Origin of the sequence: Nocardia sp. NPDC058666 (assembly GCF_042714895.1) — a bacterium.
In the GTDB taxonomy this organism is placed as follows: Bacteria; Actinomycetota; Actinomycetes; order Mycobacteriales; family Mycobacteriaceae; genus Nocardia.
The window spans coordinates 56926-169583 of the sequence record NZ_JBHXRY010000003.1 but is presented as its reverse complement, the minus strand read 5'-3'; the positions used below and the strand labels follow the sequence as shown (position 1 = coordinate 169583).

Below are 112658 nucleotides of genomic sequence, written 5' to 3'. Positions count from 1 at the left end.
CCGCGCGGAGATGCAACGCCTGCTCGTGCACACCTGGCGCGCACACCCCACCACCATCGTTTTCGTCACCCACGACCTCGACGAGGCCCTGCTGCTCGGCGACCGGATCGCCGTGCTCGGCGCCGGCTCGCTGCGCACGGTCGTCGACGTTCCCGACCCGCGCGAACCGGTGGACCGGCAGGCGCTGCGGGCCCGAATCCTGGAGTCACTGTGAACATTCCCGACCTGTCCGACCGCATTCGCCTGGACTGCGATGTGCTGGTCATCGGCGGCGGCACCGCGGGCACCATGGCCGCGCTCACCGCCGCCGAGTCCGGCGCGAACGTGCTGCTCCTGGAAAAGGCGCACGTGCGCCACTCCGGGGCACTCGCGATGGGCATGGACGGTGTGAACAACGCGGTGATCCCCGGCAAGGCCGAACCCGAGGACTACGTCGCCGAGATCACCCGCGCCAACGACGGCATCGTCGACCAGCGCACCGTGTATCAAACGGCCACACGGGGTTTCGCGATGGTGCAGCGCCTCGAGCGGTACGGGGTGAAGTTCGAGAAGGACGAATACGGCGAGTACGCGGTGCGCCGAGTGCACCGGTCGGGGTCGTATGTGCTGCCGATGCCCGAGGGCAAGGATGTGAAGAAGGCGCTGTATCGCGTTCTGCGGCAACGGAAGATGCGGGAGAGGATCCGCATCGAGAACCGGTTGATGCCGGTGCGAGTTCTCACGCACGAAGGGCGAGCCGTGGGTGCGGCCGCATTGAATACGCGCACAGGCGAATTCGTCGAGGTGGCCGCGAAAGCGGTGATTCTGGCGACCGGCCCGTGTGGTCGACTCGGGCTGCCCGCCTCGGGCTACCTGTATGGCACCTACGAGAATCCGACCAACGCGGGCGACGGCTATTCGATGGCTTATCACGCCGGCGCGGAACTCTCCGGGATCGAATGCTTCCAGATCAACCCGCTCATCAAGGATTACAACGGCCCCGCGTGCGCCTATGTCGCCAACCCGTTCGGTGGTTACCAGGTCAATGCCGAGGGTGAACGTTTCGTCGACTCCGATTACTGGTCGGGGCAGATGATGGCCGAGGTGAAGCAGGAGATCGAATCCGCGCGCGGGCCGATCTATCTCAAGGTTTCCCACCTGCCGGACGAAACGCTGTCGACCCTCGAGTCGATCCTGCACACCACCGAACGCCCGACTCGCGGGACCTTCCACGCCAACCGGGGCCACGATTACCGCACGCACGATATCGAGATGCACATCTCCGAAATCGGTTTGTGCGGTGGGCATTCCGCGTCAGGGGTGTGGGTGGACGAGAACGCGCGCACCACCGTGCCCGGCCTGTACGCGGCGGGTGACCTGGCGTGCGTGCCGCACAACTACATGATCGGCGCGTTCGTCTACGGCGACCTGGCCGGCGCGCACGCAGCTTCGACTCTGACCGAACTCGACGCACCCGCCGAACTGCCCGAGGATCAACTCGCGGAAGCGCACGAACTGATCTACCGGCCGTTGCGTCAGCCGGAAGGCCCACCACAGCCACAGGTCGAATACAAACTGCGCAGGTTCGTCAATGACTATGTGGCGCCGCCGAAGACAGCCGCCAAACTGTCGATTGCCGTCGAGACTTTCGAGCGTATGCGCGTCGAAGTCGATGGCATCGGCGCGCAGACTCCGCACGAACTCATGCGTGCAGTCGAAGTGCAGTTCATTCGCGATTGCGCCGAAATGGCTTCGCGCAGTTCGCTCACGCGTACCGAGTCCCGCTGGGGCCTCTATCACGACCGTGCGGACATCCCCGAGCGTGACGACGAGTCGTGGAATTTCCATTTGAACTTGCGTAAGACCGCCGACGGTGAGATGGAGTTCGTCAAGCGGTCGGTGGCGCCGTACCTGGTGCCGGTGCCGGGCCTCGATGATGTGCCCTCTGCCGAACCGATCGTCGAGGTGATCGCCCAGCCCGAACTGGTGGGAACTCGGGCCCCGCAGCGGGAAGCTCCCGTTCGCACCGCCGCCGCACCGGTGTCGCCGTCCTCGCCACGGCTGGTCACGCTGCTAGCCCTGGATTCCCCTGTGGTCGAGGACCTTTCGACCTATCTCACCGATCCCGATCCGGTCGTTCGCGTGGCGGCCCTGTCGGTGCTCACCGAGAACACCCCCGAGGGATTCGCCGATGAACTGGTGCGGGCGTTGGGTGACGAGGCGGCCTCGGTGCGTCGCGCGGCCACCGAGAGTCTGCGGGAACTGGTGGAGGTACTCGCGGGAGCCGGTGCGCTGAGCGAGCACCTCGGCTCCCCCGATCCCCTCGTCCGCGCGACCGTCGTCGACCTGCTGCGCGCACTACGGGCGGGTTCGGCATCGGATTACCGTGTGGCACTGGGTGATACCGATCATCGAGTCAGGATCGAAGCGGTGCGCGCACTGGTCTCGCTCGACGATGCCGACGCGGTGTCGTCGATCGCGGGCGATGTCAACCGTGAGGTGCGCATCGCCGTCGCACACGGGCTCGCATCGATCGGCGACGGCGGCGTAGCGGTGATCCGCACGCTCGCAGGCGATCCCGATCCACTGGTCCGCGCCGCGGCGCTGACCGCCTTCGCCGCACTGGGAACCACGGACACCGACTTCGCTGAACTGACTGCGGCACTACGGCACTCCGCCTGGCAGGTGCGGGTCGGTGCCGCCCGAGGACTGGCGGGCTCGACCGCGGAGTCGAGCGTGGTGCCGCTGAGCGAAGCTCTCACCGACCGCCACCTCGACGTCCGCAAGGCGGCAGTCCTCGCCCTGTCCACCTGGCCAAGTAGCGGGCCGGCCCTGGATGCGCTGGAGACCGCGATCGCCGATCCCGACGCCGACGTGCGCGCCTACGCCCGCCGCGCGGTGACTGCGGCGGGTCGCACACGCGTCGACGCATCGCTGACGGAGGTCACCGCATGATCAGCGCCGCATCATCGCCACGATGCCGCGGTGCGGAGGCTGCGCGATCGCCGATTCGACGGGTGCCGACAACGGCGGATTCAGGTGCCGATACCCCGAAGTTCGGCGGCGGGTCTGCGACGTGGTGTCGCCGTTCTACGGGCAGCGCGCTCAGGATTATCACAGGTCAGCATCGGTAGGCTGGCCAGATGAGCGCACTTCCTGCCACGCTGATCACGGTCACCGATGACCTGGACGCGGTGACCACGGTCGGTCACGAGGACGATCCGGCCGCGGTCGGCTCGTCGCGTGCCGACGTCGAGGCGATCTGGGCGTCGGTGCGCGCGTGGTACGCGCTGGGCACCACCCCCGCCATTCAGGTGTGCCTACGGCGCAACGGCGGGATCGTGCTGAACCGGACGATCGGTCACGGCTGGGGCAACGCGCCGGGCGACGGTCCGGACGCCGAGAAGATCCTGGCGACCCCGCAGACACCGTTCTGCGGGTTCTCCACCGCCAAAGGTGTCGCCGCCACGCTGATGTTCATGCTCGTCGAACAGGGCGCGTTCAGGCTGAAAGACCGTGTGTCCGACCACATTCCGGAGTTCGCCGCCAACCGTAAAGGCTCGATCACTATCGGCGACGTGCTCTCGCATTCGGCCGGTATCCCGTTCATCACCGCACCACACAACGGAACCGCCGCTGTCCTGGACGAGGAACTGGCCGTGGCCACTCTCATCGACCTCGTGCCGAGTTGGGCCCCCGGCCGTGTCCGCGTCTACCACGCACTCACCAGCGGCCTGATCCAACGACTGCTCGTACAACGAGCGACCGGCAAGCGGATGCGCGACCACCTCGACGAGCAGGTGCTCACCCCACTGGGCTTCCGCTGGAACAACTTCGGCGTCGGTCCCGCAGAGGTGAACCAGGTGGTGCCGAGCGTGAAAACCGGTCCGCCGCAACCCCGCCTGGCCCGATTCCTGGCGAACAAGGCGCTGGGCGGCCACATGGACAAGGCGTCCAAGTCGACCAACGACGCCTTCCTCGCCGCCGAACTTCCCTCCGGCAACCTGGTCACCACCGCCTTCGAACTGTCGCGCTTCTACGAAATCCTCGCGCGCGGTGGAGAATTGGACGGCATCAGGATCATCGAACCCGACACGCTGCGCGACGCGATCGCTCCCGCCGACCGGATCCCCAGTTTGGCGGGCCGGGTCAGTCGTGCGGGGTTCGAGTTGGGCGCGCGCCGATCGAAATTCGGTCGCGACACCGAGTCCCACTTCGGTCGCAGCGGCCTGACCACCCAGTACGGCTGGGCCGACCCGACCCGCGGCCTGTCAGGGGCGATCCTGACCAACGGCAAGGCAGCTACCGACCTCGAACGCCCGACACGACTGGTCGCGCAGATCTCCGACACCCTGCGCCCACTGCCGTTGGCGGACAGACTCTTTCGCCCCTGATCCGGCATCCGCGCTCAGCGTTCCCTACTCGCCTTCGGGACCGTTCGGGCGAATAGTGTGCGCTGAGCGCGGGTTTTCCACCGGGTCAGAAGAACGTCCCACTGAAAGGCAGTGCGGGAGTAGCGAACAGGTCGTCCGCGGCGTCGGCAGCACCGGGGCGGTGCTCGACGACTCGTCCAGAGAGCGCGAGCTGACGCCACGTCGACCCGCCGAGGTACACCGCACCCAGCGTCGCGACATCGACGGTGATGTCGGCGGCCTCGTCGACCCTGGTCACACCGTCCGCGGCAATCCGGTACGCGCCGGTGTTGGCAGTGAGGATCGCATCGTCGACCCGCACGACCACCGGCGGCGCGTCACGGTAGGTGCGGCGGGCCAGCGCGGCGGGAACGTCCACCAGCCGCAGCCAGGTTTCGTCGTGCACCGACGTGATCTGGACCGCGCGTTCGTCGACGAACAGGTGCCGCAGCGGCGCGTCCACCGGCGCGAACGCGAAAGTCACCTTGTCGACCAGGTCGACCGACAGCAGATGCCGGATCAGACCGAGGTAGGCCTGCGGGGTGGTCGCCACGAAATCGTCCACGACGATCGTGCGGTCACGGCTGTTGAACCAGTTCGCGGTATCGACCGGGTGGTAGCGGGCGAACCCGTCCTCCGCGCCGACAGGTCCGTGCGCCACGGTGTACACCGGCTCGACCGCGATGCGCTGTTTCAGCTTCCACCAGTATTCGGGACGATCGATCGCGCCGGTCCAGGAGAGCGCGGCGGTCGCGTAGATCTGCGGGAACAGCTTCCACGACTCGGCCGGTTCGACGAATCGCACCGGCCCCGAGCTCGGCACCGTGTCACGCAGACGAGCCCGGCCACGCCACAAGTCAAGGCGCGCAAACGAACTCGCCACCCCGTACCCGAACCGCTCGTAGATCGACCCCTCCGACGCACGCAGGCTCGCGACGACTTCCCCGCGCGCGGCGATGTCGTCGAGCTGCCTGCGCAGCAAGCCGGTGAGCACCCCGCGCCGGGTGTGCGTGGGCAGCACACCGACGTGAGTGACCGCCGCGTGCGACACGCGCGCACCACCGGGCACGACCAGCCAGCTCGTGTACGCCTCCGCGGTGCCCACCAACTGGCCGTCGATCCGCGCACCCACCGTGCGACCCGGCTCGGACAGGTGATCGGGATGCGCAGGCAGCGGTGGTAACCCCACCATCGCCGCACGGAACAGCGCGCTCGCCGCGTGCAGGTCGTCGTCGGTGTGCAGGGTGTCGATGTCAACAGTCACCCGACCACTGTCCCCGATCCTCGGGCGAGAGCTTGCACCCGGTGTCAGGCGCCGATGACGGCGTTCATGATCGTGCCCGCGCTTGTCGCGATCGCACCGCCCGCCATGGCGCTGGCGATCATCTTCGGCGACTGTAGGCCGCCGCCGTTCCACTTCTCCCAGGCGAACCGGCCGCCGCCGTAGGTGATGGCGGTGACGCCCGACAGCAAGATCATCCAGGTGAAGTACCGGCCCAGCTGCATCACCTTGTCGGCCATCGGCGGAGCCTCCGGCGTCGGATTGCCCACCTGGGCGAAGACGATGCCATAGGTGTCGTGCACTGCGGCCAGGATCATGCTCACGTTCGGTGCTCCTTCGTCGATTGCTCGTGGTTGAAGCCGAGGACGAGAACTCGAATCTGGCCGCTTCGGTGATGTGGGCCACACTGTGGGTAAACCATGAGCGCAGTCACGCATGTATAGCCGTGCCTCGGTCGCGCCGTGGCCCTACTATCGAAGTGCGGGCTTGGTCCATAATCGGCGCGACGAGGCGCTGACCACCACCTTCATCGCTCACCTACCGTACCGCGAGGAGGGCACATGGCTTTCTTCATTCCCTTGTTCGTCGCGTTTCTTCTGGTGATCGCCGCAGTGGTAGCCGCGTCCTATGCCACCGTTTCGGTGACCTATTGGTTTGAGTCACGCCGGATTCGTCTGGCACAGTCCGACCCACACCCTGCACGCTGAACCTGATCCGACCCGTTGTCCCGGTACCTGCCCGCGGTACCGGGACAACGTCGGTTTTCGGCCGGGTGCGGGTCAGGGCAAGTCGAGGCCGGACTGTGACGCGATCACCGCGGCCTGCACGCGCGACGGCACACCCAGCTTGCTCAGCACCCGGGAGACGTGCGTTTTCACGGTGGCCTCGCCGATGCGCAGCCGCGTGCCGATCTGACTGTTGGACAGGCCGGCGCCCAGGCCCGCGAGCACCTGCCGTTCGCGGTCGGTGAGCGCGGACAGGTCGGGCGGCGGCGTAGCCTGCGTGACGCGGGGCAGTGCGGTGATCACCGTGCGCGTCACCTTCGGGTCCAGGACCGCGTCACCCTGCGCCACGGCCAGCACGGCGCGGACCAGGTCGTCGCCGCCGACGGACTTGAGCAGGAACCCGCTGGCGCCCGCCGCGAGCGCGCCCAGGACATACTCGTCGATGGCAAACGTGGTCAGTACCAACACTTTTGCGTTCGTTTCCGCCACGACGGCCGCGGTGGCTTCCAGGCCGTCCACGCGCGGCATGCGCACGTCCATCAGCACCACGTCGGGGCTGAGCGCGCGGGCTTGCCGTACCGCCGCGGCACCGTCGGCCGCTTCGCCGATCACCTGCACTTCGCCGGAGACTTCGAGCAGCATCTTCAGTCCGGCACGGATGGTGGCATGGTCGTCGACCACCACGACGGTGACAGTCACTTGTCCCCCAACGGGATTCGCGCGCACACGAGCCAGATGCCGTCGTGCGCTCCCGCAGTGATGGTGCCGTCGACGGATTCCGCGCGAAACATCATGTTGCGCAGTCCGTTTCCCTTGCCCGGGGCTCCTATCCGCGTGACAGGATTCGTCGCTGAGACCACCAATCGCTCTGCCTCGCGGGTCAATTCGATGTCCAGTGGTGCACCGGGGGCGTGTTTGGTGGCGTTCGCGAGGGTTTCACTCAGGATCCGGGTCACCACGGCTTCGACCGCAGTGGGTAGCTCGAGATCGTCGGGACGGCGCACCGTCACCGAACCGCCCGCCGCCTCGGCCGCGTCGATCAGACCGTCCAGGGAGGACAGCCGCGTGGTCACGGCGGTGTCATCGGGTCCGGTCAGCACGTCGATGGTGGTGCGCATCTCCTCGAGCGCGGCGAGGCTGCTCGACCGAATCGTCTGCAGCACAGCGGTATTGCCGGGATCGCGCTGCGCCACTTCCGCCAGGATCGCGACCGCGGAGACATGTCCAGCGACCGCGTCGTGCAGGTCGCGGGCCAGCTTCCTGCGTTCCTCGCCGATCGCGGCGGACCGTTCGGCATCGCGGGCGGCGAGTTCGGCGCGCGCCGCATCGCGTTCGGCGTCGACCATCCGGCGAGACGCGCGGATCGCGCGGGCATAACCCAGCGGTGACCAGGTCAGGGCGACACCGAACAGCGTGGCATACAGCCCCGCGCGGATCCCGGCCACACTCAGTGCCAGCAGCGCCCCGCCCATGGTCACGGTCAGCGCGAACCAGCCCACCACCGCGCCCAACCGGTTCGATCCGGTGCTCACGGCCAGGAAGATCACGTCGGTCAGCGCGATCCACAGCGGCAGCGACGGCCCGAACGAGAAGTCCGCGGCCAACAGCGCGACCATCATCCCGAACGCGAGCGCCGGTCGATATTGCGCGGTGACCTGGATCGCCAACGCCGCGAACAGCAGCCCCACCTTCACCGCCGCCGGGTACGGATCGCGATCGGCGACCAGCGACCACCCGCCCGCGGCCCACAGCAACAACCCGACTCCGAAGACGCCGACGGCCGCGAAGGTCGCGCTGTCGAACGCGTCCCCGAGCCGATCCATGAGCGCACGCGGTGGGGGCATTCCCCCATTTCAGCACATCGAGGTCAGGGTTGAAGTCCCCCGAAAGACGGACGAACCCGCGACCGGAAGCGGGACGCCATCGGCGTGCTAACCCCGGGACAGTAGAGGTATGAACGAGTTGAACAATCCCGTACTGCTGACGATCGCGGGATGCGAAATCGGTTTCTGGGTGCTGGTGCTGGGCGGGTTGCTGCTGCGCTACGTGCTCCGACTGCCACGCGCGAGCACGATCACGCTGGCCTTGGTGCCGGTTTTGGACGTAGTGCTGGTGGTCGCGGTGGCCATCGACCTGCACCGCGGCGGCGAGGTGACGTTCGCGCACCGCGTCGCCGGGATCTACCTGGGCTGCACCGTGATGTTCGGCGGCCGCATGATCCGCTGGGCCGACGAACGATTCGCCCACCGCTTCGCCGATGGTCCAGCGCCGGTGAAGGTTCCGAAGTACGGCCCGCAACGCACCCGCAAGGAATGGGCGGATTTCTCGCGCTGGCTCGGCGCGGCAGCCATCGCCGGCGCACTGACAGTGGTGTTGAGCTACACGGTCGCCGATACCGCACAACGCGAACAGTTGATGGGAGTCTTCGGCAGTCTGGGCGTGATCACGGTGATCTGGTTACTGACCGGGCCGATCTGGGTTTCAACGTCACGGGGTAACTGATCCCGCGCGGGGACCGATCACGTCACACCCTGGGAAAACGGCGTGCGGGAGCAGCCGGGCGCCGGATACCTTAGGCGCAGTGGTTAGGCGACGCAACGAGAGGATCCCGGTGGCAACCGATACCGCAAGTCCGGCTGTCGGTCTGCGTTCCGAACGAGGTGCGATCCTGGCATCGCTGATGCTGTCGACCTCGCTGGTCGCCCTGGACTCGACCATCATCGCCACCGCGGTGCTCACCATCACCGACTCGCTCGGCGGGTTCGCGATGTTTCCGTGGTTGTTCTCGATCTACCTGCTCGCGCAAGCGGTCACGGTGCCGATCTACGGCAAACTCGCCGACATGGTGGGGCGTAAGCCGGTGATCCTGTTCGGGATCGCGGCGTTCGCGGTGGGGTCACTGCTGTGCGGGCTGGCCACGAACATGGTGGCGCTCATCGCCTTTCGGGCGATTCAGGGGATCGGCGCGGGTGCGATCCAGCCCACCACGATCGTGATCGCCGGTGATCTGTACACGCTGGCCGAGCGGGCCAAGGTGCAGGGATACATGGCGGGGGTGTGGGCCGCTTCAGCGGTGCTCGGGCCGCTGCTGGGCGGGTTGTTGACCGACCAGGTGAGTTGGCGGTGGATCTTTCTGATCAACCTGCCGTTGTGCGCGGTGGCGGCGTGGATGTTGATGCGGCACTACACGGAAACGACGACGCGCAGCGTGCAGCGGATCGACTATCTCGGCGCTGTGCTGCTGACCTTCGGGGCGGGCGGGTTGATTCTGGCTCTGCTCGAGGGTGGGCACGCGTGGGCGTGGACGTCGCCGGTGTCGCTGTCGTTGTTCGCCGGGAGTGCGGCGGTGCTGACACTGTTCGCGGTGGTGGAGTTGCGCACCGCGAATCCCATTCTGCCGCTGTGGATCTTCACCCGACGAATCGTGGTGGCCAGCAGCATGGTTTCGTTGCTGGTCGGTGCCGTCGTGCTCGGATTGACTTCGTACGTCCCGACTTTCGCTCAGGGCGTGCTGGGGACCACAGCACTGGTCGCCGGGCTCACCGTCGGCGGGCTCACGTTGGGTTGGCCTCTGGCCGCGACGCTGTCGGGCAGGCTGTACCTGCGCTGGGGATTCCGCATCAGCGGGCTGATCGGCAGCGCGTTGGCCGTACTCGGTTGTGCGACAACACTACTGGTCACCGCACAGTCCAGCCCCTGGCAGATCGCGGCGTCGTGCTTCCTGATCGGTGGTGGCATGGGACTGGTCGCCTCCCCCACGCTCATCGCGGCACAGGCCAGTGCGCACTGGCACGAACGCGGCGTGGTCACCTCCGCCAACATGTTCGCCCGGTCCCTGGGCAGTGCCGTGGGCGTGGCCTTGTTCGGCGCGATGGTCAACGCGGGCATCCGCGACCCCGACCACCCCACCCCCACCGAACTCGCCCAGGGCATCCACCTGGTCTTCGTCGCCATGCTGGTCATGGTCGTGATCATGCTGTTCGCCGCCGCGACCATGCCGCGACGCCCCCTCGGCGGCGAAATCGACCGGGTGGACCCGTCAGTGCAGGTGATCGGTCAGGGAACCGTCGGCACCGAAAAGCTCGGCGGTCCACTGCGCGAGTAGCGCGCTGTTGTCGACATCGTCGGGATGGAAGCCCGGCTTCAGATAGTCACGCACGCGACGGCGAACCGTTCTGGACACAAACGGGGTATGCCGAATCGCGGCAACACTTTTCGCCAGGCGAACCGGGTTGCGCGTCGCACGATCCCCCAGCAACGACACCGTGGAATTCACCACGATGCTCGTGCCGAACAGGACCAGGATCGCGCACATCGTCGCGATCCGACGGCGCTCACCCCCGCCGACACTGCGATACACGTCGAAAGCGACAGCACGATGCTCGGATTCCTCCACCGCGTGCCACAACAGCATCGAACGAACCTCGGTCGAACCGAGCAACTCCTGGGCACGCCCGTCCTGAAGCAGAGTCTCCGCGAACACCGCCGTGAAATGCTCCAGCGCCGCCGTAATCGCCAAGCAGGTCAGCGGCGGAAGAATTCGCTCGTACACGTGCAGGATCCACCGGGTAGTCCGCTCTTCCCGACGAGTCGGATACCCCATCTGCCGCAACCGCAGATTCAACTCCCGATGCTCACGCCCGTGCGTGATCTCCTGCCCGACAAACCCCCGAACCTGCTGCGCGAGAACAGGATCGGTAATCGAGTCCGCATACCGACGAACCGAGCGAACGAAGAACTCCTCCCCCTCGGGAAAGGTCGCCGACAGATAGGCGATCACGTGACTCATCACCAGATCCCCGCCCACGAAGTGACGAGCCAACGACCCTTCCGGGTAATCGAAGTGAATCCGTCGCACGCGAATCGCGGGCTGGTCGTTCGGGTTCGGTCCGGTTGTCATGATGCCTCCAACGGCCCTGCGAGTGCGGTGCGCAACATTGATTTGAAGGTGGTGAGGACGGTGTCGGTGTCGTACGGCTGATGCCCGGGAAGCGATCCCGTGACAGCCAGCCCGGTCATCAGCGAATACACCAGATGCAGGCCGGCCCCGGCGGGCGGTGCGGCGGGAAACAGTGTGGCGTAGGCATATTCGCTGGCGCACAGGAAATCACGGTCCATCGCGACCACAGCGGCCGCCAGATCCGGATCTGTGCGCGCGGCGGTCCACAGTTCGTTCCACGCCAGAAACGTGGGACGCGAATACATCGACCACAGCATGTCCACCGCCGCATCGACGGTGTCGGCCGAGGGGTCCAACCCCATCATGGACTCCTGGTACTCCTCGATCCGCCGATCGAACGCGTGACTGACCGCAGCGGTGAGCAGCTGCGATTTCGTCGGAAAGTGATGCAGCAGAGCACCTATCGATACGCCCGCGCGGTGCGCTACTTCGCTGGTGGTCGTCCCCCGAAATCCGAACTCCACCAACGCGTCGAACGCGGCGTCGAGCAACACCCTGCGCGTTTCCCGCCGCCGTTCGTCCTGCGTCCGGCGCATTCGCTGCACTGTCACACCATCGAGAATGACACAACTAACCGTAAACAGATCCGGTTTCTTCTCCATTGCGCCGCGTAATAAACCGACTGGTCAGCAGGCTATTTGCCGCTACCGTGGCGATATGGCGGACATCGGGGGGACGGAAAAGGACGACCTGCGGGCGCGGCGGGCCAGTTCGTTCGGGGCGCACGCTGAGCTCTATGCGCAGCATCGACCGGATTATCCGGAGGCGGGGATTCGATGGGCGTTGGAGGCGAGCGGCGGGCTCGTTGTCCTCGACTTGGGGGCGGGGACGGGCAAGCTCACCGGTGGGCTACTCGCCGCCGGTGCCGAGGTGATCGCCGTGGAACCGGACGAGGCGATGCGTGCCGAGTTCGTGCGGCAGTTTCCCGGCGTCGCGGCGCTTTCCGGTGCAGCGGAGGCGATTCCGCTGCCCGACGGGTCGGTGGACGCGGTAATGGTCGGGCAGGCCTTGCACTGGTTCGACCAGGAGCGGGCGTTTCCGGAGATCGCGCGTGTGCTGCGCGAGGACGGGGTGTTCGCCGCGTTATGGAACAACGACGACGATCGGGTGCCGTGGGTGGCCGGACTGCAGCGCGTGGTGCGCACCGATTCATCGTTCCCGCCGCCCACCTCGGACGACAAACGTCCGACGCATCCCCTGTTCAGCGAATTCGAGCAGGCCGAGTTCCCGCACATGCAGCGGCGGACAGCCGAATCGCTGACGACCACCATCGGCACCTACTCGCATACCGTGGTGATTGCGGCACGGCAGCGGGCCGAATTGCTCAGTGGGATCAGTGATTACCTCCTCGCCGAACCGGCGACGGCGCACGGAGAGTTCGACTTCCCGCTGCGCACCACGGTGATCCGCGCCATCCGTCGCGCACCATTGTTGTGACGTGGTGACGACGGTGTCGGTGCACTAACGCGTCACGTTCATCGCCGCGTCGACGGGTGCGGCCGCCGCCGGTCGGGGCGACGGCCGCTGTCCACTAAGCCGAGCGATCCTCCGCTCTGCGTACCACGTCCACGACCTCGTCGGATGCGAACTCGACGACTCGGCGGACGCGGGAGTTGGCGACGGGGGCCAGGTCGACCACGATGGTGGCGCCTGCGGTGGGTTGGGTGATGGCGGTGATGCGGTCTTGGAGGAAGCCGCCGTCGGGGACGGGGACTCGGATGATGTCGCCGACGGTGAGGGCTTCGGCGCGGATGCCGGTGGGGGTGGGGTCGTGGGTGCCGCTGCGGGTGTGGCCTACGGTGGCGCCCAGGCCGCGTTCGGCGATGGTCCACCAGACGGGGGTGTCGGGTTCTTCGGGGCCGATTCTGTTGTGCCAGGAAAGGATTCGGTCGCGTTCGGCTTCGGCGGCGGTGCGGGTCTCGTGCAGCGAGATCTGGCGGCGGACGGGGGCGTTGCGGGTGCGGGTGGTGCCCGCGGCGCCGTCGATGACCAGGATCCAGCGGGCGCCTACGGCTTCGTCGCGGCGGGCGGTGACGCGTTTGGCCAGGGCCAGGCCCGGTGTCGCGCCCAGTCGGTCGGCGGCTTCCTCGATGCTGTCGACCAGGCCCAGCGATCGCAGCAGTTCCGCGACCGACAGTTCCGAGGTGGCCAGTTCCTGGGCCAGGGCGGGCATGGGGGTGCGTCTGCGCCAGCCGATGCGGGCGCAGTGTTCGTGGCGGGTGAACCACAGGCCGCTGCGGAAGCGGCGGTGATTGTCGACTACGACCGCCCACCAGTTCCAGTCCGGTTCGGCGACAAGACGTTTGCGGATCCAGCGTTCTCGTTCGGCGGTGGGTATCCGTTCCTCGGCTGGTACGAAATTGCGCAGTGCGGTGCGCACGGCCGATTCGGTGCGTCCGACGGTGATCGCGGTGGCGGCCAGGTCGACACCGGAGCGTAGGTCGTCGGCCAGGACTCGGTATTCGGATTCGCGCCAGGTGGTTCCGTGTTGGCGTGGCGGACGTAGATCGCCGCGGTTGTCGTCACTCATCAAGTGCCCCCGTTCTCGCACAGCCCGACCGCATTCGCGTCCGGGCCTGTTGTGTGACAACTACGACGATACGCAGGGGGTATGACACAAAATCGGCCCTCTGCCAGCGGCTTTCCAGCAAACGGCCACCCGGCCCCGAACCGGAACTCGTCCGCGCCGAACAGACGACCAGGATCCGCCGCGTCGAACAGCCGACGAGGCGACCGCCCGGTTACCGTGGCAGTGGTCACCACTTTCGGCACTCGGAAATACCGGCGGCCCGGCGCGGGTTGGCTTCGATAGGGGCATTACACAGTCGAGGAGGCTCATGAGCGCGGTCACGCTGTCGGTACTGGATCTGGCACCGGTGCAGTCCGATGCGAACGCGGGTGACGCGTTGCGTGCCACCACAAGGTTCGCTCAGCACGCCGAGGAGCTGGGATTTCGCCGATTCTGGGTGGCCGAGCACCACAACATGCCGGGCATCGCCAGTGCCGCGCCCGCGGTGGTGTTGGCGCACCTGGCCGCGTCGACCTCGCGGATCCGGGTCGGTTCGGGCGGGGTGATGTTGCCCAATCACCCGCCGCTGGTGGTCGCCGAACAGTTCGGCACCCTAGAGGCACTGCATCCTGGGCGCATCGATCTGGGGATCGGGCGCGCGCCCGGCACCGATCCAGTGACCGCGCGTGCGCTGCGGCGCAGTGCCGAAGGACTCGGCGGTGACGCGTTCCCGCAGGAGCTCACGGCACTGATCGGCTTCTTCCGGGGCGCGGATCCGAACGGGATCGTGGCAAGCCCCGGTCTGGGCGCGGAACCGGAGGTGTGGTTGCTCGGGTCCAGCGGTTACAGCGCGCAGGTCGCCGCGGTGCTGGGGCTACCGTTCGCGTTCGCGCACCACATCGCGCCGGACAACACCGTCGCCGCGCTGCAGCTGTATCGCGACAATTTCCGGCCGTCGCAAACCCTTAGCGAGCCGTACACGATCGTGGCTGCCTCGGCGATCTGCGCCGACACCGATGCCGACGCCGACCGGCTCGCCGCACCGCGCGACCTCGCCTTCGCCAATCTGCGCTCGGGTCGCCCCCAGGCCATCGCCACCCCGGAGCAGGCCGCGGGCTTCCCCGGCACCGAGGCCGAACGCCATTTCGCCGCACAGCGCCGGGCCGGGCAGTTGCAGGGTTCACCGGACACGGTGCGCGCGCAGGCCGCGCAACTCCTGGATGCGACCGACGCCGACGAGCTCATGCTCAACACCCTGATCTACGACCTCGACGCACGCGTCCGCTCGCTCGAGCTGACCAGCAAGGCAATCAACGTCTGAGCTCAGCGCAGGCGAAATCCCAAGGCGATCAAGGACTCTCGCAGGCGGTGCCGACCGTAGAGCGCCTCTTTCGACGCCAGTCGAGCCAGCACCCGCTCGGTCCACGAATACGGCAGTCCCTGATCGGTGTAGATCTCGCCGATGCGGTGCTCGTAGGCGGCCACCGGCTCGCGTTGGCTGGACAGGTCGTAGGTTTCGTGATGCAGTACCGCGGCCTGCGGCAGGCGCGGTTTGATCCGGGTGCCTTCGGTCGGGTCGGGATGGCCCACGACCAGGCCGAAAACTGGGAAAACGTGTGCGGGAAGGTTCAATTCGGCCGCGACACGCTCGGGGTCGTTGCGTAGCGCGCCGATGTAGACGGTACCCAGGCCCAGCGATTCGGCGGCCAGCACCGCGTTCTGGGCGGCCAGCGCCGCGTCGATCACCCCGACGAAGCTGGTTTCGAGATAGTCCGCACCGTCCAGTGGTGCGTCGTGGTCGTGCGCGAGTTGACGCAGCCGCGCGAAGTCAGCGACCCATACCAGCAATACCGGTGCCTGCTCGATATGCGCTTGTCCCCCAGCGACTTCGGCCAACCTCGCACGTCGGTCGGCGTCGCGCACCTCGACCACACTCCACGCCTGCAAGTTCGACGAGGTGGCCGCCGATTGCGCGGCTGAGACCAGCAGCTGGATCGTCTCCGGCGATACCGGATCGGGCAGATAGCGACGCACGGATTTGTGCGCGTGCAGCACATCGAGCACCGAATTCCACTGTGCGGGAACGTCAGTGGTCGGGTCCGCGTAGCGGTGCTGCACGGGGTGGACGATGCTGGGTGCGGTCTGCGTCATACACCCATGATCGTGCACCCCGGTGGGGGCGGTCTGCGGTATATCTCACCGTGAATCGAAGGCCAGCGGTCGTTACAGTAGCTAACGGAGAGCCTGCCGACAGGCGGGACGAGGGAGCACGTCATGGGCAAGATTTTCGACCGGATCGACGACAAACTGCGGGCGTTCATCGCCGATCAGCCGATGTTCTTCATCGGCACCGCACCGTCGCAGGGCGGCCACGTCAACGTGTCCCCCAAGGGTTACCGCGACACCTTCGCCGTGATCGACGACCACACCGTGGCCTACCTGGACCTGTTCGGCAGCGGTTCGGAAACCATCGCCCACCTGCGCGACAACGGCCGAATTACCGTGATGTTCTGCTCGTTCACCCGCACCACCCGCATCCTGCGACTGTTCGGCACGGGTCGTGTTATTCGCCCCGACTCCCCCGAATTCGACACCCTGCGTGACCATTTCGGCACCGATCACCCCGGAATCCGTGCGGTGGTGCTGGTGTCGGTCGAGCGGATCGCCGATTCGTGCGGTTGGTCGGTGCCCAAACTCGACCTCGTCGAGGAACGATTCATCCTCGACGAAGCCCACTCCCGCCGCACCGACGCCGACTTCGCCCGCCGCATCGCGGGCGACAACGCCACCAGCATCGACGGCCTGCCCGCGCTCGAGCCCGACCACCCGGTGCCGTCCAGCGTGCTGCGCTGACCTCAGGCCGCCGGTATCGAGGTCACCGCGATCGCGGATTCGGACAGACTGCCCAGGTACAGGGTGCCGTGGTGCTCGGCTACCGAGGTGACCATCGCGTAGTCGGTGCCGTCGCGTTGCAGGTCGTGGCCGATATTTCCGTCGAAGTCCAGCGCGAGCACCCAGACCGAGCGCACGGGTGCGGGTTTCAGGCTCGGCGGTAGTGCGTCGACCAGGCGTCGCAGAATGCCGGGAAGCGGAGCGAGCCTGTCCAACAACAGGTTTCGCGGCGAGGCCAGGGCGACCCAGATCAGACCGTCGCTGCCAAGCAGCATGTTGTCGGGCAGGCCCGGCAGGTTCTCGACGAGGTGGTCGGTGGTGCCGGCTCGCGGGCCGGTCAGCCAGTGGCGGGTGATCCGGTAGGCGCCGGTTTCGGCGACCAGCACGCAGGATCGATCCGGGGCGAGCACGACGCCGTTGCCGAATTGCAGGCCGTCGACGAGGACTTCCAGGTGCCCGTCGGGGTCGCGGCGGACCAACCGACCGGTGCCCGAATGTTCCAGCAGGTCGGTGATCCAGCGTTCCAGCGGCCAGCGCCGGGAGGAGACCGAGAAGTAGAGGGTGCCGTCATCGTCACGAATGACGTTGCTGGGGAACGTGAGCGGCGCGCCATCGAGTTCATCGACGACGACCTCCAGTTCGGCGCCCGCCTCGGCCAGTCGGAAGATGCCGCGGCCCGCGACGCAGACCAGCAGCGAACCGTCGGCCTCGGCGTGCATACCCAGTGGCCGACCACCCGCGTGCGCGATCTGCTCGACCGCGCCGGTGGCCGGATCCACGCACAGGATCGCGCCGTCGGCGGTTCCCGTGACCAGGCGACCGTCGGCCAGCACCACGACATCCTCGGGCCCCTGACCCGGCAGTGGCAGCAGCCGGGTCGGAGGCATCGGCGGGTCGCTGTGGGTCTGCCGCGCACGAGCGGTGGGTTGCGGCGGAGTCCAACGGTGAGGTCGCATCTGCATCACCATTGCTATCACGACGAAAACCGCATATCGGATGATTCGTCTGAAACTCGAACGCACACAACGGCTCTGCGCGCGATGTCCGCGCGACACCACCCCCGAGCTCGCGCACGGCTAGAGTGCGACGGTGAACACCGGATCCGCCAGCACGCTGCTCGACCGCCTCCTCGCACCCCAGCCCGCACCCGCCTGGTGGCTGGTACTGGCCACCGCCGTGGTCGCCCTCCTGCTGGTCGGTTACCGGCCGCTATGGCGGCTGACCAGGGCCGCGGTGACCGTGGCGCACGAGGGCGGGCACGCGCTGGTCGCGCTGCTCACCGGACGCCGACTGCACGCGATCACCCTGCACACCGACACATCGGGCCTGACCGTGTCCAGCGGGAAACCGACCGGCCCCGGCATGATCCTGACCGCCGCCGCCGGGTATCCCGCACCCGCGCTGCTCGGTCTGGGTTACGCGGCGCTGCTGGGCACGGGCCGGGTGACGCTGATGCTGTGGGCGACGCTGTTGATGCTGGCCGCGGTGCTGGTCAAGGTGCGCAATGTGTACGGGCTGATCACCGTGGCGGTGCTGGGTGCGCTGGTGTTCGGGGTGTCCTGGTTCGGCACCGATCTGCTGCAGGCCGCGTTCGCGTATCTGGCGGCGTGGTTCCTGCTGCTCGCCGCGGTGCGCCCGGTGTTCGAACTGCAACGCGGACGCCGCAGGCAACCCGGACGCACCGACTCCGACGCCGATCAACTGGCCCGGCTGACCCACCTGCCCGCGCTGCTGTGGGTGCTGTTCTTCGCCGCCCTGTGCTTTGCGGCGCTGGTGGTCGGCGCGCTGTTGATGCTGGCACCCGTGGAGGAACTACATCCGCTGCTTCAGCGGTGATCGGCGATCCAGGCGTCCACGCCCTCGGTGACCAGCCGGCTGGGCGGCTGCAGTGCGTTGAGGGTGACCCCTGCTTCGTCGGGCTGCAGCGGTTCGAGGGTCTCGAGTTGGGAATCCAGTAGGACCGTGGGCATGAAATGTCCGAGTCGGCCGGTCATGCGGCGCAGCAGTTCGTCGCGGGTGGCGGCCAGGTACACGAAGTAGGTCTGCGGTGCCATCGCGCGCAGGCGGTCGCGGTAGACGCGGCGCAACGCCGAGCAGGTGGCCACGCCGCCATTCTCGTGATGCTCGGCCAGCCACTCGCCGACGGTGTCGAGCCAGGGCCAGCGATCCTCGTCGGTGAGTGGGATACCGGCGGCCATCTTCTCGATATTGGCCATCGGATGGAAGTCGTCGCCTTCGGCGTAGGGCACCTCGAGCCGGTCGGCGGTGAGCGCACCCACCGTCGTCTTCCCGCACCCCGACACACCCATCACCACAATGACAGGTTCGACCACAGCGACCTCCTCGTCGGAAAACAACTGGCACGATCGAGCGTAGCGGCAGCGGCGGCAGCGCTCGAGGCGATCAGGGAATGGGCCGGTCGGTGGGCAGGTTGACGAAACTCGGGGCCGCGGGGTCCAGGCGCACATGCTGGGGTTTCAGTCCGCTGGCGTTCAGCATCGGCCGGAACGGCAAGGCCTTGGGTGCGTTGCCCGCGAAAACGTCGATGCGCAGTCGGTGGCCCGGGGCCAGGACCGCCTGGGTGGGGATCACGGCGACATCGATGTCGGTGGGGGCGCCGGGTACCACCGGGAGCAACCGGTCCAGAGTCAGCGGGTTGAACGGTGCGGTGAAGTCGCCGTTGATCGAACGGGCGCTGCGGCGCTCGTCGACCGCGCGCATCGACGAGGTGAGCTGGCCGGTGGTGAGCACGGTCGAGGTGCCGTCGGGGGCCACGTCGTTGACGGTGACGTTCCAGAAGCCGTCGGTGGCGTCGTGAATGGTGTTCAGCCGCACATTGATCGGACCGGAGATGACCGTTTGCTCGGTCAGCGGTGCGCTGGTGAAGGTGAGGCCGTTGCGTTCGGCGATGCGGGAATCCTTGGCGCAGGCGTCCAGTGCCGCGGTCATGCCCGCCGACCCCTGGGCCGCGTCGCGTGAGCAGACCTGGTTCACACCCGGTGCGACGGTGAGTGTTTCGGGCTTGCCCGGCGGGATGGCGGCGAGCGAACCGTCGTGCAGGCTGTCTTCGGTGCTGCCACTGGGAGCGGCGGACAGGTAGACGCGGCGGTGCGTGACACCCGGCTGCGGAAATTCGCGCAACGTAATCCAGTCGCCGCCTTGCTGTTTCACCGTCACCGGGCCGAATCTTTCGACACCGCTGTCGATATCCTTGAGCCACTTGTCGAACCAGGCCCGCTGCAGCACGTCCAAGCGCGGCGGTGCGCCCGGAACACCGGTTCCCGCACCGGGATTGGCGTGATAGGTGTCGCCGACGACGAGCTGCTTGCGGCCCGCGGGGAGCGGGATCTGCTCGTACAGTTTGGTCGCACTGTTGGCGAAGATGTCGTGCCATCCGCCGTAGACGAAGGTGGGCACGGTGACGTCTTCCGGGTGGCCCATGATCGCTTCACGGAAGGCCGAGGTCTCATCGAGCGCGCCATCGAGGGCGGGCGGCATGTTCGACAGCGACGGCGTGAGCAGCGACTGGGCCAGCAGATCGAAGTTGGTGGTCGGGTCGGCGAGCCGGTCGTTGAACCAGGTCCAGTCGAACGTGCCGTCGACCATCGAGGCCACGTCGGGGACGAGTTTGAGCTGGTTGACCGAGTTCAACCACATCGGCAGGAATGTCGTGCCGACGCCGCCACCGGGGGCGACCACATCACGCATGAGATCGCTGCCCGGCTCGACCGGGAAGATCGCCTGCAGCGCGGGCGGAGCGTTCTCGGCGGCGCGCAACTGGTTGATGCCGGAGTAGGAGCCGCCGCTCATGCCGATGCGACCGTTGGACCACGGCTGGTGCGCCGCCCAGTCGATCACCTCACGGGTGTCGAGCTGTTCGCGCGCACCGAGGGTGTCCCATTTCCCTTGCGACAGACCGGTTCCGCGCACATCCGCGACCACCACGGTGTAGCCGCCGCGCACGAGTTTGCGGTCCACGCCGAGCATGGTCTGGATCATGCCGCCGTCCAGCGCCTGCATGAGATCACCGAAACCGCTGATGGGTGTGGTCGACAGGTTGAGTCGGCGCACAATGTCCACGGCGGTGGACTGCAGGCCGGGGATCGCGGCGGCCGATTCGATCAGGCCCGTCATGAGTTTCGAGTAGGGCGTGAGGCTCACGATCGTCGGCAGCGGTTTCTGCTCGATCACGCCCGCGGCGTCGGCGGGGCGGTAGACGTCGGCTTTGAGGACCACACCGTCGCTCATGGTGATCTGGACGCCGCGCTCCACCCGCACCTCGGGGTACGCACCGGGCCCGTCGTGCTGGGCGGTCCACCGGTCGGCCGGTGGTTGCGCCGGTTCCGCGCCCGCGGGCCCACCACCGCAGCCGAGCACGACCACTACCGCGAGGATCGTCACCAGCATCCGGACGAACCCGCGTTCCGAACCTTTACCCATACATCGCTCCCGACCGGTTCATCCCCACAGTTGACCGAGCCACCGCACGATCGGCGCGAAAAACATAACAGCGGTAACGAGTTGGGCGGGGCAGCGTCGGCCCGCTCGGACTGTCGCTGTGAACACGCGTTGTTCCAGTTCAGCGCGATTTCGGGGGTTCTCGTTCTTGTCGGTGCCCAGTGGTTGACTGCACTCATGCCGGTGCGCTCGGGGGCCGGTCTCACATCCATCGCCGAGAGGACGTTCGACAATGCCGACACGCGACGAAGCTTGGCCGCAGGGCACGCCCTGCTGGATCGACTGCCAGGTGGACGACACCACCGCCGCCCGCGATTTCTACAGCGCGCTGTTCGGCTGGGAGATCCAGGACGGTCCCGCCGAGGCGGGCGGGTACCTCATGGCAACACTGGACGGCCGACCGGCGGCGGGCATCGGCCCCAAACCCGAAGGCATGAGCGCGATGCCATCGGTATGGACCACGTACTTCGCGGCCGACCGGGCCGACGAGATCGCCGAACGCGTCACCAGGGCGGGCGGTCAGGTGTTCATGCCGCCGTTCGATGTGCTCGACGTGGGCCGGATGTTCATCGGCGCCGACCCGGCGGGCGGTGTGTTCGGTGTATGGGAAGCCAAGGCGCACAACGGTGCTGAGGTGTTCAACCAGGACGGTGCCTACTGCTGGAACGAACTGCACACCCCCGCGTACGTGCAGGCGCACGAGTTCTACACCAAGGTTTTCGGCTGGCACTACAACGAAATCGGCGACGGCGGGAGCTTCATCTACTCCACGTTCGCGCTGCCGGGCAGCAGTCACGAGATCGGCGGCATGATGGACGCGTCCGCGCTGAAAACTCCGCCCTACTGGCTCACCTGGATCCAGGTCGACGACACCGACGTATCGCTGGCCAAGGCGACCGAATTAGGTGCCACGGTGATCATGGGACCCGACGACAGTCCGTTCGGCCGGATGGGGATCATGCAGGCGCCGCAGGGTGAGGTGTTCGGCGTGATCGACCCGGCGACGACGGTGGGGGAAGCACCCGGCGCCTGAGCGAACACGACCTGCTGCCGCAACCCTCCCGGTGCGGGGTCGCCTCCGCACGTCACACGACTCCGCTCGACCTCGCGGGATCCGATCGAGCCGTGCTGTCACGGGTGACTGACAGGGGCTGCCGCGAGTTGGATCTCGAGCAGTAGGCGGTCGGCGGGGTCGGCGAGGTCGATGCCCAGGACCGCCTCGACCCTGCGCAACCGGTAGCGCAGGGTGTTCGGGTGCACGCACAGCACGGTCGCCGCCGCGCTCACCTCGCCGTGCGCGCGCAGGTACGCCTGGACCGACACTCGCAGCTCGGCGGCGTGTTCGCGGTCGTAGTCGTCGAGGGCGGCCAAGCGGGGGTCGTGCAGTTGGGGTCGGGTCCGGATCAGGTCGACGATCTCGGCCAGCAGCACCGCGGTGCGGGCCTCGGCCAAGGTGGCGACCCGGCTGTTGGCCGCGGCCGGGCTGTCCAGCACCCGGTCGACCTCGGCGCGCGCACCGGCCACGGCGATCAGGCCCGGTACCGGTGCGGCCACCGCGGCCCGCACCACCAGCGCCCGGGCCTGTTCCAGCTGGGTGACCAGCTTGCGCACCCACGAGCCGACGCTGTGCGTGGAGTGATAGGAGGGCAACAACACATACACCCGATCGCCGATCACTTCGGTCACCGAGTCATCACGAAAGGCACTGGCGTGCAAGCGAATCAACGCACTCGACGCGGCCAACGCCGCAGCGGCACCGGCCGTGGGATCGACCATGGCGAAGCCGATCACCGCGGCGGGACCCGCCTCGGGCAGGTTCAGCGCGGCGGCCACCGTGGGCACGTCGACACCGTCGCCGTGCGCGCCGAACAGCCTGCGCACCAGCACCGCCTCGGTCGACGGTGCGTCGAGCCGGCGCGCGATGATCCGGGCCGCAACCGCCGAGGCGCCACGCAATACCTGGGCGGCGTCGGGTCGCAATGGGGAGTCGCCCTGCTGCAACCAGATGGTGCCCAACATCCTGGCCTGCGCGCCGTCGGTGCCGCGCCGGATTCCCACCACCAGTCGGCGGCGGATGTCGAGTTCGGGATGTTCGGGCACGTCGACCACTTCGTCGCTGCGCCGCACCCGGTCGAACACGCCCCATTCGCGCAGGATCCGCAGGTAGTCGCTGGGGCCTTCCCGACCGAGGATGGACCGGATCCGCAGTGGATCCGCGGAGCTGTCGGAGGCCGAATAGGCGAGCACGTGCGAACTGGGGTCCTCGATGGAGATCATCCCACCGGTCTCCTTCGCCACCACCTGCGCGAGGTCGAACAGATCGGTCTCCGGAGCGAGCAGGTCGTGCCCACCCGCGGCCGCGCGCCGTTCGGGCGAACGCGCCAGCATCCGCCGCACCAGCGGAAACACCTGATCCCAGCGGGCGTGCCGGTGCACGTGCACCAGCGCCACTCCGGCCGCCCGTGCGGCAGCGCGAACTTCGGGAGAGTCGTTGGCGCTCTTGGTCATCAACACGCGCGGACGGTTCGCGACAGCGCGGCGGCCCACACCGTTCAACCACGCCACCGTGCCCGCGGCATCGACACCCACGACCAGATACACGTCGGGCAGCACCCCGCCGGACTCGAGATGCTCAGCCAGGTCGGTCGGCTCGACCAGTGCCACCGACCGCACCACCACCTGCTCCCCCAGCGGCGCGTCGACCAGGGTCGCCACGGTGTGGTCCAGCGCGGCGAGCAGTTCGCCCAGTGTCGTGGCTTCGTCAGCCATCGGAGATCTCCGTTTTCGTTTGTCCGATCGAACAACAACCGAGGTGATACTTCGTCCGATCAGCTGATTATGCACCGGTCAGGACAGTGTTGACTACCTCACATCCCGCCACCGTCACCACACGCAGGAGCCGCACCCATGGACGCCATCGCGACCACTCCGCCGCCGGTCAACGAGCCCGTCGGCACCTTCGCCCCCGGCAGCCCCGAACGCGCCCGTCTACAGACCGCGCTCGCGCAACTGTCCGCCTCCCCCACCGAGATCGCCCACGTGATCGACGGTCGCCACCTGCCCGGTGACGGCCCCGCGTTCGACGTCGTCCAACCGCACCGCCACGCCGCGGTCCTGGGCATCGGCCATGACGCGACCGCCGCCGAAGCCGCAGCCGCGGTCGAGGCCGCGAGCGCCGCAGCCCCCGCGTGGCAGGCGATGTCGTTCGACGATCGGGCCGCGATCTTCCTGCGCGCCGCGGACCTGCTGTCGGGGCCGTGGCGCGAGAAGATCGCCGCCGCGACGATGCTGGGCCAGTCGAAATCCGCGTACCAGGCCGAGATCGACGCACCGTGCGAACTGGCCGACTTCTGGCGGTTCAATGTGTCGTTCGCCCGCGAGATCCTCGCGCAGCAGCCGATCTCCTCGCCGGGTGTGTGGAACCGGATGGAATACCGCTCGCTCGAGGGGTTCGTCTACGCGGTGACCCCGTTCAACTTCACCGCCATCGCGGGCAACCTGCCCACCGCGCCCGCGCTGATGGGCAACACCGTGGTGTGGAAGCCGGCCAGGACCCAGGCCGTGGCCGCGTACCTGACCATGCAACTGCTCGAGGCCGCCGGTCTGCCGCCCGGGGTGATCAACCTGGTCAACGGGCCGGGCCCGGTGATCTCCGATGTGGTGCTTGCCGATTCGCGACTGGCGGGCGTGCACTTCACCGGCTCGACGGCCACCTTCCAGCACCTGTGGCGCGAGGTCGCGCAACGCCTGGACGGCTACCGCACGTATCCGCGCCTGGTCGGCGAAACCGGCGGCAAGGACTTCGTTCTCGCGCACCCGTCGGCCGATCCGGCGGTGCTGACCACCGCCCTGATCCGGGGCGCGTTCGACTACCAGGGCCAGAAATGTTCGGCCGCTTCCCGCGCGTACATCCCGCGATCGGTGTGGGCGAAAATGTCGGAGGACCTGATCGAACGGACATCGAATCTGCGCTATGGCGATGTCGCGGATTTCAACAATTTCGGTGGCGCGGTGATCGATCGGCGCGCGTTCGACCGCAACACCGCCGCGCTGGAACGCGCCAAGGCAACACCGGGTCTGACCGTGGTGGCAGGCGGGCACAGCGATGACAGTGTGGGCTGGTTCGTCGATCCGACCATCGTGGTCGGCGACGACCCGACCGACGAGATCTTCCACACCGAGTACTTCGGCCCGATCCTGGCTGTGCACGTGTACGACGACAGCACCCCGACCGCCTTCGCCGACGCCATGGACCTGGTCGACAACGGCAGCCCCTACGGCCTGACCGGTTCGATCATCGCGCAGGACCGCGCCGCGATCGCCCAGGCCACGCAGCGGCTCACCTTCGCCGCGGGCAATTTCTACATCAACGACAAGCCGTCGGGCGCGGTCGTGGGCCAGCAACCGTTCGGCGGCGCACGCGCGTCGGGCACCAACGACAAAGCCGGTTCGCCACAGAACCTGCTGCGCTGGACATCGGCGCGCACGATCAAGGAAACCTTCGTGCCGCCCACCGACCACAACTACCCCCACCAGGCCTCGGAGGTCCAGTGATGTCGGCACTGCTGCGTTCGACCATGCTCGCCGCCGCGCGTTCCCCACGACTGGAACGCACCATCACCCGACTGCCGGTCAGTCGCGCGGTGGTGGCCCGCTTCGTGGCGGGAACCACCGTGAAACAGGCGGTGCGCGCGACTGAAACCCTGTTGCGCTCAGGACGTTTCGTCAGCATCGACTACCTCGGTGAGGACACCACCGACCCGGCCAGCGCCGAGGCCACGCTCGAGCAATACCGCGTCCTGATCGCCGCCTTGGGCAGACTCCCCCAGGCGAAGGTGGCCACGGGAGCTGTTCGGCCGCTGGAGGTTTCGGTGAAACTGTCCGCGCTGGGTCAGGCACTACCGGACAACGGTCACGCGATCGCCCTCGAACATGCCCGCGAGATCTGTGCCGCGGCGCAGGCCACGGGCGTGTGGGTCACCATCGACGCCGAAGACCACACCACCACCGATTCCACTCTGTCCATCGTGCGCGAACTGCGCACGGAGTATCCCTGGTTGGGCACCGTGCTGCAGGCCTATCTGCGCCGCACCGAGGACGACTGCCGAACGCTGGCGGGACCGGGATCGCGAATCCGGTTGTGCAAGGGCGCCTATGACGAACCCGAGTCGGTCGCCTTCCGGGAAAAATCCGAGGTCGACGCGTCGTACCTGCGGTGCCTGGGCGTGCTCACCGCAGGCGAGGGCTACCCGATGATCGCCTCGCACGACCCGGTGGTGATCACCGCGGCCGGTGTCGGGGTGCAGTGCGCGCAACGCAAAACCGAGGAGTACGAGTACCAGATGCTGTTCGGTATCCGTACCGACGAACAGCAGCGACTCGCCGACGCGGGCAACCATGTTCGCGTCTACGTCCCCTACGGTGACCAGTGGTACGGGTACTTCATGCGCAGGCTCGCCGAAAGGCCCGCCAACGTGGGGTTCTTCCTGCGCGCACTGGTGGGCACACGCAAGCGTTAACCGGTTTTCACCACAGTCATTGCCGCTGAACATTATTCACACTCGATGCCCGCCTTCGCGCGTCGCGGTGTACTCAGATGAGCTCACCGTGACGCGGCGGTGTGCGCCGAGGAAAGGGAACGCGAAATGTCTTTCGCCCAGCTGCGCACACAAATGCTGCGCCGCAAACCACTGATGGAAGTCGATGACGAAGTACCCGTCGACGAGCGCCTGGCCAAATCGCTTGGCCTGTGGCAGCTCACCGCCATCGGCGTCGGCGGCATCATCGGTGCCGGCATCTTCACCCTCGCGGGCTCGGTCGCGCACTCGGTCACCGGCCCGGCCGTGCTGATCTCGTTCCTGATCGCCGGTGTCGCCAGTGCCGCGGCGGCACTGTGTTACGCCGAATTCGCGGGCATGGTCCCCAAAGCCGGCTCGGCCTACACCTACGGCTATGTCTCGCTGGGCGAGCTCGCGGGCTGGTTCATCGGCTGGGACCTGCTGCTCGAGTACATCGCCGTGGCGGCGGTGGTCGCGATCGGCGTGTCCGGTTACTTCGGGTTCCTGCTCGACCAGGTCGGGTTGACCCTGCCCGAATGGATGCTGGGCGCACCCGACACCGGCGACGGCCGCGTGGTCGACCTGTTCGCGGTGCTGTTCTGTCTGGGCACCGCATGGGTGCTGTCGCGCGGCATCGGCAGCGTCGGACGGTTCGAAACGGTCGCGGTCGGCATCAAGGTCGCACTGGTCGTGCTCATCGTGGTGCTGGGCGTGTTCCACATCGACAGCGCCAACTACGACCCCTACTTCCCGTACGGCACCGGCGCGGTGTGGACGGGCGCGGCCACGGTGTTCTTCGCGGTGTTCGGTTACGACGCGATGAGTACCGCCGCCGAGGAATCCATCGACGGACGCAAGCACCTACCCAAGGCGATCATCTACTCCCTGGCCATCGCGATGGTGTTGTACGTGCTGTGCACGCTCGTGCTCACCGGGATGCAGAAGTACACCGAAATCAGCCCGACCAGCGGTTTCTCCACCGCGTTCGAATCGGTGGGAATGCCGGGCGTTGCCAACATCATCGCGATCGGCGCGATCGTAGGCATCATGACCGTGGTGCTCACGTTCATGCTGGGCGTGACCCGGGTATGGTTCGCGATGAGCCGCGACGGCCTGCTGCCGATCTGGTTCGCCAAGACCCACCCCACCCGCAAGGTCCCCACCAGGGTCACCTGGATCGTGGGCATCGGCTCGGCGATCCTGGCCGGTGTGCTGCCGATCAACACCGTCGCCGAGCTCACCAATATCGGCATCCTGATGGCCTTCATCGTGGTGTCGATCTCGGTGATCGTGTTGCGCCGCACCAGGCCCGACGCACCGCGCAGCTTCAAGCTGCCGTTCATGCCGGTGATCCCGCTGATCGGCATCGGCTTCTCGGCCTACCTGATCTGGTCGCTGCCGTCGCAGACCTGGTGGCGATTCCTCGGCTGGCTGGCGGTGGGTCTGGTCATCTACTACTTCTATTCCCGCAAGCATTCGGTGATGAACCGGACCGCACCGTCACTGGACAAGTAGTTACTCGCTCAATGCCGACCCCGGCACGAGCACCCGTTTGAGGATCTTCCCGGTTTCCCCGCGCGGCAGCGCGTTCACGAACGTGACGTCGCGCGGGACCGAGAACCGACTGAGGCGGTTGCGTACATAGGTGCGCACCATGTCCGAATCCAGGCCGGCGCCTTCGCGTTTCACCACGAACGCGACCAGCCGCTGACCGAACTCCTTGTCCGGCACCCCGACCACGGCCACCTCGGCGACCTGCGGCAGATGCGCCAACGCCTCCTCGACCGGCCGCGGAAACACGTTCTCACCACCGGAGATGATCATCTCGTCGTCGCGACCGTCCACGAACAGTCGGCCCGCGGCGTCGACATAACCGAGGTCGCCGGTGTCGAGCATCCCGTCGGCTTCCTCGGGCGGCGCGGAGTTGACGTAACCGTCGAACAGCATGTGATTGGCCACGAAGATGTGCCCGGTGGAACCCACCGGCACCGGACGCAGATCCGGACCCAGCACCGCGACGCGCGTACCCAGCGGCGGGCGACCCGCGGTTGTCGGCGATACCCGCAGGTCGTCGGGGGTGGCGATACTGGCCCACGACACCTCGGTCGAGCCGTACACGTTGTAGAGAATGTCGCCGTAGTCGTCCAGGAACCGCAGCACCGTGGCCCCCGACAGCGGCGCACCGCAACTGACCACGAAACGCAGACTCGACAGATCACACTGCGCGCGAACCTCTTCGGGCACGTCGAGCAGGCGTTCCACCATCGTCGGCACCACGATCAACGTGGTGATCCGGTGCTGCGCCACCGCGCGCAGGCAGTCCGCGGCGTCGAAACCGTCCTGCAACACCACGGTCGCGCGCAACGCGGTGCTCAACTGCAACCCCGCCAGACCCCAGGTGTGGAACAGCGGCGCGGGAATGAGCATGACCTCTTCCACACGCAACGGAATCCGCGACAGCAGCGCGGCGATGGTGCCGAAACCCTTGGCGTGCGGACGACGCGCGCCCTTGGGCGCACCGCTGGTGCCGGAGGTGAGCACGATCAACCGACCGGGATTCGACGGCACCGGAAAGTCGGTGTGCGCCTGCGTGATCAGGTCGTCGACGGTGCGGCGATCGGTATCGGGCGGGCAATCGTCGGTGGTGTAGCGCGGCACATCGCTGTGCAGGTAGCGGATCAGCGTTTCCAGTTCACCGTCGACGAACACCGCGCTCAGGCGATGCCGCTGCACGATCTCCTCGATCCGACGCCCCGACAGCCCCGCGTTCAGCAGGGCAACGTCCACGCCGAGTTTGCCCGCGGCGACCATGGTTTCGACCATGCCCGCGTGATTGCGCGCCAGCAGACCGATCGCGTCACCCTTGCGCAGGCCCTGCGCGTACATCGCCGCGGCCAGCGCCGTGGACCTGGCATCGACCTCGGCGAAGGTGCGATCCCCGCTCGGGTCGATCAGCGCGAGTCGATCCGGGGTGCACGCCGCACCCGCCGCGTAGCCGCCCGCCAGGTTGAAGCCCCATTTCGACAGGGAGCGAAGCTGTCTCACCAGCGACACCGGATCGGGCCCCATCAATCCGGTGGCCGCGATATTGCGCGCGACCCCGGCATTGCGGCGCACCATCGACCGTTCGGCGTTGACCACCACCGAGGATCGGGTGCCCGCGATCACGTCGGCGGTGCGCCGCAATCCGGCCTTGACCCAGTCGGTGACCAGCGCGTTGTTGCTCTGCTCGAGCACCGGATGCACCCGCGCGGTGGCGAACAGGGTGATTTCCAGGCGGGTGCGCTGCTGGTCGCCACGCAGGCGGACCGAGGCGAAACTTCCCAGCAGCGGACTGCGCAGTTCGAAACTCTCGTACCAGCGGCCGATGACCAGCACGAACTCGTGGGTCCGGATCCCGGCGCCGGCCGAGCCGATCCGTACCTGCCAGTGGACCGCCCCGTCGGGGCGTTCGACCGGTTCACAACTGCCGATGCCGGTGAACATGCGTGGATAGCTCTGCGGATCCAGCAGGACATCCCACAGTGCTTGCCGCGCGATGGTGAAATCCGCGCTGACATCGATGACGTCGGTGACCAAACTGCGTGCTCTACTTCCCGTCGGCCTGTTCGACCCGTGTGGTCGGCGGGCAAATATGGGCGCGGTGGTCGATACCACCTCGCGGGTCGCCACGCTACCCGGCCGCGACGCCCCCACATCAAGAATCAGACAAAACCGGTGGTTCGGTGCGGTTTCGACCGGACTTTGTCTTGTCCGCCACACCTGCCGACATCGCCGATGTGAAACTGTCCAATTGCTTGCACACCGCCGGTGTATGCCGAAGTATTGCTAGCAGTACCGACCCGATCTTCATGAGTCGTCGCGATGAGCGGCGCAACGAGCGAAGAGGTGTGGAATGACTGCTAGCTGGCCGAGCTCGATGGACCCGTTCGACGACATCTTCCAGCGGTTTTTCGGTTCCGGGATGTCGTCGAAGCCTCCGGTGCAGCGCATGGACCTCGGCAGGCTGATGACCGACAACGCGAAGTTGCTGGTCGGTACCGCCCGCGAGGCCGCCCAGGAATGGGGAAACCCGGAAATCACCCCTGAGCACCTGCTCTACGCCGCCACCGAGGCCGAGCCGGGTCGCAGCATCGTGGCCGAGCTCAGCCTGGATCCCGATCAGGTCGCCGAGCAGATGGAGGACTACCTCGACACCGGCGAGCCCAGCGAGGACGACCTCGCCGACATCACGCTCAGCCCGTCGACCAAGCTCGCCCTGCGCGCGGCGCAACGGCAAGCGGCCCAGGCCGGCAGCAGCTACATCGGGCCCGAGCACATTCTGCTCGGCATCGCGTCGCTGCCCGACAGCGTGGCCGCGCAGGCCCTGGTCGCCGGGATCGCAGCCACCCAGAGCGGTGGCGTCCCCGCGCCGGGCACCCCGATGGCCACCGCGCCCTCGAAGCGTCAGCAGCCCGACTCCGAGACACCCACACTGGACGAATACGGCCGCGACCTCACCGCCGAGGCCCGTGAGGGGCTGATCGACCCGGTCGTGGGCCGTGCGGAGGAGATCGAGGAGACCATCGAGATCCTGTCGCGCCGGCGCAAGAACAACCCGGTGCTCATCGGCGATCCCGGTGTCGGTAAGACCGCGATCGTGGAGGGGCTGGCCCAGCGCATCGTCAACGGTGATGTGCCGGTGACCCTGGCCGACCGTCGCGTGATCGCGCTGGATGTCGGCTCGCTGGTGGCGGGCAGCAAGTATCGCGGCGAGTTCGAGGAGCGGCTGACCAAGATCCTCGACGAGGTCCGCGCGCACAAGGACGAGCTGATCATCTTCATCGACGAGCTGCACACCATCGTCGGTGCCGGTGGTGGCGGCGAAGGCGCGATGGACGCGGGCAACCTGCTCAAGCCGGCCCTGGCTCGCGGCGATCTGCACGTGGTCGGCGCGACCACCATCGACGAGTACCGCAAGTACATCGAGAAGGACGCCGCGCTGGAACGCCGATTCCAGCCGGTGATGGTGTCGGAACCCTCGGTCGACGACACCATCCAGATCCTGCGCGGCCTGGCCGATGTGTACGAGGAACACCACCAGGTCCGCTACTCCGACGAGTCGCTGGTCGCCGCGGCGCAGCTGTCGGATCGCTACATCACCGACCGGTTCATGCCCGACAAGGCGATCGACCTGGTCGATCAGGCGGGCGCGCGCGTGCGGCTGCGTTCGGGCACGCCCGACCCGGAGGTCAAGGCCAAGGACGAGGAGATCGCCCGGCTGTACCGGGAGAAGGACGCCGCGGTCGACAACGAGGACTACGAGAAGGCCAAGGCGCTCAAGGTCGATATCGCGGTCGCCGAAGAGGAACTGCAGGAGTCCGGGCTCACCGCGACCGAACCGGTCGTGGAGGTGGTCGACATCGCCGAGGTGATCTCGCGCCGCACCGGCATTCCGGTGGCCGATTTGACCGCGGAGGAGAAGCACAAGCTGCTGCAACTGGAAGACGTGCTGCACAAGCGGGTGATCGGCCAGAACGAGGCGATCGTGGCGGTCGCCGAAGCAGTGCGTCGCGCCCGTGCGGGCTTGAAGGATCCCAACCGGCCGATCGGCTCGTTCCTGTTCCTCGGCCCCACCGGCGTCGGCAAGACCGAGCTGGCCAAGGCACTGGCCGAGGCCGTGTTCGGCGACGAGGACCGGCTGATCCGGTTCGACATGAGCGAGTTCCAGGAGAAGCACACGGTCTCGCGACTGGTCGGTGCCCCTCCCGGATATGTCGGCTACGACGATGCCGCGCAGCTCACCGACAAGGTGCGGCGTCAGCCGTATTCGGTGATCCTGTTCGACGAGGTCGAGAAGGCGCACCCCGATGTGTTCAATGTGTTGCTGCAGTTGCTCGACGACGGGCGTGTCACCGATTCCAAGGGCCGCACAGTCGATTTCAAGAACACGATCGTGATCATGACGTCCAATATCGGTTCCAACATCATCCTCGAGGCACCTCCCGGCGATCTCGATTCGATCGTGCCGGAGCTGGAAGAGATGCTGCGCCAACACTTCCGGCCCGAGTTCCTCAACCGCATCGATGAGCAGATCGTGTTCCATCGCCTGGACATGGAGCAGCTGGAACAGATCGTGGAGCTGATCCTGGACCGCACCCGGCGCATGTTGGCCGCGCAGGACGTGGAACTCGATATCAGTCAGCCCGCGGTGGACTGGTTGAGCGAGCGCGGTTTTCAGCCCGAGTTCGGGGCGCGCCCGTTGCGTCGCACGGTACAGAAGGAGCTGGACAACCGGATCTCACGACTGCTGCTCGACGGCGGTCTGCGGCCCGGGGGCACCGTCAAGGTCGATGCCGTCGACGGCGATCTGGTCGTGACCGCGGTGAACCCCGACGACGGCGACACCGACGCCAAGCCTGCCGCCAAGGCCGACACCAACGGTTCGGCGCCCGCCGCGAAGAAGGCGGCGAAGAAGCCCGCCAAGAAGGCCGCGAGCAAGAAGGGCGACGACAAGAAACTCGCGTCGAAGTAGGCCTTCACACGACTGTGGCCCCGGTTCATCAGAATCGGGGCCACAGGTGTCGCTGGGGTCAGCCCCCGGTGACGATGCAGGAATACCCGAACAGGAAACCCCTGCCCACCGACACGTTCACACTGTTGCCGATGCCGTCCTGGACGGCGGTCAGCGTGTGCGCCCCGGCGTAGGACGGCACCCAGGGCAACCGGGCGATGCCGTCGGTCGGGGCGACCACGGCCAGCAGTGCGCCGTTGTCGTAGAACTCGACAGGAACGATGCCGACACTGAGCCTGGCCAGCAGCTGATGCGTGCACCCCGTCCCGTAGTTCGTCGACGAGCCGACGCTGAAATAGGGCTGCACGGTCAACTGCGAAACTGCGGCCGAGGCGGTGGGGGCACCGACCGTCGTGGTCAGCACGGCCGCCCCGAGTGCCGCGACGGTGAGGGCGAATTTCCTGTCACTCATAGTGTTCTCACGTCCTTGTGATGCGGGGCCGACCGAACGCGAGGCCGGCGAGTCGTTCCCCATCCTCACCCCATTCGTGGACCGATCGTGGGAGAACACACAAACCGTTTCCCACTCATCGGCCTCGCCTCGATATCTACATCCGCGACCAGAGCGCGGGTGTGTTCGGCGGCGTCCAGTTCGGGTCGTGGACGGTGTGCGCCTGCCTGCAGCTGTAGGTCGCGCCCTGGTAGGTGACCTTGTCGCCGATGGCGTAGGTGGCACCGTGCCGCCACGCGGATCCGGCGGGCGCGGCCGTGGTGGTCGGATGGTGATGTCCCGGCGTGGTGGTGGCGGGCGGTTTCGTGGTCGTGGCCGGGGGGTTCGTGGTGGTGACCGGCGGTTTGGTGGTGGTCGCCGGGGGTGTGGTGGTGGGCGCCGGAGTGCTGGTGGTCGGCTCGGATGTGGTGGGCTTCGGGGTGGTCGTGGTCGGCGTAGTGCCGCCACCGCCACCGACCTCCAGATCCACGCAACTGTAGAAGGCTGCCGCAGTATCGCCGATATTCCAGACCGCACGCAATTTCTGGCGACCGGAATACTTCGACAGGTCGACGGTGTGGGTTACTTCCATCGACGGCTGCTCATTGCGCCCGTCGAACACCGCGACCCGGGTGTTGCCGATAAAGTATTCCCAATTCAGCGTGCGATGGTTCGCGGTATTCTTCCACGTGAAACTCGCACTGCTGCCGACCTTTTGTGGTATCCAACCCAGATTGTCGTCATCGAGTTCGGGATATTTTCCGGCACTGCAGGTGGTCAGACCTTTCGCGCCTTCCACACTCTGCGGTTCGTATTTCACCGCACCGCAGGGCACCAGGCCACGGGCACATTGTTCCTGCCTGCTGGCCGGTCCGGTAACCCAACCGTGCGCATTCGCACTCGCGGCCGGAACCAGCGCGGTCACCAGCGGAGCCAATGCCGCGGCACCGGCGAAGAACAGAATTCGACTTCTCACTATCAATACTCCTTGGAAACGCACACGGAGGACAGCAGCCGGCTTGCTGTCCGGGGGAAACATTTCGAGCGATGACACTGAACACTTCGATATCGAACTGTGACTGGAAGGTTAGGGACGCGAAGATCAACCGTCAAGGGTCCTGGTAGCGAAAAATACTGCTACTCACGGGTATTCGCAGGCCTTGTCAGCATTGTGCGAATTCAGCGAATAATCACCGTTTCGAACCAACCGGTATCGACTCGGGGCAAACGGTGAGTTATTTGCCCAGGTATCGCGCGTGCGCAGATTTGCCAGAGGGTGGAAATAGGTAGCCATGTTGGCAACAAGCCGCCTTACTTAGCACGCGGCTGCCCCCGCGAGTAGGTGCCTGGCAAACCTTGCGGGACTCCTCCAAAATCGTTGGCGGGCCCGGCGCTCTCAGGGCATCGGCAGCGGCGGAGTCTTCGGAAAGGTCACCGGCAGCGCCGCCAGCGAACGGTGAAAGGGGCCAGGGCGCCACACCAGATCTTCGGCGGGCACCGCGAGGGTCAACTCCGGTAGGGCGTCGAGCAACTGGTCGATGGCGTCCTGCACGATCAGGTACGCCACGGGTTTGGCCGGGCAGCCGTGCGGGCCCGCGCTCCAGGCCAGATGCGCTCGGTTGTCGACCACGTCGCGCCCGGCGATGGCCGGATCGTTGTTGCACGCGGACATGCTGATCACCACCGGTTCGTGCGCGGGCAGCCAACTGTCGTCGATCAGGATCGGCTGCCGCGGGTAGGTCATGCAGAAGTTGGCCAGTGGCGGATCGGTGAACAGCACCTCGTCCAGTGCGTCGCGGGTGGACAGGCTGCCGCCTAGCACATTGCCCGCGAACCGGTCGTCGGTGAGCATCAGCCGCAGCGTGTTGACCACCAGGTTCAGCATGGGTTCGATGCCCGCGCCGTACAGCACCAGCAGTTGGTGCACCAACTCCTCGTCGGTCAGCGCCGCGGGATGGTGCAGCAGTCGGGTGGCGACGTCGTCGCCGGGCGCACGTTGCCGCAGCCCCACCAGATCAGCCAGCGCCGACGCGAGCAGGTTGTTGCCCGCTTCGGCGTCGTCGCCTTCGAAGATCTGCGCCATGCCGGTGGCGACCTGCTGGCCGATCTCGGGCGTACACCCCAGCATCGAGTTCAGGGCTTGGAACACCAGCGGAAAAGCGTACTGGCTCAACAGGTCTGCGGATCCGTCGGCACAGAAGCTGTTGATCAGCGGGATCGCGAACTGTTCGACGGTGCTGTGCATCGCGTACAGGTCGACACCGGCGATCGCGGCGACGTTGGCCTGCCGGTACCTGGTGTGTTCGGCGCCGGTGGTGCGCAGCGCGGCGGGGCGGAACTGCAGCATCGGCAGCACCGGGCAGTCCAGTGGTATGTCGCGTTCCCATGTGCGCGGGTCGGCGGGGAAGTGTTCGGGATCGTTGAGGATGCGCACGGCGGTGTGGTAGCCGATCACCAGGGTCGCCCGGATACCCGGCGAAAGTTCCACCGGCACAACCGAACCGAACCGTGCGCGCATGTCCCGGTAGGCGGCCTGCGGATCGGCGGCGAACTCCGGCGCCCACATCGCCACCCGCCGGTCGGCGAAAACGTCCACCGTCATGCTGCTTCCTGCCTGCGAAACAGATACTCCACCAACGTGATCAGCGCTTGCAGGCCTTGGTCACGGCGCCGGGCGTCCAGCGCGATCACCGGTGTCTCCGGGGCCAGATCCAGTGCCTCGCGGACCTCGTCGAGTGGGTAGCGCCGGAATCCTTCGAATTCGTTGACCGCCACCGCATACGGCACGCCACGCTGTTCCAGCGCCGAGAGCACGTCGTCGGCTTTCTCGATGCGCCGCGTGTCCACCAGCACCAGCGCACCCAACGCGCCGCGTGCCAGTTCCTCCCACAGCGGCGCGAACCGTTCCTGTCCCGGCGTGCCGAAAAGGTACAGCGCCAGTTGCGGATTCAGGGTGATACGGCCGAAATCCAGTGCGACAGTAGTCGATACCTTATCGCCCAGTCCTGCCAAGTCGTCGACGCCGATACTGGCCTCGGTGATCGTTTCCTCGGTGCGCAGCGGCCGGATCTCCGACACCCCGCACACGAACGTGGTCTTGCCGACCCCGAAATTGCCTGCGACCAGGATCTTCACCGACCGGGTCACGGTGTCCGCGACGTAGTCGATGTCATCCCGCGAGGGCGCGTAGACCATGCAGCACCTCCTTGATCAGGGCCAGTTCCGGTTTCACCTGGGCGGGTGTGGGGCAGTGCAGGTCACCGCGGTCGAGCAGATCGGACACGATGATCTTCACCACCGAGGCGGGCAGGTCGAGGTAGGCCGACAGTTCCGCGATCGACAGGGCACCGCGACGGCTGGCCAACGCCAGCAGACGACGCTCGTCGGGCCGATGATCCGCGCGCGCGTCGTGCACGGCACGAACCAGGGTCACCAGGTCCAGGTCATGCGCGGCGCGCACCCGGCCGCCGGTGCGCACATAGGAGCGGACCAGGTCGGGATCGCGTCTCAATGCCCGCCACCGTGGCGCGGTGCGCTACCGATCTCGTGACCCACCCGCGAGGCCAGTTCGTTCATCCGATGCGCCACCAGTGCGACGTCGACATCGACGGTGGTCGCCACGCCCAGCAGCGCACCGGGCCCCGCGGCGGTGATCATGATCATGCCCTGGTCGTACTCGGTCATGTTCTGGCGCACCGCATTCGGCGGTCCGCCACAGAACTCCGCGAGCGCTTTACCCAGCGAGCGCAACCCCGAGGCGGCCGCGGCGAACCGTTCGGCGTCGTCTTTGACCACACCGCGGGAGTGCGCGATGCGCAGTCCGTCATCGGACAGCAGGACCGCGAAACGCACGCCCGGGATCTCCAGATCCTCGAGCAGCCACGCCAATCGGTTGGTGCTATCGGACACCGGTGTGCTCATCGACTGATCCTTCCGTAGTTCGCCGCACCACAGCGGCGCGACCGCTGCGGGATCCGCTGTGCCAGGCAGCGGCCAGTTCGGGACGCGCGGGCCCCGACTCGATGGTGTCGCCCGCGGAATCCGGGGCGACAGGCCGGCGGCGGCGCTTGGGCAGTCCGCCGCTGGTGATCTCGTGGACGTCGGCGACCGGCTGGTGCACCGGCCCGATAGGCGCCGAAACATGGGCCTGCGCAACGAGTTCAGGCTCTACGACCCGGGGTGCGTCGCCGCTGACCAGCAGTGCCGACGGCACATAGATCATCGCCCGCATCCCACCGAAGATATTGGGCCCGTCCACATGCACGGTGAATCCGTACCGCCGGGCCAGCGCCGCGATGCCGGGGAATCCGACCTTCGGCGCGGGGCCCAGATCGTGGATGTCCACGGGCCGTTCGCCACTGAGCACCGCGCGCGCGTCCTCGAGTTGTTCGGGACTCATCCGCATCCCCGCGTCGTCGATGATGACGGTGACGCCGTGGTGGCCTTCCTGGAAACCGATCTCCACGAACGACGACGGCGGCGAGTAACGCAGCGCGTTGTCCAGCAGCGTGGCCATGGTGTGCACGAGCGGTTCGACCGCGCGGCTGATCACGATCCGATCGGACTGCCCCGACCGCACGCGCAGGAATTCGCGCACCCGCCCGGTGGCACCGCCCGCGACATCGGTGAGCGACTGCTGCGGCCAGCGTCGACCGGGCAGCCCGCCCGACACGATCACGTAGGACTGCGCCTGCCGGATCATCTGCTGCACGGTGTGGTCGATCCGGGTGAGCGTTTCGTAGATCGCGTCGTCGCGATGTTCGCGCAGCGCGGCGCTGACGACCTGGCCCAGATCGGTGCCCAGACTCACCACCGAGGTGCCGAACGAGCGCACCGCGGCGCTGGTGGCCGCTCGCGAAGTCGCCGCGAGCTCGGTGCGCGCGTGTTCGCGCGCGGCGGCTATTTCCTGCCCGCGACGTTGCTCGCCGTAGCGTTCGACCATCGCCCTGGTGTCCTCGGCGACCACGCGCAGATCCTCGGCATGGCCGGTGGCGATCCACTGCAGGGCCTGCCCGAACTGCGATTCGCCCAGCTCGACGGGCAGTTCCACCATCACCGCGGGGATCTCGTGTCTGCGCACCGCCGTAGTGATCGCGGGCAAGGTGGTCCGCGCCAGGTGCACGAGCGCGTTCTCGCAGGCCAGCCGTTCGCGGATGGCGGCGTCGGCGCGCAGTCGCTGGTTGCGTTCGTTGCGCATGGCCAGCACGCTCACCGCGATCGCGAGCAGCAACAGCGGTGCTCCGATGACGAGCAACAGCGCCGCAATTCCTGAGTTCATCAGATCTTTCGTCGTCGTGGATCTATGCCGCGACGCTGCATCGTTTCGGTTATCCGATCCACATGGCTCAGTTTCGGCGACTCGGTCACACTAGCAGCACCGTGAACCATAGCGGCGCGGATCATACTGTCTCACAACGGAATTGCTCTGTGAAACGGCCCAAACTACTGGACGGTTGACCTAGATCGGGTCACGAACCGCAGGTCCGGATGTCGCGGAACCGCGGGTACCGGATAACATCGCGGCGTGGCGAAACTGAAGCTCTCCGTCGATGTGCCCGTCCCGCCGGACCAGGCCTGGGCGCACGCGTCCGATCTCCCACACCTGGGCGACTGGCTGACCATTCACGAGGCGTGGCGTGGCGACCTGCCCGACGACCTGACACCGGGCACCGTGCTGGTCGGCATCGCCCGCGTGAAGGGCTTCCGCAACAAGGTCACCTGGAAGGTGCGCACCGCCGAGCCGCCGCGCAAGCTGGCACTGACCGGCACCGGCATCGGTGGCACGAAGTTCGGCCTGAGCCTGCTCGTGGAACCGCACGGCACCGGGTCCAAGGTGAGTGTGGACATCGATCTGGGTGGCGCGCCGCTGTTCGGCCCGATCGGATCCGCGGTGGCGAAGGCTCTGCGCGGCGATATCGAGCGTTCCCTGGAAATGTTCGTCAAGCTCTACGGCTGAGCACAGACGAAAGCCCGGACGCCATAGGGTGTCCGGGCTTTCGTGCGTTCGGGGTCAGACCATCAAGGTGTCGGTGTCGACCGGTGCCTTGGGTTTGGTGCGTGGCAGGAAGAACGCGGGTATCAGCGTCAGCGCGGCCAGGATCACCGTGACCCAGTAGGTGTTGCTGAACGCGGTCGCGGCCAGTTCCAGCCCGTCGGCGATCACCGATTCCGGAACCCCTTGTGCCAGTTCCGGTTTGGCCTTCGATGCCATTCCCAGCATGGCTTCGGGATGGTCGTTGATCTGCGCGGCCAGCACCACCGACATCGTCGCGGTGCCGATCGAGGCGGCGGTCTGGTTGATGATGTTCATCAGTGTCGAACCGCGCGCGACCTGACTGTGGGTCAGTGTCTGGATGGCGGCGGTCATCACCGGCATCATGGTGCAGCCCATGCCAAGACCCATCACGAACAGCGCGCCGCCGATCAGCAGGTACGAGGTGTCCGCGTGCAGCTGGGTGAAGCCGGCCAGTCCGATGGTGATGAACGTGACGCCGAACATCACGATCTTGCCCGGCCCGATCTTGTCGACGAGGAAGCCCGCGACCGGCATGGTCAACATGGCGCCGATGCCCTGTGGCGCCAGCAGCAATCCGGTGTCGAAGGCGGTCTCACCGCGCACCTGCTGCAGGTAGTTGGGCAGCAGGAACCCGGCGCCGAAGAACGCGATGGCGAACAGCGACATCGTCAGCACCGCGGAGCGCAGCGACGAGTTCGCGAACAGCCGGATGTCGATCAGCGGGTGCTCGGTGCGCAGTGCGTGGAACACGAACAGCACCAGCAGCACCGCGCCGATGATCGCGGGGATCAGCACGCGCGCGGCGAGCACGGTGCCCTTCTCCGGGATCGAGGACACACCGAACAGGAACAGCGCCAGGCCCGGCGAGGCCAGCAGCATGCCGACGAAGTCGAACGATTCCGACGGTTTGGGCTTGTCGGAGGGGAACACGATGAAGGCCAGCACCAGCGCGAGCAGTCCCAGTGGCAGGTTGATCAGGAAGATCCAGTGCCAGCTGAACGAGTCGATGAGCCAGCCACCCAGGATCGGGCCGCAGATGGGTCCGAGCAGCATCGGCACGCCCAGCACCGCCATCACCCGCCCGATCCGTTGCGGGCCCGCGGCGTGGGTCATGATCGTCATGCCAAGGGGCATCAGCATGCCGCCGCCGATGCCTTGCAGCACCCGGAACGCGATCAGCGATTCGATACTCCATGCCATCGAACACAGCACCGAGCCGAGGATGAAGAACGTCAGCGCGGCCATGTAGAGGCGTTTGGTGCCGAAGCGGTCGGCGGCCCAGCCCGTCATCGGGATCACCGAGGCCAGGGCCAGGGTGTAGCCGGTCATGGTCCAGGCCACGACCTCGACCGAGGCCTGGAATTCGTGCATGAAGGTCGGGATCGCCACGGTGACCACGGTGATGTCGAGGATCGACATCACGGCGCCGAGGACGACCACGCCGGCCACCTTGAGTACGGCGGAGTCCAGCTTGTCGGTTGTTGGATCGGGCCCGGTGGCGCCGATATCCGGAGGTTTCGTCACCGTTTAAGCCAAGCACTTTTCGGTCGCGAAGACCAGTGAAATGTACTGTTCGTGATTTCGGCGCGTCACACCCGGGTGATCGTCGCGGCCAGTGCGGCGCTGGTCGCGGCGGGTGAGGCGGGCAGCATCGGCAGTCGAACGGCCGGGCTCGAGATCTCGCCACGCTCGGCCAGGACCACCTTGATGACCGTGGGGTTGGGTTCGGCGAACAGGGCGGCGGCCAGTGCGTCGAGGCTGTTGCCGATGGTGCGGGCTCGGGTGATGTCGCCGGTTTCCCATGCCGCGACGAGGTCGGCGTATTCGCGGGGTGCGATGTTGGCGGCGGCGAGGATGGCGCCCTGTGCGCCCAGCGCGAGCAGGGGTGAGGCGAAGCGGTCGTCACCGCACAGCACTGTTGTGCCCGTTTCGGCGGCCATCAATTCGACTGTGGCCGTGTCGATTCCACCGACGGCGTGCTTGAAGCCAGCGATGTTGGGGGTGTTGGCGAGACGGATCAGGGTGGCTCCGCTGAGTGGGCGGCCGGTGCGGTACGGGACGTCGTAGACGATCAGCGGGGCCGGACTGACCGCTGCCAATTGCATGAAGTGTGCGATCACGCCTTCCTCGCTGGGGCGCACGTAATAGGGCACTACCGACAGAATCGCCGCGACGGGGTGTGGGAGCGTCGTGATCGCCTCGACCGATTCGGCGGTGGCGTTGCCGCCCGCGCAGGCGATCAGCGGAGTGTTGCGTTGCGCGCTCACGCCTGCACAGATATCCAGAACACGCGCCCGCTCGACCGGCGTGAGCGCGGCAGGCTCGGCGGTGGTACCGAGCGCGACCAACCCGCTCGCGCCCGCGTCCAGCACGGCGTTGGCGTGCCGCTCCAGCGCGGCGGGATCGAGTGCGCCGTCGGCGGTGAACGGGGTGATCAAAGGGACGAACAGTCCGTGTAGCGATGTCATAGCTCCATGGTCAGGCTTGACAACCATCAGGTCCAGTACACGTTCATGATGCCGACCGTAAGCTGAACTGATGCTCGATGTCCGCAAACTTCGCCTCCTGCGCGAACTCGCCCACCGCGGCACCATCGCGGCTGTCGCCGAAGCGCTCAGCTACACGCCGTCGGCGGTGTCCCAACAACTCACCGCCCTGGAACGCGAAGCGGGTGTCCCCCTGCTGGAACGCTCGGGCCGCCGCGTAACCCTGACCCCCGCCGCCGAACTCCTAGTCGGCCACACGGAAACGATCCTGGCCGCCCTCGAACACGCCGACGCCGAATTGGCCTGCACCCGTGACGAATTGGCGGGAACCCTGCGCATCGGATCCTTCCCCACCGCCGCCCGCACCCTCCTGTCCCCCGCCCTGGTCACCCTGAGCAACAACCACCCCCGCCTGGAACTCACCGTCACCGAGATCGACCCCGCCGACGTCCCCAACGCCCTGCGCGCAGGCACCCTCGACATCGCCCTCACCCACGACTACGACCTGGTCCCCGCCGACCCCGACCCCTCCCTACACACCGAGCCCCTGCACACCGAAACCGTCTACCTGGCCACCCGAAACCCCGTCCCCACCAAGAACTCCCTGCAAGCCCACCGCCAATCCCCCTGGATAGCAGGCACACCCGGCACCCTCTGCCACACGCTGACGCTACGAGCCTGCCAGGCAACAGGTTTCACCCCCCACATCCGCCACCACGCCGACGACTTCGACACCGTCCTCACCCTCGTAGCCGCAGGCGCAGGCACCGCCATAGTCCCCGCCCTAGCCCTCTACGCCCCACCCGACAACATCACCCTCACCCCCCTCCCCATCCACCGCCACACCCACCTCGCCTACCGAAACGGCACCGGCCTACACCCCACCATCCACGCCGCCCGCACAGCCCTCCACGCCGCGGCGTAGAACCCCTCGTCTCCGTACCGTTCCGCAAAATACCAACTGGGCCTTCGTTTCATCCAGCGACGGCTCGTAGCGGCATACGACATCTCTCAGCGCAAAGCCAGGGCGAGGAAGAAGTCGACGCGGTCTTCCAGGCGGGAGAGGTCTCGGCCGGTGAGTTCTTCGATGCGTTGGATGCGGTAGCGCAGGGTGTTGACGTGCACGTGGAGCAGGTCCGCGGACTTGGTCCAGGAGCCGGAGGCTTCGAGGAAGGTTTCCAGGGTGTGGACCAGGTCGGAGCGGTTGTCCTGGTCGTAGTTGGTGAGTGGGTCGAGCAGGCGCAGGCGGAACATGCGGCGGACCTCGTCGGGGACGCTGGCCAGTAGCAGCATGTGGGTGGCCAGTTCGTCGTGGCCGACGACGCTGGTGGGCTGGTGGCGGTCGGCGGCGAGTCTGCGGGCGTAGCGGGCTTCCTCGACGGCGCCGCGCAGACCTTCGCCGTCAACGACTCCGCTGACGCCCACCGATAGTCGGCTGCCGCGCAGGCCGGGCTCCAAAGCTGCTACGGCCCGGTGGATTTCATCGATCACTGATCCTTCGGCGCCTGCGGGGATCAGGGCGATCGCCTCGCCGTCGACGACACCGGCGGCAGGCCCTCTGCCGTACAGGATTTCACGCAGCAGCACTCGTAATTCGCCGGGGCGCAATGAATCTGCTTGTGCCGCAGCCACGACCGCGATGTAGGACTCGGCGGGACCCAGGCCGGTCAGTTCGAGGCGGGAGATGATCTCGGCGGGCTTGGCGTCGGACACGATCAGTTCGATGAGTTCCTGCGCGAGACGACCTTCCGCGCTCTGCCGGTCGTCCTGGCGGGCGCGTTCGAGGGACACGACCGCGGCCAGTTCGCCGGTGAGGGCTCGGCGCTCTTCGGGCCAGTCGCCGACATCGCCCTCGAAGACCAGAAACCAGTCCGCTGCCCGGGAGGTGCTGTGCTCGTCGACGGCGAACAGCGAGTAGCGGGTGCGGTCGACGGTCAGGACGTGCGGGAGTCGGCGGGCGTTGAGGAAGGCGGCGGTCACCTCGGTGGGGGGCGGGGGTGGTCCCGCGACTACCCGCCCGGTCGAGGCCATCACCCAGCAGCGCATCCCGAGGTCGCGTTCGATGAGCTCGAGCACCGAGCCCAGTCCGGTGCCCGCGACCAGTTGGCGGTGTCGGTCCAGGATCGCGGTCAGGTCCGCGGCACGCCCGGTCGACAGGTTGCGGGTGATCCGCTCGGTGACCGTGGCGAACGCGACGCTCTCCGGAACGCGGAACAGCGGGATGCCGTACTTGGTGCACGCGTCGACCACGTCCGGTGGTGCGCCGCCGTACCTGGCGTCACCGGCGGCCAGGCCTGCCACGCCTGCTCGAGCCAGTGCGCCGACGAACACGTCGCTGCCCGCGGGGTCGTCGCGCCACTGCAGCCCGGTCAGGACGAGTTCACCGCCGGACAGGTAGCGGCCGGGGTCGAGCATGTCCGTGGTTACCACCCAGCGCACGAATCGGTCGAGCTGATCCTCGCCGGTGACGAGCTCCAGCCCCAGGTCGGTCATGGTGAGCAGGGATCGCAGGCGCACGGTGTGGACGCTAACAGCCGAGCGGCTTGGACATACCTACAAAGTATTCACTGTGAACTGGCACACAGTTCAGATCAATCGTTTCTAGCTGCGCAGACCCCGGGCGGGTGTACTTACCTGACACGTTGAACCGCCGAGGGGAGAGCACATGTCAGGCAAGATCGACTGGCTCGACACACTGCCCCCCGACCGAGCGGAAGCCGAGCTGCTGCCGTGCTGCGCCTCCCCTACCTGGGCACGAAAAGTGGTGGCGCGCAGTCCCTATAGCAACACCGAGCACCTGATCGCGGCCGCGGTAGCCGGAGTACGCGAATTGAGTTGGCCGGAGGTAGAGCAGGCACTCTCCGCACACCCGCGCATCGGCGACAAAGCCGCAGTGGACATTTCGGCCCCCGACTCGAAACAGGCACAGCGCGAAGCGAATTGGTCGCGCACCGAGCAATCCGCCGCCGCGACCGCCGACCCCGCGGTACTGCGAGAGCTCGCCGAAGGAAACCTCGCCTACGAACAACGATTCGGGCATGTCTTCCTGATCCGCGCGACCGACCGAAGCGCCCAGGAAATGCTGTCTGAACTGCGCAAACGTCTGGACAACGATGTCGAAGACGAGCGCGCGGTCATCCAGTCCGAACTCGCCGAGATCACCGCACTGCGGGTGCGCAAGTTGCTGGAGGACCGGTGAGCCTGTCCACCCACGTGCTCAACGCGGCAACCGGCCGCCCCGCCGCCGGCCTGCTCGTCCGACTGACGGCGCGCGACATCACGCTCGCCGAGCATCGCACCGACCACGACGGCCGCATCACAGGCCTGCCGACCCCCGAAGCCGGCGTGCACCGCCTGATTTTCGAGACCGGCGACATCAGCCCGTTCTACCCGCGGGTCTGCATCGACTTCACCATCGCAGACCCGCAGCAGCACCATCACGTGCCGCTGCTGGTGAGCCCGTATTCCTACTCCACCTATCGAGGTAGCTGAACAATGTCGATCACGCTGGGCCCCAATAGATATGGCAAGTCGGAGAACCGCGTCGTGCGGGTGACGAGAACCGGTGGCGTGCACGAGATCCGGGATCTCAACGTCAGTGTCGCGTTGTCCGGCGACATGGACGACACCCATCTCACCGGCGGCAATGCCGCGGTGCTGCCGACCGACACCCAGAAGAACACCGTGTTCGCCTTCGCGAAGGAGCACGGCATCTCCTCGCCGGAGGCGTTCGGCCTGCTGCTGGCGCGGCATTTCGTCGACTCGCAGCCGACCATCGACCACGCCAGGGTCAGTCTCGAGGAATTCGCGTGGGAACGCATCCCGGTCGCGGGCAACCAGCAGCACTCGTTCGTGCGTTCCAACCAGGAGACCAGGACCGCCCGCGTCCACTACGACGGCGACAACGCCTGGGTCGTCACGGGATTGAAGGACCTGGTGGTCTTGAACTCCACCGGCTCGGAGTTCCACGGCTACATCAAGGACCAGTACACGACCTTGACCGAAGACTATGACCGGGTGCTGGCCACCGAGGTCAACGCGCAGTGGCGGCACAGCACCATCCCCGACGACTGGGACAAGTCCTACCTCGACGCCCGCCGGTGCCTGCTGGAGGCGTTCGCGCAGACCCACAGCCTGTCGTTGCAACAGACCCTCTACGCCATGGGCTCCCGGGTGCTGGATACCTGTCCGCAGATCTGTGAGGTCCGGCTGGCGTTGCCCAACAAGCACCATTTCGCGGTGGATCTCTCCCGGTTCGGCCTGGACAACGACAACGAGGTGTACTGGGCCGCCGACCGCCCCTACGGCCTCATCGAAGGCTCGGTCCTGTCCGAACACGCCCCCGACGCCGGACCGGCCTGGGACTGAAGCGGGAGTGACGATGGACTTTCTCCGACCGACCAGCTGGGCGCAAGCGCTGGAACTGAAGGCGCAGCGCCCCGACGCCACCCCGATCCAGGGCGGCACCGACATCATGGTCGAGCTCAACTTCGACCGGGGCCGCCCCGCCGCGTTGCTCGACCTCAACCAGTGCCGTGAGCTGTTCGACTACCAGGAGCTCGACGGCAAGCTCCGGATCGGCGCCGGCGTGCCCTACGTGCGGATCATCAACCGGCTCGGCGACCGCCTGCCCGGCCTCGCCCAGGCTTCCCGCACGGTCGGCTCGCCGCAGATCCGCAACCGGGGCACCGTCGGCGGCAACCTCGGCGGCGCGTCGCCTGCCGGTGACGCCCATCCGGCACTGCTGGCCGGTGACGCGGTGGTCGAAGTGGAATCCGCCGCGCGCGGCACCCGCATGATCGCGATCGACGACTTCTACGTCTGGGTGAAGAAGAACGCTCTCGAGCCCGACGAGCTGATCCGCGCCGTATGGCTGACACCCGCGCAGGGGCCGCAGTACTTCGCCAAGGTCGGCACCCGCAACGCCATGGTGATCGCGGTGTGCTCGTTCGCCGTCGCGCTGTACCCGCGGACCCGCTCGGCACGCACCGGCATCGGCTCGGCGGGCCCGACCCCGTTGCGCGCGACCTCGGCCGAGGAATTTCTTGCGGCCCAACTGAACTGGGACAACCCGGCCCCACTCACCGATCGGGTGTCGCGCGAATTCGGCGCCCTCGCCGCTGCCGCCGCGAAACCGATCGATGACGTGCGTGGCACCGCGGACTACCGCACACACGCACTGTCGGTGCTCGCGCGCCGCACCTTGACCTGGGCATGGAACGACCATCTAGCGGAGAGCAGGGCAGCCTGATGCGCGTGACCTTCGATGTGAACGGTTCGACGGAAACGGTCGACGACGTCTGGGAGGGCGAGAGCCTGCTCTACATGCTGCGCGAGCGAATGGGCCTTCCTGGCTCGAAGAACGCGTGCGAGCAGGGCGAATGCGGTTCCTGCACAGTCTATTTGAACGGCACCCCGGTCTGTTCCTGTCTCGTGGCCGCGGGGCAAGCCGAAGGCTGTTCGGTCCGGACCGTGGAGGGCTTGGCAAACGGCGACCAGCTCGACCCGATGCAGCAGGCGTTCGTCGAAGCCGGGGCGGTCCAATGTGGTTTCTGCACACCGGGTCTCATCGTGCAGGCCCACGACCTGATCGAGCACAACCCCGACCCGTCCGACGTGGAGATCCGCGAGGCGCTGGCCGGAAACCTGTGCCGCTGCACCGGTTACGAGAAGATCCTCGACGCGGTACGCCTGGCGGCCCAACGGAAGGCGGCGCGATGACCAGGGTCGTGATCGACAACGCCTACATCGCCCCGGTCGTCGGACCGGAGATCGCCTCGGGCCATCTCGTGGTCGACAACGGCCGGATCGCGTCGCTGGGCCCGGGACCCGCGCCCGTGACACCGGGTGCCCAGCGCATCGACGGCACCGGCTGCCTGGTCACCCCCGGCCTGGTCAACACCCATCACCACCTCTACCAGTGGGCTACCCAGGGCTTGTTCCAGGACTCGACGCTGTTCGAATGGCTGACGGGGCTGTACCGGACGTGGGCGCGGATGGACGCCGAGGTCGTCTACGGCGCCGCGTCGGCGGGTTTGGGTTGGCTGGCGCTGACCGGCTGCACGACCAGCAGCGACCACCACTACATCTTCCCCAAGGGCCGCGGCGACCTGTTCGAGGCGCAGGTGCGCGCCGCGCGGGAGATCGGTCTGCGCTTCCACCCGTGCCGCGGCTCGATGGACCGCGGGCAGGCCGACGGTGGCCTGCCACCGGACGAGGTGGTCGAGGACCGCGACGAAATCCTGGCCCACACCACCGAAGTCATCGACACCTATCACGATCCGTCCTTCGATTCGATGCTGCGGGTCGCCGTCGCGCCCTGCTCACCGTTCTCGGTCAGCGAGGGTCTGATGCTCGATGCCGCCACTTTGGCGCGAGCCAAAGGTGTTCGCCTACATACCCATCTCGCTGAAACCCTCGACGAACACCAGCACTGTGTCGAGCAGATGGGTTGCAGCCCTGTCGAATACATGGACAAGCTCGGCTGGCTCGGCGAGGACGTCTGGTTCGCGCACGCGGTGCACCTGCACGACGCCGACATTCGCCGGTTCGCCGAAACCGGCAGTGGCACAGCGCATTGCCCGAGTTCCAACGCCAGACTCGGTGCGGGTATCGCGCGGGTCACCGATCTGCTCGCCGCGGGGGCTCCCGTGGGTCTGGGTGTGGACGGTGCGGCGTCGAGTGAGCTGACGTCGCTGGCCGGCGAGATGCGCCAGGCCATGCTGTTCCAGCGTGCGGTGAAGGGTCCGACGGCGTTCACCGCCCGCCAAGCCCTCGAGGTCGGAACATTGGGCGGCGCACGCAATCTCGGCCGCCACCACGAGCTCGGCAGCCTCGAGCCCGGCAAGCTCGCCGACATCGCGATGTGGCGCGTCGACGGGTTCCGCGCCGCGGTCGAGGATCCCGTGTGCGCCCTGGTCTTCGGCCCGACGCCGCCACTGGCTCGGCTGCTCGTGGGTGGAAGGACCGTGGTGGAGAACGACGAACTGCGCACCGTCTCCCACGATGCGGTCGGCCGGGCGGGCGCGGCGGCGCGGAAACGTTTGATGCGAGAGGACTTTCGATGACTGCGGCACCCACCACCCGATTCCCCCGCGAGATCGCCGCGCCGGGCAAGGGCGGCATCGGCGAGAGCCCGTTGCGTCCCGACGGCACCCTCAAGGTGAAAGGCGAATTCGCCTACTCCTCCGACCTGTGGATGGACGGCATGCTGTGGGGCGCGACCCTGCGCAGCCCGCACCCGCGCGCCATCATCCGCAGCATCGATATCGCGCCCGCACTGGCGATCACCGGTGTGCACGCGGTGCTCACCGAGCAGGACGTGCCCGGTCGCAAGATGTACGGGCTCGACCACACCTGGGACCAGCCGGTCCTGGCCATCGGCGAGGTGCGCCACCAAGGCGAACCCATCGCCCTGGTCGCCGCCGACCATCCCGAGACCGCCCGCCGCGCCATCATGGCCATCGAGATCGATTGGGAGATACTGGAACCCATCACCGACCCGATGGCGGTGATCTCGGCGCCGAAACGTCTGGCGGTGCAGGAACGCGGCGGTATCGCCCGCCACCAGCCGGTGCGCGTCGGCGACATCACGCGGGGCCGCGCCATGGCCACGGTGGTGGTGACCGAGGAGTTCGAAGTCGGCATTCAGGACCAGGCCTTTCTCGGTCCCGAATCCGGCATGGTCGTTCCCGCCGAGGACGGCGGCCTCGAGTTCTACGTCGCCACCCAGTGGATGCACAACGACGCCTCCCAGATCGGCCCGTGCCTGGGGCTTGCCGACGACCAGATCCGCATGACCATGGCCGGTGTCGGTGGCGCCTTCGGCGGCCGCGAGGACCTGTCCATGCAGATCCACGCCGGCATGCTGGCCCTACGCACCGGCAAGCCGATCAAGATGGTGTACAACCGCGAGGAATCGTTCTTCGGGCACGTGCACCGTCACCCGGCGAAGATGCTCTATGAATACGGCGCCGACGCCGCCGGAAAGCTCACCTACGCAAAGGTTCTCATCGTTCTCGACGGTGGCGCCTACACCTCGGCGACACTGAACGTCACCGGCAACGCGGCATCGCTCGCGGTGGGACCGTACGAGATTCCGCATATCGAGATCGACGCCTACGGTGTCTACACCAACAACCCGCCGTGCGGGGCGATGCGTGGATTCGGCGCTGTCCAAGCGTGTTTCGCGCACGAATCCATGATGGACAAGGTCGCGCAGGCGCTGGGACTTGATCCGGTGCGGGTGCGTCAGATCAACGCCGTCTCGCAGGGTTCGACGCTGGCGACCGGACAGGTGGTGCACGCGCCCGCACCACTGGCGGAAATGCTCGATGCAGTGCGTGCGATCCCGCTGCCGCCGGCCTTGGACGCCTCCGACATCAGGAACCTGCCCGGTGGCGCTTCGCAGACCACCCACGGTGAGGGCGTGGTGCGCGGCATCGGCTACGGCGTCGGCATCAAGAACATCTGCTTCTCCGAGGGCTTCGACGACTTCTCCACCGCCCGTGTGCGTTTGGAGACCATCGGAGGCGAACCGGTCGCGCTCGTGCACACCGCCGCAGCGGAGGTCGGTCAAGGCCTGATCACGGTCGAGGCGCAGATCGCCCGCACCGAACTCGGCATCGACGCGGTGGTCATCCACCCCGCCGACCTCGGTGTCGGCGACGCGGGCTCCTCCTCGGCCTCCCGGCAGACCTACATGACCGGCGGTGCGGTGAAGACGGCCTGCGAGGCGGTGCGAACGCGCCTGCTCGAACTCGCCGTCGCGCAGGGTCACGCCCACGCCGCGCACCTGATCGGCGGCAAGGTCGTGTCGACGACGGGGGAAGTACTCGCGGCGATCGTCGACGTCCTCGATGAGGGGGTCATCGAAGAAACCCGCGAGTACCACCACCGCCCGACCACCGGGATGGACCCGGTGACCGGCCAGGGCACCAGCCACACCCAACTGGCGCTGTGTGTGCACCGCGCCGTGGTCGACGTCGATACCGAACTGGGCCTGGTCAAGGTCGTCGCCCTGGACGCGGTCCAGGACGTCGGCAAGATCATGAACCGCCTGTCGCTGGAGGGCCAGATCCACGGCGGCTCAGCGCAGGGCCTCGGCCTGGCAGTGATGGAGGAAATTCAGGTCAGGAACGGAAAAGTGCTCAACCCGTCCTTCACGGACTATCTGATCCCCACCATCCTCGATACGCCTCCACAGAAGCTCGAGATTCTCGAGAACGCCGATCCGCACGCCCCCTACGGGCTGCGCGGCGCGGGAGAGCCGCCCACCCTCTCTTCGACCCCGGCGATCGCAGCGGCCATTCGTGACGCGTGCCGATCGCAGGGCGGAAACGTGCACATCAACCGTGTGCCGGTGCGACCGGAAGACATCATCCGGAGCAGTTGATCAACAGGGGCAACCTGCCCGGCAGGACAGACCCCGCAACAGCAGTACCCGAACCGAGCGGTCCGACAGGACCGTTGGTCGGCTACGCCCCGAGGAGGGCTCGCCATGACCCAAATTCAAACCAAACCCAGCGCACCGGAACCGGTTGCCCGCAGGTCCGCACTGGACCGGTTCTTCCGGCTCAGCGAACGCAAGACCACGGCTTCCCGCGAAATCCGCGGCGGCATCACCACTTTCATCGCGATGGCCTACGTCATCGTGCTGGTCCCGCTCATTCTGGGCGGTGTCACCGATGTCAACGGCGACAAGCTGAGCATCGCGGCACTGACCACGGCCACCGCGTTCTCCGCGGGACTGAGCACCATCCTGATGGGCGTAGTCGGCAATGTGCCGCTGGCGCTGGCCGCGGGCCTGGGCGTGGTGCCGGTGGTCGCCTTCCAGGCCGCGCCGCATATGACCTGGCCACAGACCATGGGCCTGATCGTGCTGATGGGCGCGATCATCGTGGTGCTCGCCGCCACCGGTCTGCGCACGATGATCATCAACGCCATTCCGATCGGTCTCAAGAACGCCATCGGCGTGGGGATCGGCATGTTCATCGCGATGATCGGCCTGGTCGCGGCCGGGGTGGTCGGCCACGGCTCGCCGACCGGTCCGCCGGTCGGGCTGGGCGCCAACGGTCACCTGTCGGGCTGGCCGGTGGTGATCTTCGTGGTCGGGTTGCTGGTGATGATGGCCCTGTTCATCCGCAAGGTGCCCGGCGCGATCCTGATCAGCATCATCATCGCCACGGTCCTGGCCATCACGGTCAACTCCCTTGCCACGATCGACCCCGCCACCTGGGGCCCTGTCGTTCCGCAGGCACCGGACGGCTTGTTCTCCGCGCCCGATTTCGACCTGATGTTCAGCATCGACCTGCTCGGCGGCTTCGCCCAGGCCGGCGGCCTGGTCGCGGGCGTGGTGCTGTTCACCCTGGTGCTGACCGGCTTCTTCGACGCCATGGGCACGGTTTTCGGGGTCTGTGACGAGGCGGAGCTGGTCGACGAGCAGGGCACCATGCCCGGTATCGGCAAGGTGCTCACCGTCGACGGGCTCGCGCAGATCGTCGGCGGAGTCAGCGGCGGCGCGGGAAACACGGTCTATGTCGAATCCGCGACGGGTGTCGGTGAGGGCGCTCGTACCGGATTGACCAGCATCGTGACTGGTGGGTTGTTCTGTCTCGCAGTGTTTTTCACTCCGCTTGCCGCGGTGGTGCCGATCCAGGCCGCCGCGCCGGCGCTGGTGTTGGTCGGCGCGCTGATGATGACACAGGCCCGCAAGATCGACTGGGCCGATCTGGAGGTGGCGGTGCCCGCCTTCGTGACGATCGTGCTGATGCCGTTCACGTACTCGATCACCAATGGTGTCGGTGCCGGGCTCATCGCCTTCGTGGTGATCAAGTCCGCGCGCGGCAAGTTCAGTGAAATCCATTGGCTGGTCTGGGTTGTCGCGCTGGTGTTCGTGGGCTATTTCGGCATCTCGGCCATCGAACTGATGTTGGGCGGATAGGACGATGCGCGACCTCGCGACAGAACTTTTGCGCTGGCATACGGCGGGCAAGTCCTATGCCGTGGCCACCGTCATCGGTGTCACCGGCAGCGCACCTCGGCCGCCCGGCGCCACCCTTGCCGTCGACGCCGAAGGCACTGTCATCGGCAGTATCTCCGGTGGCTGTGTCGAAGGCGCGGTGTACGAGCTCTGTCGCGAGGTACTGCGCACCGGTGTAGCGATCCGCGAAACCTTCGGGTACAGCGACGAAGACGCCTTTGCCGTAGGTCTGACCTGCGGCGGTGAGCTCGAAGTGTTCATCGCGCCGATCACCCCCGAGCACCACGGAACCATTGCGGCAGTACTGCAATCCACCGAGGCTGTCGCGCTGGTACGGGACCTGAGCACCGGGCAGGCGATGGCGCTGGGTACCTGGTGGACGCTGGGTGCGGCGTTCGACGAGGTGATCGTCGCGGAAGCGCGGGCGATGCTCGACACCGGATCGACGGGCCGGCTGGTGATGGGCTGTGGTGCCGGTGAACGCGTGGTCTTCGTCGAGTCCCACGTGCCCGCCCCGCGCATGATCGTGTTCGGCGCCATAGATTTCGCCGCCGCGGTCGCTCGCATCGGACACTTCCTCGGCTACCACGTCACGGTCTGCGATGCCAGGCCGGTGTTCGCCACCCGCGCCCGATTCCCCGACGCCGATGAGGTCGTCGTCGACTGGCCCGACCGCTATCTCGCCGGCACACAGGTGGATTCGCGCACCGTGCTGTGTGTGCTGACCCACGACGCCAAGTTCGACATCCCGCTACTGGAAGTGGCGCTGCGGCTGCCCGTGGCCTACGTGGGGGCGATGGGTTCGCGTCGCACCCATGAGGAACGCAATGCGCGACTGCGCGCGGCGGGCGTCTCGGAAGAAGAACTGGCCCAACTACATTCGCCGATCGGCCTGGATCTGGGGGGTCGCACGGCGGAGGAGACCGCGGTGGCCGTGGCCGCCGAGATCGTCGCGGTGCGCCGCGGCGGCTCGACCCGACCGCTGGCCATCAGTAACGGCCCGATCCACCGGGACTTGCTCCCGGTCCGGTGAAGGTCACGAAGTATCGAACAAAGGACACCGATCATGCCGTTGATATTTCTGAATGGTTCCGCGATGCGTGGCGGGCCGCTGAATCACCTGCTCGGCGGTGCGCCGTTCGCCGGCGAAGTGCGAACCGCGCCACGCTACCGATTCTTCTCCGTCGGAGACCGGTTCCCCGGCCTCGATCCCGCCGGTGACGGCGGCGGATCGATCGCGGGCGAACTGTTCGATGTGTCCCTGGACGTGCTGCGCAGTTCGCTGCTGCCCGCCGAGCCGCCCGAACTGGAACTCGGCGCCATCGAACTGGACGACGGCCGATCGGTGCTGTCCATGGTGCTGCGGCGACCCCCCACCTCGTACCCGGAGCTGATCGACATCACCGCGGTCGGCAGCTGGCAGAAATATCGCCAAGGAGCCGAATGAACACCTACGGATCTAATCGCCCGAAATTCGATGTCAACTGTTCGATCCTGTTCACCGACCTGCCGTTGCTCGAGCGCCCGGCCGCGGCGAAGCGCGCCGGATTCGACGCGGTCGAATTCTGGTGGCCGTTCGGGGACAATCCCACACCCGGCGACAAGGAGATCGACGAATTCGTCCGTGCGATCGATGATGCCGGCGTCGAGTTGGTCGGCCTGAACTTCATCGACCTGATCCCCGTGGGTCGCGGCCTGGTCTCAGTTCCCAGCGAAGTCACCAGGTTCAGGGACAACATCGACGTGGCCGTCGGGATCGCCGACCGTACCGGCTGCCGCGCGCTGAATGCCCTCTACGGCAACAGGATCGGCGGCGAATCCCCGGAGAAGCAGGACGAACTCGCGCTCGAGAACCTGCGCATCGCCGCGCAGGCCGCACACCGCATCGGCGCCACCGTGCTGCTGGAGGCGCTCAATTTCTACGAGTCGCCGCACTATCCGATTGTCAGCGCCGCGCACGCCGTGCGGGTCATCGAGCAGACCGGCGAACCCAATGTGCGGTTCCTGTGCGACCTCTACCACCTGTCCAGGATGGGCGAAAACCTCATCGAGGTGATCCGGACCTACGCGCCGCACATCGGCCACGTCCAGATCGCCGATGATCCCGGCCGCGGCAGGCCGGGCACCGGCCAACTCGACTTTCCCGCACTCTTCGACACCCTCGCCGCCAGTGGCTACGACGGCTGGATCGGCCTGGAATACAAAGACCCCGAACTGGATTGGAACTGGATCACATGAGCACGATCGGATTTATCGGACTCGGGATCATGGGCAGCCCGATGGCGGCCCACCTTGTCGCGGCCGGACACGATGTCACCGGTTACGACATCGGCACCACGGGCCCGGCCAAGTTGAAGGCAGCAGGCGGCGCGGCTGCGAGCAGCGCGGCGGAAGCGGTGCGCGACAAGGACATCGTCATCACGATGCTGCCCCAGGACGAACACGTCGAGCAGGTTTTCGGTGACATCCTCGAACACGCGAACCCGGGGACGCTGTACATCGATTTCTCCACCATCACCCCGCAGACCGCACGCTGGACCGCGGAACAGGGCGCGAAGAAGGGTCTTCGGGTCCTCGACGCCCCGGTCAGCGGCGGTGAAACCGGCGCGGTCAACGCGGCGCTGTCGATCATGGTCGGCGGCGCGGAAGCCGATTTCGAGGCCGCGCGGCCCATCTTCGGCGCGGTCGGCAAGACCGTCGCACTGGTCGGTGGCAACGGTGCGGGCCAGTGCGTCAAAGCGGCCAATCAGCTGGTGGTCGGTGGCACGTATGCCCTTGTCGCCGAAGCGATCGTGCTGATGGAGAACCTCGGCGCGGACGCGGCGAAAGGCCTCGATGTGCTCGCGGGCGGTCTGGCGGGCAGCAAGATCCTCGAGCTCAAACGCGAGTCGATGCTGGCACGCAGCTTCGTGCCGGGATTCCGCATCGACCTGCACCACAAGGACATGGGCATCATCGTGCAGGCCGCCCGCCAGGCCGAGGTGGCGATCCCGATGGGCGCGCTGACCGCCCAGCTGATCGCCGCGGCACGAGCCATGGGCTACGGCTCACTGGACCATTCGGCGCTACTACTCGTCGCGGACACGCTGTCCGGGCGCACCGAGACAGACGGGCAGGGCTGACCATGGCACGCATGCGCACCGTGGACGCCGCCGTCCTGATCCTGGAAAAAGAAAGGGCCACCCAGGCTTTCGGCCTCCCAGGAGCCGCGATCAACCCCTTCTACAGCGCGATGAAGGCCCACGGCGGGATCAAGCACGTGCTCGCCCGCCACGTGGAAGCCGCATCGCATATGGCCGAGGGGTACACCCGCGCCACCGCGGGCAATATCGGCATCTGCATCGGCACCTCGGGTCCCGCCGGCACCGACATGATCACCGGGTTGTACTCGGCCAGTGCGGATTCGATTCCGATTCTGTGCATCACCGGTCAGGCGCCGGTGGCCAAACTGCACAAGGAAGACTTCCAGGCCGTCGACATCGCCTCGATCGCGGCACCGGTCAGCAAGTGGGCCGTCACCGTCCTGGAACCGGCGCAGGTCCCCGGCACCTTCCAGAAGGCATTCCGGGTGATGCGGGAAGGTCGTCCCGGCCCGGTGCTGATCGACCTGCCGATCGATGTGCAACTAGCCGAAATCGAGTTCGACATCGACACCTACACCCCGCTCGAGGTGCATCGCCCCGCCGCGACGCGGGCGCAAGCTGAGAAGGCGATCCGCATGCTCAACGCGGCGCGACGTCCGCTGATCGTCGCCGGCGGCGGCATCGTCAACGCCGACGCCGCCGAACTGCTCGTCGAATTCGCCGAACTGACCGGCGTTCCCGTGGTGCCGACCCTGATGGGGTGGGGCACGATCGCCGACGATCACGCACTGCACGCGGGCATGGTCGGCCTGCAGACCTCGCACCGCTACGGCAATGCCACCCTGCTGGAATCCGATTTCGTGCTCGGCATCGGCAACCGGTGGGCCAACCGGCACACCGGCGGTGTCGACACCTACACGCAGGGACGCACTTTCGTGCACGTCGACATCGAGCCGACGCAGATCGGCCGGGTGTTCGCGCCCGACTTCGGCATCACCTCGGACGCGGGCGCCGCACTCGCGATGTTCGTCGAGGTCGCCCGGGAACTCGCGGCGGCAGGCGAACTCACCGACCGCGGCGAGTGGGCCGGTCAGGTGCGCGCCCGAAAGCGGCTCGGGCAGCGCAAGACCCACTTCGACACTGTGCCGATCAAACCGCAGCGGGTCTACGAGGAGATGAACCGGGCATTCGGACCCGACATCCGCTACGTCAGCACCATCGGCTTGTCCCAGATCCAGGCATCGCAACTGCTGCACGTGTACCGACCGCGACACTGGATCAACGCAGGCCAAGCCGGACCGCTGGGCTGGACGGTGCCCGCGGCACTGGGTGTGGCGACCGCGCTCCCCGATGCCACCGTGGTCGCGCTGTCGGGCGATTACGACTTCCAGTTCCTGATCGAGGAATTGGCCGTGGGCGCGCAGTTCAACATCCCCTATATCCATGTCCTGGTGAACAATTCGTATCTGGGCTTGATTCGCCAAGCGCAGCGGAACTTCTCGATGGACTACTACGTCCAGCTCGACTTCGACAACATCAACAGCCCCGAGCTGAAGGGCTACGGCGTCGACCACGTCAAAGTGGTGGAAGGGTTGGGCTGCAAGGCAATCCGCGTCAATGACCCGGCGTGGATCGGACCCGCCCTGGAAGACGCGAAGAAGCTGATGGCCGAGTTCCGGGTGCCGGTGGTGGTCGAGGTCATCCTCGAGCGGGTGACGAATGTGTCGATGGGCCTGGAAATCGACAACATCACCGAGTTCGAGGACATGGCCGACTCCGCCGCCGACGCGCCGACCGCGATCGCACCGATCTCCGAACCCGAACCGGTCGGAGGCGGCAAGTGACGTCGGTCGCGGCCGGAAAGCAGTGGCGTGCAGGACATTGCGTGCTCGCACCCGACAAGTTCAAGGGCTCGTTGACGGCCGCGCGGGTGGCCGCGCACCTGGCGGCGGGTCTTCGACAGCAGCGGCCGGATGTTCCGGTGGTGATCATGCCGGTGGCCGACGGCGGGGACGGGACCGTCGACGCGGTAGTGGAGTCGGGTTTCGCTCGACTGTCGACCACGGTGCGCGGCCCGGGCCGTGCTCGCGTCGTCGCGTCGTTCGCGATCCGCGACCACACCGCCGTCATCGAGCTCGCGCAAGCCTCCGGCCTGCACCTGAATCCGGGCAAGCCCGACGCCACCATGGCGCTGACCGCGAGCAGTATCGGCACCGGTGAGCTGATCAAGACCGCTGTCGAGCGCGGCGCCAGACGGGTCGTGCTCGGACTCGGCGGCAGTGCGTGCACCGACGGCGGGACCGGGATGCTCACCGCGCTGGGCGTCCGCTTCCTCGACGAGCACGGGCACCAGCTGCCGCCCGGCGGTGGGTCGCTGCGCAAGCTGGCCCGCATCGATGCCAGTGCCATGATCCGCGTGCCGGTGACGGTCGCCTCCGATGTCGACAACCCGCTGCTCGGAGTGCGCGGTGCGGCGAATGTGTACGCACGGCAGAAGGGCGCCAGGACCGCCGATGTCGACGAACTCGAAAGGGGCCTGGCCCATTTCGCGTCGATCGTGCGGCGTGATCTGCACGTGGATGTCGTGGACCGGCCCGGCGCGGGGGCCGCGGGTGGCGTCGGCTACGCCGCCCTGGCCTTCCTCGATGCGCAGGTTCGACCCGGCATCGAGCTCGTTCTCGAGCAGCTCGGTTTCGCCGAACAGGTGGCGGGCGCCCGGCTGGTCATCACCGGCGAAGGCTGCCTGGACCGGCAAACCCTGCACGGCAAGGCACCGGTCGGGGTGGCACGGGCCGCGGCGGCCGCAGGGGCCGCGGTGGTCGCGGTCGCCGGCCAGTGTTCGCTGTCCGACCAGCAGCTGCGGCGGGCCCATATCGAGCAGGCTTACGCACTGACCGATATCGAACCCGATCCGCAGATCTGTATGACCGAGGCCGGCCCGCTGCTGGAACAGGTCGCGCGCGACATCGCCCAGAACTGGCTGGCAGACAAGCGCCACTTGGTTACCGACAACCGTTGAGAGAGAACACATGTCAGACTTCACCAGCTTGCCCGACCTGGCCCTGCGCAGCAATCGCGCGAGCGTGATCGCCGCCAGCGACGAATCCTTCGAAGAGCGCGAAAACCTCATCAACCCGTGGGAACCGCGCTTCCAGGCCCACACCTTCGGACCGAAGGGGCAGGAATACGACGGCTGGGAAACCCGCCGCCACCGTGGTCCAGGCGACGACTGGGCCATCATCCGACTCGGCATGTCCGGGGTGATCCGCGGCGTCGTCGTCGACACGGCCTGGTTCAAAGGCAACTACCCGCCCCATATTTCGGTGCAGGCCTGCCGGGCATCGGGCTACCCATCGGTGCAGCAGCTGAGCGCCGCGCAATGGGTGGACATCGTCCCGCGCAGCGCGATCGGCGGCGACGCCAAGCACGAGTTCCCGGTCTCGGACGAACGCATCTTCACCCACGTGCGCCTGCACATGCACCCCGACGGCGGCATCGCCCGCCTGCGCGTCCACGGCGAAGTGGTACCGGACCCGGCCCTGCTCACCGGACTCACCGTAGACCTGGCCGCCCTGTCCAACGGCGCCCGCGCAGTGGCCTGCTCCGACATGTTCTACTCCGCCCCCGACAACATGCTCGCCCCCGGCCTGGCCCGCAACCAAGCAGAAGGCTGGGAAACCGCCCGCCGCCGCGACACCGGAAACGACTGGGCCACAATCCGTCTCGCCGCCCAAGGCTTCCCAGAAATGATCGAACTGGACACCACCAACCTCCTCTTCAACGCCCCGGGATCAGCCCGCGTCGTCGGCATCGATCACCACGGCGACGAACCACTACCCCCACTCGACGATCCCGCCTGGTTCGATCTCCTACCCAAAACCCCCCTACAACCCGACACCCCCCACCGCTTCCGCCTCCCGAACACCCCCCGCCGCCCCGCCACCCACGTACGCGTCGACATCTACCCCGACGGCGGCCTCGCCCGCCTGCGCATCCTCGGCACTTTCACCCCCGCCGCAGAACGAAAGCTGAACTACCGCTGGCTGACTCCCCGCGAGAAGTGACTATCTAGCCTCGGGCATTCATGGCGGTCATCTGATGATTTCGCCGCCAGGTTCGTCCAGAGCCGAGGCAATGCGCGCCTGGTACTGCTCTTGGGTAATCATCTCCGTGATGATCCCGGCTGGTGGGGAGGGATCGAGCAGGTTGCTTTGCGCGAGTTCGGCGAGTTGACGGTGCAGCTCTGGGTCAGCGGATCGGCGCTGGAATTCCTCGCGCAGAGCGGTTTCGGCGGCCTCGCGCGTCGGCGCATTCACAGACAAATCCAGCCCGACATACCAGGCACGCCATGATCGGTCCGGGAGTTGCTCGGACTGCGGAAACTGATGCATTCGCAGTATCTTTGTCATTGTCCTCACCTCAAGCGAAGAAGTGCTCGACGCTGTTGGCGTCATGGACGACGATACAGAGCACGGTCATGCCGACGGGTGCGTTCGCTGTGGGGTAGCAGTTGATGCTCATGGCCTGCGCCGGAGCGGCGGCTTCGGCAATCCCGAATATGGCGAGGAACGCGGCGAACAAGCTCGCGAGTACGATCTTGGTCCTCATATTGCTGCTCCTTCGAGTGCTTCACCAACGTGGATGTGGCTTGCGCATTCAGTGAGGCTGGAGCCCTTCGCCTCCAACATCGACAGCTCAGACACAGATCTTTGGGACGCACACTATTCTATCCCGGGCATTACGATCGTTGCTGGTCAAGATCATTTCCTTATACGCCCGTGACCTGATACCCCGCCGCGCCGGTGATGTTCGGGAGGCCTGCCGAGCGCAACTCGCCCAGGGCATGAGCCATCATTGACAGCCGGGGAAGGCGCCCGCCTTTTCCCGCGCCAACGGCATCGGAACGGAAGTGAACCTCAACTCATGAGCGAACTCACCGATAACGACATCACCCACCTGCGACGCGCCATCGACCTCGCCGGGCACGCCCTGGCGCTGGGCGACCGTCCTTTCGGCGCGGTCGTCGTCGGCGGGGACGGCACCGTGCTCGCCGAGGGCGTGGACGCGGTGAACACCACCGGCGACGTCACCACCCACGCCGAACTGGTCGCGATCACCCTGGCCACCGCGGCCGGCCACGCCGAGGACCTGCGCGGCGCCACCGTCTACGCCAGCGGCGAACCCTGCCCGATGTGCGCCGCCGCGATGGTGTGGGCGCAGGTGGGCCGGATCGTGTTCGCTGCTGCCGCAGCCGAATTCGGCCCGATCGTGCCCGGCGGCCCGAGCTTCGCCCTCACCTGCGCCGACCTGGTCGCGACGTCGAACGTCCCCGTGCAGGTCAGCGGCCCGCATCTCGGCGAGGAAGCTCTGGCGGTCTTCCGAGCGGCTGCGAAGGCCTAACCGCGCGAGATCGTGCCTGAATCGCAGGGCTGACTCAACGGTGCCGCGAAGGCCTAGAACACAGCAGGGGCGCGGCGCCTGATCGACGCCGCGCCCTTGGTGGACGGTCTACTTCACCGCGACGAACTCCTCCGGTTCGCCCAACTCCTTCTGCTCCTCGATCGCCTCGGGCGTGCCCGGCACCTGCGTTCCGCGCAGCGACATCCCCTTGGTCTCGATGAGGAAGAACGATGCGATCAGCCCGACCGCGCACGCCCCGAACATGTAGTAGGCCGGGATCATGTCGTTGCCGGTCGCGCCGATCAGTGCCTCGTTGACCACCGGTGCGGTGCCGCCGAACATGGAGGTTGCGATGTTGTACCCGATCGCCACCCCGGCGAAGCGCACGATCGTGGGGAACATCGCGGGGAAGGTGGCCGAGATCGTGGCCAGTTGCGGGGCGTACAGCAGGCCGAGGATGGCGAAGCCGACGATCGCGCCGGTGAGGGACGAGCCGATCAGGTGGTAGACCGGGATCACCGCGATCATCATGGCCGCGCACGAGAACATCCACATCGGCTTGCGCCCGATCCGGTCCGACAGCGCACCGAGGAACGGCAGTAGGCACAGCAGGGCGATCTGGCCGATCAGCGGTACCAGCAGCGCGTCGGACTCCTTCATGCCGAGGGTGGACCCCAGGTAGGTGGGGGTGTAGCTCAGCAGCGTGTAGTTCACGACGTTCAGGGCGATGACCAGGCCGAACAGGGTCAGCACCGGGCGCAGGTACTTGGTCACCAGGTCGCGGTAGACACCGACCGTCTCCTCGGTGTCGTCTTGGCGTTCGACTTCGAGGAAGACCGGGGATTCCTCCACCCGGCTGCGCAGGTACATGCCGATCAGGCCCAGCGGTCCGGCGACCATGAACGGAATGCGCCACCCCCAAGAATCCATGGTCGCGTCGTCGAGCACATTCACCAGCAGCAGCGCGACCAGGTTTCCGAGCGTGAAACCGGCCAATGTGCCGACTTCTAGGAAACTTCCATAGAAGCCGCGTTTGCGATCGGGTGCGCATTCGGCCATGAATGTCGCCGCGCCACCGTATTCGCCGCCGGCGGAAAGTCCCTGGATCATGCGCAGCGCGTAGAGCAGAATCGGCGCCGCGATGCCGATCGTTTCGAAACTGGGAATCAGACCGACAGCCATTGTCGATCCGGCCATCAGAATGATCGTGGTCGCCAGGACCTTCTTGCGTCCGATCCGGTCACCCAGCGGGCCCCAGATCATGCCGCCGACCGGCCTGATCAGGAAGGAGACCGCGAACCCGAGCAGCGTGTAGACCAGCCCTGATTCCCCGTCGCCGGGGAACAACGATTTCGCGATATAGGTCGCCAGATAGGCGTAAACACCGTAGTCGAACCATTCGACCGCATTACCGATCGCCGACGCACCGATTGCCCGGTGCAGCACCGATTTCGATTCCTCTGCCATCCCACAACACCCTCTCGTCGTCGCCTTTCACGGGTACCCGACCCCTTTGCCGACAAACGTTACGACCGCGCGAAGAACCGCCTTTGTGGCCTCTACACTGCGAAGATGAGCCTTCGACACGGGGTATATCTGGCGCCGTTCGGCGAACTCGCCGACCCGCGCGTACTGGCCGAGATCGCCGCGGAAGCGGAGGCGGCGGGCTTTCACGGAATATTCGTCTGGGACCACATCGTCAGGCCCGAGGAACCGGATCTGGCCGTGGGCGACACCTGGATCGGGTTGGCCGCGATCGCCGCGGCGACCACCCGCCTGCGGTTCGGTCCGCGCGTGACGCCACTATCACGGCGGCGGCCGCAGGATGTGGCGCGCGAAACCGTGGCGTTGGATCTGCTCAGCGACGGGCGGCTGGACCTCGGCGTCGGCTTGGGCTCTGATTCGACCGGGGAGTTCTCCCGGCTCGGCGAGGTGGGTGCGCCTCGTGAGCGGGCGCAACGTCTCGACGAGGCGCTCACGGTGATCACCGAGTTGTGGTCGGGCGAGGTCGTTCACCATGACGGCCCCCACAACCGAGTCGACGGCCTGCGGTTCCTGCCCCGCCCGGTTCAACGCCCGCGCATCCCCATTTGGGTCGCCGCGCAGTCGCTGCATCAGGGGCCGTTGCGTCGTGCGGCGCGCTACGACGGGCTGTGTCCGGAGGCGACACCCGACGAGTTGGTGCAGATGTTGTCGATCATCGCCGAACATCGCGGTGACCTGGACGGATTCGACGTGGTCGTGGCGGCGCCGACCGACAAGGACCGGGACGCGTACGAACGCGCGGGCACCACCTGGTGGTTGGCGCAACTGCCGATGATCTGCACTCGCGCCGAGGCGATCGCTCGTGTTCGGCGCGGACCGAGCTGAGCCTATCGAATTGTCTTGCTCGACAACAGGATTCAGCCCAGGGCGTCGAGTTTGCGCGCCAGTACCGCACGTTCGCGCTCGTTGCCGCACCGGTGATGCGCCTCGGTCAGTTCGGTCCGGGCTTCGTCGGTGCGGCCGAGGCGGGTGAGCAGTTCGCCGCGCACACTCGGCAGCAGGTGCGAAGTGGCCAGTTCGCCCGCGGCGGCCAACTCGTCGATGATCGGCAACGCGGCGGCCGGACCGCTCGCCATCGAGACCGCCACCGCCCGGTTCAATTCGACCACCGGCGAGGGCGCGAGTCGGCCGAGCGCTTCGTACAGCAGCACCACCCGATCCCAGTTGGTCTGCTCGACAGACGGTGCGACAGCGTGACATTCGGCGATCGAAGCCTGCAGACCGTAGGCACCGAGACCGCGACCGACCGCACCGGCTTTGACCAGCGCGGCCCGTCCTCGCACGATTGCCGAGCGGTCCCAACGGCGGCGATCCTGCTGTTCGAGCAACACCGGCTCACCGTCGGGACCGGTGCGCGCCGGGAACCGGGCCGAGGTCAGTTCGAGCAGCGCGAGCAGGCCGTAGACCTCGGGTTCGGTGGGCATCAGCTGGGCCAGCACGCGCGCGAGTCGTCGGGCTTCGCCTGCGAGGTCGAAGCGGATGAGATCGTCGCCGGCGCTGGCCGACGAGCCCTCCGTGAAGATCAGGTAGATCACCCCGAGCACCGAACCGAGCCGGGCTTTGCGCTCGGCCGTCGGCGGCACCTCGAACGCGACTTTCGCCGCGCCGAGGGTCTTCTTCGCACGCGTGATCCTGGCCTGCACGGTCGCGGTGGGCACCAGGCAGGCCTTGGCAATCTCGTCGCTGGTCAGGCCGCCGACCACACGTAATGTCAAGGCCAACTGTGCTTCTCGCGAGAGAACCGGGTGGCACGAGATGAACATCAGCGCCAGCACGTCGTCGTCGATCTGGTCGGGATCCCACAGAATCTGAGCCGCTGGCACGGGTTCGCCACCCGTGAGCGAACCGCCTTCGTCCAGGTCGGCAGCCATCGCCGCATACCGGTCGTCCAGCGCCGCGCGGCGGCGGAACGCGTCGATCGCGCGCCGCCGCCCCACAGTGAGCAACCACCCGGCCGGTTGACGCGGCACGCCATCGCGCGGCCACGTCACCAACGCCTCCGCCAGCGCTTCCTGGGCGAGATCCTCGGCCATCGCGAAATCGCCGGTGTACCGCGCGAGCGCGCCGACGATCCGAGCCGATTCGATTCGCCAGACGGCAGCGACCGCTTCACGGCCGGTGTGCTCGGTCATCACGGTTCAGAGCTGGCCGGTGGCTTCACGCCACGCGCGCTCCTCCATGATCCACTTGTTGTCCTGCGGGAACTCATCGATGCTGGGCACTCGGCGGATCTCGGTCTTGGTGCCGGGTACGACAACGGGCATGCGCTTGGCCCACTCGATCGCCTCTTCCTTGGAAGCTACGTTGAGGATATAAAATCCGCCGAACAGCTCTTTCGTCTCTCCATAAGGTCCGTCGGTGACCACCGGCGGTTCCGACGAGTAGTCGACGACCACGCTCTCGGCAGCGTCGTCGAGTCCCTCGGCCGCGACCAGCACCCCGGCGCTGATCAACTCGTCGTTGAACTTGCCCATGGTCTCGAGCATGTCGTTGAAGTCGACGTCGGCCATCGCGGCCCAGGCTTCGTCGGTGGCGCGCATGATCAGCATGTACTTCATGGTTTCGTCTCCTCGGATCGGTGTGGGCCCGCGTGCCGGGCCCTGCGTTCATCCCTAGGTCGAACGGGCACCGGTGCGAATCGACACCAGGCCGAAAATTCTTTTCACGAGTACCCGGCAGCCTACGACCAACGGGCCTGGCGTGTGGCCGTGAAAGACCCGATTCGGGTATCCACGATCGTGTGGCGTGATACAGATCGAGAAGGTTTGTCATGTAGACAGGCAGGAACAGAAGGAGTCACTCGTGAGCGCAGTTCTCGTCGAGCAACGCGAGCATGTGCTCGTGATCGTGCTGAATCGGCCGCAGGCCATGAATTCGGTCGACGCCGAGTTGAGCACCGGCGTCGGCGAGGCGCTCGAGCGAGCCGAGGCCGATCCGCAGATCCGCGCGGTGGTCCTCACCGGTGCGGGTGAGCGAGCGTTCTGCGCGGGCGCGGATCTGAAGGCTTTGAGCCGCGGCGAGTCGATTCTCGCTGCGGGACACGAGGATTGGGGTCTGGCCGGGTACGTGCGGCACCCGATCAGCAAGCCGACCATCGCGGCGGTGAACGGTTTCGCGCTCGGCGGTGGTACCGAACTCGTGCTGGCCAGCGACCTCGCCGTCGCCGCCGAAACCGCCACCTTCGGACTGCCCGAGGTCGCGCGCGGACTGTTCGCCGCGGCCGGTGGCGCGTTCCGACTGCCCGAGCAGTTGCCGCGCAAGATCGCGATGGAGATGATCCTGACCGGCGAGCCGATCACCGCGGCCCGTGCGCTGGCACTGGGCCTGATCAACCGGGTCGTGCCCGCCGCCGACGTGCTCGATGCCGCGCTCGAACTGGCCGGTCGGATCGCGGAGAACGCGCCGCTGGCGGTGCAGGCGAGCAAGCGGGTGGCACTGGGCATCATCGACGGCAAGCTCGCCGACGACGCCGCCTGGGACCAGACCAACCGCGAGATCATGGCCGTCGCGGCGACCGAGGACATGCGCGAAGGCGGCATGGCGTTCGCGCAGAAGCGCAAGCCGAACTGGCAGGCGCGCTGACCGATGCGGATCCTGGTTCTCGGCGCCTCCGGTTTCGTCGGTAGCGCGCTGCACGCGCACTTCGCCGCACACCATGAGGTCGTCGGGACCAGCCGGGGCGGGCACGGCCTGACCCCGGTGGATCTCGCCGACGCCGATGCGGTGCGGGCACTGGTCGGACAGGGATTCGACCTGGTGATCCACACCGCCGGTGTCGTGGATCTCGGTGCGGCGCAACGCGATCCGGCGGCCGCGTTTGCGGCCAACGTCGCACCGATGGCGCCCCTGCTCGACGCGATCGGCGGTGCGAAGCTGATCTACTTGTCCACCGACAATGTCTTCGACGGCACCCACGATCACTACGACGAAACCGCCGCGCGCGCACCGATCAACGTCTACGGCGAAACCAAAGTGGCCGCCGAGGATCTGGTGCTCGCGCACGACCGTCACCTGGTGGTGCGCCTGCCGCTGGTCTACGGACGCAGCCCGCTGTCGAACAAATTCCTGGCCCGCTTCGCGACGCCGGAGATCGCCGCGCGCACCGATATCGTCTGCAATCCGCTGTACCTGCCGGCGCTGGCACCGGCGCTCGAGCAGCTCGCCGACGAATCAGGCGTCGTGCACATCGCGGGCGCGGAAACACTGAGCCGCTACGACCTGATGGTGCGAGTCCGCGACCGGCTCGCCGCACCGGCTCGCATCGTGGCGACTGATCGCTTGTCCGCGGTCCAAGACTGTCCGAGGCCGTTGCGCTTGGTCATGCGCAGCAACAGGCACAGCCTGACCGGCCCGGACGTGGACACCGCCCTCGACGATCTGTGCTCGAACCACCACTGAATCATTCAGTGCCCCAACCGATTCGGATCGTCAGTGCTGCGCGCTGATCGCTGACCCCATCCATCGACGCAGGTACCGGCGCAGTTCCTCCTCGGACCGTGGCGGGTCGCCCGGCGACAGGAAGAACGACTGCATCGTGCGCAGGACGTACTCGACGAGTTCGCGCAGGGCGGGTTCGTCGTAACCGTGTGCGCCCCAGTCGACGTCGAACCGGCGGATCATCGTCATGCCGAAAGCCTGCGATTCCGCGGACGTGAGACTGTCGGGATGGGCGTTGGCGTACGAACTCGATAGCAGAATGCCCAGGTGGGGGGTGCGGCGGACGTCGGTGAGGGTGAAGACCACGGCCTCGGTCATCGCGTCGACGGGGTCGGTGCGGCCGCTGACGTGCCGGGTCAGGCGGTCGAGGAAATCGTCGACCGAGGCGATGCCCGCGGCGGTCATGAGCGCGTCGGCGCTGGGGAAATACCGGTAGACGGTCTGGCGGATGACGCCCAGCGATTCCGCCACGTCGGCGATGCTGATCTCCGCACCGGTCGCGCCGATGAGTTCCACTGCGGCAGCGATGATTCGGCGCGCGGCCTCCGCATCGTCCGCCGGTGGACTACCGCCCCATCCACGTCTTCGCGCCACCGGCCCGACGGTAGCACAAGCCCAGGTCAGGGCGAATTCCGCGAAAGCAATCATACACGCGAGGACTTGTTCGTATGATTGCCTCATCAATCGAGTGATGAGGTAGCTCCCGTGACCGAACTTCACGTTCGCAAAATGGATTTCGCGTTCGCCGACTACGACGTGCCGTTTCTGTGGAACCCGCGCAACCCGGCGTTCTCGTCGATGGCCAATGCCGTGTCGTTCCTGGCGATCGGCTTCGAGAAGATGATCGTGCAGCTGATCACGCAGGCGAAGCCGCTGATCACCGACCCGGAAGTGGCCGCGGAGGCCGATGCGTTCATGCGCCAGGAGGGTCAGCATTCCAACGCGCACCGCCAGCATGTGAAGGCGTTGATCCGCCGGTATCCGGGTCTGCAGCAGACCCTGGACGCGGTGATCGGCGAGTTCGACAAGCTCACCGCCGAAACCCCGGTGAAGTACCGCCTGGCCTACACCGCCGACCTCGAGGCCACGTTCACGCCGGTGTTCAAGCTGATGCTCGACAACGACGCGACCCTGTTCGCCCCCGGCGACGATCGGGTGGCGTCGCTGTTCATCTGGCATTTCGTGGAAGAGGTCGAACACCGCAGTTCCGCGCTGATCATCTTCAACTCGGTGGTCGACAGCGAGCTGTATCGCATGCGGGTGGCGCTGCCGATCTTCCGGCATGTGATGCGAGTGATCCGCGTGGCCTGTGAAGGCTTCAACGAGCATGTGCCGCTGGAAGATCGAGAGGTCGATGCGATGTCGATGTTCGCGATGTACCGCAACCAGCAGATGCTGCGACGGTGGCTGCCGTGGCTTCGTCCCGCCGAAAACGGCACGATGCCACGCGCTTTCGATGATCTGAGCCTGCGCGAACAACTCGTAGCCATGGTCGGTATCGCACGCAGTCAGATGCCCGGACACAACCCCGAGCACGAGGTTCTGCCCGCACTGGCCGACCAATGGTTCCGTCGCTATGACGACGGCTATGACGTAACCCGTTGGTACACCGCCGATTCCGTCAGCTCGTAGAAGGTACCCCGATGGCCGACCACTGCTCCCCCACCTTCGCCGACCTCGCCGGGCAACTCGGTTTCTCCTGCGAGGAAGCGGGCGGACTCGTCGAATTCCGCAGCCCGTTCGCCCTGGAGAACTGGACCCTGCCGGTCCTGGAACTCACCATCGTGCTCGGCGCCGTGCTGGCCCTGTGGTACGCGATCGTGCGCCTGCGCCGCCACGGCGACCCCACCAACCTGGTCCTGTGGTTCGGCGCCACGGCCTACCTGTTCGTCATCGAACCGCCGCTGTACTTCCCGGCCGCGTTCGGCATCGAAGACCACGTCGACACGATGTTCGCCCACAACGTGTTCACCGTGGACTTCCTCTGGGGCCGACTGCCCCTCTACATCATCGCTATCTATCCGCTGATGGCGACGATGGCGTTCGGCATCATCCGAATGCTGGGCATCTTCCGCCGCTACGGTGTACTGATCGGCGCGGCCTGCGTAGGTTTCGTCCACCACGCCTTCTACGAGATCTTCGACCACCTCGGCCCCCAATTGCGGTGGTGGGAATGGTCATTGGACAACCCGCTCAACCAGCCGATGTTCGATTCGGTCCCGATGGGCAGCGTCGTGGTGTTCGCCGCACTATGGCCGATGTCGCTGGCCTTCTGCGTGCAGTACTTCGTCGGCCGCCATGTCGACGACGGCAAGAAATTCACCGGCCTCGAATTGACTTGGCGCACAATCGTCATCGGCCTCCTAGCCTCGGTAGGCACCTTCCTACTCCCCCTCCCCGCCACCGTCATCGGCATGAACAACACCACCGTCCGCGGCATCGTCTACGCCCTGGAACTGGCCGTCCTCGCAACAGTCGCCACTCTCGTGATGGTCCGCCAATGGACCGCACTGCGCCGGGGAACCGCGACACCCCCGCAGTACACAGACCCCTTCGTCCAACGTTTCGCCACCCTCTATCTCATCATTTTCGCCGCCCTCTGGATCGCGGCCCTCCCTGATTTCTTCGCCGCCATCAACGGCGAAACCACCAACGGCGACCCCATCGGAAGCCTCTGGTACACCGCCGCCTGCTTCGTAATCGCCATCGCGTCGGTCGTTGCCACCTTCACGGTGCCGCGTTCACAGGCGACCCCAGAAGCCCCCGCCTCAGCGGTATCGACAGTGCCGAGTTGATCAAAGCTCGCCGTCGCAGTATCGCGGCGCGGGCGGCGGTGAAGGCGATGGTGGTGCCGGTGACGGCCATCCATATCGGGAGGGGGTAGAACACGAGGCGTTCGGTGATGCCGATCTGGAGGCCGACCGTCATCAGGACGGTGCCGGTGAGGCCGGCGGTGGCGCACAGGCCGGACCAGATCGCGGCGAGGCGGCGGTGCTTCCACAGCCAGATCGCGAGCAGGATCAGCACGATGTGGCGGGAGATGAAGGCTGGTAGCACGGCGAGAAAGTGCACGACGATGCCGTCGTTGGAGGGGAACAAGCCGGTTGCCGCGGTGCTGAGTCCGATGATGGTCGCGAGGGCGACGATCGACCATTGGCGGCGGCCTCGGGGTAGATAGTCCAGCAGTCCTACCGCGCCGACGATGGTCAGTGCACCGAGCGCCACGAAGGTCGCGTTCATCACCAAATGCAGTGGGGAGCAGGCATTGTGGGTGCAGGTGGTGATGCCGAGGTCGCTGATGGTGTCGTAGCGGAAGCTGTAGGGCGTTGTCCATGCGGTGGCGGTGACGAGTTCGGCGAGCAGGTAGGCCAGTGCCAGCGTCCACGTCAGTCCCGCGGCGATGTGCCGAAGACCGTGATGCACGGGGTCGACTACATCTTGGTGTATCGCGCCATGGCGAAACTGTAGAGACCGTAGGTGATGATGCCCAGTCCCGCCACGATCAACAGGGACGCTCCGAACGGTTGCGCGCCAAGGGTTTTGAACGCGCCGTCGAGTCCGGTGGCTTCGCCGGGATCGGATCGAACGACCGCCAGTATCACCAGCAATCCGATGGCCGCGACGGCTGAGCCCTTCGCGATGTATCCCACGGTGCCCAACCGGCGAACCAGATCGCTCGGGGAGCCTTCCAAGTCGGCGAGGAAACTGCGCGTGGCTCCCTTGTAGACGTGATAGCCGCCGATCGCGATGATGATCAACCCGGCGGCGACCAGCGCGATCGTGCCCACAGTGGTGGCCATCATCGTGGCAGTGATCCCGGTGCTCTGGTTACTGCTGGAAGTGCCTGCGCCCCTGGCGAATCCGACGGCGGAGAACGCGAAAGCGAGGTAGACCACCGCCAAGGAGAAGGCCTTTACCCGATTGACAGCCTCGGATTTCTTGCTGTCGGCATCGGGTCTGGACGAGCTGCCGAGCACCGCTTCGGCCAGCCGCCACAATGCCATCAGCGAGAACGCCACCACACCCACCCAGAGCGCGACGACGCCACCCGGCTTGGCGGCCAGTTCGGTCATGGCACCCGATTGGTCGGCGGTGCCCGTCCCGCCGCCGAGGGCGAGCCGGATGGCGATGTAGCCGATGATCAGGTGCACGATGCCGCTCATCACGAAGCCCGCGCGGGCGAATCGTTCGAAGATGCTGTTCTGGGCGACCCGGGCCACGGCGGTGGAGGAGTTGTCGTAGGACGGTGGGGAGTGCGGCATGGTGGTTACCCTGCGTGTGGTGGATCCGTCGACGTGGACCGCGACGGTCGTCGCGCAGGATCTACTGCGGGGGTCTGATCGGGCTAGTTTTTGAAGGCGTCCTTGATTTTGGCGCCGGACTGTTTCAGGTTGCCCTTGACTTGTTCGGCTCGACCTTCGGCCTCGAGGCGTCGGTTACCGGTGGCTCGGCCGACCGCCTTCTTCACCCGGCCCCTGGTGGCCTCGATGGAATTCGCGATCTTCTTGCTCGTGCTCATGACGGTTTCCTCGCTGTGTGAAACCAAGTCAACGCCGTATTACCGCTGGTGTCAACGATGTTGATCTACCGTCTGGTTTCCAGGCGCCGCAGCGCGCTGTCGTCGACCCCCACCCGACGACGTCACATCTGGCTTTGATGCAGAATGTGAAGGTGAGTATTACCAAACGGACGCAGGCCGGAACACCGACCGCTACGGGATCGACGGGTGTCGCGGCGCCCGTGCGCGGCTAGTTCGATGTCGGACCAGGAAGACAGGCCGGAGTTCACCACCGAGGGCAAGCAGTCGAACGTTGTTCGACTGCCGAAGCGGCCACGGCGAGGTCGAGAGGACTCGGGTGAGGGTCCGCGTCGGACATGGTTCCCCGACCCCGTCGACGATCCCGCGCAGACCCGCCCCGTCACCCGGGCCGAATTGCAGCGCGAGACGGAAACGCGACCGCTGGAGACGGTGGATCACGACGACAGCGTCATCGACCTCGCCGCGTCGCGTCGCAAACGTGCGAACACCCCGCCCGGAGTCACTCGGCCCTTGGTACGGCCTCGCCGAATCGGGCGTAGCGAAGACCCCTCACAGCCGGACGGACCCGTTCAGCAGCCGTAGTGGGTGACCGCCGGTTCGCGGACGTGGACCCGGCATTTTCGTCCACTTTGCCGCGTCTCAGGTCGGAAAACAGGTTGAAGCGGGCCGAAGTGGTCGAAAATGCCGGGGTGCTGACATCGCCGTTTCGTCAGACCACCCGCACGCTCAAGATTCGCGGGCGGCGATGGCGGCTTGGATTCGCCGCAGGGTTCGTAAACCCTTCTTCGCGGCGACGCTGACCATGCCGTCGAACACCGTCTGACCTCGGTCGTTGGCCATCAGGCGTTCCAGGGTCGGCACGGCCTGGTCGTTGCCGGTCGACCCGAGGGCCACGGCCGCCCAGTAGCGCTGGTCCGCGTCGTCGCTGTCGGCGGCGGCGATCAGTCGTGGGAGGATTTCCGGGGCGAATTCGGACAGCGCGCTGGCGATGTAGCCGATCCGGTAGTACTTGCGGTGCTCGAATTCCTCCCACAGCGCGGACAGGGCCGCGTCGCCGCCGATCATGCCCAGCGCCTCCGCGGCCCGTTCGCGCATTCCCGCCACCGCGTCCTGCAGCAACGGCACCAGCGCCGGCACCACCGCTTCGTCGCCGAGCGCACCCAACGCGATCACCGCCTGCTCGCGCGCCATCTCCTGCGAGTGGTCCAGCATCGCGACCAACCCCGGAACCGCGTCCCGGAAGTCCAACGCCGCACAACCCATCGCCGCCCAGGCCTGGCAGTTGTACCGAGTGTCCGCCAACGACGCCAGCAGCGGCGCCCTCAGACTTTCGTCACCGAACACCGCCGCCCGATTCAACGCCCGGCTGTACAGTGACCGGTGGTAGTCGGGATAGTCGCGCACCAGCGCCCGCAACGCTTCCTTGGCAGCATCGTCACCGTCCCCGGCCTGCTCGAGCAGCCGCCGCAGATTCTCCTCACGGGTCTCTAAATCGCCGTCTTTGAGGGATCGCGCATCAGCTGGGTTCACCCCCCCAACGGTACCTGTCGACGATCTTGTCCCCCGCCCCCGTTCCGGTGTCAGCGCGCCTCGCTACTCGATGGGTCCGGGGCGGGATTGTCGATTTGTTCGCGGAGGATGTCGCCGTGACCTGCGTGTCTGGCGAATTCTTGGATCATGGCTAGCAGGGTGAATCGCATGCTGACGGTTTCGCCGGGGATTTCTACGGTGTCGTCGAGGTCGAAGTGGGCGGCGATGTCGCGGGAGCGTTGGCTGGCGCGTTCGAACTCGGCGATGACGTCTTCCAGGGATTCGTCGTCGGCGACCGCGAAGTTGCCCTCGTCACGGCGTGAGTATCCGTCGCATTCGGACTCGTCCAGTCGCGCCCAAAAGCGTTGGAACCAGATGCGTTCCGCGCCGGCGGCGTGTTTGATCAGGGAGATCGGTGTTGTCAGCGATACGACCAGTCGTCGACGGGCGTCGGTGTCGGACAGGCCGCGTGCGGTTTCGATGAGGGCTTCGCGGTTGCGGTCGAGCATGTCTTCGAGGATTGTTCGCTCGTCGCCGTTGGTGATTCTGTTGGTAGTCATGGGGTTTCGCTCCGATCCCGGTGTTGCGGGCGCAGTGCGCGCAGCACGACGCGGTATGTGAGGACTGCGGGTACGACGGTCAGCAAGAGTATGCGCAGGGTCAGTACGGTGGCGGCGAGAATTGGGAAGGCGGTGCCGAGGCCGTCGGGTGAACCGAAGCCGTGGCGGGCCGACATGGTTGTCAGGAGGGTGTGCAGGGCGAGGTACAGGGCGAGCAGGATCAGGGGGACGCGAATCAGCCGCCAGCCGAAGGACATCGGGCTCGACATTTTCATCGGGCCAGCTCCGGTCCTGAGGTGAGGAAGGCGAGTAGCAGGGCGTTGCCGATGACGCCGCCGGTGGCGAAGCGCGTGCGGTCGCCGCTGCGCAGGGGCAGTCCGAAGAGGTCTGTGGTGCGGTACAGGCGGGTGAACTTTTCTCGGTGGCCGAAGGCGCGGGCGGGGGCGAGTGCGAAACCGGTGGCGGACATCGATATTCCGAGGATCAGGGGGCCGCTGTCCATGTCTCCCGCACCGCTGTGGCCGTCGCCGTACTCGTCGATTGCGCTGAAGCCCAAGAGGTTTCGTTGCTGATCGAACAGTCCTGCCGCCAGTTCCTCGGCCAGTGCCCGGTCCGCGAAACCGGCGAAGTAGGCGGCCAACCCGGTTCCTGAGGCGCGTGGGGCATCGTGGGCTCGGCCGTCGCCTCCCATGCGTTGGATCACCAGCCCGGTGTCCCGGTCGATCTGCACCGCACGCACCTGCTGCGCCCAGTGCGCGATGACGGCCGTGTGATCGGTGCCGGTGGCCCGACCGTGCACCGCGATCGCGGCCGCCACCGCCGCCACGTCGGTCGGGTAGGCCTCGCCCGGAAAGGTGTCGAGCAGACCCGTCGGTGAGGCGAGCAGCCGCCGCTCGAAGGCCCGGATCAGCGCATCGTGCTGGGCCGCGAGGTGGGGTGGGAAGGCCGGGTCGACCAGTCGCGCCATCCCGAGCGCCAGCGCCGGATAGGAGAGGTAGGCGTGCCCGTCCGGGCTGTCGAGCTCGGCCAGTCCGTCCCGACCGTGCCAGGACGACGTGAACTCACTGCGCAACTGCGGCAACAAACTCTTGACCGCCGCGCGGGTGACGACGGGCGCGTACCGGTCCCGCCATTCGGGGTGCTCGAGCGACACCTGCGCCAGTCCCAGCGCCGTCATCTGGTGCGCGAGCAGCCCCCACATGCCGACAACCCGATCCGCCCCACCGCCCGCTCGCCACCGATCATCATCGTCTTCGAAGGCCACCATTTCCTCGGCGAGACCACGCACGGTCGCCGGATCACCCCGATACCACTGGTCGGCGTCACGACCGCACCACCACCGCGGCAGCAGGCACGCGACCGCAACCGCCGCCACCAGGGCAACAACTATCGTGAACCGACGGCGAAAGCTGTGCCGCGCCGTGCCGGTGGAACTCCCCATGCCCCGAAGGTACCTGCGCGGCGCGGACTTTCGCCTGGAGCAGAGCTGCCTACTTTTCCGGAAGCACGCATCCGGCGTCGAGGATGCCCACGTCGTAGAACAGTTGGTAGCAGGACGGGTCGTCGGGCAGTTTCCAGTGGAAGCCTTCCAGGGCGAAGACCACTACCAGGTTGGCGGCAATGACCAAGCCGCAGAACAACAGTGCGCATTTACCGATGGTGGCGAAGGACGGCGGGATTCTGGTTGCGGCGGTGGCATGCGACAGGCTCAGGACCACGCCGACGGTGGCGATGGCGGCGACGTAGAGGACCAGAGCCCAGACATAGAGGTGCAGGCCGAGGACTTCGCCGCCGTAGCCGGAATCGCCGGGCAGGATGTGCAGCATCGTTTGACGCCAGGCGGTGAAAGCGCCGCCGACACAACCGACTATGGCCAGACCCCAGCCGACCGCGTAGTCGCGCGGGGCGATATAGCCGTTCATGCCTTTGCGGACGATGTACGCGCCGCCGAGTGCGGCCAGCACCATGAACATGCGCTGCAGCATGCACAGCGGGCACGGATATTCCCAGTTCAGGAATTGCACGGCGAAACCGCCGCAGATCACCGCACTCCACCCGAACACGAAAATGACCGCGAGCCAATACTGCAGCGACCCGAGCGGGCCGGACTTCTCCTCGGTGGCGGCCACGGCCGCTGTTTCGCTCACCATGTCAATCCGAGGCCGAGTCCGCTGGTGATGTGCACTTTCAACAGCACCGCGCACAGCACGAAACCGATCCACCACGCGGTCAGCACCGCTCGCCGTGAACTGTCGCGAAAGATCAGCACCAATGCGATCAACAAGGCTGCGAATATGACTGTGTCCATGTGCCCCGACGCTACTCGGCGGCAGGGCGAAATCAGCCCGACGCGCCCGGATAACGCCAGCTCAGGAGGCTGTCAGATCAGTGCCTTCTGTGTGCGGATTCGGCGGCGCACGTCACGGATCATCGCGTGGGTGCCGGCGAAGCGAATGAATCTCGGGATGAAGCGGTTGACGAAGCCGACGAACAGGAAAAGGTGTTCGAAACGGCGTTGGTCGGCTTCGGACCAGTCGATGGCCATTTGGTCGCGGAAATGCGGGGGCAGGAAGCCCGCGGTGAGAAACTGCAGGAGGCTGCCGAACAGCAGGCGCGTGGACCAGTGGATCATGCGCAGGTGCAGCAGATCGTCGATGTAGGCGCGGAATTCGTCGTCGCAGACTACTTGTTCGCAGGCTCGCAGCCAGTAGCGGTCGAAGTCGGCGCGGGTCGGAGGCCACATGTCGGGGTGGACCTGCAGGGTGGTGCCGAAGGTATCGGAGCCCTGGTAGAAGACCTCGAGTTCTTCGGGCGTCATTTTGCCGCACAGCAGTTGGTGGGTGTCTTCGAAGCCGACGTAAATGGCTGCTGCGACGTACATTTGGAGATCGCGGTCGAAGGCGTTGTACTTCACCTTCGAATCCGGGCCCGACTTGACCTGGCGGTGCGCCACGTTCACCGCCTCGCGCATGGCCAGCTTGTCCTCGTCGGTACCGAGCACGGCCACCGCGAGGTAGGCGGAAGTGGTGCGCAGGCGCTTCCACGGGTGGACCATGAGGGCGCCGGACTCGACCTTGCTCTCCAGCACCCCGGCCGCGACACCTTGGTGCGCGAACTGCATCGCCACGTTGGCCGCCGCGCCCGCGAACATCCAGAAGTCCAGGGCGTCAGCGAGTCGAGCGGGGCGTTTGCGGGGTGATCGGTGGGTGTCGGGGATGTGCAGGCGCACGCGGTCCAGGGTCAGCGTGGTCATCGGCGAACCTCCTGCGGTCACCGACAGTCGGCGACCTTCCGCCACTAAGTTAATCACCATTCTCTACCCATCGGAGAGAATTGCTAGTAACTTAGCTCGCAGCACGGGGGTGGCTCAGTCCGCCTCACGGCTCTCAAAGGAAGGAACACCGGCATCGCCATGTTGCGACGACTGGACAGGTTTCTCAGTTACGAGATGAAGGTGTCGGAGTTCCTCGGCACGATCGTCATCCTCGGCATCCCCTATGGCCTGGTCGGGATCATCTGGACCTTCACCCACACCGACCATCTGCGCGACCTGCACGGTGTCGATCTGGTCATCTCGTTTCTGGGGTCCATCGTGTGCTGGCCGGTGCTCACCTTCGCGAACGTGACGATGACCTGATGATGGCGGCGGTCTGGGTTATCGACATCGTGGTAATCGTGATCAAGATTCTTGGTGGTGTTACCAAGGTGAATCCTGTTCTGCGCGTGGGTATGTGGATTGCGTTACTGTGCGTGGCAGCGCTGGGTGCAGCGGCGGTGGGTGCACTGATGGTCGCGCTGGAACGGTGGTTGAGCGCATGACGAAACCCGAGACATCGGAAGTCGACAAGATCATCGACAGCGCCACCGGACTGTGGCGGCGCCACCCGCAGCAGTCGATCGAGACCCTCGGAAGGCAGGTCCTGCTGGCCAGGGCCGCGATCGCGCAGTTGTTCCTTTCCCTTGTGCAGCGGCGGTTTCCGTTCCACGAGTTCATCAAACAGTGCGCCTTCATGGCCAATGTGTCCGCGCTGCCGACGGTGTTCGTCGCGATCCCGGTGGCGGTGGTGGTGTCGATCCAGGTGGGCGCGCTGGTCAACCAGGTCGGTGCGACTACTTTCATCGGGGCGGTGGCGGGTCTCGGGATCATCCGGCAGGGTGCGCCGCTGGTGACCTCGCTGATGATCGCGGGCGCGGTCGGTTCGGCGATCTGCGCCGATCTGGGTTCGCGCACCATCCGCGAGGAGATCGACGCGATGCGGGTGATGGGGGTGGATCCGGTGCGCAGGCTGGTCGCGCCGCGCCTGGCCGCTGCGGTGCTGGTGAGCATGCTGCTGTGCGGGTTCATCGTGTTCGTCGGCTTCGCGACCGCGTACCTGTTCAATGTCTATGCCCAGCACGGCACTCCGGGGTCGTTCATCGGTTCGTTCGCCTCGTTCGCGGTGGCCAACGACCTGATCGTGGCCCTGTTCAAGGCGGCCATCTTCGGCTTGCTCACGGCAATCATCGCCTGCGACATCGGATTACACACCAAAGGCGGGCCGGGCGGGGTCGCGAACTCGGTGAACTCCGCGGTGGTGTCGTCGGCGCTGATGCTGTTCGCCACCAACATCATCGTCACCCAGCTCTACAACACCTTCTTCCCGTCGAAGGTGGTCTGAGATGGCAGCCGAATATGTGCCGCCGGCGATGAAGCCGGTGCGGATGGTGGGTTCCGCCGCCAAGGTGCCGATCCGGGCGAACCAGCGTGTCGGGCATCAGGCGATCGTGTTCTTCCAGGCGTTGTTCGCCGTGCCGTTCGCGCTGCGTCACTACCGCAAGGAAGTGTCGCGGCTGATCGCCGATGTCGGGTGGGGTAACGGGTCGCTGATCGTGGGCGGTGGCACGGTCGGCGTGGTGGTGGTGTTGTGCGCGTTCGGCGGGATCACCGTGGGCGTGGAGTCGTACACCGCGCTGAACCTGTTGACCATGGGACCACTGAGCGGGGCCATCTCCGGTTTCGCGACCACCCGCGAAATCGCACCCATCCTGGGCACACTCGCGTTCGCGATCCAGTCCGGTTGTCGGTTCACCGCCCAGTTGGGGTCGATGCGGATCTCGGAGGAGATCGACGCCCTGGAATCCATCGCGATCCGGCCGCTGCCCTACCTGGTCACCACCCGGATGATCGCGGCCACGGTGACCATCGTGCCGCTGTACACCCTGGGCCTCGCGGTGGCGTACATCTCGACCAAGCTGTCGGTGCTGTTTCTCGGCGGCACCACCGCGGGTACCTACGACCACTACTTCTTCCAGTTCCTGGTGGGCGGCGACGTGTTCTTCTCGGTGCTCAAGGTGGTGGTCTTCGTGCTGCTCGCCACGTTCATCCAGTGCTACTACGGGTATGTCGCCACCGGCGGTCCCGAAGGCGTCGGGGTGGCGGCAGGGCGGGCGATCAAGATGGTGATCGTGGTCATGGTGTTCACGAATCTGTTTCTCACCCTTGCTATCTGGGGCATCGACCCCGGATTCCGGATCTCGGGATAGGTCGATGATTCTCGATCCCAGTGGGCGCGGGCCCAAACCGTTCCAGCTCACCCTCGCGGGCCTGGCCGTGGCTTTGACGCTGGCCGCGGCGATGTATCTGCTCGGGATGCGCTACAACGGCGAGTTCGAAGACACGGTGGTGGTGCGCGCGGAGCTGACCAGCACCGGCGACGGGCTACCGCAGCGCGCGGACGTGAAGTATCGCGGGATGCACGTGGGTGCGGTGTCGGCGGTCGACATGGTCGCCAAGGGCAGGCTGCAGCACGCAACCTTGGAACTGAAACCCGGTCTGGCCGAAACGATTCCGAATACCGTGACCGCGCGGGTGATCCCGGACAATATCTTCGGCGTCACCTCGATCCAGCTGGTGGACAACGCCCCGTCGACCACCACCCTGCGCGCGGGCGCCACCATCCGCGAAGACACCAGTTCGGCCACAGTCCAACTGCAGACCACGCTGAACACCTTGCGCGACGTGCTCACCACCATCCAGCCCGAGAAACTGGGCCGGGTGCTGGCCACCCTGGCCGCCGCGCTCGACCCTGCCGCGCGGGTTCCCGGTTCCACCATCGAGCGCCTGGATACCTGGCTCACCGAGGTGCACCGGATTCCCGAAATCGGTGGTCTGCTAGGCGATCTCGGGCGTGCGTCGATGGCGTTGAGCCAGTCCGCGCCGGAGCTGGTCGGGATGCTGGGCGACTCGCTGACCGCCGCGAACACCCTCAACGAGCACCGCACCCAACTGGTGGCGCTGCTGACCCAAGGCAGTTCCACGGTCGACGCGGTGAACAGTCTCTTCGCAGCGAACCCGAACTCGGGCAAGGAACTGGTCGACGGCTTGGACACGGTTTTCGGTGCGCTGGCACAGGATCCCGACGCGTTGCGCACCACCGCAGTCAATTTCAACGCCTCGTTGCGAAAACTGCAGCAGGTCTTCCACTTCGGGCCCCGCAAGCAGATGGTGTGGAAGATGGATGTGTCGTTCACGCCGTTCCAGCAGTACACGGCGGCGGACTGCCCACGCTATGGGGACATGGCGGGGCCGCGGTGTGGTGGGCCGACGGTGCCGGAAGTGGCTCCGCCGCAGGAGTATCCGGCGCAGCAGCTCCCCCGGCGTCTGGAGTCGGCGGGCCCCGCGCCGATCGTGCAGATTCCCGGCCTGCCCGGCGCACCCGTGATTCCGGGCCTGCCCGCGCTTCCCGGCCCACCCGTGATTCCCGGCCTGCCTACGATTCCGGGCTTCCCGACGATTCCCGGGCTGCCCGTTATTCCCGGCCTCACCGCGCCGGCCGCCGCACCGCTACCCAATTCCGGTGCTGCCGTGCCGATCTCGGTGCGAGGAACGGACGCGGTGGCGGCGGTGGTCGGTGGCCGACCCACCGTCGCCCAACTGCTGCTACTGGGTCCCGTCCTCGGAAATGTCACCCTCGTCCCCGAAAGCGCGGTGTAGCAGATGAAATCGGCCAAGCCACTGATCGGGTTCAGCTTCTTCGTCGTTCTCACGGTGGTGCTCACCTACACCGTGTGGTCGACGCTGCAGCGCAGCGTGCCGGGCCCCACCAACAGCTACTCGGCACTGTTCACCGACGTGCTCGGCCTGCGCGTGGGCGACGACGTGCGCATGGCCGGTGTGCGGGTGGGCCGCGTGGACAAGATCGACTTCACGCACGACTACACCGCCCGCGTCGACTTCCAGCTCGAGGAACGTCAACACCTCACCGACACCACGAAAGCCCTTGTCCGCTACCAGAATCTGATCGGCCAGCGCTACATCGCTTTGGCCGCGGGCGAGACGGCGGGCATGACCGTGCCGCCGGGTTCGCAGATTCCGCTGACCCGCACCGAACCGTCCTTCGACGTGTCCGCGCTGCTGTCGGGTTTCGAACCGCTGTTCAGCGTGCTGCAACCCGACCAGATCAACTCCCTGTCCGAAACGCTCATCCAAGCGTTGCAGGGTAACGAGATCTCGTTGTCCGCGTTGATAACCCAGGCCGCGGAACTGGCCAACACCTTCGGCCAGCGAGACGAGATCCTAGGCGATGTCCTGGTCAACCTCAGCTCCGTGATGGCGGGCCTGGCCAACCGCAGTGGCGAACTGGAAACCCTGATCACCCAGACCCGCAGCCTGATGGACGGTCTGTACGCGGAAGGACAGTCGTTGAAGAGTTCCGTCGACCGGGTGGCGGTGGCCACCGACTCGCTGGTCACGCTCATCGGGCAGGTGAAGCCGGGCATGGCACAGGCCCAGCGCACCGCCACCCAGGGCGTGATGATGTTGCTGTACAACGGTGTCGCGCTCGATCAGGCCGCGGTGGAACTGCCCGATTTCCTCAACGGTGTCGCCCGGTTCACCAGTTACGGCGCCTACGGCAACGCCTACATCTGTCGCCTGGACGTCTCGCTGTGGAACACGGTGTTGCCGCCGGGGATCTTCTCGCAGGTCGGCGGCGATTCGCAGTCGGGGGTGTGCCGATGAGAGACTTCCTGCGCGACAACCGCAACCTGCGACTGGGCCTTGGCGCGGTGCTCGCGGTGGCGGTGCTGCTCGGCGGTTCCAGCCTGCTGGCTCAGCTTCGACTGGGCGACAAGGTGATCCACGCCGAGTTCGCGCAAGCGGCCGGTTTGCGGCCCGGCGCCACCGTGGATATCTCCGGTATCGAGGTCGGGGCGGTGCGCGCGGTCGACCTGGTCAACGACCGGGTCGATGTGACCATGGCCGTGCGCCGCGACCTGCGCCTGGGCACCGACGCGACCGCGGCGATCAAGATGTCGACCATCCTGGGACGCCTGCACATCGACTTGAAGCCGGGCAAGGACACCACCCCGCTGCCGGGTAACCGCATCACCGTCGAAAAGACCACTGTCCCTTACAACTTGAGCAAGGTCATCCAGGATCCGCAGTACACGTCCTCGTTCGAACGCATCGAGCGCCTGGACCCGACGAAGCTGCGGACCGCGCTGGACCTGCTCGACAAGCAGATGGGCGACTCCCCCGCGATGGCCGTGCAGGCCATGGACAGCGTCGGCGCGCTGGCCAGGGTGATCAATGCCCGCCGCGACGAAGTCGACGTGTTGCTCACCAGCATGGATCAGGTTTCGCAGCTGGCGTCGGACAACCGCAACAGCGTGCTGGTGCTGCTCACCCGCGGTGAGGCGATCGGCGCCGCGGTGCAGACCAGGCAGACGCTGTTGTCCCAGCTGCTCGACAATGTCGCGGCACTGTCGAAACTGTTGCAGGACATGGGGATCGAGAACAACGGGGAACTCGGTCCGCTGATCACCAACCTCAACACCATGGCCGACGGCCTGACCAAGAACAAGGGCAACCTGGATCGGCTCTACGAGATCGCCCCGGTCACGTTGCGCCAGTTCAACAATGTGGTCGGCAACGGCCCCTACGGCGACGTGTGGGCACCGTGGCTCTTTCCCGACAACTGGCTGTGCTTCGCGCAGGCGATACAGGGGTGCAACTGATGAGAAGCAGAGCGAAACTGGCCGCGCTGTGTGTGGCGGCCGCCGTGATGTCGGGCTGTTCGCTGCTGCCCAGCAGTGTGTCGAATCTGGGCGAGCGGTATCTGGGCGAGAACAAGCGGATCAGCGCCGATTTCGAGAGTGTGGCCGGGCTGTATGTGGGCAACGAGGTGGCGGTGCTCGGCGTTCCGGTGGGGGTCGTCGAATCGGTGACGCCGCGCGGCAGTTACGTCGAGGTGGTGATGTCGGTGAAGGGCGACGTGCGCATTCCCGCCGATGCCATGGCCGCGTTGATCTCGCCGCAGCTGATCACCAACCGGCACGTCGAATTGGCCCCCGCGTACACCGGGTCCGGTCCCGAACTGGCCGACGGCGCGCATCTTCCGTTGGCGCGCACCAGAACTCCCGTCGAACTCGACCGCATTCTGGAGAATTTCGACCAGCTCGGCGCCGCGCTCAAAGGCGACAGCGAGGCGGGGCCGATGGCCAGCCGGGTGCTGTTCCCACTGCTGGACGGCAATGGCGACCGACTCCGTGAAACCCTGGACTCGCTGGCGGGAGCCTTCGAGGTGACCCTGGCAAACAAGGACCAGATCGCGAACACGGTGATCCGGCTCAACGAGATCACCCAGATCATCGCCGACAACGACCAGACCGTCCGCGATTTCAGCGGTCGCATCACCGAACTGATCGCCCTGCTCGGCGAACAGGCACCCGGTTTGCAGGCGGTGTTGAAACAGCTCGACGACTTCATCACCAACACCTCCACGGTCGTGGGTCAGAACCAGGATCAGCTGGCGGGCGCGCTCACGAAGTTCGTCGCCATCGCCGCCCAGATGCGGGCCAACGCACGCGGTCTCACCGAGATCGTCGACGTCGGGCCGCTGTTCTTCGACAACATCGACAACGCCGTCAGCCGCGAACACCAAGCGCTGCGCCTGCACGGGCTGCTCGAGAAGGCGGTGCTGGACGGCGAGGCACTGTCGCTGTTCTGCGAACGCGTGCAGTTGCGGCATGACGGGTGTCGCACCGGCAAGATCGCCGACTTCGGACCGGACTTCGGTCTGACCGCCGCACTGCTGGGCATCACCAAATGAGCGCGCGCACAGGGCTTTCCGCTGCATGCCTCGCGCTCGTGCTGGCGACGACCACCGCCTGCTCGCTCACGGTGCGGGAACTGCCGATGCCCGAACCCGGCATCGGCGGCCCCGGCTACACCCTGCACGCCACCTTCCGTGATGCGCTGAACCTGCCCGACCGTGCCCAGGTGAAGATCGGCGGCACCGATATCGGTGTGGTGACCGATATTTCGGCGACATCGTTTCTGGCGAATGTCGAAATGCTGATCCGGCAGGACATCCAGTTGCCGCGCGGCACCACCGCCGAACTGCGGCAGGCGACACCGCTGGGCGATGTGTTCGTCGCGATGACCCTGCCCACCGACGCGCAGGCCGGCGCACCGCTGCGTGCGGGGGAAACCATCAGCCTGGAACACACCGGCTCGGCCGCCTCGGTCGAACAGTTGATGATGTCGATCTCGATGCTGATCAACGGCGGCGGCATCAACCAGGCCGCGCGGATCACCTCCGAACTGGATTCGATCTTCGCCGGGCACGCACCGCAACTGCGCCACCTGGTCACCGAAATGACCGATGTGATCGCCGCGCTCAACGCGCGCACCGGCGACCTCGACGCCACCCTGCACGGTTTACAGGTGCTCACCGGCGAACTCGCCGGCCGCAAAGCCGAACTCGGTGCCGTGGCCGACAGTTTTCCGCAGGTGATCGGGCTTGTCGCGGAGAACAACCAGTCGATCGTGGACCTGATCGGCAAGGTCGCGGTCACCATGGACGCGCTCGGCGACTTCAGCACCAGCAACGGTCCGCAGTTCGTGAGCCTGTTCTCGAGCGTGCAGAAGCTGATGCAGGGGTTCACCAGCATGGGTGACGACCTCACCGGCACCCTCGACGGGCTGCACACCCTCTACCCGTCGCTGATGGCCTCCCTGCAGGGCCCCACCCTGGCCGTGGCGGCCACGGTGTCCTATCTCAGCATCGGCGCACTCACCGACCCGTCGGGCAGTCGCTTGCCCGAAGGCGGCGACGTGCCCGCGTTCATCGGCAGTCTGGCCGAGGTGCTGGCGAAGGTGTTCGGACGCGTGACCAGCGTGCCGCAACCCGCACCGCAGGAGGGTCCGCGATGAACTCACCACTGTGGAACTGGTTGGTGCGCAAGCGGATTGCGGTCGCCAATGCCGGGTTGGTCGTGGTGCTCGTGCTGGGCTGTCTGTATCTGGGTGGTGCGGTGTTGCGGATCGATCCGAGCCGGTCGCAGTACGGCGTGACCGTGGAGTTGGCGTCCTCGGGCGGGCTGTCGGTCGGCAGCGATGTCACCTTTCGCGGATGGCGGGTCGGGCGGGTCAGCGCTGTTCGGGTGTCCGGTGACGGGGTCGCGGCGGTGGCCGAAATCGACGGTGGCACACAGATTCCCATCGGGGGAACCGTTGCGGTGAACAGGTTGTCGGCGGCAGGTGAGCAGTATCTGGACTTCCGGCCTGTCTCCGACAGCGGGCCGTATCTGCGCGACGGCTCGGTGGTCGAGCGTGCGCGGACCTCGGTGCCGGTGCCGATGCAGTCGCTGTTGGCGAATATGAGCGGACTGGTCGGTGGGATGAATCCCGAACGGCTCACCGTGATCGTCGACGAACTCGACAAGGCACTCGCGGGCGGCCCGGATCGGTTGCGCAACATGATCTCCGGGATCAGCCAGGCCATGGCGGGTATGACCGAACTGCTGCCGCACACCCAGCAGCTGTTGCGCAATCTGCAGGTCATCGCCGAGACGACCTCGCACGCGCAACCGGACCTCACCACGCTCACCGGGTCGGGCACCGCCCTGTTCCGCCAGTTCACCGCCGCCGACGCCGAGTTGCGGCACCTGCTGCAACAGGGGCCGGGGCAGCTGTCGACGTTGGGTGGTTTCGTGTCGCGCACTCACGATCCGATCACCGATCTGGTCACGAACTTCGTCGCGATCACCAAGGCCGCCAAACTCCGGCAACCGGCGCTCCAGGCGCTGTTCCCGTCGCTGAGTCGCTTCGCTGATGCCCTGGGCGTCCCGGCGCACGATGGCGGCTTCTTCACGCTGATCGATCCGTGGCCGCGGCCGTCGTGCGAATACGAGACTGTGCCCGTGGTGCCCACCACCGAGACCACCGATACCAGGGTGCGGCTCTACAACTACTGCGTCACCACCAATCCCGCTCTGCAAGTACGTGGTTCGGCCAACGCGCCGCGCCCCGCCGGACCCGACAACGGCGCGGGTCCACCGCCCGGCGTCACCGGCAACGAACTGTCCCAGCCCGCCGTCCCCGCACCACGTTGAGGAATTCGACCATGAGCAACGACGACACCGTGACCCCTGACGATTCCGACGAGACACCCCCCGCTATCGAGATGGCGAAGGTCGCCGAATCGACCACCGCCGCGGCCGCCGAACGACCGACACCGGAAGCGTTGGTCGACCGCGAGGCACCCTCCTCCTGGTTGCGCGGGCGCACCGCCGAGCGAGCGGGAGTGGCCGTGGTGCTCGCCGCGGCGCTTGCCACCTCGGTGGTGTTCTTCGTGCAGAACCACCACAGCCAGAGCCTGCTGCGAGCCCACGAACAAGCACGCGAGGCCGCCTGCCACTACGGCCCGATCATGGCCGAATACGACAGCAAACACCTCGACACCTACTTCAAGTCCGTGCTCGACGGTGCCACCGGTGACTGGAAGAAGCAGTTCGAATCCACCAGCACCGAGTTGCGGGAAGTGCTCATCAAGGGCGAGGTCACCTCCGAGGTCACCGACACCCAGTGCGCGATCCGCACCGCGAACGAGGACGCCGCCGAGGCGATCGTGATGGTCCGGCAGACCATTACCAGCCTGGGCACCGGGCACAAACCCAAGCCCGGCCAGCTGTCGATGATGCTGAGCCTGCGCAACGACAACGGCCGCTGGCTGGTCGAGAAGGTGAACTCCCCCACCCCGCCCACCCAGGCGCAGTGAGCGAATCCGGTGAGCTAGCCCCCGGCTACCGGGCGATATCATGACCAGCGAGATGGGCAGGACAACGAGCGAACACGCAGCACCGGCGACCGCGGACACGCCACCACGGGTGGTCAAGCGCAGGCCGAAGAACCGTCGTGCGCAGATCGCGGCGGAATCGGCGGCGGCGTTCGGCGCGCACGGCTACCACGGCGTGAGCATGGACGACATCGCCCGCAGGCTCGACATCAGCTCCACCGCCCTCTACCGGCACTTCCCGAGCAAATACGCGCTGTTCCGGGAGGAATTGCTGCGGTTGTCGGGGTTGGCGATGACCGCGGTCGAGCTGCCCGACGACGCGGTGCACTGGTCCCCGCGTGAGCGCCTCGATCATGTCCTGACCGCGGTCATCGACCTCACCATCACCAACCGGCCCACCGTCGCCCTGGCCCGATGGGAGCGCCGCTACCTCGAGCCGGCGGACTTCCACGAACTCATCAACCAGTTCACGACCGCACTGGCCGCCATCCGCGCCCTCCTTCGTGAAGTGCGCCCCGAACTCGACGGTTACGACCGGGCGGTCCGCACGGTCTCGATCCTGGCGATGATCAGCAGCATCGGCGACCACCATGCGACCGTGTCCGCGAAAGCCCTTGCGCCGCTGTTGAAATCGACCAGCTGGGCGTTGATCGATGCCGATCTGTCGGGCGAGAGCACTGCCGCCCCGGTCGACCAGGCCGTGCCACGTCCGCAACCGTTCAAACACGAACTGTTGCTGCGCAAGGCCGTGGAGCTGTTTCATGAGCGCGGGTATCCCAACGTCAGCATGGAAGACATCGCTGTCGCCGCGGATCTGTCGGCCGCTTCGGCGGTGTATCGGTATTACCGCAGCAAGAGCGACCTGCTGGCCGCGGCGTTCCGACGCGCAGCGGACCGGGTGTCGGGGGCGATCGCGCCCGCGGTCAGCGCCGCCGAGACGCCCGCGCAGGCGCTGGGGACGCTGATCGACCTCTACGTGACCGGGTCGTTCGAGGAACGGGCCCTGACGTTCGTCTACTACGCCGAGTTCGCCCACGTGGACCCCGCCGATCAGGTGACCCTGCGCCACCTGCAGCAGTTGATCATCACCGAATGGGCCGAACTGGTGGCGCGAGCCCGACCGGAACTGTCGATCGGCGAGGCCAGGATTTTGGTGCACGCGTCGTTCAGCCTGGTGGTGGACCTGGCCCGCACCTTCGGTGACAACGGAATCTGCCCGCAGCACACGGTGATCCGGATCCTGCAGACCATCGCGCTGGGTGCGCCGCTGCAACGCTGATCGCGCGGTCATTATTCCCGATGTCGTGGCACCGCAATATTGTCGGACTACGCTGGCCCGCAATGCCGCCCATCGAAGAATTGAGGGGAATAAGCGTGACCAGCAGCGAATTCGCGTACACCGGGTGCGACAACCTGGAGGCGATGACCGAAGCGGTCAACTACAACAGGTTTTTGATCGACTGCGTGGATAAACATGTCACGTCCCCGCAGGAACGAATATTGGACTTCGGTGCGGGTCGGGGCACCTATGCCGACATGCTGGCGCAACGCGGCACCAAACCCGATTGTCTGGAACCCGACGGCGAGTTGCAGCAGTTGCTGGAGTCGAAGGGGTACCACGTGGTCGACTGTGAGACCCCGCCGGCATCGGAAGCCGAAATGTACAGTCTCATCTACTCTTTCAACGTTTTCGAACATATCAAAAACGATCAGGAAGCCTCGGAGCACCTGACTTCGCTGTTGCGTCCGGGCGGCACCATGGTGATCTACGTGCCCGCGCTCGAAGTGCTGTTCACCTCGATGGACACCAAAGTCGGACATTACCGGCGTTATCGCCGCACCCAGCTCAACCGGATTCTGCGCAACGCGGGCTTGGAGATCGTGGAGTCGCGCTATTGCGATCCGATCGGGTTCTTCGCCACGCTGGCCTACAAGTTCGCCGGCAACGACGACGGCACGATCAACACGCGGGCGTTGAAACTCTACGACCGTGCGGTGTTTCCGCTGAGCAAGGCGTTGCAGCGGGTGACCGGCAAGATGTTCGGCAAGAACATTCTGGTCGTGGCCACCAAGCCGTGATCGTCGACCTCGTCGCCACCCCCCGACGGTGGCGACGAGGTCAGCGGGTCACAGGCCCAGCGTGCGGCCGATGATGTCGCGTTGGATTTCGCTGGTGCCGCCGAAAATGGTGGAGACCAGCGCGCCGCGGACATGCTTTTCCATGTCGAATTCGCGGGCGTAGCCGTAGCCGCCCATCATCTGCATGCCCTCCAGTGCCACCCGTTTGCTGGTTTCGGTGGCTTTGAGCTTGGCCATCGACGCTTCGCGCGCGAGTATTCTGTCCGGGTTGGCGTCGGCTTCGCGGGCCACGCTGTAGATCAGCAGTTTGGTGCATTCGATCTCGGTGGCCAGGTCGGCCAGCCGGTGGCGCAGGGACTGGAAGGTGCCGACGGGGCGACCGAATTGCTTTCGCTGCGTGACGAATTGGAGGGTGTCGTCGAAGGCGCGTTCGGCGGCGCCCAGGCTCATCGCGGCGAGGATGAGGCGTTCGAAATTCAGGCCGGTCATCAGTTGGCGCCAGCCGTTGCCTTCCTGCCCGACCACGGCGTCTTCGGGCAGCAGGCAGTCGGTGAAATAGAGGTCGTTGGTTTCTCGTTGGTTGCCCATCAGCTCGATCGGGGTGATCTGCAGCCCGGGGGTGTTGGCGGGCACGTGGAACATGGTGAGCCCCTCGTGTTTTCCGCCGTCCTTGGAGGTGCGGGCGACGAGGAGGATGTTCTCGGAGATGTGGGCGTTGGAGCACCAGGTCTTCTGGCCGTTGATCACCCAGCCGTCGGCGGTTTTCACCGCCTTGGTGGACAGGTTCGCCACATCGGAGCCGGCCTCGGGTTCCGACATCGAAATCGATTGCGACGCACCACGAACGATGCCGCGCAGCACTTCGTCTTTCTGCGCCTCGGTGCCGAATTTGGCGTAGGCGCCGCCGGTGATCAGCGTCGGGCCGATCGCGCCGATCGGCAGCATGCCGCGCAGGGATTCCTCGAGCAGAATGCACATGTCGACCATGGTGGCCGCGGACCCTCCGTATTCCTCCGGGACGGTCAGCCCGAGCCAGCCCAGCTCGGCCATTTTCGCGTAGACGCCTGGGTTGTGTTGTTCGGTGTCGTTGGCGGTCAACGCGTCTCGCTGTTCGCGGGTGCCCGCTTCGCGCTTGGCGAAGGCGGCCACGGCCGCGGCGAAATCCCTGTGCTGCTGGCTGAATTCGACGCCCATCGGTGTTTCGTTCCTCATCTTCGAGTCGTGGTGAATTACTTGGCGCGCCCGAAACGGCGGGCGGTGATCTTGCGAACCAGCTGCATGGTCTGTTCGGTGCGCGCGAACGACTGCAGGGCCATGCCGGGGATCGCGAAGCGCTGCCGGGCGATGGAGTGCGGACGGGAGAAGCCGAGAAGGCCTGCGGCGCCGTGGATTCGGCCGATGCCGGACTCCCCCACGCCGCCGAACGGCAGTGCCGGGATCCCCCCGTAGGACAGGGGGCTGTTGATCGAGGTCGCGCCGACTCGCAGCGCACGGGCGATCTCCGTGCCGCGTTTGCGCGAATACACCGAGGAGGCAAGGCCGTAGCGCGACGCGTTGGACAGCTCGATCGCTTCGGCGACATCGCGGACCCCGCGCACGGTCAATGTCGGTCCGAAGGTTTCCTCGCGGACCGCGGTGGAGTCCTCGGGGACGTCGAGCAGCACGATGGGGCCCACGAACGGTGCGTTGATCGACTCGGACCCACCGAAGACCGCGGTCGCACCCTTGGCCAGGGCGTCGCCGACATGCTCGGCGACCACGTCGATCTGACTGGGCAACGTCATCGGGCCGTACGACGTGCCCGGCGTGAGTTCACCGACCCGCGCGGTGACCTCGACGAGGAACTCCTTCAGTACGGATTCGACCACATAGCAGCGTTCCGTGCCGACGCAGGTCTGGCCGGAGTTCGCCATCGCCGACCACACGATCGCGTCGGCGGCCGCGGGGATATCGGCGTCCTCGGCCACGATCGCCGCGTCCTTGCCACCGCATTCCAGGACCACGGGGGTCAGGCGTTGCGCCGCGGCTTCCATAATCCGCTTGCCCGTGGCCGTCGACCCGGTGAACGCGATCATGTCCACCCCGGACTCCACCAGCGCGCGACCGGTATCGCCAGGACCGGTGACTACGCTCAAGATGCCTTGCGGCAGTGCGGGATTGGCGGCAGTGAAGGCATCGACAAACCAGTGCCCGATCGCGGTGGTGAGCTCGCTGGGCTTGAACACCACGGTGTTGCCCGCGGCCAACGCGTAGGCGATCGACCCGGTGGGCGTGTAGACCGGGTAGTTCCACGGCCCGATCACCCCGACCACGCCGTGCGGGCGCTGCTCGATCACCGCTTCGATGTTGGCCATCAGCAGCCCCGGCCGCACCTTCTTCGGCTTCAACACCTTGTGTGCGTTGGCGCCCGCCCAGTTCATGTGTTCCACCGCGAGGATCACCTCGAGATAGGCGTCATCGGTGGGTTTGCCGTTCTCGGCGGTGATCAGCGCGCAGAACTCGTCGACATTGTTGATAATCTGCGCGGCCCACCGTCGCAAGGCCTTTTTCCGCTCGGCGAATCCGAGGTCGCGCCACTGCTGGGCGGCGCTGCGAGCACGCTCGACGGCGGCATCCACAGCGGCGGCATCGTCGATGGCCCAAGAACCGATCGGTTCACCGGAAACAGGATTGACGCTGGTCAGCATTATCGCAGAAGCGGTTGTCGCAGTGCGGGTTTCGGTCATCTTCGACCATCCTTCGAGTAGTCACGACGCGGACCGCCTCACACTGTTGACAGTCCACCTCAGCGGCCGTTAAGTTAATCCCAATTCTCGCTAAGTTAATCACGGTTCTCGCCGGTTGCACAGAGCTTTTCGAGCTTTCGCGACATCGGGGAAGAAGCGTCGAAACCGGACGGAGGGCGCGATGTTGCGCACCCGATTCACCGAGGCATTCGGTGTCGAGCACCCGATCGTGCAGGGCGGAATGATGTGGGTCGGTCGCGCCGCACTCGCGGCCGCGGTCTCGGAAGCAGGCGGCTTGGGGATCATCACCGGTCTCACGCAACCCACTCCGCAGGCGTTGCGGGAGGAGATCGCCCGTGCCCGGGATCTCACCGACAAGCCGTTCGGCGTGAATCTGACCATCCTGCCGTCGATTTCGCCGCCGCCGTACGCGGAGTACCGGCAGGCGATCATCGACAGTGGGGTGCCGATCGTGGAGATCGCGGGCGGTAATCCGGCCACGCACCTGCCGTTTCTCAAGGACGCGGGAATCAAGGTGCTACACAAGTGCACCAGCGTCAAACACGCGCTCAAAGCCCAGCAGGTGGGCGTGGACGGGGTCAGCATCGACGGGTTCGAATGCGCGGGTCATCCCGGCGAAAACGACACGCCGGGGCTGGTTTTGATCCCCGCCGCCGCGCGTGAACTCGAGATTCCGATGGTCGCCTCGGGCGGCATCGCCGACGCGCGCGGGCTGGTCGCGGCGATGGCACTGGGTGCGGACGGGGTGAATATGGGCACCCGGTTCCTGTGCACGGTCGAGTCGCCGATCGCGCAGGTGGTGAAGGAGCAGATCGTGGCCAATACCGAACTGGATACGAAGTTGATCTTCCGGACGCTGCGCAATACCGCGCGGGTGGCCGATAACGCCGTCAGTCGACAGGTGGTCGATATCGAGCGTGGCGGTGGCACTTTCGACGATCTGCGCGATCTCGTGTCGGGGGCTCGTGGCCGCAAGGTCTATGAGGACGGGGATCTCGATGCCGGGATCTGGAGCGTCGGGCAGTGTCAGGGGCTGATCCACGACATTCCCACCTGCGCCGAGCTGATCTCGCGGATGGTGCGCGAAGCCGAGGATCTGATCGCGGGTCGGCTGGCCGGCTCTATCGTCGAGGCGGTGGCGCGATGAGCCTGCTGGTCGACGAAGAGCGCGGGGTCCTGCGGATCACGATCGACCGGCAGGCGCGGATGAACGCGGTCGACCTCGCGACGATGAGCGAACTGGGCGAACTGATCATCGGCGCCGAGACGCGGCCCGAGGTTCGGGTGATCGTGCTGACCGGGGCGGGCAAGGCATTCTGCACCGGTGCCGACCTGGCCGCGGCGGCTGCGGCCGGGGGCAACGAGGCTTCGCCCGAGGTGGTGATGGATCGCGCGAACGATGTGGTGCGCGCGATCGTCGACTCGCCGCTGCCGGTGATCGCGCAGGTCAACGGTCCTGCCGCGGGGGTGGGCGCGTCGATCGCGCTGGCCGCGGATCTCATCTACGCCGCGGACACCGCCTATCTGCTGCTGCCGTTCACCTCCATCGGTTTGATGCCCGATGGAGGTGCTTCGGCGATGGTCGCCGCGGCGATGGGACGCGTGCGGGCCGCTGAACTAGCGCTGCTCGGTGCGCGGTTGCCCGCGGCCGAGGCCGCCGCCGCCGGGTTGATCACCCGCTGTGTGCCCGCCGACCGGCTGTCCGACCAGGTCGAGGCCGTGGCCGCCCAACTCGCGGCGGGTCCTCGACGCGCGTTGCAACTGACCAAAGTGGCCATCAATGCCGCGACCCTCACTCAGCTGGACGAGGCGCTGGCCCGTGAGAAGACCGGCCAGAGCGAACTACTGACCTCCGCCGACTTCTACGAAGGCATGACCGCGATGCTCACCCGCCGCCCGCCGCACTTCGACGGCGCCGTGCTGCCGACCACCGACCCGGTCTAGGTCAGGCAGGAACTGTGGCAGGTTCGCGGCTGAGGAATTCCTCGATCGCGGGCCAGGTGGTGTCGGCGGCGGCCGGGCTGGCGAGCAGGCCGAGGTGGCCGCCGCTGACCTCGACGAACTCCACCTCGGCATTGGGCAGGACGTCGAGGCCGCGGCGGATCGCGGCGGCGGGCACGACCACGTCGCTGCGGCTGCCCGCGAGCAGGACCCGGCAGGTGACCTTGGACAGTTCGATCACCAGGTCCGAGCGCAGGCGCAGGGAACCGTTGGCCAGCTCGTTGCCCAGCACCAGGCCGCGGTGGATCTGCCAGTAGGACCGGCCGGGGTAACCGGGCATGGTCGACATGAACCGGTCGGTGGCCTCCATGCGGGCCAGCGCCTCGGGGTCGAAAGCGTTGCGCGCCAAGTACATCGGACGGGCGAGCTCGCGATCCAGGGCTTGGATGCGGAAGCCGAGGCGCACGAATTCCTGCGGGATGCCGCCCATGATCTTGACCGCCAGGGCCATCTCCCGGCCGCCGGTGACCTTGGCGAGCAGGCGCAGCGGCATCAGCATCGCGGTGCCCGCCTGGTCGATCGGCGAGGCGAGGCAGGTAATCGAGGCGATCGGCAGGTCCGCGTGCGACGCCGCGGTGAGCAGGGCGAACACCCCACCCAGCGACCAACCGATGAGGTCGACTTCGGCACCGTCGTGTTCGGCACTGACCCGACGGATCGCCTCGGGCAGGATGTCGTGGGTCCAGTCCTCGAGGCCCATATCGCGGTCGGCATAACCGAATTCGCCGTAGTCGACCACGTAGGGCTGGCGACCCTGATCGAGCAGATAGCGCACCAGACTCTGGCCGGGGCGCAGGTCGAAGCACGAGGCGGTCACCGCGAGCGGGGGCACCAGCAGCACCGGGTTGCCCTTGGCGGGCGTGCTGCGGTGGTAGCGCTTCAGCTCGCGGTGCGGGCCATCGGCCACAGTGGTCGACGGCGCGGGACGGTAGGGCTCGAGCCCGCCACCGAACGACACCGACCAGATATTGCGTACCGCGCGCGGCACCTCATCGATGATTCCCACCGGTATATCCCCTCAACTGACCACGTTCCGACCCTGCGTTTCCCGTATCTTACCCTGGAGTAAGTTACCGGACGCAAATCGGCGGTCAGGCGGCCCGACGCCGCCTGCGTGGGTGCCGACCATCGCCGCGAAGGGCGTTCGAGGCGGTCAGTGGGCGGCCGAACAGCGCGCGCAGTGCGGCTCGGGCCAGCGCGGCGAAACCGTGCCGGCCGGCCGGAAGGGACAGCACAGTGCGCACGGTGCGCGTCTGCGACGGCGTGGCGGGCACACCCGCGAAGCGGTCGGACAGCCAGTTCAGGCTCAGCGGTGTGGACAGTGGGAGCAGGGTGAGGTGTTCGCTGGTGCGGTCGCGCAGGTAGGTCACGTGGGCGCCGTTGTCGCGGTAGCGCTGGACCAGCGCGTCGATGTCGGCGACCGCGATGATCTGGTCGTGCACCGCCTGCACCACCAGCAGCGGCATCGCGGGCGCTTTGTCGCCCAAAGCCAGGTCGGCGAACACGGCCAACATCGCTTCCATCGCAAGGACTTCCGCGAACGGTGTGGTGGCGTGTCGGTTGACGTTGTAACGGGCCAGGCGCAAAACCGCGGCGGCGGTGGTCGACCGGGCGGCCTTGTCCAGGACCGCGCGTCCTTCGTCGCTGAAATGTGTGGCGACCAGCTCGTCGAAGGCGGGATAGACCCGGCGCAATCCGGCCACGACCAGGGTCGGCAGGCCCGCGTGCAGGGTGCCGTTGAGTCGGTGGAAGGTCGACACGAGGTCACCGACCGGGGAGCCGAGGACCGCGCCGACGATGTCGAGTTCGGGGGCGTAGGTCAGTGCCATTTCCGCGGTCCACGCGGTGGCAAGGCCGCCGCCCGAGTAACCCCACAGGCCCACCTGGGTCGTGGAGTCGAGGCCGCCGGGTTCGAAGGCCAGTGCGGCGCGGATGCCGTCCAGGGCGCGATAGCCGGGTTCGCGTGGTGCGCCCCAGGCGCCGAGCATCCCTTCGTGATCGGGGATCGAAATCGCCCAACCCCTGGTCAATGCGTCGGCGAAGCACAGCATTTCGATGTGGGCGAAGGTACCGATGGCGCGGGAGCCGCGTTGCAGCGCGTAGGAGGGGAACGCGCGCGGGGAGACCGCGTCGATGGCGCACTGGAACGACAGCAGCGGCGCACCGGCTCCCACTCCCCCGGCCGGTGCGAGCACGGTGGTGACCGAGGCTTCGGGGATTCCGTTGAGATCGGTTGTGCGATACAGCAATTGCCAGGCTTGCGCCTTCAGCCCGATCAGGCCGAACGCGGCTAGTCTGACCGGTCGCCAACGCAGGATGGTGCCTTCGGGCAGTCGCTCGAAGCCGGGGCGCGGCGCGTAGAACGGATCACGGTCGGGCAGCACCGGATGTGTTGGTGCGGGCCAGCTTTCGGCGGTCATGCGGCCCGGCACGCGGGTTCGCTGGACAGCGTCATCGATGTCTCCTCGGTACGAGTTGCCGCTCAGCTTAGTAGTACCAGCGGTACCGAACAAGGTTTGACGCTACCGCGTGTCACAGTTAACTCGCCGGGTCACACCTGACTGGAGGCGGTGAACTCCGCGATCGACGTCAGGGGGTCCAGCGTGATGCCGACTTCGCGCAAGCTCGCGTCGATGATCGCCCAGATGGCGATTTGTAGATACGCCGACAGTTGGGCGGCGTCCATCGGTTGCATGGAACGGCTCAGCCAGCGGTTCACGCTGCCGTCCACGAAGCTGACCAGGCCGAAAGCCATCGGTTCTGCGACGGCGACCGGAGCGGATTGGGCGCGCAGCGCGGTTTCGAAGACCTCGCGGACGGTGCCCGCGATGGCGATCTTGGTGCCGGAGACGATGGGTGAGTTGTGGTCCTTGGTGCCGCTCGAACCCGCGCCGAGGAAGTAGTGCAGGCGGGGGTTGGTGGCGATCCAGCCTATGTAGGCGTCTACGGAGCGGGCTATTGCCTCGGTGACGGTGCCTTCGGGGTTCAGGGTGGGGGCCAGTACTGCCATGAGGTCTTCGACGATGCGGGTGCGGAGGTGTTCGTCTAGGTCTTGGCGGTCTTTGAAGAGGCGGTAGAGGACTGAGCGGGGGACGCCTGCTTGGTCGGCTATTTCTTGGACGCCTACTGAGGGGCCTTGGGATTGGACGGCTTTCAGGGCGGCGGCGAGGATTAGTTCGCGGCGGTCGGCGCGGTGGCGGTCCCAGCGGCTGGCTCTGCCGTCTGTGTTGGTCATGATCCTCCGTTCGCCGGGTCGGGGTGGGTTTGGGCTGTGTTTTTGGAGCGCTGGCGCGCTCGAGCGGGCCCCAGGGGGCCCTGATCTTCCCTCCCTCCGGGTACTCCTTCGTCGCACCCTCCGGTCAGTCCAGATCAGGGCGGGGCCCTTTGGTAGGGACTGCCTGGTGATTTCCCGGACCGAAAAGGCGCTGTCTCTTTGGGTCTGGCCTTGTCGGTCGTTACCCGGATCGAAAAGGTGATGGGTCCTTTGGGTGGGGACTTTCTGGTGATTGCCCGGCCCAGAGGGATGTAGTTGTGTTGCTACGGACTGTAGTACGGGGGGTTTCAGCTATCCCTCCGGGAGGGGTGGGATCGGTCGGGCGTTGGGGGGTACGACTATCCCTCCGGGAGGGGAGGGTTGGGCGGGCGTTGGGGGGTACGACTATCCCTCCGGGAGGGGAGGGTTGGGCGGGCGTCGGGGGGTGCCGACGCCCGACCGGGGGTTACGTGGTTGCTGTGGCGTCTCGGGGGAGGCCTAGCATTCGTTCGCCGATGACGTTGAGTTGGACTTCGGTGGTGCCGCCGTAGATGGTGGTGGCTCGGCCTGCGATGAGTTGTTCCATGGCGTGGTCGCTGCGTTCGCCGGGGACGGAGACGACGCCGGCTGTGCCTAGTTCGGCTACTACGTATTCCGAGATTGCTTGGCCGAGTGCCATTCCCAACAGCTTTCCTACGCTGGAGGTGGTGGATACGTCTATGCCGGATAGCTGTTTGAGGACTACTCGGGAGCCGATGACGTCTACTGCTCGGCTTTCGGCCATGAGTTCGCCGAGGTGGTAGCGCGCTACCGGGGAGAGGTCGCGGTCGGTGGCGAAGCGGAGGAGGTCGGTGTCGGTGGCGTAGGCCTCCATTTTCTGGCTCAGGGCTACTCGTTCGCCTGCGAGGGTGGTGCGGGCTACGTGCCAGCCTTGGTCTACCTCGCCGACTACGTTCTCGTCGGGGATGAAGACGTCGTCCAGGAAGACCTCGTTGAACAGGGCCGAGCCGGTCATCTCGCGTAGGGGGCGCACGGTGATGCCGGGGGTGGTCATGTCGAGCACGAAGTAGGTGATGCCTTCGTGTTTGGGCTTGTCGGGGCTGGTGCGCGCGATCAGCATGGCCCAGTCGGAGAACTGGGCGACGGTGGTCCAGATCTTCTGGCCGGTGACGCGCCAGCCGCCGTCGACCTTGGTGGCCTTGGTGGTCAGGCTTGCCAGGTCCGAGCCGGCGCCGGGTTCGCTGAACAGCTGGCACCACACCAGTTCGCCGCGCAGGGTGGGCACGACCAGTTCTTGTTTCTGCCGGTCGTCACCGTGCGGGACGATCGCGCCGACTGCCCAGGTGCCCATCAGCAGCTGCGGCATCTGGATGCCGGAGGCTTTGATCTCCTGCGCGATCACGACCTGTTCGAGCGGGGCGGCCGAGCGGCCGTAGGGGCGAGGTAGGTGTGGGAGGTTCCAGCCGCCGTCGCCGAGGGCGATGAGTTGGTCGTCCTCGTCGTCGATCGCCGCGATCTCGGCGAGCTCGGATCTGATTGCGGCGCGGATGTTTTCGGCTTCGGCGGGTAGTTCCAGTTCGCTGGACAGGGTCAGGCCCGACAGTGCGTAGTCGGCTACTGCTTCGGCGCGGATGTCCCGGGTGCCGAGTTGGCCGCGTAGGGCCAGGGCGCGGCGGTAGTACAGGTGGGCGTCGTGTTCCCAGGTGAAGCCGATGCCGCCGTGCACCTGGATGCACTCCTGGACTACCTGTACGGCGGCGTCCGGAATGATCAGTGCGGCAATGGATGCCGCGTAGTCGGCGGTGTCGTCGTCACGGTCGAGTGCAGATGCGGCGTCCCAGAGGACCGCTCGCGCTTTCTCCAGGGCGATGCCCATCTGGGCGCACTTGTGTTTCACGCCTTGGAATTGGCCGATCGGCCTGCCGAACTGTACGCGGGTCTTGGCGTATTCCGACGCTGTCGCCACGCACCACGACATCACGCCGACCGCCTCGGCACCGAGTACCACCGCGGCCAGCGAGCGCACGCGCTCCGAGCTCACGTCCAGGACGCGATCCGCGGAGATCTCGACCGAATTCGCTTGCAGCGCAGCGGTACCGCGCAGGACGTCGATCGATTCCTGCACTGTGACCGTGAGGTCGACGGGGTCGAAGGCCACCCACCGTTGTGTGCCGTCGATGAGCACGGGCGCGATGATCACATCGGCCGACAAAGCCCCCAGCACCCCATCGGCTGTGCCGTCTACGACGAGGATTCCGTCGCGCGACACTGCGGTCAGCTTCGAGGTCAACGCCACCGCGCCGGTCAGCGACCCGTCTGCCAGACCGGCTAGCTGCGTGTCGAATCGGAAGGGGGCGATCGCTGCCTGCGCGAGGACCGCACTTGCCAACACGGTCGAAACGAACGGACCGGTGTGCAGGCCCCTGCCCAGCGGTTCCAGGGCGACGGCCAGCGTTACCAGCCCGGCACCCTGACCGCCGAGGTCCTCGCCGATGTGCAGGCTCAGCAGGTCCTGGCCCACGAGCGCGTCCCAGTACGGCACCTTGTCCGAATCGCGGGATTCGACTGCGGCACGCACGATCTCGCTGGTGATGGTCCGTTCGACGAAGCCCGCGACCGAGTCGGCCAGCGCCAGATGATCTTCGCTGACGCCGACGCCGAGTTCATAACTGTTGCGCGCCATGGCTACTGGGTCACTTTCAACTGGGCGGCGACCTCGTCGATGGTCCACGGGCCGTCGGTTTCCACGGTGCGCACGTCATGCCAACCGGCCAGTTCGACGATCGCACCGCCCTGCACCGCGAACACCTTGCCGGTGAGCGCGCAGTCGGCCTCGGCCAGGTGCGCGACCAACGGGGAGATATTGGCCGGGGCGAACGCGTCGAACTCACCCTCGGGAACCTCGGCGGCGAACAGCGCGCCCATGCCGGGGGTGGCCAGGGTCAGGCGGGTGCGCGCGATCGGGGCGATCGCGTTCACGCGCACGCCGTAGCGTTCGAGCTCGTCGGCGGCGACCAGCGTCAGCGCGGCGATGCCCGCCTTGGCCGCGCCGTAGTTCGCCTGGCCCGCGTTGGGCATGAAGGTGCCCGATGCGGAGGCGGTGTTGATCACCGACGCGTTCACCGCATTTCCTGCCTTGGATTGCGCCTTCCAGTACGCGGCCGCGTGATGCAGGGTGGCGGCGTGGCCCTTGAGGTGCACCGCGATGACCGAGTCCCACTGCGACTCGTCCATGCCCGCGATGAACGCGTCGCGCAGGATGCCCGCGTTGTTCACCACGATGTCGAGGGTGCCGAATTCGGTGATCGCCTGGTCTACAAGGGCTTTCGCGCCGTCCCAGGTGGCGATGTTGTCGGTGTTGGCCACCGCGGCACCGCCCGCGGCGACGATCTCGTCGACCACCTGCTGGGCCGGGCCCGCGTCGGTACCGGTGCCGTCGTTGGCGCCGCCGAGGTCGTTGACCACGACCTTGGCGCCTTCGCGGGCGAACAGCAGTGCGTGTTCGCGGCCGATGCCACGTCCCGCACCGGTGATGACCGCGACGCGGCCGTCAAGCTTTCCCATGAGTGTTGTCTCCTAGTTGATTTCGACGCGGCCGTCGGTGATCGCGATCTGGCCGGCCGCCTCGGTGTCGAAGGCGAAGGCCTTGGTGCCGGGCTCGGTGGCGTCGGTGGGCCAGAACGTGGTGGTGATGTCCTGGCCGGGCAGCACCGGTTTGGCGAACCGCACGGCCAACCTGCGCAAGCGGGTGGTGTCGCCGTCGGCGAGTTCGGTCAGTGCGGCCCACGAGGTGAACGCCATGGTGCACAGGCCGTGGTTGATGATGCCGGGAAGCCCTGCCATGCGGGCGATTTCGTCGTCGAGGTGGATCGGCATCGGGTCGCCCGAGGCCGGTGAGTAGCGGAAGGTCTGGTCTTGGTCGATATGCGCGGTGACCTTGGCGGCCGGGTCGCCTGCCCGGCCCTCGTCGGTGATCCGGTGGGTGGGCGCGAGCTCCCCCTCCCCCGGTCCGGCGTCGACCTTGCGGAAGAACGCCGTCATCCACTGCTCGTTCACCAGTTCGCCTGCCGCGTCACGGGTTTCGGCGTAGATGACCACGGTCGAACCGTTCGGGCGGCCCACGTAACCGATCGGCTTGGCCTTCACCACCAGTTCGTCACCGGCGCGGATCGGCCGGTGGAACAGGAAGTCCTGCTCCCCGTGGACCAGCTTCATCAGCAGCTCCACCGGCGCGACCGACAGCGCGGCCGGCGCCATCGAGGTGAACACCGGCACCACCGCGAACACCGGCGGCGCGATGTCACCCGACAGGTGCGCGGGGATCGGATCATTGGTCGCCGCAGCGTATTCCGCGATCCGTTCGGCGGTGACCGAGAACCGTTCTTCCTCGGTCCACTCCCCCAGCGCGGAGCCGTCGAAGACGACTCCCGCCGATTCCGAGGTGGTCACGCGGCCGAACCGACGAGCTCGGTGAACTTGGCCATCGATTCCTTCAGGTCGGCCTCGGCGTGCTTGGCCACGGCCTTGCCGATCGGGCCCACGATCATCGCGCCCTTGAAGCTGGCGTCGAACGCGGCCGAGGAACCCGTGTCGGTGGCTTCCACCTTGAGCACGAATTCGATGGTGACACCGGCCATTCCGGCGCCGGTGATGCGCAGGAACGAGTTCGGCACGACCTCGGCCACGGTCCACTCGATCTTGTTGGCCATGTTCATCACCGACACGACCTCGGTGAAACGCGAGCCCGCGGCGAGCTCGGCGGGCAGTTCACCGCGCCAGCCCTCGTGGATGGTCAGCCACTGCTCCCAGTTCGCGAGATCGCTCAACCGGGCCCAGGCCAGCTCGGGGGCGACGGGCAGGGCGGTGGAAACGGACACAGATGCCATGGTGTTACTCCTGGTGTGATTCGGAAGGGGAAAGGTCAGCGGTTGGCGGGGCGGTAGGCGGTCACCACGACGGCGCCGCCGAGACCGATGTTGTGCTGCAACGCGATTCGCGCATCGGTGACCTGGCGTGCGTCGGCGTCGCCGCGCAGCTGCCAGGTGAGTTCGCTGCACTGGGCCAGCCCGGTGGCACCAAGGGGGTGACCCTTGGAGATCAGGCCGCCCGACGGGTTCACGACCCACTTGCCGCCGAAGGTGGTGGCGTTGTCGTCGACGAGCCGACCACCCTCGCCGGGCGCGCACAGGCCCAGCGCCTCGTAGGTCAGCAGTTCGTTGGTGGAGAAGCAGTCGTGCAGTTCGATGACGTCGATGTCGTCGGGGCCGATCCCGGCCTGCTCGTAGACCTTCAGCGCCGCGGCACGCGACATGGAGGAGCCGACCAGGTTGATTGCGGTGGGTTCGCTGAAGGTGGACGCCAGGTCGGTGACCATGGCCTGCCCGACGATCTCCACGGCCCGATCGGCCAGGTTGTGCCGGTCGACGAAGGCCTCACTGGCCAGGATCACCGCGCCGGAACCGTCGGAGGTCGGCGAGCACTGCAGCTTGGTCAGCGGGCCGTAGATCTGCTTGGCGCCCAGCACTTCCTCGAGGCTGTATTCCTTCTGGAACTGCGCGTACGGGTTGTTCACCGAGTGCTTGTGGTTCTTCACGCCGATCTTGGCGAACTGCTCGGCGGTGGTGCCGTACAGCTCCATGTGCTCCTTGCCGGCGGCGCCGAACATGTACGGCGCGGGCGGCATGGCGAACTCCTGCAGTTCGGCCAGCGCCAGCAGGTGCTTCATCATCGGCTGTTCGCGGTCGTCGTAGGTCGAACCCAGCGACCCCTTCTGCATCTTCTCGAAGCCCAACGCCAGGGTGCAGTCGGCCAGCCCGCCGCGGATCGCCTGGGCCGCGAGGTACAGCGCGGTGGACCCGGTGGAGCAGTTGTTGTTGACGTTGACCACGGGAATACCGGTCAGGCCCAGTTCGTAGACCGCGCGCTGACCCGAGGTCGACTCGCCGTACACGTAGCCGACGTAGGCCTGTTCGACCTGGTCGTAGTCGATTCCGGCATCGGCGAGGGCCTTGGTCCCCGCCTCGCGTGCCATGTCCGGGTAGTCCCATTCCAGCGATCCGGGCTTCTCGAACTTCGTCATGCCGACACCGACGACGAACACCTTCTGAGTCATCTACGCACTCCCATATGCCGCGTGCCCCAGATAGGTGAGACACCGTGTACAACCAATTTAGGTTGGACACCGCGTCCAGGTCAATACCCGGGGGAATGCGGCGGAAAACGCAGCAGGGGCCGCACCTCGAGCGGTGCGGCCCCTGCGGTGACGGCGAAGATCAGCCGGCACTCAACGACGTCAACAGACCCACGATCGTCTTGGTGATCACTTCGGCCAGGAAGTCGGCAGCAGATCCGGTCATAGGTAGAGCTCCTCCTCGGTCGGGCGAAACTTCATCAGGTTGAAACGATCGAACGTCGAAAGTCTGCAACACAATTCTGTTGCCCGTCACAAGAATTCGCGAAAAATCGCTGTCGGACTTGTGAAGTAATTCGCCTACTCGTCGGTGTTGCAAACAATCAACGACAGCGGGCGGACCGGTGCCGGCAACCGTGGCTCTGGCATTTCCTCGAGGTCCGCCAGTGTGGTATGCACGAAGGCCGCAATCCGGTGGCGCGCAGTAGGACTGAGCCGACTCACCCGGTCCGAGGTCAGCGGGCTCGTCGTGAAATCCTCGCTATCGAGGACCTCGATTTCGGGCACCGGCCAGTTCCGTTCCAGCTCTTCCGAATCCATCGCCAATCGTGCATGCACAGCCACTCACCCCACTGTCTCGCGTCATAATTCGTATCTCGGGCGAATTACAACACGCACGCCGCAGCGCCAACAAGGATTCTTATTGCGAAGCTTGTGCGTATCGCGCACGGGCGCACCGTGGTCGCGTCCCGACCTCGCGCGGCGCGGCTGCCTAAACTGGGCGGTCAGTGTTGTCTACGAGGGAGGCCGGTCGATGTCGGGTTTCGTGTACAACGGTGAAATCGTCTCGTTGAGCATCGCGGACGGCGATACGAAGTTTCTCGCCCATCTGCAGCTGGTGACCGAGGTCAAGTTTCAGACCGACGAGGGCTTCCAGGTCGGCCTGACCGGCGTGGACAGCGCGGGCAACCCCGTGCGCAACTACTACTGGTTCCATCCGTCGATCCCGCTGAAGTTCTTCTACGACGGCACCGGTCAGGTCGACTTCGATCAGGATTACTACGACACCATGTCCGAGATGTCAGCGGGCCCGTTCGGGGTGTTCCTCGGCCAGGTCAGCGACCTGCCGTTGGCCTTCCCGGCAGACGAGCCCGCCGCCGACGACGACGCGGCCAGCGAGAACGCCGGATAGGTCGGCGCGGGTTCCCGCTCGGTCGATGCCACCGGCCAGTGGCCCTGCGTCTGTGGGCGCACCGTGGAGTTCAGGCGCATCTTGGGCAGCGATTCCTTGTTCTCGACCTCGGACAGACTCACGATGATCAGCACGAACATGGTGACCACGCAGATCACCCCGATCAGCGGGCCCAGCAGCTGCATCGCCTGCGCGCCCGAGGGCGGCGGCGCGTTCTGGTGACCTTCGTGCGCGTGCATGGCCGACATGCCGGTGTAGTGCATTCCGCACACCGCCACGCCCATGATCGCCGCCGCGCCGATCGTGGCGGGAAGGCCCTTCACCCGCAGCGTGAACCACAGCGCGACAATGGAGGCGACCACCGCGATCACCATCGACAGCGACACCACCCACATGTTGTAACCGACCGCGGCGGTGGATTTCATCGCGTACATGCCGGTGTAGTGCATGCTGCCCACGCCGAGACCCGCGATCGTGCCGCCGCCGACCAGTGCGGCCAGGGTGGGCTGCGGCTTGTTCACCATGAACAGACCGATGCCGACCACGATCATCGCTGTCACCGCGCTGAACAGGGTCAGTGGGATGTCGTAGCGGATTTCGGAGCCTTCGATCGTGAAGCCGAGCATCGCGATGAAGTGCATGACCCAGATGCCGGTGCCGCCGATGGCGATCGCCGAGCTCACCAGCCAGCCGGTGCGCCCCTGTTCGGCATTGCGGCCGCGCGCGGCGCACTGCAAACCGAGCAGGCAGCCGACGAAGGACATGAAGTACGCCAGGACGGGAGTGATCCACCCGTAAGAGAAGTGATAGATGTCGAGCAACGCCGTGTGAACCCTCGAATCAGTGCCGCAGCTCTGCCACGGCACACCGAAATCCGACCGACGACAGACAATACTGTGCCGCGGGCAACATTTTGGCTCTGGACGAGCGTCCGGTTTGTTTTTGAGCTACGACCTGGGGTTATGCCGCGAGATGGTGAGCTGATTCACGTTTAGCCACGCTAACTACTGGCTAGGGTTGATCTTGCTGACGGGCCGTGGCATTCAGCCAGTTACTACCTTCACCCCTGCTGACCCGACCGTCGCGATTTCTTCGCGCCCATGATGTCGGTCCACCACGATTGCAGCGGACTGGGCTCGGGCCAGTGGACGGTCGGGTCTTCTTCTTCGGGATCGGTGGGCGTCAGGTCGGAGGGGTCGTCGGCGAGATCACTGGTCATGCGAATGTTCCTCGAAGCGATCGACGGTGCGCTGCGGCACCGACAGAGCAGGAATGGAAGCCGTGACTCGGCTCGAGCACCTACGGCCAACCGTACACGGCGCCGGTAAACCACCGGTCTCGATTCAACCGCGCACCACCACGATCCGAGTTCGCTTCCGCAGCAACCGGTTTGGTGATCTCACTTGGGCACGAACACACCCGTCAGATCGGCTTCACGAATAGGAGTGTCGGGGTTGGCCTGCGCGCCACACATCAGATCTATTGCGGCGATGGACAAGTCGACGGTGTTCGGGTCGGTCTTGGCGTTGTCGCCGCGCTCCTGCTCGAGGAACTTGGTCACCGTGGTCCGCCGGTCGTCGGGGTTCTGGGCGGTGTATTCGCTGCACGGGGTGTCGCCGCCCTTGTTGACCGCCTTCTCCACCTGATCGCAGCCCGTGGCCAGCAGGGCGGTCGCGGCGAGTGCGGTTGTCATATAGCGCAGTGTCGTCATGTGGCGGGTTTACCCGGTTTCGCCCGATGCACGCAGGGCGAATCTTGTACTGTCGCAAACAGATCAGATGCTATGCCGCTGGTGGTTCCCGAGCTGGGTGGGCGCCGCTGTCACAGTCGCAGAGGAGCAAGGCTCATGGCCGAAACGCAGACCCCGATGATCCGGACCGACATCCCCCATTCCGCGCGGATCTGGAACTACTGGATGGGGGGCAAAGACCACTACGAGATCGACAAGATCGCCGGTGACGCCGGGCTGGCGGTGGATCCCGACATCTCCACCATGGCCGTGCAGTCACGGCAGTTCCTGATCAGGACCGTGCGGTTCCTGGCGAAGGAGCGTGGCATCAAGCAGTTCCTCGACATCGGCACGGGGCTGCCCACCATGCAGAACACCCACGAGGTCGCCCAGGGCGTGACCCCCGACGCGCGCGTGGTCTACGTGGACAACGACCCGCTCGTGCTCACCCACGCCCGCGCCCTGCTGACCAGCACCACCGACGAGGGCGTGACCACCTACATCGACTCCGACTTCCACGATCCCGAACAGATCGTGGCCGACGCCCGCAACGTGCTCAACTTCAACGAGCCGATCGCGGTGATGTTCATGGGCGTGCTCGGTCACGCCAAGACCTACGACGATCTGCTGCGCATCGTGCGCACCGTGATCGGCGAGGTGCCCTCGGGCAGCTACCTGATCTACTGGGACGGCACCGACGACAGCCAGGCCTACGTCACCCTGTGCGAGAACTACACCGGCACCGGCGGCACCCCGTATGTTCCCCGCCCCCAAGCCCAGATCCGCGGCGTCTTCGACGGCATGGAACTGGTCGAACCCGGCGTTGTCTCGATCACCCAGTGGCGCCCGGAGACAACCCAGGTCGGCGAGGTCCGCCCGATCTCCGCCTACGGAGCGGTGGCCCGCAAGCCCTGACCGACACCCACATCGCCGAGCCCGTCCCACCTTTCGCCGTGCGGCTTCGGCCGTAGGTGGCGGTGTCGGCCCGGCGGTTCCGCTAGTGTCCGAACAGATTCGTCTGAAAAGGTGCTGGTCGGAAGGATTCCGGTGTCGCTGTCACGTCGAAAGTTGTTCGCTGCCGCCGCGGCTGGTGGTGCGCTGGCCGCGGTCGGCATGCCTGTCGGGCGGGCGCAGGATCGGCTGGGTGCCGAGGAGTTCTCCGCGCTGGCCTCGCGCGGGTACAACCGGCGGTTTCAGGCGCGGCCGACGAACATCTTCGTGCCGGGCAGCACCGAGGAGGTTCGGCGCGCTGTCGCGGACGCGGTGGCGCGGGATTCGCGGATCGCGGCGCGTTCGGGCGGGCATTGTTTCGACGATTTCGTGGACAACGCGCAGACCCGGTCGCTCATCGACCTCGGCCGGTTGAACGCGGTGGGGTGGGACGAGCAGCATCGCGCGTTCTCGGTGGGTGCGGGTGCTGACATCGGGTCGGTGTACAGCGCGCTGTACCGGTGGGGTGTCACGTTGCCCGCGGGGATCTGCCTGGGTGTGGGGATGGGCGGGCATGTGTGCGGTGGTGGTTACGGTCCGTTGTCGCGACGGTTCGGTTTGGTCGCGGATCATCTGGCCGGGGTGGAGGTCGTCACGGTCGATGATGCTGGTGAGGCGAATGTCGTTGTCGCGACAAAGGATTCGGCTGACCGCGACCTGTGGTGGGCGCATACCGGTGGCGGGGGCGGCAATTTCGGTGTGGTGACGCGTTATCTGCTGCGGTCACCGGACTCCGACGGTTCCGACCCCGCGCTGGCGTTGCCGAGACCGCCGCGCACCATGCTGAACGCGCGGCTGATCTTCCCTGTCACCACCCAGGATTCGTTCGTGCGCTTGCTGGGCAACTACCTCGAATTCTTCGAACGGCACAGTGCGCCGGGCAACGAGTTCGCCGGTCTGTACGCGCCGTTGATGATCAGGACCACCGGTACCGGCGCCGCCGAGATGTTGATTCTGCTCGATGGTGAAACCCCTGATGCGCGAAGACGATTCGACGATTTCGTGGCGACGGTCAGTGCTGGTGTGTTCCCGCCGCCGATTCTCACGCCCGTCGCGGAGCTGTCCTATCCCGACACCGCGGCACAGGCCTACTACGCGAAGGGTGTGAACACCACCCGGGTCAAGGTGAAAGCCGCCTACCTGCGCAAGGCCTACTCCCCCGAACAGCTGCGAATCTTCTACCGCTACATCACCGATCTCGGTTTCCTGGGCGAATCGCAGCTGGAATTCCTGCCGTTCGGTGGGGAGATCAACGCGGTTGCCGCCGATGCCACGGCGATGCCCGCGCGTGATTCGTTCATGAAGATGCTCATTCACGCGTCGTGGCGGTTGCCCGGCGACGATGACCGGTATGTGCGGTGGGCGCGCGAGATGTATCGCGACGTGCACGCTTCGACGGGCGGTGTTCCGGTTCCTGGCGGGGAGTATGGGGGCAGTTACATCAACTACCCGGACCCTGATCTGGCCGACTCGGCATGGAACACGTCCGGATTGCCGTGGCACGCCTTCTATTACGGTGACAACTATGCGCGGCTGCTGCGAGTCAAGCAGGCATACGACCCGAAAACTGTTTTCCAGCACCGTCTTTCGATCGGTCGGCCCGACTGGTGATGGTCAGGTGAGGGCGAGCACGCGACACGGGCCGCCGGTGCCACCCGCGTGCTTCGGCGCGCCGATGACGACCGTGGCACCCTTCGCCGGCACAGAGGCGAGGTTGGCCAGCATCTCCACGCCGTAGCGACCCGCACCCAGAAGTGCTGTGTGCGCACCGTATTCGGGATCGACGCCGCAATCGAGACTGAGCGTGTCGACTCCCGCCCCGACGATTCCGCATTGTGCGACAAGGTATTCCGCTGCCGCGGCGGAGAATCCAGGCGCGTGTGGCGTGCCGCGCTGGTCGAGGTTGAGGAAGGTCGACGGTTGCGTGATGCGCTGTTCCCACCCGGAATACATCGCCACGAAGGCCCGCGGTGGAATCTCTCCGTGCTGCGCACGCCAGCTGTCGATATCGGCGACGGTCACCACCGCATCGGCGTCGGCGGCGGCTTTGGCACTGATATCGATGACGACCAGCGGCGCGACCAGGTCCTCGACGGGCAGGGCTTCGGTGGTGGCGGCGCCGGGGATCCGATGTGCGGGCGCGTCGATGTGCGTGCCGGTGTGCTCCCAATATCCGAGCGCGAACTGTCCGAACCCGCCCGACGCGTGCCAGGCCACGGGCACCATCACCATCGGCGGATTGCCCGGCCACACCGGCAATTGTGGGGTGAGGGTGTGCGTGAGGTCGACAACACGGGAGCGAGGCGCGGCGACAGCGGGTGCAGCGGCGGCGACGACGGCGGTCAGTCCCGCCAGACCGAACAGCGCCCGTCGGCTGGGACGTAGCGCACCGTCGTGGGCGAGACGAACGATCTCGGGCGTGCACATCGGACTCAAGATAGTCCAGTGCAGCAGGTCCGGCGCCTACTTACCCGGTTCTCCACCGACAGGAATCAGGGCTCGGTGCAGATTGTCGGGCCCCAGACCACGCGCGAGCCCGAAAAACATTGCAGCACAGCCGAGTCCGGACAGGACGAGACCGATAGTGAAGATCGCCGGATACCCGGCAAGGGTCTGGAATGTCAGGAAGCCGCGATGTCGGGCAGATCTATGGCGATCGCGGTGCGCGCCTCCGACAGCGTTGTGCGGCACTCCGATTCGGCCGCGGTGATCGAACCGCTGGGTGCGCCGTGGGCGCGCAGGTCGACCAGGCGTTCGCAGGCCGTCAGCGCGGCGCCGAGCACCCCGTCGGCGAGATCGGGCCGATACAGCTCGATTCCCGCCACCGCTCGACGCAACTCACTCAGCGCGGTCTCGGCTTCTTTCGAACGGGTGCGATCACCGGCCGCCCGCAATAACCGAGCGGCCGCCAGAAAGGCGCGACAGGCATCGACATACTCCTTGCGATGACCGTCTCGGCGATCGACTTCGCGCATCTTGATCGCCAGTCGCGTGGCATTACGAGCGCTGAGCAGACCGTTGGCGACCACGGCCACATTGCCCACGATCGCGACCGCCGCAGTCAACCACAATTGCAGTGTCATCCCCCCAATGAACCACGAACTTCCCGACCCCGCAGGATCACCATCGCGCGGCCCCGACGCCGGTGCGCGGCGCGACCACGATACTGTGGGGCAACGATCGGCCAGTGGGAGAGTCAGGTGTACCGGACGCCGGAGCAAGTCGAACCGTCCGGATCGGGGCATCCGCACTGGATCACCGTGCAGACCACGCGAACGGTGCTGATCGTGGTCCACACCATGACGGCGTGGAATCGACTGGCGGATATCCTTCCCGTTTTCGATTCCGACCGCCGAATTCAGCTGCTCTTCACCTTTCCTGATGTTTCCCACGTGACAGGCGATGTGGAACGCCACCTCGACGAATCCGGGGCGATTCGCATTGCGTGGAGCCGCGCGATATCCGACGAATTCGACCTGGCGATATCGGTACATCACAGCGGTGATCTTCATAAAATTTCTGCGCCTTTAGCTGTGCTTTCGCACGGAATTGGCTATACTAAAATAGCTCAGGAAACAGGAAACAGGAAACAGGAAACAGGAAACAGGAAACAGGAAACGTCTACGGCTTGGGGCGGCGGTGGTTGGTGCGGGATGGGTCCATTCCCGAAGCCATTGTTCTTTCGCACGAAGACGACCGCGAACGCCTGGCCCTGACAGTCCCCGAAGCCCTGCCCAACGTCGTCGTCGCCGGCGACCCCTGCTTCGACCGTATGCGAGCCAGCCGTCACCTGATCCACGCCTACCGCACGGCACTGGGCGCCACCGCCGACACCACCGTGGTGACCGTATCGTCCACGTGGGGACCGGGTTCGGTGCTCGGCCGGCATCCTGACTTGATCAATGACCTGCTCGCCGAACTCCCCCTCGACGACCACATCGTCGCCGCGATAGTCCACCCGAATGCCTGGTTCGCGCACGGCCCGTTGCAGCTACGCACGTGGTTCGCCGACGCGCTGCGTGCGGGCCTTCGCCTCATTCCACCCGTCACCGGCTGGCAGCACACCGTTCTGGCCTCCGATATCGTCATCGGCGATCACGGCTCGGTCACCGGATATGCGGCAGCACAGGGCATTCCGACCGCGCTGGCCGCCTTTCCGCGTGACGAGGTAGCCGACGGCTGCACCATCGATCTGCTGGGAAACCTGGCGCCGACACTGCATCCCCTGCGGCCCCTGCCCGAGCAGATCGCGCGGACGATCACCGAGTACGACCCGGGCACGATGGGTGACCTGCGCGCATCGGCCACCTCACACCCCGGCGCCTGTCTCGATACGCTGCGAGCCACGTTCTACCGCCTGTTGCAGTTGCCCGAACCCGATCGCATCGCCCCTGAATTTCCCTATCCCGCAAGTGATCTCGTGCCTTATCAGGAACACGTCGGTGCCTGCTGGATATCTTGTGAATGGAACCCGGACGGTCTGGGTGGCAATATCGCGCGAATCCGTCGCTGGCCGGCCGACGTCACCGCACGTCGGCGACGCGGTCACCGCACCACCGACGCGACACTGGTCGTGCACGAAGACCATCCGCGACGCGATCTGAGCGCCAACGCCGATGTGGTCGTGGTTTCGAAAACAGACGCCGATTCCGACGAATTGCTGTGCCGCACACTGGAACAGCGGCCCGGATGCTCGATGGCTGTGATCGAGGTCGGTCCCGGACGAGTGCGGCTGCGATACCGGAACGGCACCACGCTGGAGGCGTTCTCACAAGGCTCGCTCACCGGGCCGCTGCCTGTCGCCTACATCGCCGCCGTCGCGCACATCGACCCGGACACAGCCGCCGGTGAAGAACCAGAGGCCTACACACTTATGGTCGGAGAGCACCGAATTACGTTCTCACTCACCAATATTGACTCCTCTCCTGAGTAGCCCAACCCCGCACACGGACAGTCGACGCGTGGACAGGCGCCGTATACAGTGAGGCATCCGTCTCGAAGGCCGGTCGCGGGGAGGGCATGTCAGTGAGCGCGAGCATGGTCCCGCCGTGGGCCGATCCTTTCCTGCCTCGACAGCCCGTCATGGACGACATGGCCGCGCAGATCGAACTAGACCACCACCGCGGCAAACCAGCCCTGT

Annotated in this window: 113 protein-coding genes (2 of these 113 only partly in view); 58 read left to right on the top strand and 55 right to left on the bottom strand. The window is 66.4% G+C overall.

The window, feature by feature from the left end:
* The 3 genes from ACFWVD_RS10280 to ACFWVD_RS10270 all read left to right on the top strand — a co-directional run.
* On the top strand, positions 1–214 hold the end of the coding sequence (locus ACFWVD_RS10280) for an ABC transporter ATP-binding protein (protein WP_379241721.1). 530 nt of this gene lie to the left of the window's left edge; 214 of the gene's 744 nt are visible here — the last part of the coding sequence; its start codon lies off the left edge, out of view; it ends in the stop codon at positions 212–214.
* A complete protein-coding gene (locus ACFWVD_RS10275) occupies positions 211–2934 on the top strand; it encodes a fumarate reductase/succinate dehydrogenase flavoprotein subunit (RefSeq protein ID WP_379241720.1) in 2724 nt (907 codons plus the stop codon). Before ACFWVD_RS10280 ends, ACFWVD_RS10275 begins: the two co-directional genes overlap by 4 nt.
* A 188-nt stretch (positions 2935–3122) precedes the next feature.
* Complete coding sequence (locus ACFWVD_RS10270) at positions 3123–4373, top strand: serine hydrolase (protein ID WP_379241719.1); 1251 nt, start codon at positions 3123–3125, stop codon at positions 4371–4373.
* 85 nt (positions 4374–4458) lie between these two features.
* Here ACFWVD_RS10270 and ACFWVD_RS10265 read toward each other — a convergent pair whose 3' ends face one another.
* Positions 4459–5655: a GNAT family N-acetyltransferase gene (locus tag ACFWVD_RS10265; RefSeq protein WP_379241718.1), complete on the bottom strand. Its 1197-nt coding sequence runs from the start codon at positions 5653–5655 to the stop codon at positions 4459–4461.
* Between the two features lie 44 nt (positions 5656–5699).
* Positions 5700–5990: a hypothetical protein gene (locus ACFWVD_RS10260; protein ID WP_379241983.1), complete on the bottom strand. Its 291-nt coding sequence runs from the start codon at positions 5988–5990 to the stop codon at positions 5700–5702.
* Positions 5991–6233: 243 nt separating this feature from the next.
* Between ACFWVD_RS10260 and ACFWVD_RS10255 the strand changes: the two genes are divergently transcribed.
* Positions 6234–6380, top strand: coding sequence for a hypothetical protein (locus ACFWVD_RS10255; protein WP_379241717.1), 147 nt, complete (start codon positions 6234–6236; stop codon positions 6378–6380).
* Positions 6381–6452: 72 nt separating this feature from the next.
* Here the strand turns inward: ACFWVD_RS10255 and ACFWVD_RS10250 are convergent, their stop codons facing one another.
* Together ACFWVD_RS10250 and ACFWVD_RS10245 are read right to left on the bottom strand one after the other, a co-directional pair.
* Complete coding sequence (locus tag ACFWVD_RS10250; RefSeq protein WP_379241716.1) at positions 6453–7097, bottom strand: response regulator; 645 nt, start codon at positions 7095–7097, stop codon at positions 6453–6455.
* Positions 7094–8242, bottom strand: coding sequence for a sensor histidine kinase (locus tag ACFWVD_RS10245; RefSeq protein WP_379241715.1), 1149 nt, complete (start codon positions 8240–8242; stop codon positions 7094–7096). The genes ACFWVD_RS10250 and ACFWVD_RS10245 overlap by 4 nt, the downstream gene beginning before the upstream one ends.
* A gap of 109 nt (positions 8243–8351) precedes the next feature.
* Between ACFWVD_RS10245 and ACFWVD_RS10240 the strand changes: the two genes are divergently transcribed.
* Positions 8352–8900, top strand: a complete 549-nt coding sequence (locus ACFWVD_RS10240; RefSeq protein WP_379241714.1) for a hypothetical protein — start codon at positions 8352–8354, stop codon at positions 8898–8900.
* Positions 8901–9009: 109 nt separating this feature from the next.
* Positions 9010–10503, top strand: a complete 1494-nt coding sequence (locus ACFWVD_RS10235; RefSeq protein WP_379241713.1) for an MFS transporter — start codon at positions 9010–9012, stop codon at positions 10501–10503.
* Here ACFWVD_RS10235 and ACFWVD_RS10230 read toward each other — a convergent pair.
* Positions 10438–11298, bottom strand: coding sequence for a metal-dependent hydrolase (locus ACFWVD_RS10230; RefSeq protein ID WP_379241712.1), 861 nt, complete (start codon positions 11296–11298; stop codon positions 10438–10440). The two genes, ACFWVD_RS10235 and ACFWVD_RS10230, sit on opposite strands and share 66 nt — an antisense overlap.
* Positions 11295–11894, bottom strand: a complete 600-nt coding sequence (locus ACFWVD_RS10225) for a TetR/AcrR family transcriptional regulator (protein ID WP_379241711.1) — start codon at positions 11892–11894, stop codon at positions 11295–11297. The genes ACFWVD_RS10230 and ACFWVD_RS10225 overlap by 4 nt, the downstream gene beginning before the upstream one ends.
* 121 nt (positions 11895–12015) lie before the next feature.
* Between ACFWVD_RS10225 and ACFWVD_RS10220 the strand changes: the two genes are divergently transcribed.
* Positions 12016–12795 carry a class I SAM-dependent methyltransferase gene (locus ACFWVD_RS10220; RefSeq protein WP_379241710.1) on the top strand — a complete coding sequence of 260 codons (780 nt, stop codon included), beginning with the start codon at positions 12016–12018 and terminating at the stop codon, positions 12793–12795.
* A 94-nt stretch (positions 12796–12889) separates the two neighbouring features.
* Here the strand turns inward: ACFWVD_RS10220 and ACFWVD_RS10215 are convergent, their stop codons facing one another.
* Positions 12890–13888 (bottom strand): hypothetical protein, encoded by a 999-nt coding sequence (locus tag ACFWVD_RS10215; protein WP_379241709.1) that lies wholly within the window; start codon positions 13886–13888, stop codon positions 12890–12892.
* Positions 13889–14195: 307 nt separating this feature from the next.
* On the opposite strand from ACFWVD_RS10215, the gene ACFWVD_RS10210 reads away from it, so the two are divergent.
* On the top strand, positions 14196–15188 hold the full coding sequence (locus ACFWVD_RS10210) for an LLM class flavin-dependent oxidoreductase (RefSeq protein WP_379241708.1): 993 nt from the start codon (positions 14196–14198) through the stop codon (positions 15186–15188).
* Between the two features lie 2 nt (positions 15189–15190).
* On the opposite strand, the gene ACFWVD_RS10205 is transcribed toward ACFWVD_RS10210, so the two are convergent.
* Positions 15191–16018, bottom strand: coding sequence for an NADPH-dependent oxidoreductase (locus ACFWVD_RS10205; protein ID WP_379241707.1), 828 nt, complete (start codon positions 16016–16018; stop codon positions 15191–15193).
* A gap of 123 nt (positions 16019–16141) precedes the next feature.
* Between ACFWVD_RS10205 and ACFWVD_RS10200 the strand changes: the two genes are divergently transcribed.
* Positions 16142–16720: a pyridoxamine 5'-phosphate oxidase family protein gene (locus ACFWVD_RS10200; RefSeq protein ID WP_379241706.1), complete on the top strand. Its 579-nt coding sequence runs from the start codon at positions 16142–16144 to the stop codon at positions 16718–16720.
* A 2-nt stretch (positions 16721–16722) separates the two neighbouring features.
* Here the strand turns inward: ACFWVD_RS10200 and ACFWVD_RS10195 are convergent, their stop codons facing one another.
* Positions 16723–17646: an SMP-30/gluconolactonase/LRE family protein gene (locus ACFWVD_RS10195; protein ID WP_379241705.1), complete on the bottom strand. Its 924-nt coding sequence runs from the start codon at positions 17644–17646 to the stop codon at positions 16723–16725.
* A 202-nt stretch (positions 17647–17848) separates the two neighbouring features.
* Between ACFWVD_RS10195 and ACFWVD_RS10190 the strand changes: the two genes are divergently transcribed.
* Positions 17849–18595, top strand: coding sequence for a M50 family metallopeptidase (locus ACFWVD_RS10190; RefSeq protein ID WP_379241704.1), 747 nt, complete (start codon positions 17849–17851; stop codon positions 18593–18595).
* Here ACFWVD_RS10190 and ACFWVD_RS10185 read toward each other — a convergent pair.
* Both ACFWVD_RS10185 and ACFWVD_RS10180 read right to left on the bottom strand, forming a co-directional pair.
* Positions 18586–19068, bottom strand: coding sequence for a gluconokinase (locus ACFWVD_RS10185; RefSeq protein ID WP_379241982.1), 483 nt, complete (start codon positions 19066–19068; stop codon positions 18586–18588). The genes ACFWVD_RS10190 and ACFWVD_RS10185 overlap by 10 nt on opposite strands.
* Positions 19069–19162: 94 nt before the next feature.
* Entirely contained in the window at positions 19163–21199 is a 2037-nt protein-coding gene (locus tag ACFWVD_RS10180; protein ID WP_379241703.1) for a CocE/NonD family hydrolase, read from the bottom strand.
* A gap of 250 nt (positions 21200–21449) precedes the next feature.
* On the opposite strand from ACFWVD_RS10180, the gene ACFWVD_RS10175 reads away from it, so the two are divergent.
* Entirely contained in the window at positions 21450–22250 is an 801-nt protein-coding gene (locus ACFWVD_RS10175) for a VOC family protein (protein WP_379241702.1), read from the top strand.
* Between the two features lie 98 nt (positions 22251–22348).
* Here the strand turns inward: ACFWVD_RS10175 and ACFWVD_RS10170 are convergent, their stop codons facing one another.
* Entirely contained in the window at positions 22349–23986 is a 1638-nt protein-coding gene (locus tag ACFWVD_RS10170) for a PucR family transcriptional regulator (RefSeq protein WP_379241701.1), read from the bottom strand.
* A gap of 138 nt (positions 23987–24124) precedes the next feature.
* Between ACFWVD_RS10170 and pruA the strand changes: the two genes are divergently transcribed.
* The 3 genes from pruA (at position 24125) to ACFWVD_RS10155 (ending at position 28290) form a co-directional block, all read left to right on the top strand.
* On the top strand, positions 24125–25771 hold the full coding sequence (gene pruA / locus ACFWVD_RS10165) for an L-glutamate gamma-semialdehyde dehydrogenase (protein WP_379241700.1): 1647 nt from the start codon (positions 24125–24127) through the stop codon (positions 25769–25771).
* Positions 25771–26736: a proline dehydrogenase family protein gene (locus tag ACFWVD_RS10160; RefSeq protein WP_379241699.1), complete on the top strand. Its 966-nt coding sequence runs from the start codon at positions 25771–25773 to the stop codon at positions 26734–26736. The genes pruA and ACFWVD_RS10160 overlap by 1 nt, the downstream gene beginning before the upstream one ends.
* A gap of 126 nt (positions 26737–26862) precedes the next feature.
* Positions 26863–28290 carry an amino acid permease gene (locus ACFWVD_RS10155; protein WP_379241698.1) on the top strand — a complete coding sequence of 476 codons (1428 nt, stop codon included), beginning with the start codon at positions 26863–26865 and terminating at the stop codon, positions 28288–28290.
* Here ACFWVD_RS10155 and ACFWVD_RS10150 read toward each other — a convergent pair whose 3' ends face one another.
* Entirely contained in the window at positions 28291–30354 is a 2064-nt protein-coding gene (locus ACFWVD_RS10150; RefSeq protein WP_379241697.1) for an AMP-binding protein, read from the bottom strand.
* A 316-nt stretch (positions 30355–30670) separates the two neighbouring features.
* Between ACFWVD_RS10150 and ACFWVD_RS10145 the strand changes: the two genes are divergently transcribed.
* The gene (locus ACFWVD_RS10145; protein WP_379241696.1) at positions 30671–33289 is read left to right on the top strand and encodes an ATP-dependent Clp protease ATP-binding subunit; all 2619 of its coding nucleotides are present in this window, start codon (positions 30671–30673) and stop codon (positions 33287–33289) included.
* A gap of 58 nt (positions 33290–33347) precedes the next feature.
* Here ACFWVD_RS10145 and ACFWVD_RS10140 read toward each other — a convergent pair whose 3' ends face one another.
* From ACFWVD_RS10140 to ACFWVD_RS10110, 7 genes are all read right to left on the bottom strand, one after another.
* Entirely contained in the window at positions 33348–33740 is a 393-nt protein-coding gene (locus tag ACFWVD_RS10140) for a hypothetical protein (protein ID WP_379241695.1), read from the bottom strand.
* Positions 33741–33876: 136 nt separating this feature from the next.
* Positions 33877–34734, bottom strand: coding sequence for a lytic polysaccharide monooxygenase (locus ACFWVD_RS10135; RefSeq protein WP_379241694.1), 858 nt, complete (start codon positions 34732–34734; stop codon positions 33877–33879).
* Positions 34735–35154: 420 nt separating this feature from the next.
* Positions 35155–36360 (bottom strand): cytochrome P450, encoded by a 1206-nt coding sequence (locus ACFWVD_RS10130; RefSeq protein ID WP_379241693.1) that lies wholly within the window; start codon positions 36358–36360, stop codon positions 35155–35157.
* Positions 36357–36953, bottom strand: coding sequence for an ATP/GTP-binding protein (locus tag ACFWVD_RS10125; protein WP_379241692.1), 597 nt, complete (start codon positions 36951–36953; stop codon positions 36357–36359). Before ACFWVD_RS10125 ends, ACFWVD_RS10130 begins: the two co-directional genes overlap by 4 nt.
* Positions 36928–37269 carry a DUF742 domain-containing protein gene (locus ACFWVD_RS10120; RefSeq protein WP_379241691.1) on the bottom strand — a complete coding sequence of 114 codons (342 nt, stop codon included), beginning with the start codon at positions 37267–37269 and terminating at the stop codon, positions 36928–36930. Before ACFWVD_RS10120 ends, ACFWVD_RS10125 begins: the two co-directional genes overlap by 26 nt.
* Entirely contained in the window at positions 37266–37679 is a 414-nt protein-coding gene (locus ACFWVD_RS10115) for a roadblock/LC7 domain-containing protein (RefSeq protein WP_379241690.1), read from the bottom strand. Before ACFWVD_RS10115 ends, ACFWVD_RS10120 begins: the two co-directional genes overlap by 4 nt.
* A complete protein-coding gene (locus tag ACFWVD_RS10110; protein ID WP_379241689.1) occupies positions 37657–39036 on the bottom strand; it encodes a sensor histidine kinase in 1380 nt (459 codons plus the stop codon). The genes ACFWVD_RS10115 and ACFWVD_RS10110 overlap by 23 nt, the downstream gene beginning before the upstream one ends.
* A 246-nt stretch (positions 39037–39282) precedes the next feature.
* On the opposite strand from ACFWVD_RS10110, the gene ACFWVD_RS10105 reads away from it, so the two are divergent.
* On the top strand, positions 39283–39714 hold the full coding sequence (locus ACFWVD_RS10105; RefSeq protein ID WP_379241688.1) for an SRPBCC family protein: 432 nt from the start codon (positions 39283–39285) through the stop codon (positions 39712–39714).
* A 54-nt stretch (positions 39715–39768) separates the two neighbouring features.
* On the opposite strand, the gene ACFWVD_RS10100 is transcribed toward ACFWVD_RS10105, so the two are convergent.
* Together ACFWVD_RS10100 and dapA are read right to left on the bottom strand one after the other, a co-directional pair.
* Complete coding sequence (locus ACFWVD_RS10100) at positions 39769–41298, bottom strand: DHA2 family efflux MFS transporter permease subunit (protein ID WP_379241687.1); 1530 nt, start codon at positions 41296–41298, stop codon at positions 39769–39771.
* A 65-nt stretch (positions 41299–41363) separates the two neighbouring features.
* Entirely contained in the window at positions 41364–42242 is an 879-nt protein-coding gene (dapA, locus tag ACFWVD_RS10095; protein ID WP_379241686.1) for a 4-hydroxy-tetrahydrodipicolinate synthase, read from the bottom strand.
* A gap of 70 nt (positions 42243–42312) precedes the next feature.
* Here dapA and ACFWVD_RS10090 point away from each other — a divergent pair, with 70 nt between their 5' ends.
* Positions 42313–43185 (top strand): LysR family transcriptional regulator, encoded by an 873-nt coding sequence (locus ACFWVD_RS10090; RefSeq protein ID WP_379241685.1) that lies wholly within the window; start codon positions 42313–42315, stop codon positions 43183–43185.
* Positions 43186–43271: 86 nt separating this feature from the next.
* On the opposite strand, the gene ACFWVD_RS10085 is transcribed toward ACFWVD_RS10090, so the two are convergent.
* Complete coding sequence (locus tag ACFWVD_RS10085) at positions 43272–44777, bottom strand: PucR family transcriptional regulator (RefSeq protein WP_379241684.1); 1506 nt, start codon at positions 44775–44777, stop codon at positions 43272–43274.
* Positions 44778–44925: 148 nt separating this feature from the next.
* On the opposite strand from ACFWVD_RS10085, the gene uraD reads away from it, so the two are divergent.
* The 15 genes from uraD to alc all read left to right on the top strand — a co-directional run bounded on the left by uraD (position 44926) and on the right by alc (position 60388).
* Entirely contained in the window at positions 44926–45459 is a 534-nt protein-coding gene (gene uraD / locus ACFWVD_RS10080; protein WP_379241683.1) for a 2-oxo-4-hydroxy-4-carboxy-5-ureidoimidazoline decarboxylase, read from the top strand.
* On the top strand, positions 45456–45752 hold the full coding sequence (gene uraH, locus ACFWVD_RS10075) for a hydroxyisourate hydrolase (protein WP_379241682.1): 297 nt from the start codon (positions 45456–45458) through the stop codon (positions 45750–45752). Before uraD ends, uraH begins: the two co-directional genes overlap by 4 nt.
* A gap of 3 nt (positions 45753–45755) precedes the next feature.
* Complete coding sequence (gene pucL / locus ACFWVD_RS10070; protein ID WP_379241681.1) at positions 45756–46628, top strand: factor-independent urate hydroxylase; 873 nt, start codon at positions 45756–45758, stop codon at positions 46626–46628.
* Between the two features lie 13 nt (positions 46629–46641).
* The gene (locus ACFWVD_RS10065; RefSeq protein WP_379241680.1) at positions 46642–47511 is read left to right on the top strand and encodes an FAD binding domain-containing protein; all 870 of its coding nucleotides are present in this window, start codon (positions 46642–46644) and stop codon (positions 47509–47511) included.
* Positions 47511–47981, top strand: a complete 471-nt coding sequence (locus tag ACFWVD_RS10060) for a (2Fe-2S)-binding protein (protein WP_379241981.1) — start codon at positions 47511–47513, stop codon at positions 47979–47981. The genes ACFWVD_RS10065 and ACFWVD_RS10060 overlap by 1 nt, the downstream gene beginning before the upstream one ends.
* Complete coding sequence (locus ACFWVD_RS10055; RefSeq protein ID WP_379241679.1) at positions 47978–49327, top strand: 8-oxoguanine deaminase; 1350 nt, start codon at positions 47978–47980, stop codon at positions 49325–49327. Before ACFWVD_RS10060 ends, ACFWVD_RS10055 begins: the two co-directional genes overlap by 4 nt.
* A complete protein-coding gene (locus tag ACFWVD_RS10050) occupies positions 49324–51654 on the top strand; it encodes a xanthine dehydrogenase family protein molybdopterin-binding subunit (protein WP_379241678.1) in 2331 nt (776 codons plus the stop codon). The genes ACFWVD_RS10055 and ACFWVD_RS10050 overlap by 4 nt, the downstream gene beginning before the upstream one ends.
* Before the next feature lie 105 nt (positions 51655–51759).
* Entirely contained in the window at positions 51760–53202 is a 1443-nt protein-coding gene (locus ACFWVD_RS10045) for an NCS2 family permease (RefSeq protein WP_379241677.1), read from the top strand.
* A 4-nt stretch (positions 53203–53206) separates the two neighbouring features.
* Positions 53207–54274: an XdhC family protein gene (locus tag ACFWVD_RS10040; protein ID WP_379241676.1), complete on the top strand. Its 1068-nt coding sequence runs from the start codon at positions 53207–53209 to the stop codon at positions 54272–54274.
* A gap of 33 nt (positions 54275–54307) precedes the next feature.
* Positions 54308–54688: a gamma-glutamylcyclotransferase gene (locus ACFWVD_RS10035; RefSeq protein WP_379241675.1), complete on the top strand. Its 381-nt coding sequence runs from the start codon at positions 54308–54310 to the stop codon at positions 54686–54688.
* Positions 54685–55479, top strand: a complete 795-nt coding sequence (locus ACFWVD_RS10030; protein WP_379241674.1) for a hydroxypyruvate isomerase family protein — start codon at positions 54685–54687, stop codon at positions 55477–55479. The genes ACFWVD_RS10035 and ACFWVD_RS10030 overlap by 4 nt, the downstream gene beginning before the upstream one ends.
* The gene (locus ACFWVD_RS10025; RefSeq protein WP_379241673.1) at positions 55476–56363 is read left to right on the top strand and encodes an NAD(P)-dependent oxidoreductase; all 888 of its coding nucleotides are present in this window, start codon (positions 55476–55478) and stop codon (positions 56361–56363) included. The genes ACFWVD_RS10030 and ACFWVD_RS10025 overlap by 4 nt, the downstream gene beginning before the upstream one ends.
* Positions 56364–56365: 2 nt before the next feature.
* Positions 56366–58168 carry a glyoxylate carboligase gene (gcl, locus tag ACFWVD_RS10020; protein ID WP_379241672.1) on the top strand — a complete coding sequence of 601 codons (1803 nt, stop codon included), beginning with the start codon at positions 56366–56368 and terminating at the stop codon, positions 58166–58168.
* A complete protein-coding gene (locus tag ACFWVD_RS10015) occupies positions 58165–59343 on the top strand; it encodes a glycerate kinase (protein WP_379241671.1) in 1179 nt (392 codons plus the stop codon). Before gcl ends, ACFWVD_RS10015 begins: the two co-directional genes overlap by 4 nt.
* 10 nt (positions 59344–59353) lie before the next feature.
* The gene (gene alc, locus ACFWVD_RS10010) at positions 59354–60388 is read left to right on the top strand and encodes an allantoicase (RefSeq protein WP_379241670.1); all 1035 of its coding nucleotides are present in this window, start codon (positions 59354–59356) and stop codon (positions 60386–60388) included.
* A 27-nt stretch (positions 60389–60415) separates the two neighbouring features.
* Here the strand turns inward: alc and ACFWVD_RS10005 are convergent, their stop codons facing one another.
* Positions 60416–60733, bottom strand: coding sequence for a hypothetical protein (locus ACFWVD_RS10005; RefSeq protein WP_379241669.1), 318 nt, complete (start codon positions 60731–60733; stop codon positions 60416–60418).
* A 10-nt stretch (positions 60734–60743) separates the two neighbouring features.
* Positions 60744–60932 (bottom strand): hypothetical protein, encoded by a 189-nt coding sequence (locus ACFWVD_RS10000; protein ID WP_379241668.1) that lies wholly within the window; start codon positions 60930–60932, stop codon positions 60744–60746.
* 315 nt (positions 60933–61247) lie between these two features.
* Here ACFWVD_RS10000 and ACFWVD_RS09995 point away from each other — a divergent pair, with 315 nt between their 5' ends.
* The gene (locus tag ACFWVD_RS09995; RefSeq protein ID WP_379241667.1) at positions 61248–61724 is read left to right on the top strand and encodes a nucleoside deaminase; all 477 of its coding nucleotides are present in this window, start codon (positions 61248–61250) and stop codon (positions 61722–61724) included.
* 108 nt (positions 61725–61832) lie between these two features.
* Here the strand turns inward: ACFWVD_RS09995 and ACFWVD_RS09990 are convergent, their stop codons facing one another.
* The gene (locus ACFWVD_RS09990) at positions 61833–63191 is read right to left on the bottom strand and encodes an MFS transporter (RefSeq protein ID WP_379241666.1); all 1359 of its coding nucleotides are present in this window, start codon (positions 63189–63191) and stop codon (positions 61833–61835) included.
* Between the two features lie 105 nt (positions 63192–63296).
* Between ACFWVD_RS09990 and ACFWVD_RS09985 the strand changes: the two genes are divergently transcribed.
* Positions 63297–64094 carry an LLM class flavin-dependent oxidoreductase gene (locus tag ACFWVD_RS09985; RefSeq protein WP_379241665.1) on the top strand — a complete coding sequence of 266 codons (798 nt, stop codon included), beginning with the start codon at positions 63297–63299 and terminating at the stop codon, positions 64092–64094.
* Between the two features lie 32 nt (positions 64095–64126).
* Here ACFWVD_RS09985 and ACFWVD_RS09980 read toward each other — a convergent pair whose 3' ends face one another.
* Together ACFWVD_RS09980 and ACFWVD_RS09975 are read right to left on the bottom strand one after the other, a co-directional pair.
* On the bottom strand, positions 64127–65401 hold the full coding sequence (locus tag ACFWVD_RS09980; RefSeq protein WP_379241664.1) for an RNA polymerase sigma factor: 1275 nt from the start codon (positions 65399–65401) through the stop codon (positions 64127–64129).
* Between the two features lie 6 nt (positions 65402–65407).
* Positions 65408–65827, bottom strand: a complete 420-nt coding sequence (locus tag ACFWVD_RS09975; protein WP_379241663.1) for a YciI family protein — start codon at positions 65825–65827, stop codon at positions 65408–65410.
* A 244-nt stretch (positions 65828–66071) separates the two neighbouring features.
* Between ACFWVD_RS09975 and ACFWVD_RS09970 the strand changes: the two genes are divergently transcribed.
* Together ACFWVD_RS09970 and ACFWVD_RS09965 are read left to right on the top strand one after the other, a co-directional pair.
* A complete protein-coding gene (locus ACFWVD_RS09970; RefSeq protein ID WP_379241662.1) occupies positions 66072–66851 on the top strand; it encodes a crotonase/enoyl-CoA hydratase family protein in 780 nt (259 codons plus the stop codon).
* 3 nt (positions 66852–66854) lie between these two features.
* Positions 66855–67667, top strand: a complete 813-nt coding sequence (locus ACFWVD_RS09965; RefSeq protein ID WP_379241661.1) for an SDR family oxidoreductase — start codon at positions 66855–66857, stop codon at positions 67665–67667.
* Between the two features lie 30 nt (positions 67668–67697).
* Here the strand turns inward: ACFWVD_RS09965 and ACFWVD_RS09960 are convergent, their stop codons facing one another.
* Complete coding sequence (locus ACFWVD_RS09960) at positions 67698–68300, bottom strand: TetR/AcrR family transcriptional regulator (protein WP_379241660.1); 603 nt, start codon at positions 68298–68300, stop codon at positions 67698–67700.
* A 111-nt stretch (positions 68301–68411) separates the two neighbouring features.
* Between ACFWVD_RS09960 and ACFWVD_RS09955 the strand changes: the two genes are divergently transcribed.
* Entirely contained in the window at positions 68412–69338 is a 927-nt protein-coding gene (locus ACFWVD_RS09955; RefSeq protein WP_379241659.1) for a metal-dependent hydrolase, read from the top strand.
* Between the two features lie 11 nt (positions 69339–69349).
* Positions 69350–70501, top strand: coding sequence for a hypothetical protein (locus tag ACFWVD_RS09950; protein ID WP_379241658.1), 1152 nt, complete (start codon positions 69350–69352; stop codon positions 70499–70501).
* Here ACFWVD_RS09950 and ACFWVD_RS09945 read toward each other — a convergent pair.
* From ACFWVD_RS09945 to ACFWVD_RS09900, 10 genes are all read right to left on the bottom strand, one after another.
* On the bottom strand, positions 70434–71129 hold the full coding sequence (locus ACFWVD_RS09945) for a DUF998 domain-containing protein (RefSeq protein WP_379241657.1): 696 nt from the start codon (positions 71127–71129) through the stop codon (positions 70434–70436). The genes ACFWVD_RS09950 and ACFWVD_RS09945 overlap by 68 nt on opposite strands.
* 8 nt (positions 71130–71137) lie before the next feature.
* On the bottom strand, positions 71138–71968 hold the full coding sequence (locus tag ACFWVD_RS09940) for a DUF1206 domain-containing protein (protein WP_379241656.1): 831 nt from the start codon (positions 71966–71968) through the stop codon (positions 71138–71140).
* 83 nt (positions 71969–72051) lie between these two features.
* Complete coding sequence (locus ACFWVD_RS09935; RefSeq protein WP_379241655.1) at positions 72052–72225, bottom strand: CsbD family protein; 174 nt, start codon at positions 72223–72225, stop codon at positions 72052–72054.
* A 747-nt stretch (positions 72226–72972) separates the two neighbouring features.
* Complete coding sequence (locus ACFWVD_RS09930) at positions 72973–73776, bottom strand: HEAT repeat domain-containing protein (RefSeq protein WP_379241654.1); 804 nt, start codon at positions 73774–73776, stop codon at positions 72973–72975.
* Between the two features lie 50 nt (positions 73777–73826).
* On the bottom strand, positions 73827–74336 hold the full coding sequence (locus ACFWVD_RS09925) for a DinB family protein (RefSeq protein ID WP_379241653.1): 510 nt from the start codon (positions 74334–74336) through the stop codon (positions 73827–73829).
* Positions 74333–74611, bottom strand: a complete 279-nt coding sequence (locus tag ACFWVD_RS09920; RefSeq protein WP_379241652.1) for a hypothetical protein — start codon at positions 74609–74611, stop codon at positions 74333–74335. The genes ACFWVD_RS09925 and ACFWVD_RS09920 overlap by 4 nt, the downstream gene beginning before the upstream one ends.
* Positions 74608–75777: a hypothetical protein gene (locus ACFWVD_RS09915; RefSeq protein WP_379241651.1), complete on the bottom strand. Its 1170-nt coding sequence runs from the start codon at positions 75775–75777 to the stop codon at positions 74608–74610. The genes ACFWVD_RS09920 and ACFWVD_RS09915 overlap by 4 nt, the downstream gene beginning before the upstream one ends.
* A 49-nt stretch (positions 75778–75826) precedes the next feature.
* Positions 75827–76483 (bottom strand): disulfide bond formation protein B, encoded by a 657-nt coding sequence (locus ACFWVD_RS09910; protein WP_379241650.1) that lies wholly within the window; start codon positions 76481–76483, stop codon positions 75827–75829.
* Entirely contained in the window at positions 76480–76644 is a 165-nt protein-coding gene (locus tag ACFWVD_RS09905) for a DUF5993 family protein (RefSeq protein ID WP_379241649.1), read from the bottom strand. The genes ACFWVD_RS09910 and ACFWVD_RS09905 overlap by 4 nt, the downstream gene beginning before the upstream one ends.
* A gap of 72 nt (positions 76645–76716) precedes the next feature.
* Positions 76717–77589: an oxygenase MpaB family protein gene (locus tag ACFWVD_RS09900; RefSeq protein WP_379241648.1), complete on the bottom strand. Its 873-nt coding sequence runs from the start codon at positions 77587–77589 to the stop codon at positions 76717–76719.
* A gap of 159 nt (positions 77590–77748) precedes the next feature.
* On the opposite strand from ACFWVD_RS09900, the gene ACFWVD_RS09895 reads away from it, so the two are divergent.
* The 13 genes from ACFWVD_RS09895 (at position 77749) to ACFWVD_RS09835 (ending at position 89476) form a co-directional block, all read left to right on the top strand.
* Positions 77749–77973, top strand: a complete 225-nt coding sequence (locus ACFWVD_RS09895; protein WP_379241647.1) for a hypothetical protein — start codon at positions 77749–77751, stop codon at positions 77971–77973.
* Entirely contained in the window at positions 77973–78155 is a 183-nt protein-coding gene (locus ACFWVD_RS09890) for a hypothetical protein (RefSeq protein ID WP_379241646.1), read from the top strand. Before ACFWVD_RS09895 ends, ACFWVD_RS09890 begins: the two co-directional genes overlap by 1 nt.
* A complete protein-coding gene (locus ACFWVD_RS09885; protein ID WP_379241645.1) occupies positions 78152–78994 on the top strand; it encodes an MlaE family ABC transporter permease in 843 nt (280 codons plus the stop codon). Before ACFWVD_RS09890 ends, ACFWVD_RS09885 begins: the two co-directional genes overlap by 4 nt.
* A gap of 1 nt (position 78995) precedes the next feature.
* Complete coding sequence (locus ACFWVD_RS09880) at positions 78996–79859, top strand: ABC transporter permease (protein WP_379241644.1); 864 nt, start codon at positions 78996–78998, stop codon at positions 79857–79859.
* 4 nt (positions 79860–79863) lie between these two features.
* The gene (locus ACFWVD_RS09875; protein WP_379241643.1) at positions 79864–81309 is read left to right on the top strand and encodes an MCE family protein; all 1446 of its coding nucleotides are present in this window, start codon (positions 79864–79866) and stop codon (positions 81307–81309) included.
* A 3-nt stretch (positions 81310–81312) separates the two neighbouring features.
* A complete protein-coding gene (locus ACFWVD_RS09870) occupies positions 81313–82335 on the top strand; it encodes an MlaD family protein (RefSeq protein WP_379241642.1) in 1023 nt (340 codons plus the stop codon).
* Entirely contained in the window at positions 82332–83333 is a 1002-nt protein-coding gene (locus tag ACFWVD_RS09865) for an MCE family protein (protein ID WP_379241641.1), read from the top strand. The genes ACFWVD_RS09870 and ACFWVD_RS09865 overlap by 4 nt, the downstream gene beginning before the upstream one ends.
* On the top strand, positions 83333–84427 hold the full coding sequence (locus tag ACFWVD_RS09860; RefSeq protein ID WP_379241640.1) for an MCE family protein: 1095 nt from the start codon (positions 83333–83335) through the stop codon (positions 84425–84427). Before ACFWVD_RS09865 ends, ACFWVD_RS09860 begins: the two co-directional genes overlap by 1 nt.
* On the top strand, positions 84424–85533 hold the full coding sequence (locus ACFWVD_RS09855; RefSeq protein ID WP_379241639.1) for an MCE family protein: 1110 nt from the start codon (positions 84424–84426) through the stop codon (positions 85531–85533). The genes ACFWVD_RS09860 and ACFWVD_RS09855 overlap by 4 nt, the downstream gene beginning before the upstream one ends.
* Positions 85530–86714: an MCE family protein gene (locus ACFWVD_RS09850; RefSeq protein WP_379241638.1), complete on the top strand. Its 1185-nt coding sequence runs from the start codon at positions 85530–85532 to the stop codon at positions 86712–86714. Before ACFWVD_RS09855 ends, ACFWVD_RS09850 begins: the two co-directional genes overlap by 4 nt.
* 11 nt (positions 86715–86725) lie before the next feature.
* A complete protein-coding gene (locus ACFWVD_RS09845; protein WP_379241637.1) occupies positions 86726–87379 on the top strand; it encodes a hypothetical protein in 654 nt (217 codons plus the stop codon).
* 52 nt (positions 87380–87431) lie between these two features.
* Positions 87432–88676, top strand: coding sequence for a TetR/AcrR family transcriptional regulator (locus ACFWVD_RS09840; RefSeq protein WP_379241636.1), 1245 nt, complete (start codon positions 87432–87434; stop codon positions 88674–88676).
* 95 nt (positions 88677–88771) lie between these two features.
* Complete coding sequence (locus ACFWVD_RS09835) at positions 88772–89476, top strand: class I SAM-dependent methyltransferase (RefSeq protein WP_379241635.1); 705 nt, start codon at positions 88772–88774, stop codon at positions 89474–89476.
* Positions 89477–89524: 48 nt separating this feature from the next.
* Here the strand turns inward: ACFWVD_RS09835 and ACFWVD_RS09830 are convergent, their stop codons facing one another.
* Both ACFWVD_RS09830 and ACFWVD_RS09825 read right to left on the bottom strand, forming a co-directional pair.
* Positions 89525–90670 carry an acyl-CoA dehydrogenase family protein gene (locus ACFWVD_RS09830; RefSeq protein WP_379241980.1) on the bottom strand — a complete coding sequence of 382 codons (1146 nt, stop codon included), beginning with the start codon at positions 90668–90670 and terminating at the stop codon, positions 89525–89527.
* A 35-nt stretch (positions 90671–90705) separates the two neighbouring features.
* Positions 90706–92202, bottom strand: a complete 1497-nt coding sequence (locus ACFWVD_RS09825) for an aldehyde dehydrogenase family protein (protein ID WP_379241634.1) — start codon at positions 92200–92202, stop codon at positions 90706–90708.
* A 181-nt stretch (positions 92203–92383) separates the two neighbouring features.
* On the opposite strand from ACFWVD_RS09825, the gene ACFWVD_RS09820 reads away from it, so the two are divergent.
* Both ACFWVD_RS09820 and ACFWVD_RS09815 read left to right on the top strand, forming a co-directional pair.
* A complete protein-coding gene (locus ACFWVD_RS09820) occupies positions 92384–93370 on the top strand; it encodes an NAD(P)H-dependent flavin oxidoreductase (RefSeq protein ID WP_379241633.1) in 987 nt (328 codons plus the stop codon).
* The gene (locus tag ACFWVD_RS09815; protein WP_379241632.1) at positions 93367–94167 is read left to right on the top strand and encodes an enoyl-CoA hydratase; all 801 of its coding nucleotides are present in this window, start codon (positions 93367–93369) and stop codon (positions 94165–94167) included. The genes ACFWVD_RS09820 and ACFWVD_RS09815 overlap by 4 nt, the downstream gene beginning before the upstream one ends.
* A 1-nt stretch (position 94168) precedes the next feature.
* Here ACFWVD_RS09815 and ACFWVD_RS09810 read toward each other — a convergent pair whose 3' ends face one another.
* The 12 genes from ACFWVD_RS09810 to ACFWVD_RS09755 all read right to left on the bottom strand — a co-directional run bounded on the left by ACFWVD_RS09810 (position 94169) and on the right by ACFWVD_RS09755 (position 106492).
* Entirely contained in the window at positions 94169–95230 is a 1062-nt protein-coding gene (locus tag ACFWVD_RS09810) for an alpha/beta fold hydrolase (protein ID WP_379241631.1), read from the bottom strand.
* An 85-nt stretch (positions 95231–95315) separates the two neighbouring features.
* Positions 95316–96644, bottom strand: coding sequence for a lipase family protein (locus ACFWVD_RS09805; RefSeq protein ID WP_379241979.1), 1329 nt, complete (start codon positions 96642–96644; stop codon positions 95316–95318).
* A 131-nt stretch (positions 96645–96775) separates the two neighbouring features.
* A complete protein-coding gene (locus tag ACFWVD_RS09800) occupies positions 96776–97459 on the bottom strand; it encodes a TetR/AcrR family transcriptional regulator (protein WP_379241630.1) in 684 nt (227 codons plus the stop codon).
* Between the two features lie 484 nt (positions 97460–97943).
* Positions 97944–100160 (bottom strand): acyl-CoA dehydrogenase, encoded by a 2217-nt coding sequence (locus tag ACFWVD_RS09795; protein WP_379241629.1) that lies wholly within the window; start codon positions 100158–100160, stop codon positions 97944–97946.
* Positions 100161–100162: 2 nt separating this feature from the next.
* The gene (locus ACFWVD_RS09790) at positions 100163–101041 is read right to left on the bottom strand and encodes an SDR family oxidoreductase (protein WP_379241628.1); all 879 of its coding nucleotides are present in this window, start codon (positions 101039–101041) and stop codon (positions 100163–100165) included.
* Between the two features lie 12 nt (positions 101042–101053).
* Positions 101054–101926 carry a MaoC/PaaZ C-terminal domain-containing protein gene (locus tag ACFWVD_RS09785; protein WP_379241627.1) on the bottom strand — a complete coding sequence of 291 codons (873 nt, stop codon included), beginning with the start codon at positions 101924–101926 and terminating at the stop codon, positions 101054–101056.
* Positions 101923–102363 (bottom strand): SRPBCC family protein, encoded by a 441-nt coding sequence (locus ACFWVD_RS09780; RefSeq protein ID WP_379241626.1) that lies wholly within the window; start codon positions 102361–102363, stop codon positions 101923–101925. Before ACFWVD_RS09780 ends, ACFWVD_RS09785 begins: the two co-directional genes overlap by 4 nt.
* Before the next feature lie 35 nt (positions 102364–102398).
* A complete protein-coding gene (locus tag ACFWVD_RS09775) occupies positions 102399–103589 on the bottom strand; it encodes a lipid-transfer protein (RefSeq protein ID WP_379241625.1) in 1191 nt (396 codons plus the stop codon).
* 378 nt (positions 103590–103967) lie between these two features.
* Positions 103968–104231: a hypothetical protein gene (locus tag ACFWVD_RS09770; protein ID WP_379241624.1), complete on the bottom strand. Its 264-nt coding sequence runs from the start codon at positions 104229–104231 to the stop codon at positions 103968–103970.
* A gap of 435 nt (positions 104232–104666) precedes the next feature.
* Positions 104667–105620 carry an MHYT domain-containing protein gene (locus ACFWVD_RS09765; RefSeq protein ID WP_379241623.1) on the bottom strand — a complete coding sequence of 318 codons (954 nt, stop codon included), beginning with the start codon at positions 105618–105620 and terminating at the stop codon, positions 104667–104669.
* A gap of 239 nt (positions 105621–105859) precedes the next feature.
* Positions 105860–106018, bottom strand: a complete 159-nt coding sequence (locus ACFWVD_RS09760; protein WP_379241622.1) for a hypothetical protein — start codon at positions 106016–106018, stop codon at positions 105860–105862.
* Between the two features lie 180 nt (positions 106019–106198).
* Positions 106199–106492 carry a hypothetical protein gene (locus tag ACFWVD_RS09755; RefSeq protein ID WP_379241621.1) on the bottom strand — a complete coding sequence of 98 codons (294 nt, stop codon included), beginning with the start codon at positions 106490–106492 and terminating at the stop codon, positions 106199–106201.
* A gap of 153 nt (positions 106493–106645) precedes the next feature.
* On the opposite strand from ACFWVD_RS09755, the gene ACFWVD_RS09750 reads away from it, so the two are divergent.
* Together ACFWVD_RS09750 and ACFWVD_RS09745 are read left to right on the top strand one after the other, a co-directional pair.
* Positions 106646–107443 carry an SAM-dependent methyltransferase gene (locus tag ACFWVD_RS09750; protein WP_379241620.1) on the top strand — a complete coding sequence of 266 codons (798 nt, stop codon included), beginning with the start codon at positions 106646–106648 and terminating at the stop codon, positions 107441–107443.
* Positions 107444–107575: 132 nt separating this feature from the next.
* A complete protein-coding gene (locus ACFWVD_RS09745) occupies positions 107576–109129 on the top strand; it encodes an FAD-binding oxidoreductase (protein ID WP_379241619.1) in 1554 nt (517 codons plus the stop codon).
* 3 nt (positions 109130–109132) lie between these two features.
* Here the strand turns inward: ACFWVD_RS09745 and ACFWVD_RS09740 are convergent, their stop codons facing one another.
* Positions 109133–109945 (bottom strand): cyclase family protein, encoded by an 813-nt coding sequence (locus tag ACFWVD_RS09740; RefSeq protein WP_379241618.1) that lies wholly within the window; start codon positions 109943–109945, stop codon positions 109133–109135.
* Positions 109946–110139: 194 nt separating this feature from the next.
* The gene (locus ACFWVD_RS09735) at positions 110140–110601 is read right to left on the bottom strand and encodes a hypothetical protein (protein WP_379241617.1); all 462 of its coding nucleotides are present in this window, start codon (positions 110599–110601) and stop codon (positions 110140–110142) included.
* A gap of 117 nt (positions 110602–110718) precedes the next feature.
* Between ACFWVD_RS09735 and ACFWVD_RS09730 the strand changes: the two genes are divergently transcribed.
* The 3 genes from ACFWVD_RS09730 to ACFWVD_RS09720 form a co-directional block, all read left to right on the top strand.
* Positions 110719–111234 (top strand): hypothetical protein, encoded by a 516-nt coding sequence (locus tag ACFWVD_RS09730; protein ID WP_379241616.1) that lies wholly within the window; start codon positions 110719–110721, stop codon positions 111232–111234.
* A complete protein-coding gene (locus ACFWVD_RS09725; protein WP_379241615.1) occupies positions 111165–112451 on the top strand; it encodes a hypothetical protein in 1287 nt (428 codons plus the stop codon). Before ACFWVD_RS09730 ends, ACFWVD_RS09725 begins: the two co-directional genes overlap by 70 nt.
* Before the next feature lie 92 nt (positions 112452–112543).
* Positions 112544–112658: the beginning of a tetratricopeptide repeat protein gene (locus tag ACFWVD_RS09720; RefSeq protein WP_379241614.1), read on the top strand. 1934 nt of this gene lie beyond the right edge of the window; the window shows 115 of its 2049 coding nt (coding positions 1–115); the start codon lies at positions 112544–112546; its stop codon lies beyond the right edge, outside the window.

Bases quoted from the DNA above. Each gene is read 5' to 3' on its own strand.
- ACFWVD_RS10140 (WP_379241695.1), bottom strand. From the start codon at position 33,740: ATGAGTGACAGGAAATTCGCCCTCACCGTCGCGGCACTCGGGGCGGCC.
- ACFWVD_RS10240 (WP_379241714.1), top strand. From the start codon at position 8,352: ATGAACGAGTTGAACAATCCCGTACTGCTGACGATCGCGGGATGCGAA.
- ACFWVD_RS09890 (WP_379241646.1), top strand. From the start codon at position 77,973: ATGATGGCGGCGGTCTGGGTTATCGACATCGTGGTAATCGTGATCAAG.
- ACFWVD_RS09850 (WP_379241638.1), top strand. From the start codon at position 85,530: ATGAACTCACCACTGTGGAACTGGTTGGTGCGCAAGCGGATTGCGGTC.
- ACFWVD_RS10200 (WP_379241706.1), top strand. From the start codon at position 16,142: ATGGGCAAGATTTTCGACCGGATCGACGACAAACTGCGGGCGTTCATC.
- ACFWVD_RS10025 (WP_379241673.1), top strand. From the start codon at position 55,476: ATGAGCACGATCGGATTTATCGGACTCGGGATCATGGGCAGCCCGATG.
- ACFWVD_RS10210 (WP_379241708.1), top strand. From the start codon at position 14,196: ATGAGCGCGGTCACGCTGTCGGTACTGGATCTGGCACCGGTGCAGTCC.
- ACFWVD_RS10175 (WP_379241702.1), top strand. From the start codon at position 21,450: ATGCCGACACGCGACGAAGCTTGGCCGCAGGGCACGCCCTGCTGGATC.
- ACFWVD_RS10215 (WP_379241709.1), bottom strand. From the start codon at position 13,888: ATGAGTGACGACAACCGCGGCGATCTACGTCCGCCACGCCAACACGGA.
- ACFWVD_RS09895 (WP_379241647.1), top strand. From the start codon at position 77,749: ATGTTGCGACGACTGGACAGGTTTCTCAGTTACGAGATGAAGGTGTCG.
- ACFWVD_RS10045 (WP_379241677.1), top strand. From the start codon at position 51,760: ATGACCCAAATTCAAACCAAACCCAGCGCACCGGAACCGGTTGCCCGC.
- ACFWVD_RS10055 (WP_379241679.1), top strand. From the start codon at position 47,978: ATGACCAGGGTCGTGATCGACAACGCCTACATCGCCCCGGTCGTCGGA.
- pucL (WP_379241681.1), top strand. From the start codon at position 45,756: ATGTCGATCACGCTGGGCCCCAATAGATATGGCAAGTCGGAGAACCGC.
- ACFWVD_RS10040 (WP_379241676.1), top strand. From the start codon at position 53,207: ATGCGCGACCTCGCGACAGAACTTTTGCGCTGGCATACGGCGGGCAAG.
- alc (WP_379241670.1), top strand. From the start codon at position 59,354: ATGTCAGACTTCACCAGCTTGCCCGACCTGGCCCTGCGCAGCAATCGC.
- ACFWVD_RS09950 (WP_379241658.1), top strand. From the start codon at position 69,350: ATGGCCGACCACTGCTCCCCCACCTTCGCCGACCTCGCCGGGCAACTC.
- ACFWVD_RS09790 (WP_379241628.1), bottom strand. From the start codon at position 101,041: ATGGGAAAGCTTGACGGCCGCGTCGCGGTCATCACCGGTGCGGGACGT.
- ACFWVD_RS09925 (WP_379241653.1), bottom strand. From the start codon at position 74,336: ATGACTACCAACAGAATCACCAACGGCGACGAGCGAACAATCCTCGAA.
- ACFWVD_RS10065 (WP_379241680.1), top strand. From the start codon at position 46,642: ATGGACTTTCTCCGACCGACCAGCTGGGCGCAAGCGCTGGAACTGAAG.
- ACFWVD_RS09800 (WP_379241630.1), bottom strand. From the start codon at position 97,459: ATGACCAACACAGACGGCAGAGCCAGCCGCTGGGACCGCCACCGCGCC.
- pruA (WP_379241700.1), top strand. From the start codon at position 24,125: ATGGACGCCATCGCGACCACTCCGCCGCCGGTCAACGAGCCCGTCGGC.
- ACFWVD_RS09985 (WP_379241665.1), top strand. From the start codon at position 63,297: ATGAGCCTTCGACACGGGGTATATCTGGCGCCGTTCGGCGAACTCGCC.
- ACFWVD_RS09880 (WP_379241644.1), top strand. From the start codon at position 78,996: ATGGCAGCCGAATATGTGCCGCCGGCGATGAAGCCGGTGCGGATGGTG.
- ACFWVD_RS10130 (WP_379241693.1), bottom strand. From the start codon at position 36,360: ATGACGGTGGACGTTTTCGCCGACCGGCGGGTGGCGATGTGGGCGCCG.
- ACFWVD_RS10270 (WP_379241719.1), top strand. From the start codon at position 3,123: ATGAGCGCACTTCCTGCCACGCTGATCACGGTCACCGATGACCTGGAC.
- dapA (WP_379241686.1), bottom strand. From the start codon at position 42,242: ATGACATCGCTACACGGACTGTTCGTCCCTTTGATCACCCCGTTCACC.
- ACFWVD_RS10160 (WP_379241699.1), top strand. From the start codon at position 25,771: ATGTCGGCACTGCTGCGTTCGACCATGCTCGCCGCCGCGCGTTCCCCA.
- ACFWVD_RS09735 (WP_379241617.1), bottom strand. From the start codon at position 110,601: ATGACACTGCAATTGTGGTTGACTGCGGCGGTCGCGATCGTGGGCAAT.
- uraD (WP_379241683.1), top strand. From the start codon at position 44,926: ATGTCAGGCAAGATCGACTGGCTCGACACACTGCCCCCCGACCGAGCG.
- ACFWVD_RS09755 (WP_379241621.1), bottom strand. From the start codon at position 106,492: ATGACAACCGCACTCGCCGCGACCGCCCTGCTGGCCACGGGCTGCGAT.
- ACFWVD_RS09740 (WP_379241618.1), bottom strand. From the start codon at position 109,945: ATGTGCACGCCCGAGATCGTTCGTCTCGCCCACGACGGTGCGCTACGT.
- ACFWVD_RS09875 (WP_379241643.1), top strand. From the start codon at position 79,864: ATGATTCTCGATCCCAGTGGGCGCGGGCCCAAACCGTTCCAGCTCACC.
- ACFWVD_RS09995 (WP_379241667.1), top strand. From the start codon at position 61,248: ATGAGCGAACTCACCGATAACGACATCACCCACCTGCGACGCGCCATC.
- ACFWVD_RS09965 (WP_379241661.1), top strand. From the start codon at position 66,855: ATGCGGATCCTGGTTCTCGGCGCCTCCGGTTTCGTCGGTAGCGCGCTG.
- ACFWVD_RS10195 (WP_379241705.1), bottom strand. From the start codon at position 17,646: ATGCCTCCGACCCGGCTGCTGCCACTGCCGGGTCAGGGGCCCGAGGAT.
- gcl (WP_379241672.1), top strand. From the start codon at position 56,366: ATGGCACGCATGCGCACCGTGGACGCCGCCGTCCTGATCCTGGAAAAA.
- ACFWVD_RS10110 (WP_379241689.1), bottom strand. From the start codon at position 39,036: ATGAACTCAGGAATTGCGGCGCTGTTGCTCGTCATCGGAGCACCGCTG.
- ACFWVD_RS09830 (WP_379241980.1), bottom strand. From the start codon at position 90,670: ATGGGCGTCGAATTCAGCCAGCAGCACAGGGATTTCGCCGCGGCCGTG.
- ACFWVD_RS09815 (WP_379241632.1), top strand. From the start codon at position 93,367: ATGAGCCTGCTGGTCGACGAAGAGCGCGGGGTCCTGCGGATCACGATC.
- ACFWVD_RS09980 (WP_379241664.1), bottom strand. From the start codon at position 65,401: ATGACCGAGCACACCGGCCGTGAAGCGGTCGCTGCCGTCTGGCGAATC.
- ACFWVD_RS09865 (WP_379241641.1), top strand. From the start codon at position 82,332: ATGAGAGACTTCCTGCGCGACAACCGCAACCTGCGACTGGGCCTTGGC.
- ACFWVD_RS09990 (WP_379241666.1), bottom strand. From the start codon at position 63,191: ATGGCAGAGGAATCGAAATCGGTGCTGCACCGGGCAATCGGTGCGTCG.
- ACFWVD_RS09870 (WP_379241642.1), top strand. From the start codon at position 81,313: ATGAAATCGGCCAAGCCACTGATCGGGTTCAGCTTCTTCGTCGTTCTC.
- ACFWVD_RS09825 (WP_379241634.1), bottom strand. From the start codon at position 92,202: ATGACCGAAACCCGCACTGCGACAACCGCTTCTGCGATAATGCTGACC.
- ACFWVD_RS09760 (WP_379241622.1), bottom strand. From the start codon at position 106,018: ATGACCAGTGATCTCGCCGACGACCCCTCCGACCTGACGCCCACCGAT.
- ACFWVD_RS10035 (WP_379241675.1), top strand. From the start codon at position 54,308: ATGCCGTTGATATTTCTGAATGGTTCCGCGATGCGTGGCGGGCCGCTG.
- ACFWVD_RS10220 (WP_379241710.1), top strand. From the start codon at position 12,016: ATGGCGGACATCGGGGGGACGGAAAAGGACGACCTGCGGGCGCGGCGG.
- ACFWVD_RS09900 (WP_379241648.1), bottom strand. From the start codon at position 77,589: ATGACCACGCTGACCCTGGACCGCGTGCGCCTGCACATCCCCGACACC.
- ACFWVD_RS09885 (WP_379241645.1), top strand. From the start codon at position 78,152: ATGACGAAACCCGAGACATCGGAAGTCGACAAGATCATCGACAGCGCC.
- ACFWVD_RS10005 (WP_379241669.1), bottom strand. From the start codon at position 60,733: ATGACAAAGATACTGCGAATGCATCAGTTTCCGCAGTCCGAGCAACTC.
- ACFWVD_RS09975 (WP_379241663.1), bottom strand. From the start codon at position 65,827: ATGAAGTACATGCTGATCATGCGCGCCACCGACGAAGCCTGGGCCGCG.
- ACFWVD_RS09840 (WP_379241636.1), top strand. From the start codon at position 87,432: ATGGGCAGGACAACGAGCGAACACGCAGCACCGGCGACCGCGGACACG.
- ACFWVD_RS09905 (WP_379241649.1), bottom strand. From the start codon at position 76,644: ATGGACACAGTCATATTCGCAGCCTTGTTGATCGCATTGGTGCTGATC.
- ACFWVD_RS09915 (WP_379241651.1), bottom strand. From the start codon at position 75,777: ATGGGGAGTTCCACCGGCACGGCGCGGCACAGCTTTCGCCGTCGGTTC.
- ACFWVD_RS09940 (WP_379241656.1), bottom strand. From the start codon at position 71,968: ATGCCGCACTCCCCACCGTCCTACGACAACTCCTCCACCGCCGTGGCC.
- ACFWVD_RS09855 (WP_379241639.1), top strand. From the start codon at position 84,424: ATGAGCGCGCGCACAGGGCTTTCCGCTGCATGCCTCGCGCTCGTGCTG.
- ACFWVD_RS09920 (WP_379241652.1), bottom strand. From the start codon at position 74,611: ATGAAAATGTCGAGCCCGATGTCCTTCGGCTGGCGGCTGATTCGCGTC.
- ACFWVD_RS09805 (WP_379241979.1), bottom strand. From the start codon at position 96,644: ATGACCGCCGAAAGCTGGCCCGCACCAACACATCCGGTGCTGCCCGAC.
- ACFWVD_RS10000 (WP_379241668.1), bottom strand. From the start codon at position 60,932: ATGAGGACCAAGATCGTACTCGCGAGCTTGTTCGCCGCGTTCCTCGCC.
- ACFWVD_RS10185 (WP_379241982.1), bottom strand. From the start codon at position 19,068: ATGGGTGTGTCGGGGTGCGGGAAGACGACGGTGGGTGCGCTCACCGCC.
- ACFWVD_RS10030 (WP_379241674.1), top strand. From the start codon at position 54,685: ATGAACACCTACGGATCTAATCGCCCGAAATTCGATGTCAACTGTTCG.
- ACFWVD_RS10170 (WP_379241701.1), bottom strand. From the start codon at position 23,986: ATGGCTGACGAAGCCACGACACTGGGCGAACTGCTCGCCGCGCTGGAC.
- ACFWVD_RS09775 (WP_379241625.1), bottom strand. From the start codon at position 103,589: ATGACTCAGAAGGTGTTCGTCGTCGGTGTCGGCATGACGAAGTTCGAG.
- ACFWVD_RS10260 (WP_379241983.1), bottom strand. From the start codon at position 5,990: ATGATCCTGGCCGCAGTGCACGACACCTATGGCATCGTCTTCGCCCAG.
- ACFWVD_RS09795 (WP_379241629.1), bottom strand. From the start codon at position 100,160: ATGGCGCGCAACAGTTATGAACTCGGCGTCGGCGTCAGCGAAGATCAT.
- ACFWVD_RS10245 (WP_379241715.1), bottom strand. From the start codon at position 8,242: ATGCCCCCACCGCGTGCGCTCATGGATCGGCTCGGGGACGCGTTCGAC.
- ACFWVD_RS10050 (WP_379241678.1), top strand. From the start codon at position 49,324: ATGACTGCGGCACCCACCACCCGATTCCCCCGCGAGATCGCCGCGCCG.
- ACFWVD_RS10125 (WP_379241692.1), bottom strand. From the start codon at position 36,953: ATGGTCTACGCGCCCTCGCGGGATGACATCGACTACGTCGCGGACACC.
- ACFWVD_RS10145 (WP_379241696.1), top strand. From the start codon at position 30,671: ATGACTGCTAGCTGGCCGAGCTCGATGGACCCGTTCGACGACATCTTC.
- ACFWVD_RS09820 (WP_379241633.1), top strand. From the start codon at position 92,384: ATGTTGCGCACCCGATTCACCGAGGCATTCGGTGTCGAGCACCCGATC.
- ACFWVD_RS10180 (WP_379241703.1), bottom strand. From the start codon at position 21,199: ATGGGTAAAGGTTCGGAACGCGGGTTCGTCCGGATGCTGGTGACGATC.
- ACFWVD_RS10205 (WP_379241707.1), bottom strand. From the start codon at position 16,018: ATGACGCAGACCGCACCCAGCATCGTCCACCCCGTGCAGCACCGCTAC.
- ACFWVD_RS09750 (WP_379241620.1), top strand. From the start codon at position 106,646: ATGGCCGAAACGCAGACCCCGATGATCCGGACCGACATCCCCCATTCC.
- ACFWVD_RS09935 (WP_379241655.1), bottom strand. From the start codon at position 72,225: ATGAGCACGAGCAAGAAGATCGCGAATTCCATCGAGGCCACCAGGGGC.
- ACFWVD_RS10225 (WP_379241711.1), bottom strand. From the start codon at position 11,894: ATGCGCCGGACGCAGGACGAACGGCGGCGGGAAACGCGCAGGGTGTTG.
- ACFWVD_RS10060 (WP_379241981.1), top strand. From the start codon at position 47,511: ATGCGCGTGACCTTCGATGTGAACGGTTCGACGGAAACGGTCGACGAC.
- ACFWVD_RS09780 (WP_379241626.1), bottom strand. From the start codon at position 102,363: ATGGCATCTGTGTCCGTTTCCACCGCCCTGCCCGTCGCCCCCGAGCTG.
- ACFWVD_RS10230 (WP_379241712.1), bottom strand. From the start codon at position 11,298: ATGACAACCGGACCGAACCCGAACGACCAGCCCGCGATTCGCGTGCGA.
- ACFWVD_RS10115 (WP_379241690.1), bottom strand. From the start codon at position 37,679: ATGAGCACACCGGTGTCCGATAGCACCAACCGATTGGCGTGGCTGCTC.
- ACFWVD_RS10255 (WP_379241717.1), top strand. From the start codon at position 6,234: ATGGCTTTCTTCATTCCCTTGTTCGTCGCGTTTCTTCTGGTGATCGCC.
- ACFWVD_RS09860 (WP_379241640.1), top strand. From the start codon at position 83,333: ATGAGAAGCAGAGCGAAACTGGCCGCGCTGTGTGTGGCGGCCGCCGTG.
- ACFWVD_RS10155 (WP_379241698.1), top strand. From the start codon at position 26,863: ATGTCTTTCGCCCAGCTGCGCACACAAATGCTGCGCCGCAAACCACTG.
- ACFWVD_RS10090 (WP_379241685.1), top strand. From the start codon at position 42,313: ATGCTCGATGTCCGCAAACTTCGCCTCCTGCGCGAACTCGCCCACCGC.
- ACFWVD_RS09845 (WP_379241637.1), top strand. From the start codon at position 86,726: ATGAGCAACGACGACACCGTGACCCCTGACGATTCCGACGAGACACCC.